Source organism: Microbacterium sp. DWRC1-3 (assembly GCF_049896645.1).
Lineage (GTDB): Bacteria > Actinomycetota > Actinomycetes > Actinomycetales > Microbacteriaceae > Microbacterium > Microbacterium maritypicum.
This window is the reverse complement of sequence record NZ_JAFCUS010000002.1, coordinates 167,992-282,312: the sequence shown is the minus strand read 5'-3', so window position 1 is coordinate 282,312 and position 114,321 is coordinate 167,992. Positions and strand designations below refer to the sequence as shown.

The window sequence follows — 114,321 nt, the reverse complement described above, 5'->3', positions numbered from 1 at the left end:
ACCGTCATCGTCGCCTCCTCCGGCATCCTCGTCCTCGGCCTGACCTTCGGCCCCGAGCTGGAGTGGCCGCTGTGGGCCTGGGCATGCGTGGCCGCAGGGCTGGGCGGGTTCGTGATGTTCGGCTGGCAGCAGCGGCAGCTGCTCGCCCGTGGGGGCGTGCCCCTCGTCACGGCGACCATGTTCACCCGTCGCGCGTACACCTTCGGACTCGTGGGCATCGCCCTCTTCTTCAGCAGCCTCACCGGTACACAGCTCGTGCTGACCCTGTTCCTGCAGGTCGGCAACGGCTTCAGCGCCGGGGAGGCCGGGCTGAGCAACCTCCCCCTCGCGCTCGGCTCTGCGGTCGGCGGTGCGGTCAGCGGCGCGTGGCTCGCCGAGAAGATCGGCCGATCCGTGCTGCAGCTCGGGGCGGTGACCCAGCTGCTGGGCGCCGCGCTCCTCTGGCTCGAGCTGGAGCAGCCGGGCGACTTCACCATCTGGACCATCGTCCCCGGCATCGCCCTCTTCGGCGTCGGCGGCGGCGCGATCATCGCCGCCCTGTTCAGCACGATCCTCGCGGCGGTGAAAGATGAGGAGATCGGTTCCGCCTCCGGCGTCCTCACCGCGGTGCAGGCGATCGCGAGCGCGGTCGGTGTGGCGATCTTCGCGTCGGTCTTCTTCGATGCCGCAGCATCCGGCACCCCTTCGCAGGCCTACCAGCAGACGCTCATCGTGCCCGCGTTGATGCTGATCGCCTTCCTCGCCCTGACCTTCCTCTTCCCGAAGAAGAGCCGCGACGACGCACACGCCGCAGCAGTCGAGGAGACGGCGCACTGACTCGTCACCCGGGAGCGACCAAGGCGCTTCCGGCGGGCGTAGGTTGGAGGCACCCCGTTCGAAGGAGCACCCGATGACCGAGATCACCGTGACCCGCAACGACGAAGAATCGCGCTACGAGCTCCGCTCCGACGACGTGCTCGCGGGCTTCGCGGCGTTCGATCTGCGCCCCGGATCCATCCGCTTCACCCACACCGAGATCGACCCGGCATTCCAGGGGCAGGGACTGGCGGGAAAGCTCGCATCGGCCGCTCTGGCGGATGCGGCGGAGCGTGGTGATGCGATCGTGCCGCTGTGCCCGTACATCGCGAAGTACCTCGAGACCCACGAGGTGCCGGGCGCGGAGATCCGCTGGCCGAAGCCCCCGTCCGCCCCCGCCGGATCCGCAGGTGAGGACCCGACGGGCCGAGCGGAATGATCGGGCAGCGCCGCCTTATCCTCGAACCCCGCGAAGTGCCGCTCGGCGGGGTACGCGGCATGAACGTGCTGCGCGCACTGCCGCACCGCAACCTGCCGACGATCGGCGCCTGGTGCTTCCTCGACCGGTTCGGTCCCGCCGACACCAAGATGCGGGTCGAACCGCATCCGCACATCGGACTGCAGACGGTGACCTGGCCGCTCGTCGGAGAGATCCGCCACCGCGACTCGCTCGGCAGCGACGCCGACCTGCGCCGTGGGCAGCTGAACCTGATGACCGCGGGGAACGGGATCTCGCACTCGGAGTACTCGATCGGCGACGGGCCCGTCCCCCTCGATGCGCTGCAGTTCTGGGTGGTGCTCCCGGATTCCGCGCGCCACGGTGCCCCCGGGTTCGAACGGCACACCGCACTGCCCGCGCTCGCGATCCCGGCCGACGAGGGCGCGGATGCCGAGGCCACCGTCGTGCTCGGCGAGTTCGCCGGGGTGCGTTCCCCCGCCACCGTGCACACCCCGATCGTGGGCGCCGAGATCGTGCTCTCCCCCGGCTCGCGGGTGCACCTGCCGCTGCGTTCGGGCTGGGAGCACGCGCTGATGCTGGTCGAGGGCGATGCCGTGGTGGCAGAGCATCCGCTCGAGCGCAACGGCCTGCTGTATCTCGGCGACTCGCGCGATGGGGTGGAGGTGTCGAGCGACGAGGGTGCGCTGCTGTTCCTGCTCGGCGGCGAGCCGTTCGAGGACGAGATCGTGATGTGGTGGAACTTCGCCGGCCGCACGCACGAGGAGATCGTCGCAGCGCGCGACGCGTGGGAGGCGGAGTCGTCGGCCGCTGCTGAGCCGGCACGGTTCGGCATCGTCGGCGGTCACGACATTCGAATCCCCGCTCCGCCGCTGCCCGACGTGCAGTTGATGCCCCGCGGACGCCGGATCTGATCCTGATGACGACGTCGGACCTCTTCCCCGGCACTCTGGCGCCGATGCCGGGCGCCACAGCATCCGCCACGTTGATCTGGCCGAGCGTCGAGTCGGTCGCGCCCGCGCGGTTCGTGGAGGGCTTCAAGCCCTTCGCGGCCTTCGCACGCGATTCCGGTGCAGACCCCGCCGTCCTCGCGACCGACCTCTTCGCACTGTGGGACTTCATCGCTGCGCACGCCGAGCTCCTCGATGCTCCCGAGATGACGGAGGCAGCCTCGCGGTTCCTGGGGAACGCGATAGCCGTGGCGCATCCCGCGGCGAGGTGGCGGATGACGAGCGAGCCTGAGGTCGGTACCTCGGCCATGTCGATTCCGGTCGCGGGCGTGCTGCGGGCGATCGTGGAGCACCCGGAGCAGCGTGAGGCGTTTCGAGAGATGCTCGCCTCCTGGCCCCAGGCCGACCGCGACGACCTCGAGTCGAGTGCCCTCGCGCACCACGAGGTCGACGTCGACCTCGTGGTCGCCCCTATGGCGTTCGCACGTCCGCCCCTCGCGATCCCGGAGTTCCTCGACGACGACGGCCGGGTCATCGACTACGGGTCCCGCTGGGCCGGTGGCTCTCCGCCGGACGACGCCTACTCGCGGGTCTCCCATCCTGAGCGCTTCGCCCCCGTGCTGTCCGTCGTCGACGCGCTGGTCGAGCACCTGGCGACCTGGTACGTCGTCGACGTCGACCGACGGGTCTCCGAATCGGGGGCCCGCGTGATGTGCCTGCGCCCCACGACGGGCGCGACGATCACCCTCACGGTGTCGGCCGAGTCCGTCGACATCGAAGCCGGGGCCTTGTTCCGGGACCGTGCGCCCGTGTGCACCTGCGACGCCTGCGACGAGACCGCCGAGAGCGTGGCCGACCACCTGGAGCAGACCCTTCTCGCGATCGCGGCCGGAGGGTTGAGGGAGGTCTTCCCCGTCGGACAGCGGCGCTGGCTGCACACCCGGATCCACACCCCCGACGGCAGCGGACGATCCAGTGGCGGCCAGCCCGACCCGGCGATCCCCGCGAGGCGTCTCGACGAGGCCGCCGACGTTCTCGGCCGTCTCCCCGATGGCTGGTGGCCGGCCTGGACGCTGCGCGCGGAGCCGGTCTGACTCAGCCGCGCTCCGGGGTGTGCACCCGCGCGAGGAAGCGTTCCGTGCGCGGCGACGGGCCCCGCGGGTCGAGGATCGAGACCACGACGGTCACCGTCGTCGCGAGGGGAATGGTCCAGGCGGCGGGCTGGGCGAGGTACGGCGCCGCCGCCCCGACGCCGTCGATCAGGGCATGCACGAGCAGCGCGAGGCCGGCGGCGAGACCGCCGGACAGCATCCCGGCGACCGCCCCACGAGCGGTGAGTCCTCGCCACCAGACTCCCAACAGCACGACCGGCGACAACGTCGACGCCGCCACGACGAACACCACACCGACACTCGATCCGAGACCGGCCGGGGCCGTGAGCAGCGCCACGGCGAGCGGCACCAGCGCACAGAGCACGGCCGAGAGTCGGAACGAGCGCACCGATCCTGAGAACACGTCCTGGCTGATCACTCCGGCGAGCGACACCACGAGGCCGGCAGATGTCGCCAGGAAGGCCGCGAACGCCCCGGCAACGATCAGTGCCGTGAGCAGCTCACCGAACGCCCCGGGGAAGACGCGGGACGGCAGCAGCAGCACCACGGTGTCGGCGACGCCCGGCACTGCGAGGTCGGGAGCGGCGATGCGCGCCAGCAAGCCCATCGTGCTCGAGACCGCATAGAACGCACTGACCATGCCGATCACGATCACCGTCGTGCGTCGCGCCGAGACCCCGGTCGGACTCGTGTAGAAGCGCACCAGCACATGGGGAAGACCCATGGTTCCCAGCAGCAGCGCAAGCAGCAGCGAGGCCGTCTCGTAGGCGTCGAACCCCGAGGGGCCGGCCTCGACCGGGAAGACCAGCGCGGGGTCGAAGTCGTGCGGACCGCCGCTGAGCGCGAAGGCGATGAACACGACCGGCACGAGGAGAGCGGTGAGCTTGAGCCAGTACTGGAACGCCTGCACATACGTGATCGCGCGCATGCCGCCCGCGGCCACCGCTGCAGCCACGAGCACCGCCACGGTGACGGCTCCCACCCATTCCGGCAGGCCCGCCACGACGAACAGGGTGAGGCCGGCGCCGTGCAGCTGCGGCACGATGTACAGCCAGCCGATCACGAGCACCGCGATGCTCGTGACACGTCGGGCCGATGTCGACTCCAGGCGCGCCTCGATGAAGTCGGGGATCGTGTAGGCGCCGCTGCGTCGGAGCGGGGCCGCCACGAACGCGAGGACCAGGAGGTAGCCGGCCGCGTATCCGATCGGGAACCAGAACCCGCGGGCGCCGTCGAGCAATACGAGGCCCGACAGCCCGAGGAAGGTACCGGCCGAGAGGTACTCGCCACTGATCGCCGACGCGTTCCACACGGGTCGCACGGTGCGCGACGCCACGAAGAAGTCGCCCGTGGTGCGGGAGATGCGCAGTCCGTAGACCCCGATGAGCAGCGTCGCGACGATGACGAGCGCGACGCCGATGAGATCGAGCACCACGTTCATTCGCGGTCCCGGAGCGCCCGGTACCGACGCTCGTTGCGCGCGGCCGTGCGCACGTAGAGCACCGCGAAGACGACGATGATCGGATAGAACGCGTACGCCTGCAGCAACCACGACAAGGGCAGGCCCCAGACCAGGACCTGTCCGATCTCGGGGATGAGGGCGATCGTCAGGGTGAGCGCGATCACGACGACCACGAACCCGGCGACCGTGCCGAGCGCGAGTCGGAGCTGGCTGCGCATCAGGGCCCGGGCGTACACGGCATCCGCCTCGTCCACGGGCGAGCCGGGCAGGGCGATGCCGCGGGTGAAGGTCGCTGGTCGCCGATCGGGCAGGTCGGCCGTGACGCGCACGCGCTTCGGCTTCTCGGTCATCCGGCGCCCTCTCCACGCAGCAGGGCATCGCGCACCGCCGGCACCAGACGCCGACTGACCGGCAGCGAGACCGCGCCGATCGACACGGCGGGCTCCGCCCCGGACAGACGCGCCTCGGTCACGGCGGCCGTGCGCACGAGCGAGGAGCGATGGATGCGCAGGAATCCGGCCGCCGCCCACCGAGCCTCCAGCTCCGAGATCGGGATGCGCACCAGATGCCCTGTGCCGTCGCCGGTGTGCAGCCGGGAGTAGTCTCCCTGCGCCCGCACCCAGCGCACCTCGCTGCGGCGCACGAACCGCACGACGGATCCGACCGTGACCGGCAGCACCTCGTCGTCGCCGAGGCCCGCGGTGTCGCCGAGCTCGACGACCCGGTCGACCGCCTGACGCAACCGCTCGAGGCGCACGGGCTTGAGCAGATAGTCGGCAGCCCGCAGCTCGAACGCCTCCACCGCCCTGGCCTCGTCGGCGGTCACGAACACGACGGACGGCGGTTCGGCGAGGGTCATCAGAGCGCGCGCGAGCTCCATCCCGTTCAACCCCGGCATATGGATATCGAGGAACGCGATCCGCACCGCCCGCTCGGACAGCACCCGCAGTGCCTCAGCCCCCGACGATGCCGTGAGGATCTCACCGACGCGAGGGTCGGTGCGCAGCAGGTGGACCAGCTCGTCCAGGGCGGGTCTCTCGTCGTCCGCGACGAGCACATCGATCGGAGGTGCGATGGTCATCATGAACGTCAGTCGTTGTCCGGGTCGTGCTGCGGCTGCGATTTCGGGACCCGCATGCGCACCAGGGTACCGGCGCCGGTGTTCGTCTCCACCACCAGGCCTCCATCCGCGCCGTAGAGCTGACGCAGCCGGGTGTCGACGTTGCGCAGACCCACGTGGACGCCGTCGTCGCCCGCCGTGAGGGTCGCTCTCAGCCCCTCGGGGTCCATGCCGACCCCGTCGTCCTCGACCGTGATCTCGGTGTGGGTGCCGTCGTCGCGCGAGGCGATGCGGATCTCCCCTCCCCCGACGCCGGGTTCGAGACCATGACGGACCGCGTTCTCGACGAGCGGCTGCACCGACAGGAAAGGGATGACCGTCGCGAGCGTCTCCGGCGCGATCTGCAGGGTGACCCTCAGCCGGTCACCGAAGCGGGCCCGCTCGAGCTCGAGATAGGAGTGGATGCTGCCCAGCTCTTCGGCGATCGTGGTGAACTCGCCCTGCCGACGGAACGAGTAGCGGGTGAAGTCGGCGAACTCGAGCACCAGCTCGCGCGCACGCGTGGGGTCGGTGAGCACGAACGACGCGATCGCCGTGAGGGCGTTGTAGATGAAGTGTGGGGAGATCTGCGCCCGCAACGACCGCAGCTCAGCCTCGGCCAGCTGCGTCCTCGACGCATCGAGTCCGCCGAGTTCGACCTGCGCCGCGCACCAGTCGGCGACCTCTTCGGCCGCCCGCACCAGCGCTGCCCGCACGGATGCCGCGAAGGCGACCACGACACCCACCACGCGGCCGTCGACGAGGATCGGAGCCCCGACGGCCTCGAGCTCACCGTCCCTTCCGCGCGCAGGGAAGACCTGCCGTCGACCGGAAGCGCTCACCTGCGCGGCGATGCGGCGTGCCGCGGACTCCAGTCCGTCGGAGGGGCCGTCGAACGACACGGTGCCCTCGGCGCTCACGATCGCGACCGCTGCGCTTCCGAGCAGCACGCGCAGGTGCCGTGCTGCCTTCACGACGTCGGGGGCGGAGAGCCCTGCACGCAGGTGCGGTGCCGCCAGGCTCGCCTGGTGCAGCGCCGTGAGCGCCGCCTGTTCGGCATCGCTTCCCAGGTCGGCGGCCCCACGGGCGAGTCGGCGTGCGAGCAGGAGGAGCACCGAGAGGACGATGCCGCCGAGCACGCCCAACACGGCGGCGAGAACGACGTCGGTCATGGTCCCAGCCTAGGCACCGACGACACCGCGCTCAGCAGCAGCGGGCACCGGGGTTGCGATCCTGGTCGTCCATCCGCTGCCGCCAGAACTGCCGTTCGGTCAGCGGCTCCTCGTCCGGGTGCTGACGACGCTGATGGGCGACATACGTCGCATAGGCGCTGTCGCCCATCAGAGTCGTGATGTACCAGCGGATGCCGCGCCCGGCCCGCGCCACGGCGCCGACGAGCGTCCGCAGGAGGGTGGTCGCGGCATCCGCCCGGTTCATGGTGTCGGCCATCTCAGTGGGTCGACGCCTTGCGCTCGTCGGCCAGGAGCGGCTCCCACTGCTTCTCGAGTTCGCGCTCCTCGGCGCTCGGCAGGAACCCTGCCGGAGCGAAGCGGCGCGAGGCCACGGGGGCCTCCTCGGTGTTCTCGCCGCCGCCGTTGCGGATCGCCTTGATCGTCACGATCACGGCGGCCACCATGACGACGATGGCGAGGGTCACGAAGATGATCGAGAGCGTGCCCTGCACGGCGGTGTTGCGGATGACGGCGTCGAGCACCTGGGGCTCACCGAGCGAGGTGTCTCCGCTGTCGCGGGCGGCGACGTAGCGGAAGTGATTCGCCCAGTAGCCGATCGCCGGAACCGGAGACGCGATCTTGTACAGCGAAGCCGTGATGGTCACGACCGCGGTGAACGCGAGCGGCAGCCCGATGATCCACAGCCACTTGACGTAGCTCCGACCGCGCTTGGCGACGATGGCCATCACCACGGCGAGCGCGATCGCGGCGAGCAGCTGGTTCGCGATGCCGAACAGCGGGAAGAAGGTGTTGATGCCGCCGAGCGGGTCGGTCACTCCGAGGATGAGGATCGCTCCCCAGCCGGCCACCATGATCGCGGTGCAGATCCACACTCCGGGGCGCCACGAGACGTCGCGGAACTTGGGGAACCAGGCGCCGATCGAGTCCTGCAGCATGAAGCGGGCGACGCGGGTGCCGGCGTCGACGGCGGTGAGGATGAACAGCGCCTCGAACATGATCGCGAAGTGGTACCAGAAAGCCATCATCGCCTGACCGCCGAGCGCCTGCTGCATGATGTGCGCGAGGCCGAGCGCGAGCGTCGGCGCCCCTCCGGTGCGCGAGACGATCGACTCCTCGCCGACCGCGGCTGCCGTGCCGGTGAGCATCTCGGGCGTGAGGTTCACCCCCGTCAGGCCCAGCGAGTTCACGAAGGCCACCGCCCCCTCGACTGTTCCCCCTGTCGCGGCCGTCGGGGCGTTCATCGCGAAGTAGATGCCCTGGTCGATCGAAATCGCGGCGACGAGGGCCATGATCGCGACGAACGACTCCATGAGCATGCCGCCGTAGCCGATGAAGCGCGTCTGGCGCTCCTTCTCGATGAGTTTCGGAGTGGTCCCCGACGCGATCAGCGCATGGAACCCGGAGAGCGCCCCGCACGCGATCGTGACGAACAGGAAGGGGAAGAGGGGCCCTGCGAACACCGGTCCCATGCCGTTCTCGCCGAAGACGCTGACGGCGGGGACGGTGATCTCGGGGCGCACGAGGACGATGGCTCCCGCGAGCATGACGATCACGCCGATCTTCATGAAGGTCGACAGGTAGTCGCGCGGGGCGAGCAGCAGCCAGACCGGAAGCACGGCGGCGATGAAGCCGTAGACGATGATGCCCCAGGCGATGGTCGTGCGGTCGAGGTGGAAGATCGCCTGACCCCACTCGGTACCGGCGACCCAGCCTCCGCCGATGATCGCGGCCATCAGCAGCACGAAGCCGATGATCGACACCTCGGTGACCTTGCCGGGGCGGAGGTAGCGCAGGTAGACGCCCATGAAGAGCGCGATCGGGATGGTCATCGCGACCGAGAACACGCCCCACGGGCTCTCCCCCAGCGCGTTGACGACGACGAGGGCGAGGATCGCGACGATGATCAGCATGATCAGCAGCGAGGCGATGATCGCGGCGGTGCCGCCGATCCGGCCGAGCTCCTGACGGGCCATCTGGCCGATCGTGCGTCCGCCGCGGCGCATCGAGAAGAACAGCACGGTGTAGTCCTGCACGGCGCCGGCGAGCACGACGCCCACGATGATCCAGATCGTGCCGGGGAGGTACCCCATCTGCGCGGCGAGCACGGGACCGACGAGCGGTCCGGCACCGGCGATGGCCGCGAAGTGGTGGCCGTAGAGCACGCGACGGTCGGTGGGGACGTAGTCCTTGCCGTCCTGCTTCACCTCGGCGGGCGTGGCCCTGCGGTCATCGGGTCGGGTGATGTACTTCTCGATCACCTTGGAGTAGAACCGATAGCCGATGAGGTAGGTGCACACCGCGGCGAACACGAACCAGATCGCGTTGACGGTCTCGCCGCGGACGATCGCGAGCATGGTCCAGGCGACGGCGCCCAGCAACGCGATCGCGGACCACAGGATGATCTTCGGCAGAGTCCAGCGGTTCGCCTTCTCGTGGTGCTCCTCGGTGAGGGCGACGGAGGGGAGTTTCGGATCGGTGACGATCACGGGCTCGTCGTCGACGAGTCCGGCGCCGTCGCGGCGGCGCGACGAAGGTGCGGTCATGGAGGTCTCCTCGGGATACGCGACGTTGCGTTCCCCCACGTTAGGAAAGCGATGCCGCCGCACGGGGCCGAGCGAGTGGATGCTGCGACGAGCGGCGCGGATCACGCGGTGAACGGATGCGCGCACGCAGCACAGCACCCCGCGGTCCATCGACCACGGGGTGCTGTGCGGTGTCGCGTGCGGACTACTCCCTCTTCTCCCCACGCGGTGACGGGGTCTCCGGTGCGGGGGTCTCCGGTGCGGGCGTCGCCGGGGCGCTCGTCTCCGGTGCCGGGGTCTGCGGTGCAGGAGCCTCCGGTGCCGGGGTCTCCGGCGCCGGGGTCTCGGGTGCCGGAGCCTCCGGTGCCTTCGCCTTCGGCACGTCGACCGTCAGCACGGTGCGTACATCGGAGTCGCCGTACTGCACGAGCCCGAGGTAGCGCGTGCCGGCGGTCAGACCGGTCCAGCTGAGGTCGTACGACATCTGCTTACCGCGGACCGCGGCGAGCGGGTTCGGCGTGGCGGTGAGGTCGCCCTCGCCGTCGAGCAGCACGTTGGCGTAGGTCATGTCCCACGTCATCGGGCCCGTCGTGGAGTAGATGTTCGCCACCACGAGGTACGTACCGGCCGTCGGCGACGGGATCGTGACCTGCTCGTCCGCCGAGCCGGTCGCCGAGCGCCAGCGCTGGTAGTACTGCAGGTCGTCCGGGCTCACCACCCGGTACACGGTGAGGTCGAGGTCGCTGCCCTTGTCGTCGGACGAGTCGAGGTCGAACCTCGACAGCGTCGTCCCCTCGGGCACGTTCACGATCCACGACACGTCCTTGTTCGCGTCGCCCGACTTCTCGTCTCCCGAGTGACCGTCGACGGGGTTGTCCGCGTCGGCGAGCATCTCGAACGGCGTCAGACCCGAGAGTCCGAGTGCCAGATCACCGGTGAGGCCGGGGGTGATGTCCACCGTGGTGCTGCCGTCGACGCCGGTGCCCGTGACCTCCGCCGGAGCGTCGGCCGTGACCGGGAACAGCGCGATCGGCGACCGCACCGAGTTCTTCGCACTCGTCCAGGTCAGCGAGCCGGTGGCCCACTGCTCCACGGGGGCGCTGGCGTTGTCGAACGTGACCGTGAAGGTCTTCGTCTGGCCGGGACGGTCGAACTTGAGCTGCTGAGGTGTGACCTTGATGTTCACTCCCGGCACCGAGGCCTTGGCGGTGAAGGTGCCCTTCTCGGTCGAGGTGACCGTGCGGGTGACGGTCTGCGCGCTGGTCAGCGAGCCGATCGAGATCGACGCCTGGTTCAGATCGCTGCCGTCGATCGGGTCGATGCCGGGGAAGTCCGACAGCCCCTTCCCGTCGAGGAACGCCGCCCAGTCCTTGACCCCGTTGAGGTAGAGCAGACCCGGGTTCAGGTACCGCTTCGGGTCGACCTGACCCGCACCCTGCTCGAACGGGTTCTTGTTCTTCGATCCGTCGGGCAGCACCGTGTCGTAGGCCGTGGTCATCATCGCCGACTTGATCTCGGCCGGCGTCGCCTTGGGGCGCTCGCCGAGGTACAGAGCCGCGAGACCCGCGACGTGCGGCGAGGCCATCGACGTGCCGGAGAGGATGCCGAAGGTCGGCTTCTCGCCCGGTGCGTTCTCGGTCGCCGCGAGGATCGCGACACCGGGAGCCGCGACGTCCGGCTTCATCACATCGCTGCCGTCGGCCAGCATCGGTCCACGGCTCGAGAATCCCGCGATCTGCGGCGTCGGGGTGGTCACGCCCGTGGTGTTCTCACCGACGAGGGTGATCGGACGGTCCACGCCGCCCTGCACGTACGCGAGCACGGCGGCGCGGTGCACGGCGTTCAGGTGCACGGTCGGCACGGCGTGGAAGTCGTTGTCGAGCGAGTCAGCCCCACCGGGCACGTTCACGAGGACCATGCCCATGCCACCGGCGTCCTTGACCACCTGCGACTTCTCGGCGCGGGCGTTGCCTCCGCGATCGCAGACCACGATGTGGCCGGCGACCTTCGCGGGGTCGAGGGTGCCGGGCAGGCAGAGCTGCGGATCGGCGGCTCCTGCGGCGGCGGCATCCACGGCGGCGATCGACGGACCGGTGACCGTCTGCCCGAACGGCACGCTCACCGAGGCTCCGGCCTGCTCGAATCCGTCGAACTGCACCGTGCCCTCCCAGGTGGGGATGGTGGAGGCGGCGACCGTCGTGTACCAGGGCGATGCGTGATCGGCCGTGACCGGGTCGGGGCCGTCGTTGCCGGCGCTCGTCGCGACGAAGACACCCGCGGCTGCGGCGTTGAAGAACGCGAGGTCCTCCGGAGCCATCACGGTGCTCGCGGCGCCTCCGCCGATGGAGTAGTTGATCACGTCGACGCCGTCGGCGACGGCCTGGTCGATCGCGGCGATCAGGTCGCTCTGCGCGCAGATGTCATCCGTGGTCACCGTCGTGTCTGGACCGACGTAGCAGGCCTTGTAGGCCGAGATCTTCGCCGCGGGCGCGACTCCCGAGATCGTGCCGAAATCGACGTTCTCGATGCTGGCCTTGACCTTGAAGTTGCCCGCCGCGGTGCTCGCGGTGTGGGAGCCGTGGCCGTCGCCGTCCCGGGGCGAGAGGTAGTCGTACTGGAAATCGAAACCGGCCGCCTCGGCTCCGGCGTAGAAGTACTGTCCGCCGATGAGCTTCGACGAATAGTCGCTCTTGTCCCAGTCCTGGCCCTCGACCATCGCTGCCTGGAACTGCCCGCCGTCCGACTTGTCGAAGTAGACGTAGGTGCCGTCGGTGTAGGGCTGAGCGCCCTTGTTGCGGTTGTGCTGCTTCTTCTGCTTCTTGATCTTCTTGCCCTCGAACGAGGGGTGCTCGGGGGCGATGCCGGTGTCGATCACGCCGACCACGACGCCCTCTCCGGCTTTCTCGACCCCTCCGGTCTGCTGCCACACGCCGCCGCGGCCCTTGCGGTCGTCGCCGAGCCCGAGGTAGTCGGTCGACGTCTGCGCATCGGGGTGACGGATCTCATCCGGGTACACCCCGATGACGTCCTTCGACGCACGAAGTGCGTCGACCTGTTCGCCGCTGAGGTCGGCGCTGAAGCCGTTCAGCACCACCTGGTAGGTGGTGTCGGGGGTGACGCCGATGTCGCTGACGAGGTCGGTCTGCTCGGTCTGCAGATGCTCGACATAGCGTTGCGAATCCTGCGACTGCGTCTCCAGCTGCTCGCCTTCGGCGGGCTTGGTGGCCTTCAGACCCTTGACGTCGCCTTCGTAGGTGGCGAGCGGATCCGACTTCATCACCACGATGTAGTGCCCGGGGGTGCCTGCGACGGGGACGGGGTGCGTCACCTCCTCCGTCGCGGCGTAGCCGGTGGTTGCCGTCGATGCGATGAACAGCGTGGCCAGGGTGGTGGCGGCTGCCATCCGGAGGGGTGTTCGACCCATGTGGTGCTCCCGATGATCACGGCGCAGCCGCGTTGCTGCACCGCGGCCAACATAGTCCGGCTCTCGGCGATCGACGCGAGATCTGGCCGATCGACCAACCCGCATTCGCCGATCGACCAGGGTTATCCACGGCCGCCCTCCCGATAGGTCGACAGTAAGCTGGAGAGGTGGCCCGCACCTCCGTCCTGTCGACCCGCGTACTGCTCGTCTGCGCGGCGATCGGTGTCGCAACGGGCATCCTCGCGGGCATCGCCGGCTGGGTGACACCTGTCCTGCTGGCCAGTCCGCTGCTGTTCCTCTACGGCCTCGTGCTCGGTTCGCACGTGCTGCCGGGGATCATCGCGCAGGAGGTTCTGCGCCTTCCGCTCGTCGCGCTCATCACCCATGTGTTCGCCGCCCTGATCGCGAGCGCCTTCAACCCCGCCTGGGCGCTGCGCTTCATCGGCACCGCGCTGCTGTTCGGCCTGATCCAGGAGGGGGTCGCCGCCCTCACCCGCTATCGCTCCTGGGGACCGTGGCGCTTCTTCCTCTCGGCGGCGATCATCGGCGTCTTCGTCGCGGTCGTGGTGTTCTTCGCCGCTCATCTCTCGGTGATGCCGCTGTGGGCGCAGCTGCTGTACCTCGCGATCTCCGTGCTCGGACCCATCGCGTGGACCGCTGTCGGCCTCGCGATCGGCTCGGCGCTCAGTCGCGCCGGCGTCGCCCGCCGGTAGGCACCGCTCCCAGCCGTCTCGCGACCGCGCCCGAGATCGAGCTCACGAGCGCTTCGAGCGGACCACGACGCTGCAGCGCGGCCAGGATCGCACCGACGACGAGCGCCCCCAGGATGTGGACCCCGAGGATCCCCGGCCCGAGGTACCACCACGGGATGTCGGCCGGCGCGTCGATCTGACCGACGGACGCCAGCGCGACGGTCGCGGCAGCCGCCGCGAGGACGTGGAGCGTGTAGACCGTGAGGGGTGCGGCTCCCGCCGCCCTGATCGGCTCCAGCACGCGGAGGGCGGCCTTCGGGAGGACGCCGGCGAGGAACAGCATGCTCGCGATGACGAAGAGGGCGATGCCGACGCCGCGCAGGATGTCGAGGGTCGTTCCCGTGTGCGGAGTCTGCAGCGCGAGCGCCCACCACTCCGGGGAGAGCGGTGCGCCGAAGCCCGGGGATCCGGCCAGGCCGTCGATCGCCTCGGCGGCCTCCACCGGCATCGTCGCGATCACCGCAGCGCGCCCGAAGAGACCGTAGACCAGGGCACTGACCGACACCGCGAGCACGGCGAGAAGAGCGCCGACTCCGGCCATCCAGGCGAGGAGACGGGGCTCCGCCGCATTCCGGCGTGCGCCAATCAGCAGCTTCGCCACGGCCATGCCCACGAGCACGTAGACGATCCAGGTGATGACGGGGTAGGTCCCGGTGACGAAGACCGCCCGCAGAGCCACGAGCGGCTCTCCCCACTGCGGCCAGCTCACACCGCCGCCCTCTCCGACGACGCCGATCATCCCTCGCAGCTGGGCGTTGAGGATGGGGCCGATGACCGCGAGGACTCCTGCCCACACGAGCAGTCCCTTCGCGCCCATCCGCAGGAACGGGATGCTGCCCAGCATCGCCACCCCGAAGTAGACGAGGACGACGACGATGCTCCCCGGCGCCAGGGCGAGCGTGGCCCCGAGCACGATGACGAGGAGACCGCGCACAGCCATCGCCCACCGGGCCGCCGCGATGTGCCCCCGCTCCAGGTAGGAGCGGGTCGCCAGGACCACGCTGATCCCGCCCACGACCGCGAACAGGGTCGACGCGTTCCCGTCGACGACGTTCGACAGCCAGGAGATGTGGCCCGGCATGCCGACCGGCGGGAGGAGGTGCGCGCAGAACATGCCGATGATCGCCAGGAACCGGGCGAAGTCGATGCCGACCATACGGCCGAGCTCTCCCCGGGATCCGGTCCCGCCTTCGCGGCGCGTCGGCGCGCGTCCGCTCTCCTGCGGCTTCGCGATCGCGATCGTGTTCGTGTCTTCTCGCACGTTCTCCCCTTGTTCCGTTCGGCGCACAGAATGACGCCTCTACGACGATGCCCTGCATGCGGGCACAGCGCGTCCGCCTTCGGGATGACCGCTGTCATCCGGAAGAGGGCTTCTGCGCGCATGGATTATCAGGTAAGGCTCAGCTAAGTTAGAGGGGTACGATCCGCCGACCCGGGACTCCACCGTGCGCCCATCCGCGCCCCTGCTCCGCGTGCGTGAGCTCTCGCTCACCCACGCCGATGCGGCGCACCCCTCACCACGCGATGTGACCTTCGACATCGACGCGGGCGAAGTCGTGCTCCTGCTCGGACCGTCCGGTTCCGGCAAGTCGACGCTCACCCTCGCGCTGAACGGCCTGATCCCCCACGCACTCCCCGCGCGCATGGTCGGCACCGTCGAGGCGGGCGGGATCGACACCGCGAGCGCGCAGACGGCCGTGCTGAGCACACAGGTCGCGATGGTCTTCCAGGACCCCGATGCGCAGATCGTCACCGGAAGCGTCTACGACGAGGTCGCGTTCGGCCCCGAGAACCTGCTGCTCCCGCTCGAAGTCGTCGAGAGTCGCGTCGAGGAAGCACTGCGACGGGTCGGCCTCTGGGATCGGCGCGATGAGAACCCCGATCATCTCTCCGGTGGCGGGAGGCAGAGACTCGCGATCGCGGGCGCTCTCGCGATGGGATCGGCGCTGATCGTGCTCGACGAGCCGACGGCCAACCTCGACCCCCAGGGCATCGACGACGTGTACGCCGCCCTGGCGGAGGTCGTCGCCGCCGGAGACCGCGCCATCCTGCTCGTGGAGCACAACCTCGACGCGGCGATGGCGTTCGTCACGCGTGCGATCGTGTTCGACCGCGAAGGTCGCGTCGCCTTCGACGGACCGGCCGCCGAGGTCATCCGCGAGCATGCCGATGAGCTGGTCGGGATGGGCGTGTGGCTTCCCGGCGCCACCCTGGCGGCGCTGCGCCTTCGGAGCCAGGGGTTCTCCCTCGACCCACTGCCGCTGTCGCCGCAGGAGCTCGCTGCCGCGCTCGAGCGCGAGGGACTCTCCTCCCGCTCCGCCCGGCCGCCCGGCGCCGGAGGTTCCGGGCCACTGAGCGACGAGAGCGACGGCGAGACGGGACGCCAGGCGCCGCCGATCATCCGCGCCCGCGGGCTGACCGTGCGCCGACGCCGGACCGAGATCCTGCACGGGATCGACCTCGACCTCGAGGCCGGCAGCCTCACGGCCATCGTCGGGGCGAACGGTGCGGGCAAGACCACGCTGATCCAGGCGCTCGCGGGCGTCGTCCCCCCACCGCGCGGGCAGGTATCCGTGGACGGCGTCGACGCGGGGGCCGCGTCTCCGCGCGACCTCGCCGCACGCATCGGGTTCGTGTTCCAGAATCCGGAGCACCAGTTCATCGCGGCGACGGTCTTCGACGAGCTGGCCCACGGTCTGCGGCTGCGCCACGTGCCGGATGCCGAGATCTCGGCTCGCGTCGACGAGATGCTCACCCGCTTCGGGCTGGAGCACAAGGCGGATGTGCATCCGTTCCTGCTCTCCGGCGGCGAGAAGCGGCGACTGTCGGTGGGTACCGCACTGATCACCCGTCCGCGCGTGCTGGCGCTCGACGAACCCACCTTCGGACAGGACCGCGCCAGGGCCGCCGAGCTCCTCGATCTGCTGCAGAATCTGCGTGCGGAGGGGACGACGATCGTGATCGTCACGCATGACCTCCAGCTCGTGGCCGAGCACACCACTCACGTCGTCGTCCTCGCCGATGGTCGGGTGCGGGCGGTCGGGCCCACCGCCGCTCTTCTGCAGGACGAGCAGCTGTTCGCCGCCGCGGGACTGCGCCTGCCGGCCCTGCAGCGCGTGCTGACCTCCGCCGGGCTCGGAGCGACATCGTGACCACGGCGACGTTCGACCCTTACGCACGGATGACGGCGACATCGCGACGACAGTTCCTGTACGCGCTGAACCCGCTCGCGAAGATCGCCGGATTCGCGCCGGCGATGGTGCTGCTGGTCTTCGTGCGGGATCTGGCCACCCCCGTGGCCTTCCTGGTGCTCGCCTACGCCCTGATCCTGGTCGGCGCACGCCTGACGGGCAGACTCCTCGCCCTGCTGCTGCTCGGGCTCCCCGCCGGCATGCTGCTGATCGGTGTCGGCTTCTCGCTGTGGGTCGATGCCGGCCTCGTCGCCGGCAGTGCCCCCGTCCTGCAGATCGGTGACTGGACGCTCTACAGCGGGGCCCTGCTGATCGGTTTCGCGACCGCGCTGCGGCTCGGCTCGATCGTCGCGCTCGCGCTCGTCGGCGGGCTCACCACCAGCGGCCCCGATCTCGTGCGGGCCAGTGTGCAGCAGCTGCGGGTTCCCTACCGGATCGGCTACACGGCCCTGGCCGCGTTCCGGTTCGTGCCGCGGTTCGGCCATGAGCTGTCGGTGATCAGGGCCGCTCATCGGGTGCGCGGGTATCACGGCGGACGCGGACCCTTCGCGCGCATCGCTCGGGGGTGGGGGTACATCGTGCCGCTGCTGGCCGGGGCCATCCGTCACGCAGAGCGCGTGGCACTCGCGATGGACTCGCGTGCATTCGGTGCGCACTCGACGCGCACAGAGCGACACCTCGTCCCGTTCCGCACGCGGGACACCGTCTTCACCGTCGCGACCCTGCTGGCGTCGGCGGCGATCTTCGTCGTGTCCTTCCCCTGGCAGCTTCCCTGAAAGGCGCATCATGGCCTACAGCAAGATGGTCAAACCCGAGTCGGCCGATCTCATCCAGCTGGTCGTGCTGCGCACGCGACGGCTGTCGACGCACTGGATCCGTGTGACGCTCGGCGGCGGCGAGATCGAGAAGTTCCGTCCGATGGGGTTCGACCAGTGGTTCCGGCTGTTCCTCCCGATCGGGGGCGACGCGGGCCTCGAGCGGGTGCCGGCGAAGGCGAACAAGGTGTTCGGGTATCTGAAGTTCCTGCGCATCCCCGACGGCGAGCGTCCGGTGATGCGCAACTACAGCGTGCGGGCATTCCGCCCGGCGACCGCGGATGCCGGTGCCGAGATCGACGTGGACTTCGTGCTGCACGGATCGGCGGCCGACGGTACCGCCGGACCGGCCTCGCGGTGGGCCGAGACCTGCCGGCCGGGCGAGCATGTTCTGATCATCGACGAGGGGCTCACGTTCAATCCGCAGCGCGGCGTGGATCGCGTCGTGCTCGTCGGCGATGAGACCGCCCTGCCCGCGATCGCCTCGATCTGTGCCTCGCTTCCGGCCGGCGCCATCGGTACCGCGATCGTCGAGACGCCGAGCGAGGAGGATGCGCTGGAGTTCGCGCATCCCTCGGGCATCGAGGTCGTGCGGATCGTGCGGCCGCACGGCGTCGCTCCCGGTTCGCTCGCTCTGGACGCGCTCGCCCGCACCACCCTGCCGGAGGCTCCGTTCCACGCCTATGCGGCGGGCGAGCAGGCGCTCGCCTCCGGCGCCCGCAAGCACCTCGTCGGCGAGCGCGGGGTGGACAAGAATGCGGTGAGCTTCTGCGGGTACTGGCGGGTCGGTGCAGCCTCCCCCGCGTCGAAGGCCGCTCGCGAGGCCGCGGCGGAGCCCCTGGCATGAGCGCGGATGCCGCGGGCCGGTCGCCCCGCACCGGCGGACGATTCCGCTTCCCCACCGTCATCCTGCTGACCTGTGCGGCGCTCGGTGTGGCGGGAGCGGTGCTTCTCGCACCGATGAACTGGTTCTCGACCGTGCTGACCGGGCCGCTCCCGTTCGTGGGCATGGCGCTCGCCGGTCTCTGGCTGCTGCCATCGGTGATCGCGCTACGGCTGCTGCATCGTCCGCTCGTCGGACTGCTCGTCGCGCTGATCGCCGGTCTCGTGATGGTGCCGTTCTCCGGATACGGTTTCAGCACCGTGCTGACCAATCTCTGGTGGGCGGCCTTCACGGAGCTGCCGTTCCTGTTCGTGCTCTGGCGCTACTGGGGCACCTGGATGCACTATCTCGGTGCCGTCATCGTGGGCATCGTGTATCCGATCTCGGCGTGGGCGTGGTTCGACCTCGGGTCCATGTCTCTCTTCGCCCAGATCGCGTTCTTCGCCGTGTCGATCGCCAGCTGCGTCGGCGGCACGGCCCTCGGCATCCTGATCGCCGACCGTCTCCGCAGGGCGGGAATCGGCAGGCACCGCTGAACCGCGAGAGCGCAGCCGCACACGCCGGGCGGTGACATCGCCGGGCCGTGACGTCGAGCCGCGACGTCGTCAGGCAGCGACGTGGTCAGGCAGCGACGTGGTCAGGCCGCGATGTCGAAGCGTGCGCGGCCTCCGAGCCTCGGGGTTCGCGCAGAGTCGACGTATCGCGGCGGAATGAACCACACCCGCCCCGCCGCACCGCTCCCGCTCCCGCTCCCGCTCCCGCTCCCGCTCCCGCTCCCGCTCCCGGCAGTATCGATGCGGATCTGCCACCCGTTGTCGTGGATGCGATGGTGACACGTTTCGCACAGCAGCACCCCGTTGGAGAGATCGGTCGGCCCGTGGTCTCGTCTCCACCATCGAATGTGATGCGCCTTGGTCATCTCCGGCGGCAACCCGCACATCGCGCATCCCCCATCACGCTCCACCAGCGCCAGCCGTTGCGCCCGGGTGAACAACCGCTTCTCCCGTCCCCAATCGAGGATCTCGCTGTCTCCGCCGAGAACACACGGGATCACGCCGCCCCCGGCCGCCATCCGCCGCGCGGCCCCGACGCTGACCGGCTGATCGACCCCGTCCACGGTCGCCGTCCCCGTGCCGGCCTCCAGATCGTCGAGGTTCATCCGCACGATCACCGTCGCACCGGCGACCGGCACCCGCTGCTCGCACCCGAGCACGTGCGCGCAGAACACCGCGAGAGCATCGGCCTGGATCATCGGCACCGTCCGCCGATCCGCATCGGGCGCCTCCGCATCGGGCGCGTCTTTCCGCGCGGCGAACACGGCGGTCACATAGCCCCGGATCGCGGTGACCACGGGCGCAGCGGTCTCGACATCGAGCACCGCGTTCAGATGCACCATTCCCTCACGCTCGAACAGTGTCAGCGCGCGCCTGCCGCGGCGCTCTTCCTCCCGAGGCTCCAGACCATCCGGATCGAGCCATGCTTCTGCACGGACCACGAGCTTTCGCACATCGTCGAGTGCCAGACCTGCCGCCTTCTCCGCCAGCATTCGCTCGGCTTCGACGACACGCTCCACCCCCGTGGCGATCCGACAACGATCGAGCAACCCGATGATCATCGCGGCGGCGGGAGCACCGAGGGCCCCCGATTCCAGCGCCTCGCTCACCAGCGGATACTTCGCCGGCAGACGCGCACCCAGAAGGTCGCTCCGGGGCGCCGTCGCCTCTCCCACCTTGACGAGGCGCGACGCATCACCGGTCGACACCCCCGTGGCTGCCGCGATCAACGTCGCCGGGTTGCGGTAGCCCTGCTGCTTGGCCAGGCTCTCCGCCCCGAGCTCCGGACGCGACTCGCGGGAGATGCACGCCGCCACCGACACATGCACGGCGTCCAACCGACGCCGCAGCACCCCGATAGACGCGCTCACCTCGATCAGCTGCTCGCGGGACAGCTCCCCGGAGTCACCGGCATCTGACCACGCCTCATCGAGGCGTGACATCGCCTCGTGCAACGCGGTCAATTTCGACATACTCGATTCTACCGCGAACGGTCTCGACATTCGAAGTTATGTTCTATTGAATACCGGTGCGACCAGCATGTCGTGAAGACCGAGCACCGGGTCAGCCGCAGGGCACGCGCCGTTCCGGATGCCCGGGTGGCACCGAGATCTTCACTGCACATCGGCGAACAGCCCCATGACCTCCGGGCCCATCTCGACTTGACTCAGCACGATGCGGAACGAGCCGTCGGGATCGATCCAGAAGTCGGTTCCCTGCCCACCCGACCAGCCGTAGCGACCGGAGTGCTCCCCCGCGGTCTGCACTGCGACGCCGAATCCCCACCCCGTGTCCTCCCAGAACCCGGGAAAGAAGCTGTCGTCCGTCTTCGTGCTCGACGACACCTGGTCTGAGCACATCAGCGCGAGCGATCCGGGGTCGAGGATCACCGTGCCGTCGTGCCGTCCTCCGGCCGCGAGCATCCCCGCGAACGCGGCATAGTCGGCGGCGGTCGAGACGAGCTCCGAGTGACTGAGGTCGAACGGAGCGGGCGCGAGGGAGAACCCTCCCGCGGCGGGCTCGATCTCGACCAGCTCCCCATCCTCGTGGCGATACGCGGCGGGCAGCCGGTGAGCCTTGTCGAGCGGCACCGTATACCCGGTGTCGACCATGCCGAGCGGATCGAAGAGGTCACGCTGCAGGTGCGCCTCCAGCGGCCCATCGACCACACGCGCGAGCAGAATTCCGAGGATGCCGAAGGAGTGGTGGTAGCGCCACCCGGTACCGGGTTCGAACGCCAGCGGGAGCGCGGCCAGCGCCTCCAGCCACTCCTGAGCCCCCATCGCGACCGGCTCCTGCCCCGCAGCCGTGCGGTTCGCGATCATCGCCTCCGCCAGCGGCGTGGGCACGACCTGCACGCCGTACCCCGAGGTGAGGGTGAGCAGGTGCCGCAGCGTGATCGGCGTCATGGCGAACCCGACCTCGTCGAGCGCGGCTTCCGGGGTGCGCAACACCCGGCGCCCGGCGAGCTCGGGCAGCCACCGCTCCACGGGATCGTCGAGCCGGAGGCGCCCTTCCTGGACGAGACGCAGCGCCGCCACCGCGAGGATCGGCTTGGTCATCGACTGGATGCGCACGATCGCATCCGCCCGAAGGTCGCCGGACGCGACGATCTCGACCCTCCCGCCCGGCATCCCCTGCACACCGACGATCCCTGGAGCGGTGCCCCGCGCGACGTGGTCATCGAGGATCTGCGGGAGCGAAGCCGTCATGCGGTCGATTCAACTCCGACGGCGGCACCGTGTCCACGCCCCGGGCGATCGACCAGGGACAGGAAGAGGCCCCGGATGTCGCATCCGGGGCCTCTTCTGCGTAGGTGACGTCAGCGCTTGCCGACGATCTGACGGCCGACGAGATCGCGCATGATCTCGTTCGTGCCGCCGTAGATGCGGTGCACGCGAGCATCGGTGAAGGCGCGGGCGATCGGGTACTCCATGATGTAGCCGTAACCGCCGTGCAGCTGCACGCCCATGTCGAGCACCTCCCACTCGCGCTCGGTAGCCCAGAACTTGACCTTCGCGGCATCCTCGGCGGTGAGCGTGCTGTTCTTGTAGGCGAGCAACGCGCGGTCGATGTACGCCCACATCGCGTCCGTGGTCGCGGCCATGTCGGCGAGCCGGAAGCGGGTGTTCTGGAAGTCGGCGATGCGCTCGCCGAACGCCTCGCGGTCCTTCGTGTAGGCGACGGTCCAGTCGAGGGCGGCCTGCGCGGCTGCGGCTGCGGCGACGCCGATCGAGAGACGCTCAAGCGGCAGGTTTAGCATCAGCTGGATGAACCCCTGACCCTCCTTGCCGCTGATGAGGTTCTCGTCAGGGACGAACACGTCGGTGAAGCTGAGCTCGGCCGTGTCCCAGCCGTGGAAGCCCATCTTGCTGAGCTTCTTGCCCTGGTCGAAGCCCTCCATGCCCTTCTCCACGAGCAGCAGGCTGAAGGCGTCGGGACGGTTGCCCTCACCGGTCTTGACGAAGGTCACGACGACGTCGGCCGTCGTACCGGAGGAGATGAACGTCTTCGCACCGTTGAGGATGTAGCCGCCGTCGACCTTCTTGGCGTTGGTCTTGATGCCACGCAGATCCGAACCCGCACCCGGGTCGGTCATGGCGAGCGCGCCGAGCACCTCGCCCGTGGCCATGCGGGGAAGCCACTTCTCCTTCTGCTCCTGCGTTCCCATGTGCACGAGGTAGGGCACGGCCAGGTCGTCCTGGATGCCGAAGGCACCGGCCAGCGAACCCGCGCCGGAGGCGATGACCTCCTCCATCACGATCGTGCGGAAGCGGTAGTCCTGCAGCATGCCGGCGCCACCGAACTCCTCCGGGACCGACAGGCCGATCAGACCCGCCTCTCCGGCGGCCAGCATCGTCGCCCGGTCGATCTCCCCCGCGGCGTCCCACCGCTCGATCGCCTCGTTGGTCACGTGGCGCTTGACGAAGTCCTTGACCAGGTCCCGGAATGCCTCGTGATCCTCGTCGTAGATGTCGCGTTCCATGCCGTCCTCCTGAACGTCTCATGCATCGTTGCTCCGGCGATTCTACGTCGCACAACCGGTCCAGGACAGGACGTTGTGAGAATGCATCCCATAAAACGTGACACTGGGTACCGCGGTTGTCGGATGCCGCAACCGTGGCGTTCCGCGCCGATTCAGTGCGCGTAGTCGGGGGCGGCCGGCAGCGCGAAGAACTCCTCGAGCGTGTGGAACCCACCCTCGTGATAGGCGGCGGCGAGGTCGACGCCGACATAGCGGAGGTGCCACGGCTCCGGCGCATACCCCGTGACCGGGGTGCCGACCTGCTCGTAGCGCACGATGAATCCGTACTCCCAGGCGTGCGCCGCGACCCAGTCGCTCTGCGCCGTGGCGCCGAAACCATCGAGGCCGCCGCAGCCCGTCCCGCACGCGACCACGTCGAGCGCGAGACCCGTCTGGTGCTCACTGTGTCCCGGACGCGCCGAGCCGGCATCCGCCTCGGCCTGGCCCTGCGATCGCACGTGCGAGCCGTAGGTCGTCACCTGCAGACCGTACGAGCGGTATCCGTTGTTCGCGCCGATCCGCCCGACACCGGCAGCGACCGCCGCATCCGCCATCTCGCCGACGGCAGCGGCCACGTCGGTGCGCACGCGCCCGGACGGCGTCGTCATCTGCAGCGGCACCGAGGCGAGGTCCGTCGGCTCGTACTCGGGCGGGTTCAGCGGCGACGACTTGTTCACCACGACCCACAGCCGCGCCGGATCACTGAGCGAGATGCAGGGAGCGTTGCCCGCGACGACGGCCTCGCGGAAGGCCGCGCCACCCCCGAACGCCGCGATCGTCGCCGCGTCATCGCCGTTCGCGATCGCCTGCTGCACCGAGGAGTCTGCGCAGGGGTCGGCCGCCGTGGTCGCGGCGACCTTGACCGGCGGGACCTGCATGACCGCGACCGGCACCGGCATCGAGTCGGCGCCGGAGGACGGCACCGGACCGGAACCGATCGACAACAGGACCCCGATCGCGGTCACAGCGACACCGATCGGCAATGCAGGTCCGCGGATCGGGGACCGCGGTGCCGCATGCTGAGGGTGCGGCAGGAAGGGCATTGATCCATCCTCTCATTCGAAGATAAGTTGCAGAGTCGCTTGCGTTAACATCGTCTTTCTGTTCGAATTGTCGAATGAGGTGGCAGGGACAGAAGCTCGGAGAGACGGATGCGGCGGCGCTGCCCGGCCTCGAAGACCGATCGAGCGTCCTGCGCTCCGTCACGACTCCCGAGTTCGCCGGGATGACGTTCCACGAGGTGCTGTCGAAGTCGGCGCTGAATCATGTGCCCGGCGCCTCGCGCATGCCCTTCGCCTGGACGATCAATCCCTATCGGGGGTGTTCGCATGCCTGCGTTTATTGCTTCGCCCGCGGAACCCACGAGTACCTCGACCTCGACGGCGGGGCCGACTTCGACTCGCAGATCGTCGTCAAGGTCAACGTGGTGGAGGTGCTCGAGAAGGAGCTGCGGCGCGGCAGTTGGGAGCACGAGACCGTCGCCCTCGGCACCAACACCGACCCGTACCAGCGGGCCGAGGGCAGGTACAAGCTCATGCCTGGCATCATCGAGACCCTCGCCGCGTCCGGCACCCCGATCTCGATCCTCACGAAGGGGACGCTGATCCGCCGGGACATCCCGCTGCTCGTGAAGGCCGCGAAGCGGGTGCCGATCGATGTGCAGATGTCGATCGCGATGTACGACGACGACCTGCAGAAGGCGATCGAGCCCGGGGCTCCGACGACTCAGGCGCGACTCGACACCGTGCGGGCGCTGGCGGATGCCGGGTTCCCGGTGACCGTGTTCCTCATGCCGATCATGCCGCACATGACCGACTCGCTCGCCGCGATCGACAGTGCCCTCGTGCGCATCAAGGAGGCCGGGGCGCGCGCCGTCATCTACGGAGCCCTGCACCTTCGTCCGGGAGTGAAGCCGTGGTTCTTCGAGTGGCTCGGCGAGGCGCGGCCCGACCTGGTGTCGTCTTACCGCGGGCTGTACCCGGGAGCGTCGGCCGAGGCCCCGAAGGGGTACCGACAGTGGCTCGCCAAGCGCACCCGTCCGTTGATCCGCATGCACGGCCTCGACGGCCGCCACGAAGACGACTACTCCCGCCGCGGGTTCCGCCCGGGGCAGGGCCACGTGCAGACGACGGTGTCGACCGCCGCGACGGTGCGCTTCACGCCCAGCGCACGATCCGAGGCGTCACCCGCGCAGCCGATGCTCTTCTGACCCGACGGTCAAGCGCGCATCCCGCAGCCGCGTAGGCTCGGGGATCATGGCGATCGGTTCCACAGTCCACACATTCGAGGTGCAGCTCGCTGACACCGATCGCGGCGTCTACGAGGACTACTCGCTGCGCGTGGCGCGGCATCCGTCCGAGACCGATGCCTACATGCTCACGCGTGTGCTGGCCTACGGGCTCGAGTTCGCCGAGGGCATCGCCTTCGGCGGCAGCATCTCCTCGACCGAGGAACCGGCTGTGCTCGTGCGCGACCTCACCGGCCTCATCGCCGCCTGGGTCGAGATCGGTGCGCCCGACGCCGAACGCCTGCACTACGGCAGCAGGCTCGCCGAGCGCACCGTGGTCTACACCCACCGCGACCCCGCCAAGGTGATGGCACCGTGGACGGACAAGCGCATCCACCGCCGCGAGGACATCCGCGTCTACAGCTTCGACCCCGGCTTCATCGACAGCGCGGCCGGGCTGATCGAGCGCCGCAACACCATGACCCTCACCGTGACCGAGAGCGTGATCTACCTCGACCTCAACGGCACGAACCTCACCTCCGCCGTGCACGTGCACGAGCTCTCCTGACCGCGCACACGCGAAAGGCCCCGCCCCGCGGAAGCGGGACAGGGCCTTCGGAGAGATGACTCAGGCGGTCAGGTCGGCCGCGGTCGGCACGCGACCGGCGATCTCCTCGATCACGTCGTCGTCGAGACGGGCGTTCTCGAACGGCGCGTCGATCTCGGCGCGGTCGAGCAGCTCGGTCATGCGACGCTGGCGCTGACGCGTGATCAGCGTGACGACACGGCCCGAACGACCCGCGCGACCGGTGCGACCCGAGCGGTGCAGGTACGTCTTGTACTCGTCCGGCGCATCGGCCTGGACGACCAGGTCGATGTCGTCGACGTGGATGCCGCGGGCGGCGACGTCGGTGGCGACGAGCACGTTCACGCGTCCAGAGGTCAGACGCTCCAGGTTGCGCGTGCGCTTGGCCTGGTTCAGATCGCCGTGCAGCGAGACGGCCGGGATGCCGGCGTCGTCGAACTGCTCGGCGAGCATGTCTGCATAGGCGCGGGTGCGGGCGAAGACCAGCGTCTTGCCATCGCGGTCGACGAGCGAGGTGAGGATGTCGGCCTTGTCGCGGTGCTCGATCACGAGCACGCGGTGCTCGATCGTGCTGGAGTCCTGGTCCTCTCCCGCGACCTCGTACACGGCCGGGTCGACGAGGAACTCGTCGACGAGAGCCGCGACCTCACGGTCGAGCGTGGCCGAGAACAGCAGCTTCTGGCTGCCGTCGGCGGTGTGACGCAGAATGCGCTGCACCGGCTCGACGAACCCGAGCTCGCACATGTGGTCGGCCTCGTCGAGCACCGCGATGCGGCAGTCCGAGAGGTCGAGCTTGCCCTGGTTGATGAGGTCCTCGACACGACCGGGGGTGCCGATCACGATGTCGACGCCCTTCTTGAGCGCGCCCACCTGGCGGCCCTGCGGCACACCACCGTAGATCTGCGTGGTGAACAGGCCGACACTGCGAGCGATCGGCTGGATCGTGCGGTCGATCTGCAGCGCGAGCTCGCGCGTCGGAGCGAGGATGATCGCACGCGGCGACCGTCCGAACTCACGGCGCTTGCCGGCCTGCGACTGCAGCACGCGCTCGACGAGCGGAGCACCGAAGGCGATGGTCTTGCCGGAGCCGGTGCGGCCGCGGGCGAGGACGTCACGCCCTGCGAGCACGGCCGGGATGCTGGCGGCCTGGATCGGGAACGGCGTGGCCGCACCCATACCGACGAGGGTCTCGACGATGTTCGATCCGAGTCCGAGGTCGCCGAAGGTCACACCATCGACCTCGACGGCCGCGACGGACTTCGCCTCGAGGCGCTCGTGCACGACGTCGTCGCCCGGTGCGAACTTCGCTCCGGTCGAGGCCGGACGGCTGGTGGCGTTCCAGTCGTTGCGGCTCGGACGCTCGTTGCGCGCCGGACGCCCCCGGGTGTCGGAGGTCAGCGGGCGCGGGCGCTCGGTGCGGTAGGCGCCGCCGGTCGACGGACGCGAACGCTCGTCGCGGCCACCCTCGTACGAACGCTGCGTGCGGTCGCGGTCGAAGGCACGGCGTGCGCGGTCGGCGTCGAAAGAGCGCTCAGGGCGCGCGGCGCCACGGTCGTTCGACCGGGTCCGGTCGCCGGCACGGTCGTCGCGACGCGGACGCTCGTCGCGGTCGAACCGCGGACGCTCGGCACCGCGGTCGTTGTCGAACCGGGGGCGATCTCCACCGCGGTCGTTGGCGAACCGGGGACGCTCGGCGCCACGTCGATCGTCGCGACCCGGACGCCCACCATCGCGGTGGTCGTTGTCGCGGAAGCCCTGACGCTGGGTGCCGGCACCGCGGTCGTCACGACGCGCGCGGTCATCGCGGTCGAACCGGGGGCGGTCGCCGCCACGCTCGTCGCGGTAGGTGCCGGGTCCGGTCGGACGCTGTCCGCCGCGATCGTCCCGCCGCGGGCGGTCGGCGAAGCGTCCGCCGGCGGTGGGCCGGTCGTTGAAGCGGGGGCGCTCGGAGCGCTCGTCGTTGCGGTGGTGCGGGGCCTCACGACGCCCGGACTCCGCGCGGTTGCGGATGCCGCGGGCCTCGTCGCGGCCGGCGCGCTCAGACGCACCCCAGCGCTGCTTGGGCGCACCCGACTCGGCTTCGGCCGGACGGTAGCCGCGGTGGCCGGCGCTGCGGCTGCCGGGGCGACGGTCGTAACCGCCTGCGGCAGGAGCGGTGCGGCGATCGCCGGCATCCGCTCGTCCACCGCGCTCATCGCGCGCACCGTCACGGGCGGGGCCGCCGTTGTGACGATCGTGGAAGGAGGTCTTCTTCGCGCCGTAGCGCGGCTCAAAGTTCGCGGACGGGCGTCCGCCGCGGGGCTTCTTGTTCTTCGGCATTGCGTGTCTTTCTGTGTTCTCGCACGAGAACAGCGCCGCGCGCACGCGCGAGCACCCTGCGCCTGGTCGAACTCGACCAGCGGGGTTCCGGACTGTCAGCGGCCGGGGCCATTCATGTGATGGTTGATTAGCGTCGAGCGACGCTCACCATCGGCCCCTGGACTCACACTTCACACACATAAAACGTCCGCGCCAACGCGCGGGTGTCCGAAGCCGACCGGTCAAGTGTAGCCGACGCGCCTGAGAGACTGCCGACCCGATGGTGGCCGTACGATGACGAGGTGAGTACCGCTTCCCCCACCGGCGCCCAGATCACCCTCCGACTCGGCGAGGCGGACGCGCAGATCGCTCAGGTCGGCGCATCCCTGCGTTCGCTGCGCATCGGCGGTGTCGACCTCGTGCCGCCGTACCCGTACGACCTGCCCACCCCGGCCTGCTCCGGCGTGGTCCTCACCCCCTGGCCGAACCGGGTGCGAGACGGGGAGTGGGACGACGAGGGCACCACGCGAAGGCTCGCGATCACGGAGCCGAAGCTGCGCAACGCGAGCCACGGCCTGCTGCGATTCACGGCCTACGAGGTGGCGCACACCGACAGCGAAGCCGTGCTGCGGGCGAACATCGTCCCCCAGACCGGGTACCCGTACCTGATCGAGACGACCGCGACGTACGCCCTCACCACCGACGGCATCGAGGTGACGCACACGCTCACCAACCGCTCGAGCACGCCGGCGCCGGTCGCCCTCGGCACGCATCCGTTCGTGACGATCGGCGACGTCGATCCGCACAACCTCGTGCTGCGGGTGCCCGCGGAGACGGCGTTCGAGACCGACGAGCGGATGCTCCCCACCGGCACCCGACCGGTCGGACCCGAGCTGCGCGAAGGTGTGCGCCTGGGGGATGTCACCCTCGACACCGGATTCACCGATCTCGCACGCGACCCCGACGGGCGCGTGCGCCACTCGCTCACCGCGCCGGACGGTCGTCGCGTCACGCTCTGGCAGGGCGAGGGCTTCGACTACGTGCAGGTGTACACGACGCCCGCCTATCCCGGGCAGAGCCTCGCGGTCGCGATCGAGCCGATGACCGCGCCCGCCGATGCGTTCAACAGCGGCCTCGGCATCCGTCGCCTCTCCCCCGACGAGACCTGGACCCTGCACTGGGGCATCACGCTGTCCTGAGCCCGGCCGTTTGCGCTGTGGGCGGCTCGTTGCGGGGCCGCAGCAGTGAGCACCTCCTCGACGATCACGGAGAAAGGCCCCGAATCACGCATCTGGATGCGGATCCGGGGCCTTTCTGCGGAGGTGATCACCACCCGAGCGCGGCTACTCCCCGCGCTCGCGCAGTTCGCGGCGGGTGAGCTGCGATGCGTGCGGCAGGCCGGAGGCGTCGATCAGCACCGGCTGCCCCGACGCCGCAGCGGCACCGGACGCATCAGGCCCGACCGGAGCATCCGGCGTCGGAGTCCCGCCGGCACCCGCTCCACCGGCCTTGCGAGCCGCACGCCGCTCCTTGGCGCCCTCGACGAGGTTGTAGAGCGTCGGCAGCACGATCAGCGTCAGCACGGTCGACGAGATCAGACCGCCGATCACGACGATCGCGAGCGGCTGCGAGATGAACCCGCCGTGCCCCGTGATGCCCAGAGCCATCGGGGTCAGGGCGAGGATCGTCGCGAGCGCGGTCATCAGGATCGGCCGCAGACGCTTCTCGCCTCCGGCCTTGACCGCCTCGATGGTCGACAGACCCTTCTCCCGATACTGGTTCACGAGGTCGACGAGCACGATCGCGTTCGTCACCACGATGCCGATGAGCATCAGCACACCGATCAGCGACGCGACGCCGAGCGGTACGCCCGTGAGGATCTGCAGCAGGATCGCACCCGTCGCCGCGAACGGCACCGACACGAGCAGCAGCAGCGGCTGACGCAACGACTTGAACGTCGCGACCATGACCACGTAGACGATCAGGATCGCCGCGAGCATGGCGAGGCCCAGCTGCGAGAACGAGTCGGCCTGCTGCGAGGCGACACCGCCGACCTCGGCGGAGGCTCCGTCGGGCAGGTCGACCGCCGCGAGCGCCTCGTTCACCGACTGCGTGGCGGTGGCGAGGTTGTCGGATGCCGGAGGCACGGTGATCGTCGCCGTCCGACGGCCCTGCTCGGTGGTGATCGAGGTGGGTCCGTTCTGCTGCTCGACGGTGGCGATGTCCTGCAGCTGCACGATGCCGGCGGGGGTCGGGATCGTGAGCGTCCTGAGCGCCTCGACCGTGGTCGGCGGGTTCGGGGTGACGATGTAGACCGTGAGGGCGGTGTCGTCGATCTCGACGGATCCCGCCTGCTGCGGGCGCATGGTGCCCGACACGATGCCTCCGACGGCGACCTCGGAGAGTCCGCGCTGTGCGGCGGCCTCCCGGTTGACCACGACGGCGATGTACGGCAGCGACGCGGCGAGGTTGTCGCTCACCTGGCCGACGCCGTCGCGCCCGTCGAGCTCTTCGACCAGCGTGGTCGTCGCGGTCTGGAGGTCGTCGGAGTTCGAGGCGCTGACCGTGATCTCGATGTCGCTCGATCCGAAGCCGGCCGATGCCGAGACGGCCACATCGCCCACGTCGTCGCCGAGTCCGTCGATCGCATCCTGCACGTCGGCGCGGAGCTTCTCCTGGTCGGCATCCGAGTCGGTCAGCACCGAGTATGTGACGCCCGCGCCGCCGGAGAAGGCATCGCTGAGCGCCGAGCCGCTGGTGCCGATCGAGGCCTGCACATGCTCGATGCCGTCGATGTCGAGGAGGGCATCCTCGACATCGACCGCGGCATCCGACTTCGCCTGCAGGCTCGCCGACGGGCCGAGGTCCTGCGTGATGGTCATGGTGTTCTGACCGGAGTCGCCGAGGAAGTTGACCTTCATCAGCGGCGCAGCGGCCAGGGTGGCGCCGAGCACGACGACCGCGAGGATCACGGTGATGCCGGAGTGCTTCAGCGTCCAACCCAGGATCGGGCGGTACTGCCGCTGCAGCCAGGTCGGCGGGGCGTCGGGGTGCTCGGGGTCGATCGCGTCGCCGTGCTCGTCGAGCAGCGGCTTGCCGGGCTTGAGGAACCAGTACGCGAGGACCGGCACGATCGTGAGTGCGACCAGGAGCGACGCGACCATCGCGATCGTCACGGTCATCGCGAACGGACGGAACAGCTCGCCGACCATGTCGCCGACGAAGACGATCGGCAGGAACACCGCGACCGTCGTGATGGTGGATGCGGTGATCGCCATGGCGACCTCGCGCACCGCGAGACGGATCGCATCGCCCTTGTCGGCATCGCCGACGTAGTGGCGTTTGATGTTCTCGATCACGACGATGGAGTCGTCGACCACTCGACCGATCGCGATCGTGAGCGCGCCGAGCGTGAGCACGTTCAGCGAGTAGCCGAACGCCTGCAACCCGATGAACGTGATGAGCACGCTGGTCGGGATCGAGATCGCGGTGACGAGCGTCGACCGGACCGACAGCAGGAACACGAGGATCACGAGCACAGCGAAGACCAGGCCGAGAAGACCCTCGGTGGCGAGCGTCTCGATCGACTGCACGATGAACGGCGCCTGGTCGAAGATCACCGTGAACTGGGCGTCGGGGAAGGCCTCGCCGATCGTGTCGAGCGCGGCGATCACACCGTTGGACACCTCGACCGTGTTCGCCGCGGGGAGCTTGGTGATCGAGATCGAGAGCGCGTCCTTGCCGTCCACGCGCGAGATGGAGGTCACGGGGTCGGACTCCTGCACGACCGACGCCACATCGCCGATGGTGGCATCGGTGCCGACCAGCGGAAGCGCGGCGATCTCCTCGACCGAGGTGATCTTCGCCCCGGTCTGGACGGTGAGCGTCTGCCCGTTCTCGGTGATGTCACCGCCGGGGAAGAGCGTGCCGTTCTGCTTCAGGGCATCGCTGATCGCCGTGGTGCTCGTGCCGACGGCGGCGAGCTGCGCGACGTCGGGGGTGATGCTGATGCGCTGCCCGACCCCGCCGACGATCTCTGCGGCGTTGACGCCGTCGACGTCTTCGAGTTCGGGGATCGCGACGGACTCGAGCTCGGCCTGGGCGTTCTCGGCATCCTCGAAACCCGTGACGGCGACCTGGATCACCGGGAAGTCGTCGATCGAGACCGAGAGCACCTGGGGGCTCACGTCCTCCGGCAGCTGCGAGGAGATGCGGTTGATCGCCTGCTGGATCTTCTGCTCGGCCGTGGCGAGGTTCGTGCCGTAGGCGAACATCGCCTGCACGATCGACGCGTTGGTGGTGCTGGTCGCCGTGGTCGATTCCAGACCGGGCACGCCCTGGATCGCCGCTTCGACCGGCGTGGACACGTCGTTCTCCACGACCTCGGGCGATGCGCCGGGGTAGGTCGTCATGACCACGAGCGCCGGCAGCTCGAGCGAGGGGATGAGCTCCTGCTTGAGGTTCGTGAGCGCGAGCCCGCCGAACACCGCCGCGACGATGGTGATGAGGGCGATGAGCGCGCGGTTCTTCAGGCTCAGGATGGCGAGTTTCGACAAGGCGGTTTCCTCGGTGTCAGGGGGTGGCTGTCGCTGCGGAAGGGGTGGAGACGGCGTCTCCGAGGATCCGCGCCAGTGCGGACTCGATGAAGGACTGGGCGAGGCGATCGTCGCGGATCTGCATGCTCCACATGACGCCGTCGATGAAGATCATCGCCGCTCTGGCGCGTTCTTCGCCGTAGGTCGGCGCGAGCAGTTCGACGAGGCGGTTCGACAGGTGTCGCGCGAGTTCACGAAGGCGAGGGTCGTGCACGGCTGCCGTGACCACGGCGCGGTCGGCCTGGACGGCGTGGTGGTCGTCCATGCTCTCGAACACGAGAGCGGCGATCACCTCGGGGCTGTCGCCGCGCTCGGCGAGGGTCTGCCGGACACCGTCGAGACGCGCGTCGACCTCTTCGGCGAGCGCGCGGAAGGCTGCGGACCTGAGGTCATCGAGGGTGTCGAAGTACTGGGTCGTCGCCCCGAGGGGCACCCCGGCGCGCGCGGCGACCATGCGGTGCGTGACGGCCTCTGCGCCCACCTCGACGATGAGCTCTGCGGCAGCGGTGACGATCTCGAGACGGCGCGCTTCAGGGTCACGTCGACGACGCGCACCATGCTTCATCCCGCCCCCTTGGACATCCGTACATGTACGTTTGTACATTTTCGGATTGTGAGGATGCTGGGAGAAAGCGGGCGCGCTCGCGACGGCGACCGCTGCGGGGCCCGAGACCCGGTCAGTTCGGCCGACTCTCCGCATCCGTGCGTACCCGGCGGAACCTCATCCGGATGACGACGAACAGTCCCGCGAGGGTGAGCGCGACGCCGAAGACCTGGATCGCCCCCGGCGGAGCGGCGAGACCGAGCAACACCGATGCGATGCCCACCAGTGGCGGCACCGCAAGCCCGAGCAGGGCGACGTATGAAGGGCCGGCGGTGAGGATGATGCGATGCTGCACGAGATACGCGGGAACGTAGATGCCGAGTCCGAGCACGGCCAGCACGGCGATGCTGACCGGCTCGATCATTCCGCCGAGTCCCACCTCGATGACGGCCCACACCAGCAGGGGCACGCTCCCGAGGGCGAACACTGGGAGGATGCGCGCAGTGATCGCGCCGGCGCGGTCCCGGTTCACGTGCGCGAAGAGCAGCCCGTAGACCGACATCGACACCATCGCGCCGAGGGCGGCAAGGACACCCCCGACGACGTCCGCCTCCGCTGCGCCGTCGATCCTAGGGACGATGTACAGCAGGGCGCCGGTGACCGCGACGATGGTCGCCGCGAGCACGAGCGGATGCACACGGGCGCGCGCAAGAGCGCTCTCGAGCAGCAGCACGACTACGGGCGAGAGCGCCAGGACGAGGCTCGGGATCGCCGGGCCCGCGAGAGCGATCGCGAGGGTCGAGAGCATCGTGTAGCCGGCGACACCCGTGACGGCGAGGGCGGCGAGTTCCCCACCGGAGTAACGCGGAGCCGTCGCCGGCGAAGGCGGACGCGCCAGAGTCGCCACCGCCACGAGGCCGAGCACGGCGAACCCGGTGCGACCCGCCGACACCACGGCGACCCCTGCCCCCTGCAAGGCGACCCCTGCGATCACCCAGGTCGCGGCGAGCAGCACCACGAGCGCCACCGATTCGAGTGCGAGCCGCACGCGATCGGTGCTCGACGAGACCGACCGCATGGCGACCCGCGCTGCGCTCATACCAGAGCGGCCTCGACCTGCCCCCGCTCGAAGTAGGCGACGAGCTCGGGATCCAGCGGCGGGATCTCGATCGCCGAGCCGTCACCTCGCAACGACGCGGTGGCGAGGATGCCCGCGGCCACCGCCTCGCGCGCCGCGACGGGAGAGGTCTCGGTCAGACCCCCGTGGCGGACGAACCGCAGGAACTCGGCGACGAGCAGCGCGTCGGCGCCGTCGTGACCCGCATCCGGCACCTCGGGGACGATGAAGGTCTCGTCGGCGTCGGCCGCGCCGGCATGCCGCCGATTCCACAGCTTGACCTCGCTGCCGGCCACATCGCCGAAGTTCTCGATGCGCCCCTCGGTGCCGATCACGGTGTAGTTGCGCCAGTAGTCGGGGGTGAAGTGGCACTGCTGGTACGACGCGAAGATGCCGCCCTCCAGCTGCATGTTCACCATCGAGATGTCTTCGACGTCGACCACGGGGTGGAGCCCCGTGAGCGCGGTGGGCGGCCAGTTGTCCATGCTGAACCAGTCCGGCATCCGCTCCCCCGCCCTGTCGCGGCGGTCGGTGATGTCACCGTAGACGCTCAGCGCCCCCATCGCGGAGACCCGCTCGCTGTAGGCGCCGGCGAGCCAGTGGATGATGTCGATGTCGTGCGCACCCTTCTGCAACAGCAGTCCGGTGGTGCGGCGGCGGTCGGCGTGCCAGTCCTTGAAGTAGAAGTCGCCGCCGTGGCCGACGAAGTGCCGCACCCACACGGCCTTGACCTGGCCGATGCGGCCGCTCTGGATCAGCCCGCGCATGAGCGTGATCACGGGCATGTGCCGCATGTTGTGACCGATGTAGAGACCAGTGCCGGTGCGGCGTGCGGTCTCGAGCATCGCATCGGCGTCGGCGAGGTCGATCGCGAGGGGCTTTTCGCAGAACACCGGCACTCCGGCTTCGAGGGCACGGATGCTGAGGGCTGCGTGCGTGTCGTCGGGTGTGAGCACCATGACGGCGTCGACGCCCGAGGCCAGCAGCTCGTCGAGCGAGTCGGTGATGAGGGCGTCCGGCACGAGGGCGCGGGCGTCCTCGCGAGCGCGCGGGGCGAGGTCGCACACGGCGCTGATGCGTGAGCCCTGCCCCGGACGATGCACCTCTTCCTGGAGGGTCGAGCGCGCGCCGAAGCCGATGATGCCGATCTGGAGATCCACGATGGTCCTTCTGTGTGATGAGTCTGTGCGGATGCCGAGGTCAGCGGGCCCGCGGTGCGGGGGCGTCGAGGTCGGTCGATCCGCCGGGGAAGAGCGTCCATGCGAAGTCGTGCAGGCGCCCGGGTGCGGATTCGCTCTCGAGGGCACGGTCGACGATGATGCGCGCCTGCCTCTCGTAGAAGTCGGTCGGACCGACGGTCGTGAGCGTGGGCGCGATCAGGCGGGCGTCGGGGGTGTTGCCGACACCCACCACTGCGACGTCGTGCGGTACCCGGAGCCCGAGCATGTGCGCGGCGTTGATCGCGGCGATCGCGGCGAAGTCGGTCGTGGCGTAGACCGCGTGCGGCCGGTTCTCGCCCGACAGCAGCTCGACCGCGGCTGTGAAGGCGCTCGCCTGGGTGTCGGCGTACGTCACCGTCCAGGCAGGGTCAGGCTCGATGCCGGCAGCGGCCAGCTTCTGGAGGTACGGCGTGTAGCGGGTGACCTGCTCACCGGCGAGGCGCACCGCTCCCTCCGCGGCGATGCATCCGATCGCGGTGTGCCTCTCCAGCAGGTGATCCATCGCGATCTCGCACCCCGGGATCGCGTCGGAGCGGATCACGTCGAATCCTTCCGGCTCGAGATGCTCCGAGAACACCACGAGGCGCTGTCCGCGACGCACGAGGTCGGCGAGGTTCTGCCGTGCCTGGTCGTCGAGTCCCACGCCGTCGAGGTAGGCCACGTCGCTCTCGACCCGGTCGAGAGCGGCGTGCCAATCGCCGTCGGCGAGGATCAGCGTGGTGAGCCCGTGCCTGTTGGCCTCGGCATTCACCGCGTCGGCCACGGCCAGCGACCACGGGTCGCTGAGCATGTGCAGCGACAGCTGCACCATGCCGCTGCGTCCGGTGCGGATCGCCCGCGCCGCGCTGTTCGGCCGGTAGTTCAGCTCGTCGGCGGCCGCCAGCACACGTGCGGCGGTGGCCTCGGCCACACCGGCGCCGGATGCGGCACCCGCCCGTCCGGAGAACACGTACGACACGGTCGCTGTCGACACGCCGGCCCGTTCGGCGACCATGCGCAGGGTCGGGCGCCGGGGCGCCTGGTGCTCGCTCTTCGCCATGTCTCAGCCCTTCGATCCGCTGAAGGCGATGCCCTGGATGAACTGCCGCTGCAGGACCATGAAGGTCACGAGCATCGGCAGGGTCGCCAGCAGCGCGCCCGCCATCAGCACCGGGTAGTCGGTGCCGTGGATGCCGACCAGCTGCGAGAGCCCGACCGACAGCGGCATCTTCGCGGGGTCGGTCGTCACGATCAACGGCCAGAGCAGATCGTTCCAGGACCACAGCACGGTGAACACCACAAGTGCGATGATGCCAGGCTTCGCCAGCGGAACCATGATCCGCCAGAAGGTCTGCCACGGATTGGCTCCGTCGATGCGGGCGGCCTCCTCGAGCTCGGCGGGCATCGACAGGAAGAACTGCCGCATCAGGAAGGTGCCGAAAGCACTGAAGATGCCGGGCACGATGAGCGCCTGCAGGGTGTTGAGCCAGCCGAGTGCCTGGATGATCTCGTACTGCGGCAGCAGGTAGAGCTGCGAGGGCACCATGAGCACCGAAAGGAACACCACGAACAGCGCGTTGCGTCCCGGGAAGGGGATGCGCGCGAACGCGTAGCCCGCCATGGTGCACAGCACCACCTGGCCGACCGTGCGCCCCACGGTGAGCCACACCGAGTTCAGGAACATCTGCCCGAAGGGCATCGAGTCGAACACCTCGGCGAAGTTGGTGAACACCCATTCGCGCGGCAGGAACGACGGCGGCACCTGCACCGAGTCGGACAGCGTCTTGAACGAGGTCAGCAGCTGCCAGACGAAGGGGAAGACCATCAGCACCGCACCGAGGATGAGCACGAGGTGCACGATCCAGATGCCGCGGTTCTTCGGCGTCCCGGAGCGGCCGGCGGAGGCGCCGACCACGGCGCGCGTGTCGAGCGAGACGTCACTCATAGTGCACCCACTTCTTCTGCAGACGGAACTGCACGATCGTGAGGATCAGGATGATCACGAGCAGCAGGAAGGCGACGGCGGCCGCATAGCCGCGGTCGTTGTCGAGGAAGCCCGCCTCGTAGAAGAGGTAGACGACGGTGCGGGTGTTCGGCATCGCGGGGTTGCTGCGTCCGAGCATCATGTAGATGAGGTCGAACACCTGCAGCGCCCCGATCACGCTGATCACGCTGACGAAGAAGATCGACGGCGACAGCAGCGGGATCGTGATGGAGAAGAACTTGCGCACGGGGCCCGCGCCGTCGAGGTCGGCGGCCTCCATGATCGTGTCGGGGATGCCCTGGAGACCGGCGAGGAAGATGACGATGTTGGTCCCGAGTCCCGCCCAGATGCCGACGACGGCGATCGCGACCAACGCGGTGTTCGGGTCGGTGAGCCAGCTGCGCCCCTCGATGCCGATCGCGCCGAGCGCGGCGTTGAGCACCCCGTAGTCGCCGTTGTAGATCATGCGCCAGACCAGCGCGATGGCGGCCGGCATGGTGACGACGGGGATGAAGTACAGCGTGCGGTAGGCGCTGCGACCCTTGAGCCCCGCCGTGTTCAGCAGAGCGGCGATCCCGACCGCGAGCGGGATGCCGATGAGGGCGATGATCGTGTAGATCGCGGTGTTGCGAAGGGCTCCGATGAGCTCGGGGTCCTGGAACAGGCGCGTGTAGTTCTCGATGCCCACCCACTCGGATCCGCCGAACGGGCCCGACTTCGTGAACGAGATGATGAGCGTGCGGACGGTCGGCCAGAGATAGAACACGGTGATGCCCAGTGCGGTCGGCCCGAGGAAGACCAGCGCCCACCAGGGCGAGGCTCCCGGGCTCCGCCGGCGGCGGCGGATGCCGGAGCCCTGCGGCTGCGGCATCCGCTGCGCCGTCTCGACCGCACGCGGTGCGATGACGGTCATGCGGTCACTCCTGCTCGGCGTCCAGTGCCGCCTGCATCTGGTCGGCGAGGTCCTGGAGGCCCTCCTTCGGGGTCATCGCTCCCGACCACACCTGCGAGAGCACCTCGCTCTCGATGCTCGTCCAGGCGGAGGTGTTCTTCGACACCGGGTACGGCACGGCGTTGTCGAGGGCGTCGATGTAGACCTGCAGGTCGTACTGCGGCAGGGCGTCGACCCATGCCTGCTGCATTCCCGTGAAGGCGGGGATCACGGTGCCGGTCTCGGCCTGGATCTTCGCGGCCTGCTCTCCGGAGGCGAACTCCGCGAACGCCTTGGCCTCGGCCAGGTGCGCGCTCTTCGCATTCGCGACGTTGCCGACGCCGTGGATCACGCTCTGGTTGCCCTCGACCCCCGCCGGGAGCGGGGCGACGTCGACGATGTCGCCGATGTCGGCGTTGTCGGCGTAGGCGATCGCCGCCCACGACCCGTTCTGGAACATGGCGACCTTGCCGGAGAGGAAGAAGTCCTCGGGGTTGGTATCGGTCATCTGCTCCGCCGTGGGCGAGGACCCGGCGGCGATCAGATCGGTCCACAGCTCGATGCCCGCGAGCGCCTCCGGCGAGGCGTATCCGCTCTTCGTTCCGTCGGCCGAGATCACCTCACCACCGGCCTGCGCGATGGAGTTGTAGAAGTTCTCCTGGCCGTACTGGCTGGCCGCCACTCCGAACTGGCCCTTCGCGGGATCGGTGAGCTTCGCGGCAGCGGCGGTGAAGTCGTCCCACGTCCAGTCCGCCGACGGGTACTCGACGCCGGCGGCGTCGAACAGCGCCTTGTTGTACCAGAGGGCGACGGTGTCGAAGTCCCTCGGGGCGCCGTAGAGCTTTCCGTCGTAGGTGTAGAGGTCGATCAGGCCCTGCGGGTAGTCGGCGGCGTCGATCCCCCCGTCATCGAGCGGGGCGAGCTGACCGTTCGAGGCGTAGAGCGGGAAGTTCGGGCCGTTCATCCAGAAGACGTCCGCCGCCGAGCCGCCGGTCGCGGCCGTCTGCAGCTTGGTGAAGTACTCCTTGTACGGCGTGACCTGGACGTCGACCGTGACGTTCGGGTTCTCCTTCGTGAACGCCGCGGCGATGTCCTCCATCGCCGGCTTCTGGTTCTCGTCCCAGATGGCGTAGCTGAGGGTCACGTCGCCGTCGGAGCCGCCGCCGCCCGTCGAGGCGGAGCAGGAGCTCAGGGCGAGGACGGCGACCGCTGATGCGGCGAGTGCGCCGAGAGCGCGGCTGGTCGTACGGGGCATCGGTGTCTCCTTCGACAGGTGCACGAGTGCGGGGGGAGTGTTAATCGTTTAGCGTTAATCGATTAGCAAGGAGGATAACGCGACGGAACCGCCCGTCGCAACCCCGGATCAGAAGAGGGAGCCGAGAGCCAGGCCGAGGCCGGCCGCGAGCACGCCGAGCAACAGCATCCCGATCGCATTGAACGCGGATGCCCGGCGTTCGCCGTCACGCCACAGAGCGACCGTGTCGAGCATCGCCGTGCTGAACGTCGTGTAGCCGCCGAGCAGCCCCGCCCCGAGGAGGAAGGCGGCATCCGGCAGCGCGGCGGTGACGAGCCCGAGCGCGAACGATCCCGAGATGTTCACCAGCAGGATGCCCCAGGGGAAGCGGCGTCCGGCCAGACGAGCGACCCCGAGGTCGACGAGATAGCGCAGCACCGCGCCGATCCCTCCGGCGAGCGCGGCACCGAGGAACAGCAGCGGACTCACGATGCTCTCCCGGTGCGGGGGCGACCGAGATGCAGCCCCAATGCCGCCGCACCGAGACCGAGCACGAGGGTGCCCACCGCGTAGACGATGGCGAGGATCGGCGCGCTCGTCCACAGGTCGAGCGTGCCCGTCATGAAGGCGCTGTACGTCGTGAAGCCTCCGAGCACGCCGGTTCCGAGCATCAGCCGCAGGTCGGCCGATGCCGGAAGACGCGCGGCCAGCACGCCGATCAGCAGCGCCCCGACCACGTTCGCGATGAGCACCGCGACGGGGAATCCCCCGGTGTCCGGGAGCACGAGCCCCAGGCCGAGCCGCGCCGCCGTACCCATCGTGCCGCCGGCGGCGACGAGGAGGATGCGGCGGAAGTTCACGTCCGCCACTGTAGTCCCCGACTGGCAGTGCGCCGTTCGGATGTCAAGGCGGTGGATACCGGATCGCGAACAGCGTTGACTGACGACATGAATCCCCTGTGGAAGCTCGACCGGACACTGCCCGCCGGATCGCCCTTCGAGCCCGGAGCCCTGCACGACGTCGTGATCGTGGGCGCCGGGATCACCGGCCTCTCGACGGCGGCGATGCTCACCAGGGCCGGCCTCGATGTCGCGGTGATCGACGCGGGCGGCATCGCCCAGCTCGCGACGGGCGCGAACACGGGAAAGCTCTCCCTCTTGCAGGGCGCACAGCTCGCGACCATCCGACGGCACCACCCGGCAGCGCTCGTCCGCGCGTACGTCGACGCCAACCGCTCGGGGATGGAGTGGCTGCTCGCGTTCGCGGAACTCGCGGGAGTCCCCTTCACGCGCCACACCGATCACTCGTACGCCCAGGGTCCCGCCGGGATCGACACCGTCGACGAGCAGCATTCCGCCGCACGCGAGGCGGGCGTGCCGGCGAGGCTGCTGCCGTCCACCGCGCTCCCCGCGACGCCGTTCCCCGTGGCCGCCGCCGTGGCGCTCGACGATCAGGTCGCGATCGACCCCGTGGCCGTGTCGGTGGCCCTCGCCCAGGAGCTGCTCACCGCGGGCGGCACGCTCCACACCGGCGTCAGAGCGACGAGGACCAGGGCGCTGACCGGACGTGTCGACACCACGCAGGGCCCGCTCTTCGCCGACCACATCGTGCTCGCGACGGGCACCCCGATCACCGATCGCGGCCTGTACTTCGCCAAGACGCGGGGGCTCCGGTCCTATTGCGTGTCCTTCCGGGTGCCGGACGACCTCCCCGAGGGGATGTTCCTCTCCGTCGACGGACCGACGCGCTCCATCCGCCCGGTCACCGCAGCGGACGGCCCCGGCGGCGACGCGCGGCTCGTCGTGGGCGGCAACGGCCACCCGGTCGGTCGCTCGGATGGCGAGGCGGCAGCGGTGGAGGATCTCATCGCCTGGACGCAGCTGCACTTCCCCGGCGCCGAGGAAACCCATCGGTGGTCGGCGCAGGACTACGAGTCGCACGACCTCATCCCGTTCGTGGGGGCGATGCCCCGCGGCCTCGGTCGCATCCGCTTCGCGACGGGCTACGCCAAGTGGGGGCTCTCGAACGCTCCCGCCGCCGCGCAACGACTGACCTCCGAGATCCTCGGCACGCCCCGACGCGACCGCCCGAGCTGGATCACGACGATCGGCACGCGCCTGACGGTCCCCGCCGACATCCGCCGTGGGGCCGTGGAGGGCGGCAAGGTCGCCACGGCACTCGTCTCCGGTTGGGCGGATGCCGAAAGTCGCAGCACCCCCGTCCCCCAGCCCACCGAGGGCGAGGGTGTGGTGGCGAATCGGGCCGGGCGCCCGGTCGCGGTCTCCACCGTGGACGGTGTGACCCGCGCCGTCAGCGGCGTGTGCCCGCACCTGGGCGGGGTGCTCGCCTGGAACGACGCGGAGTGCTCCTGGGACTGCCCGCTGCACGCCTCCCGCTTCGCTCCGGACGGCACGCGCCTGGAGGGTCCGGCGCTGCGGGACCTCACCCCGCTGTCGCCGACGGACCCGGAGTGATGTCGCCGGCGGGAGGGGCACCGTCCCACCCCTGCTGTGGCGTGTCGCCGTTCTCTCGGAACACGTACTGCGACACGAGCTTGCGCTGACTGCTCGACCAGTCGATGGCGGGTCGACGCTGCTCCGGCGGCAGGTAGCCCAGCCGATAGACGGCCATGAGCTCGAGGTCGTCCGGCACCCGCAGCAGCTGCACGATCTCCTCCCAGCGCCCCGGAACCTCCATCGGGAACGAGATGAACTGGATGCCCATGCCGAGCTCGACCGTGGTGAGCCAAACGTTCTCCATCGCCGCGCCCATGCTGAACACCGAGTAGAACGAGGAGAGCTGTCCCGGCCGGTACTCGCTGCGGTCGAGCATCACGCCCAGCAGCAGCGGTGATCCCGCGACGAGCTTCCGGTTCTCGGCGCCGAGGGTCTTCGGCACCCCGAAGGTGTTCATCAGCGTCTGCCCGCGCTTGGTGAACACCTGACTCGTGAACGGCCGAAGAGCGGCGGGCAGCTTGTCGAACAGCATGCCGCTGCGCTTCTCCTCCATCTCGGCCTGGCTGAAGCGGAAGTAGGGCTTGTAGCGCTCGAAGAACGTGCCGTTCGACATCGCCTCGGTCATGCTCTCCCCCGAGATGCGGGCGATCTGCTCGATCGTGTCGCGACTCTCGATCACGACGAACCGCCAGGGCTGACTGTTCAGCTGCGAGGGGGCACGCCCTGCGGCCTCCAGGAGGATGCGCTGGTGATCCTCGGAGACGGGGTCGGGCAGGAAAGCGCCGTTCGTGGTCTTGCGGCGTCGGATGGCATCGAGCAGTTCCATGCGTTTCACTTCCGGTCGGCGGCGGATCGCGAGAGCACCAGCCCCGCGACGATGAAGGGAGCAGCGGCGAGCGCGACCAGCGGGTGCCGCCGGGTGTGAGTGCCGAGGTAGGGGATCGCCGCGAGGGGCACGGCCGCGGGCAGCAACGCGAGAGCGGCACGGCGCCCGGCGGTGCGGGGACCCCGCGACCAGCCCGCCACGAGGGCGGACACAGAGGTCGCGCACGTCGCGATGTACAGCGCGTGGTGCAGCCAGCGGAAGCGACGGGTGTCGATCAAGCGCAGGGCGACGGATGCTCCGAGCGCGACGTTCACGGCGTAGGCCGTGGCCGCAGCGATGAACAGTCCCGTCGATCCTGGGTCGTCGCGCCGTCTCATGGCATGACCCTACGCCCGGACTCGGGCGACGACCTCCCCCTTGCACCCGGGTGAGGCGGTCCGGTACGCGCTGTGCCCGGACGGAGAAGCCCCCTCGTGCGCGAGATCGCACACGAGGGGGCTTCTGCCGTCGAGCCCGGAGCTACAGGTTGCCGTCCGCGTAGACCCGAAGCGCGTCGCGGACGAACTCGGCGCCGTGCGTGCCTCCGGATGATGTCGCGTAGTTCGCACCGAAGCGCGGGTCCGCGACGTACATCTCGCCGAGCCCGATCACGTACGCCTTGACGTCACCGCCGGAGGCGGCGGCAGGTGTACCCGGGATGCCCGTGAGCCACTCGACGTGACGCCGAGCGACCTCCTGGGCCGCGGGGGACGCCGGATCGATGCCGCTCTCCGCCGCGGCGATCCAGTCGCGCCCGAGGTCGGACACGCGCTGCTGCCAGTCGGTGCGCTCGGCGTCGGTCATCCCCCGCCACCAGCTGTCGCCGTCGGCGTACGCCTTCTCGCCCCAGCGCTCCTCGACCTCCTGCTTGTAGCGGGTGTGATCGAAGCCGTCGAACATGTTCTCTGCCATGAGGTTCTCACCTCCTCTCAATGCCGTGATGGTGGATTCGACCGACGCGATCTGCCGCGCCAGCCGGGTCTGCTCTTCGCGCAACAGCGCGAGATGGGTCTCGAGTGCCGTCGCCTCGCTGCCGGCGCCCTCGCCGACGGATGCCGCGCCGAGCACCTCCGCGATCTGCGGCAGTCCGAGTCCGAGCTCGCGCAGCAGCAGGATGCGCTGCAGACGCACGAGCGCCTGTCCGTCGTAGTGCCGGTAGCCGTTGTGGGCGATGCGCGACGGCGGCAGCAGACCGATGTCGTCGTAGTGCCGCAGCGTGCGGCTGGTGGTGCCGGCGAGGCGGGCGATCTCCTGGATCGACCAGTCCCCCTTCTCCATCGCTCCTCCTTCCTTCGTGCTCTGCGTGGTGTTGTCTTGAACTCTAGAAGTTGACGTTGCGTCAAGGTCAAGACGCTCCTGAAAACGACGAACGGCCTCACCCCTATCCGAGGGTGAGGCCGTTGGTCGGCGAGGCGCGAATCAGTCGGCGGTTGTTCCGAACGCGGTGAGCGAAGCCGTCAGCGCGTTGGCGACCGCCTGAGCATCGATGTCGAACAGCACGTCGACGTTCGGCACGCCCTGCCAGCGATCGATCATCTGCACGACGGTCTGTCCGCGGGTGTGCGTGCCGTTCAGCTCGACATCCACACGGAGGTTGCGCACCGTGAACCAGTCGGGGTTGAGGGCATAGGCGACGCAGGGCACGTCGTTGAGGTGCATGCCCTCGGTCTTCCACTCGGGCATCTCGTCGGGGTCGTCCTGACGATCCGGGTATCCGATCATCTCGCAGAGCGCCAGGCCCATCGGCGAGCGCGACTCCCAGAGCGTGCGGACGTGGTCCGGTGTGAGGGCGAAGCTCCGGGAGACGTCCAGTCCCACCTGCGTGAGGGGCGCGCCGGACTGGATGACGATCTCCGCGGCTTCGGGATCGTTGAAGATGTTCGCACTCGCGACGGGGGTCACGTTGCCCCACGTGAGCGCCGCCCCACCCATGTAGATGATGCGGCGCACCGAGCGCGCGAACTCCGGCTCCAGCTTGATGGCCAGAGCGACATTGGTGAGTGGCGCGAGCGCCATGATCGTCACCTCGCCCGGCGCCGACATGACCGTGTCGATCATCCGACGCACGGCGTCGGGCTCGACCTCTGCATGAGGATCCGGATCCGGGTACTCCCAGAAGCCCACCCCGCCGGGACGGTGGATGTGCTCCGCGAAGTGCGGCTCGCCGACCAGCGGTCGGCTCGCGCCCTTCCAGATGGGCAGGTCGGAACGGCCGGCCACGGCGGCGATCTTGCGGGCGTTCGCCGTGGCGGTGTCGACATCCACGTTGCCGAAGACCGTCGTCAGCGCTTCGATGTGGAAGGCATCCGAGGAGAGCGCCCAGAACAGCGCCCCCGCGTCGTCGATCCCGGGGTCGGTGTCAATGATCAGTCGTTCCATACTCATACTTTCTGTCATGTCCTAGCGGCGAGCGTGCCGGTCGGACTCTTCACTGAGCGCGGTTGCGTTCGCCGTCTTCGCCCGCGCGGCGCGCGCGACGACGAACAGGTACCAGCAGTTGATCGCGATCAACGTGATGTTGAGTGCGACCATGGGCGCGCTGCCGAGCATCAGGTTGTACGCCATGAGCAGCGACGAGGCTCCGAGGTTCAACCAGCGCAGGCGCGAGATCGTCGGCTGCAGGATCGAGATGATCAGGAGAGCACTGCCGGCCCAGCCGACGATCTCGCGCCAGAGATCCATCAGGAGGTCACTTGCCCACGAAGAGGCCGTTGCGCCGCTTCGCGAGGATGTAGAGCACCACGCTGATCGCGCACAGGGTCGCGATGTAGATCGGGAAGACCCACATCATCCCCTGGCTCTGCAGCCAGAGCAGCAGGTACGAGGCGGTGCCGCCGAAGATGGCGACGCCGAGGCCGTACCCGAGACCGAGTCCGGTGCCGCGGATGTGCTGGGGCAGCAGGGAGTTGGAGACGACGACGAAGATCGTCATGTTGAGAAGCAGCACGATCGCACCGCCGAACATCACCCCGGCGAGCGTTCCGATCCCGGGCTGCGAGTACAGCAGCGCCAGGAAGATCGTCGGGATGGCCGCGATGCGCGCGATGACGAACCACCGGGACATCGGGAACCGATCGAGGATTCGGCTCAGCGCGAAGGCTCCGACGGTCAGGAAGACGCCCATTCCGGTGGTGATGGCGAACACGGCGGTCGGGTCTTCGCCGAACGTTCCGTTCGCCAGGTTCGGCAGGCCCGCGATCCACGTGTAGTTGTATGCCTGGATCGCGCCCACGATGAAGACGGTGGCGAGCACGCTCAGCCAGTACTTGCGCACGTCGCGCCACACCGAGTTGTCCTTGGTGGGGATCGCGCCGACCGTGCGGATCGCCGCCGTGTCGAGCGTCTCAGGGAGCGTGCGACGCAGCCACAGCACGATCAGACCGAACAGCCCGCCCACGATGAACGGGATGCGCCAGCCGTATGCGGCGAGAGCTTCGGGGCCCAGCAGCAGGCTGATGAAGAAGATCGAGAGCGGCGCGAGCAGGTTGCCCAGGTTGTTGAAGAACGCGAAGAAGCCGGCGACATAGCCGGGGCGGTTCGGCACCAGCTCGAGCGCATACGCCGTGCCGAGCGGTGCTTCGACACCGGCGGAGAGCCCCTGCAGGAGGCGCGCGGCGACGACGATGATCGGTGCGATGGCCCCGATGCTCTGGTAGTCGGGGAGCACGCCGATGATGAAGCTGCCCAGCGCGACCGCGCCGACGGCGAAGATCATGATCTTCCTGCGCCCGAAGCGGTCGGCGACGAAGCCGAAGACGACGCCGCCGAGCGGACGTGCGACGAATCCGACGGCGAAGACGGCGAGCGCGTTCAACGTCGATGCGAGTGGACTGTCGGAGGGGAAGAACGCCGCGCCGAGATAGACCGACAGCAATCCAAAGATCGCCCAGTCGTACCACTCGAGCGCGTGTCCCCAGCTCAACGCCCGGAGGTTTCGGCGCTCGGATCGGCTCGCTTTGCTCGTCAGCTGCTGCGGTGCGGCGGCCACTACTTCTTCAGTGCTCATGGAGCTCCTTTGCTCTGCCCCCGAGAGGGAGGTGATCGACCCTAATATGCGGATATCTCCTGGTCATGACGCACTTCCTGCCAGTCGGCGAGGAGTGCTCATCTTCGGGAAGCAGATCCGAACACGACTATAGTATAGCAGGAATCCCTTCTGTGACAGAAAGAAGTGCATCGTGAACTCCTCGCTCGACGACGACGGCAGACGGCTCCTCGACGCCGCATCAGAACTGATCATCCGCGCGCACGACACGAACCTCCACCGCGTCGCCGCCGCCGCCCGCGGGGCCTCCGGAGCGATCTACCTCGGCCTCAGCCTGCGCGCCCCTCGGGAGAGCGTCTGCGCGGAGAGCACGGCCCTCGCCAACGCCCGGATCGGAGGGGAGCAGGAGGTGGAGGCCATCGTCTCGGTCGGTCTGCGCGACGACGGTACGGCGGTCATCCTCAACCCCTGCGGCGTCTGCCGCGAGGTCGTACCTGCGATCGCACCGGGCATCCGCACACTCGTCGACGGCGGCGGCCACCCGGTGTGGGTGACCGCCGCCGATCTGCTGCCGATGCCGTGGGTTCGTGCGCGAACCTACGACTGAGCCGCCCGCGTGACTCAGCGCCAGGGCAACGGACGCCGCAGCACCTCTCCGATGCGCTCCAGCACGCCGTCGAAGTCCATGTCGAAGATCACGCGGTGGATCGGTCGTGTCTCGTCCTTCACCGGATGCACTCCCGCGAGGAAGCGGTCGCCGGTCTCCTCGTCGAGGAAGGTCTCCAGCGGGCGCATGACCGCACCGGTCACCAGCTCGGGATGCAGAAGGCTCGCGACGGCCATGCTGTCGTTGATCCCCATGACCCGACGCCCCTCCGGCTGCGGGTAGGAGCGCGAGTAGAAGCCGGCGTAGTCCCGACTGATCTCGGTGATCAGCTGCGCCGGGGCGAACCCCGTCGTGGAGGCGATCTCGAGGAAGAAGTCCTCGGGGACGAGGGCCTGGCGGGTGACATACGGCCCGCACCACGTGACGTCGCCCTGATGCCTGGCCACCATGCGCGCGGCATCGATGTCGAACGACACGTTGGGATCGCGCGAGACGCGGAATCGCCGATCCTCCCACGGTGCGGTGTCGTGATACAGGGCCGGACCGAGCGTGCCGACGATGGTGGTCGAGCGGAGTCGCGTCAGAAGCTCGGGTTCCGCCTCGAGCGCCACGGCGAGGTTCGTCTGCGGGCCGAGGGCGAGATAGTCGATCTCCCCCTCGTACCGATCCACCAGATCGAGCAGGATCGGGACCCCGCGCGGCTCCGCCGGCACGGAACGGGCAGGGCGCAGGCCCGTGTTGCCGAAGCCGTCCTCGCCGTGGATGCCCGGGTTCATGCGCAGCTCCTGCACGATCGGCACGTCGGCACCGCGGTACACCGGCACATCGGTGCGCCCGCAGGCGTCCAGCACGTACCGCGCATTGTCTGCGGCGCGCTCCCCCGTCGTGTTGCCGAAGACGCTGATCACCGCCAGGATCTCCACCTCGGGGTCGGCGGCCAACAGCATCAGGGCCAATGCATCGTCCACACCGGTGTCGGTGTCGACCACAACTCTTCTCATCAGTGCTCTCCTCGTACGGGGATCAGGGGCGCGACAGTCCGAACGCGGCGAACGCGTCCTGTGCCGACTTCTCGGTCAAGAGGGTGACGAATCGCGCCGCATCGTCCCCGGCTCCAGGCCGAGCGCCGACGGCGAACCGTCCGTAGGACTGCAACTCGTGGGGTATCGGCTCGACGACCTGCGCACCGGGCACCGAGCGCAGCTCGCTGACCTGCTGGATCGCGACATCGGCACGACCGTCCAGCAGCGCTTCGGCCGTGAGCCCGCTCGCGCACCGCACGGCGCGCTCATCGATGCGCTCGAGAAGTCCGCGTTCGCGGAGCACCTGCATGAAGTGCACACCGCTCGCCCCGCTGAGCGTGTAGGCGACGGCGCGGGCGGCGAGCAGATAGTCGAGGAACGCCGATGCCGAGTCGTCGACCGGCGCCGGAGCGCCGTCGAGCCGCGCGAAGCCCACGGATGAGACCGCGATCTCTGCGACATGCGAGGGATCCACCAGGCCACGAACCGCGAGATCGGTGACAGAAGACGAGACCCCGAGCACCAGGTCAGGCCGCGCGCCCGCGGAGATGCGCTCCAGCAGCACGGTGGTGGGTTCGAACGTCGCCTCGACACGTGTGCCGGTCTCGCGCTCGAACGCGGGGATGACGTGCTCGACGAGGGGGTTCTTGACGACGAGGCCGCTGTACAGGGTGATCACGAGGGGTTCCTTCCGGAAGGCGTGGCGAACGAGTGCAGCTGCGCCGAGGTGAGGGGCGATGTGGCGAGGCCACGCGTGAGGAAGAACAGCTGCGCGGTGTGCTCGAGCTCCTCCAGGGCGTCGACGGCGGTGTCAAGATCCACCCCCGCGACGACGGGGCCGTGGTTGCGCAGGAGCAGGGCGTGGGTGACGCGCGCGGCATCCTCCACAGCACCGGTCGCAGCCGGGTCGCCCGGCGCGTAGTAGGGAAGCATCCGCAGTGTTCCCACGCGCATGCCGTAGTACGCGGTCAGGGGCGGGATCGGGTTCTCGGCATCGACGTCGGACAGGCACGACACCGCGGCCGCGTGGACCGAGTGCGTGTGCACGACCGCGTTCGCATCCGGCCGCACGCGCAGCATCGCGACGTGGAGGAACGCCTCCTTCGTCGGCGGCGGACCGTCGAGGTGCGCGCCGTCGAGGGCGACCACCGACAGCTGGTCCGCGTCCACGTCGGCGAGACTCACGCCCGTCGGTGTGACCAGCACGCGTTCCCCGTCGCGCACGGCGAGGTTCCCGGTGCGGCCGTGCGTGAGGCCGCGGCGGTGGATCGAGTGGGCGACGCGCACGATCGCGCGGCGGGCGTCGGCGCTCATGCCGTGCGGCCCTGTCGCGCGACCTCGACGAAGAGGTCCTCCTCGCCGAAGTTCCCGGATTTGAGGACCAGGTGCACGTCACGCGCCTCGTCGTGGATCCACGGCGCGCCCGGCGCGACCTCCTCCCCCACCACCGCGACGGTCGTGCCGAGGGCGCGGATGACCTCGCCGGAGGTCTCGCCCCCGGCGATCAGCATGCGCTTCACGCCACGATCGGACAGCTGCGATGCGATGAGGCCCGCCGTCCGTTCGTACAGTTCCCCTGCGCCCGGTACGTCATGACGGCGCTGCGCTGCGGGGCTGGACGAGTAGATGAGCGCGGCGGCGTCGGAAGGCTGCCGGTCCCACCACTCCACAGCGCGTGCGGCGAGCAGCTCTGCGGTGTCACCGGGCTCGGCCACGACGCGGTGGTAAGGGTTCCCCGACCCGACGAAGCGGTCGATCTGCTCGAGCGTGCGCCGGGAACAGCTGCCCGCGATGATCGCAGTACGACCCGAGGGGGGCGCCGGCGCCGTCGTACCGCCCGCGGTCTGCCGCAGAGCGATCGCTCCGACGAGTCCGGCCGATCCCGCGACGAGCGGCTCGCCGTCGAGGGCATCGGCGAGGACGGCGAGGTCAGCATCCGTGATGGCATCGGCCACGAGGTGACGGGTCCCCTCGGCGCGTGCCCCTCCCAGGGCCTCGCGCACGGCGTCGGCACCGCGCTGCACGACCTCGAGCGGCAGGAGCCCGACCGGTGCCGTGCACTGCGCCGCGAGCAGCCGCGGCACCGAGGAATCGCGCATGGGGGTCACCGGATGCTCGCGCATATGGGTCTCGGCCAGCAGCACGTCGCCGACGAAGAGGTGACCGCGATAGACGGTGCGCCCGTGCAGGGGCGCGGCCGGCGTCGTCACCACCAGGTCGGCCTGAAGGGCATCGGCGATCGCCTCGGTGATCGGACCGATGTTGCCCTCGTCCGTGGAATCGAACGTCGAGCAGTACTTGACGTAGATGAGATCTGCTCCGTGCCGTCGCAGGACCGCGAGCGCGGCGAGGCTCTGCGCGACGGCCTCGTCGACGGGAAGAGACCGCGTCTTCAGGCCGATGACGATGCCGTCGGCCGGGACAGCGGGCTCGTCGATCTCGGTGTCGAGCGCGAGGAGGGTGCGCAGTCCCGCGCGGCGCAGCGCCGCGGCGACATCCGTCGCTCCGGTCACGTCGTCGGCGATGACGCCGATCATCGGCGTTCCTCCTGGAGCACCGTGGTCAATCGTCGCGCGGCCGCGGCGGGCCCGTCCAGGACCGTGACGCCGAGTCGGTCGGCGAGTGACGAGGCGGCACCCGCGAGCGAGTACTGGGCGAGCACCACCAGATCGAAGGGCTCATCGACGTCGGATATGGCTGCGGCCAGTGTCTCGACGAGCTCAGGGGCGGCGAGGGGCGCGGCTGCTGCGGGGATCACGATCGGGTTCACGTGCGCAGCCGATCCGGCTTCCACGAACGCCTGCGCCAGACGCGCTGCACTGTCGCTCGCGGCCGAGGGCAGCGAGGCGACGAGCAGAACCCGCTCGGGGTCGGCGGCGACGGCTTCGGCGAAGAGGGGGCCGTCCGCCGAGAGGACGGTGTGTCCGCCAGCGTCGCTCTCGCGCCGGTCGGCGCGCTCCCCGAACTGCGAGCAGGTGAGCAGCACGCCGTCCGCTCCCCCGGCGAGGGCGAGCTCGATCAGGCTGTCCATGCGCGCAGCCAGCGGCGCGGTGATGCCGCCCTCGGTCTGCGCGTCGGCGAGCAGCCGGTCATCGAGCAGGTTCCACACGGTCGCGGCAGGAAGCGCGGCGGTGATGGCGGCGGCCGCCGGAGCGATCGCCAGCGGCGTCGCGCTGATGAGCGCGATCCTCGGTTCGGTCACCGGAGGTTCCTCTCGATCCAGGAAAGTCCTTCGCGGGTGCCCGCGACGGGGGCGTACTCGCAGCCGATCCACCCGGGGTATCCGCTCTGCGCGATCCGGGCGAGCACGCGCTCGTAGGCGATCTCGCCCGTTCCGGGTTCGCCGCGACCGGGGTTGTCGGCGATCTGCACATGCGCGACCGTCGGCTGGAGCTGCTCGAACCGCTCGATGACGTTCCCGCGGTCGACCTGCGCGTGGTAGACGTCGAACAGCACGCCCACGACGTCGGGATCCACGGCCTGCGCCACCGCCGCAGCGGTCTCCATCGACGCGAGGCCGTAGCCGGGCTGATCACGCTTGTTGATCGCTTCCAACGCGATCCGCACCCCGGTGCCACGCGCCTGCGCGGCCGCCCAGGAGATGTTGGACACATACGTCGCGAAGGCCGCGTCGGCGTCGGCGTCGGACGGCGCGATCCCGGCCATGGCGTGCACCACGCCGGCACCGAGGACAGCCGCGTACTCCAGAGCCCGCAGCACCCCGTCGCGGAACTCCTGCTCCGCGCCGGGGACGTACGCCGCACCGGATGCCGTGGCCGACCCTGCGGCTCCGGCCGGAGTGTTGATGAGGATCTGCGTCAGGCCGGCGTCGTCCAGCAGACGACGCACCTCCGCGGGGGCGAGCTCATACGGCGACGCGAACTCCACCGCGGTGAAGCCCGCCTCGGCTGCCGCGTCGAACCGCTCGGCGAAGGGGACCTCGGTGAACAACCACTTGAGGTTGGCGGCGAGGCGCACCGGCCCCGACGACGTCTCGACGATCATGCGGTCACCGCGTCGTAGTCGGGGTTCACCACGAACTCGGGCGCCTGGCCGCCGAGAACCGCGATCACGTTGCGCGCAGCCATCCGGCCCGACTCGCCACGTGCCTCGCGCGTCGCGCCCGCGACGTGCGTCGTGGCGAGGATGCCGGGGGTGTGCAGGAGCGGGCTCGACGCTCCCAGCGGCTCGTCCGCGAAGACGTCGAGAGCGGCGGCGCCGATGCGCCCGTCGCGCACGGCGTCGACCAGCGCATCCTCCTCGATGATGCCCCCGCGCGCCGTGTTGATCAGCACCGCGTCGGGCTTCATCATGGCCAGGCGCGAGGCGTCGATGAGGTGCCGGGTGGACTCGTCGAGGAAGAGGTGCAGCGTGACGAAGTCGGCCTCCCGCAGCAGTTCGTCGAGCTCGAGGCGACGGATGCCGTTGGCCTCGGCGAAGCTCTCGTCGAAGTACGGATCGTACGCGACGACGTGCATGCCGAAGCCCGCCGCGATCGTCGCGACCGCCTTGCCGATCGAGCCCAGCCCGAGGATCCCGAGAGTCGCGCCCCGCAGCTCCCGCCCTGTGAGCTGCTGCCACGTCCCTGCGGCGAGGTTGCTCACGTTCTCGGGGATGCGCCGGGCGCACGCCAGCGCCAGGGCGAAGACGTGCTCGGCGACGGCCTGCCGGTTGGCGCCGGGGGTGACGCACACAGGCACCCGGCGCGCGGTCGCCGCGCTCACATCGACACTGTCGTAGCCGACGCCCGTGCGCACGACGAGCCGCAGCTCGGGGGCCTGCGCGAACTCGTCATCGCCCAGAGGGCGGGTGCCGGCGATGATCGCCCGGACTCCGGCGAGCGCCCGTGCGCGATCCTCGGCGTCCAGGCGCTCCAGCTCGGGCTCGTGCCGAGTCGTGAGTCCGGCGCCGCGCAGCATCCGGTCGACCTCGTCGCCGGGCTCGAGGAATGCGGTGGTGATCAGCACGTCGTGGGAATCGGTCGATGTCACCAGATCCCTCCTTCGTAGTCGGGGGCGGCGAAGGCGCCGCCGTGCAGGGTGGGTGCAGGGGCATCGAGGTCGACGCCGTCGGCGTGGTCGGCGGCGTCATCGCGGGGCACGTAGCCGATCGCCGCCCACCCCGCGTCGCCGTTCCACCAGCGCCCGGTATTGGCAGAGCAGCCGTAGACGACCTGACAGCCCGACGGGGCGCTCTCGATCGCGCAGCGGAAGAGCTCGATGCCGTCGCGCCAGCTGAGCCAGAGTGCGAGCTGACGCCTGTCCTCGGGTTCCGGGCGGAAGGTGCCGATGCGCACGAGCACCGACTCGATCCCCCACTTGTCGTGGTACAGGCTGGCGATGGCCTCGCCGAACGCCTTCGAGACCCCGTAGAAGGTGTCAGGACGAAGCGGTGCGCTCTCGTCCAGGACCTCGCTCGCCGGGTGGAAACCGACGACGTGGTTGGAGCTGGCGTAGACGACGCGGCGAACGCCGGCCCGTCGCGCCGCTTCGTAGACGTGGTACGTGCCGTCGATGTTCACGCGGCGGATGTCGTCGTACGGCGCTTCGTCGGCGATGCCGCCGAGGTGCACGATGACGTCCACGCCCTCGGCCGCTGCCGTGAGAGCGTCGAGGTCGCCGAGGTCGCCGATCACGATCTGCTCGCCGGGGAAGAGCGACTCGTCGGCGTCGGCGCGCGCGAACAGCACGACGCGGTCGTATCGGGCGACGAGACCCTCGCGGATCACCCGCCCCATGCGCCCTGTTCCGCCGGTGTACAGCACTGTCGTCATCATCGTCCTCTCTTGCGCGCTCGGCTGTCAGCCGATGCTGCGGTCCTGTTCACCCGTCGATGCGTCGGCGAAGAATCCGATCGCGGCCCTCGCGGCGTGCCGGCGGTGCACCTCGCCGTCCTCCCATCGCAGTTCCACGTCGTGCCCTGGCACGAGGCTGGCTCCGGTGTCGGTGAGCAGCGAGCGCATCGCGACGATCGTCGCCGCGCTGGCGTCGAGGTCGAGCGTGGAGTCGACCCGTCCTGAGGCGAGCTCGTACAGGTTCTTCACCGCATCGCCGGCGAACACGCGCTTCTCGTCGGCGCGCTCGAGATAGAAGGCGAGGTGATGCGGGGTGTGCCCGGCGCTGTCGATGGCGTGGATGCCGGGGAGAACCTCCTGGCCCGCTGTCATGCGCCCGACCCGATCGGTGCGGCGAAGCAGCTCCTGCACGTGGAGGTCGGGGAGGAAAGGGGTGCCGGACGGCTGCTCCGCGGCCCAGCGCAGCTCGCGCTCCCCCACCCAGGTGGTCGCGTTGGCGAACATCGGGAAGTTCGAGACGTGGTCCCAGTGCATGTGCGTCAACAGCACGTCCGTCACGTCGTCCGTGGTCAGTCCGTACCGCTCGAGGCCGGCGTGGATGAGGGGGATGTACGCGGGCTGACCGGCATCGATGAGCACTCGCCGCACGCCGTCGTCGAGCAGCCACAGGCTGCTCCAGCCGAAGGCGCCGTGAGAGCTCGACTTGCCGGGGAAGCCCTCTACGAGCGGACGTGCGACGTACCCGGATGATCCTGCTGATCCGGTCGTCGACGTCGACATGGTGCCCTCATTCTGCGCGCTCACAAAAAATAGTATAGCGCAATCCACGAGAACCGACAGCTCCCGGACTCCGCGGAGCCCCTCCGCCGCTCAGGCCTCCAGAAGCCGTTCGGTGGCACCGATGATGTGGTGCCTCATCGCTGCGGCCGCACCTTCCGCGTCACCGGCGACGATCGCCTGGTAGACCGCGTCATGCTCCGGCGCGGCACTCACGGCGCCCGTGCGTCCGAACTTCGAGAACAGACGGAACCGCTGGATCTGCCCACCGAGTGCCGCGTACGACATCTCCAGGAAGGCGTTGCCGGACTGCGCCGCGATCATCATGTGGAAGCGCGCATCGCTGCGCCAGTAGAGATCGAAACCCTCGGTCTCGGTGTCGGCGACCTCGGCCGAGCGCCGGAAGTCCTCCACCGCCTCGCGCAGGCCTTCCAGGAATTCGGGGGTCGTGCGCTGCGCGGCTTCGTAGGCGAGACGGGGCTCCAGCAGCACGCGGGCCTCGCCCAGCTGCTCCACCTCGTCGCGCGTCATGACCGGGGCCACCCGGTAGCCTCGCAACGCCTCGCGCTGAACGAGCCCGGTGTGCTCCAGCCGCGCCAGCGCCTCACGCAGGGGTGTCTGACTGACATCCAGCTCACGCGAAAGGGCTCCGATGTTCAGGCTCTGCCCCGCCGCCCGCTCGCCCGACATGAACTGGTGCAGCAGCACCTCGTACATTCGGTCGGCGATGGGCTGCTTCGTCGATCGCCCTGCCACATCTTCTCCCCTCGAAGTCCTTCCGTCGAAGACTACCGGTCGGCCCATCGGCGCTCGGACGGACGCGCGGCCGTCGCGGCGATGCGCCCGCACCGGAAGAGGGGGTTGACAGGATCGAGATATATCGTGTTATTGTGGCAACACACGATATATCGTGACCCTCAACCCAGGAGAAGCAGACATGACCGAGAAGTGGCTCATCGCCCCCGGCGAGGAACGCGTCATCGACATCGAATCCGTCACCCGCCTCAAGGTGGGCCTCGTCGGCGGACAGGTCGACATCATCGCCCACGACGAACCGGGCATCCGCATCGAGGTGCACGGCGTCACCACCAAAGACCTGCGCGTCGAGGCGCACGACGGCGAGGTCGAGATCGACCACCCGCAGCTGGGTTGGGACAACTTCCTCGAGGTGTTCCGCAACTTCGGCTCCGGCGGCCCCCGCGCCGAGGTGAGCGTGGCGGTCCCCCGCGCGATCGCCCTGAACCTCGGCGTCGTCAGCGCCGGCGCGCTGGTCTCCGGACTCCGCAACGACGCCAGGCTCAACACCGTGTCCGGCGACATCATCGTCGACACCCTGATCGGCGACCTCACGGTCAACTCCGTCTCCGGCGACGTGCAGGTGCGCGGCCTCACCGGCTCGATCACCGCGAACAGCGTCTCAGGCGACGTGGCCGTCACAGGCACCGTGCGCCGTGCGACCGTCGACATCGTGTCCGGCTCCACGCTGGTCGATGCCGCGGGCGACGTGAACACCATCAACGTCAACTCGGTCTCCGGCGGCACCACCGTGCGCCTCGACGAGTCACTGGCCGCGAACTACGTCATCCGTTCCCTGAGCGGACGCCTGCTGATCGACGGCGTCGAGCGCAGCACCTCGGGCCCCAGCAACTACACCGGCACGACCGGAGAGCTCGCCGGACGCTTCGTCGACCTGCGCGCCAACTCCGTCTCGGGCGGGGTCACCGTGCTCCGTCGCACCCCGGCATCGATCACGGAAGACGAGGAGTGGGAAGCATGAGCCCCGCCGTCTTCTCCCACGGCGACCTGCGCCTGTACCTGCTCTCGCTCCTCGCCGAGGCGCCGCAGCACGGGTACGGCATCATCCAGTCGCTCACCGATCGCACCGGCGGCACCTACACGCCCAGCGCCGGCACCATCTACCCGCGGCTCGCGAAGCTCGAGGAGGAGGGCCTGGTCACCAAGACCGTCGACGGTCGCACCACGATCTACTCCATCACCGATGCCGGCAGGGCAGAGCTCGCCGCTCGCGAGGGCGACCTCGCCGGCATCGAGGCCGGGCTCACCGACTCGGTGCGCCTGATCGCGAGCGAGGTGCGACAGAGCGTGCAAGACGCGATGAAGAGTCTGCGCGCCGACCTGGCGGCGGCAGAGAAGGGCGAGCGCGCGGCGGCGAAGAACCGGCCTCGTACGGCGACCGACGATTCCCGTCTCGTCAGCCGCGAGGAGATGCACCGTGCCGACGCCGTGATCAACGCCTTCCGAGCCAGGGTGCGCACCGACCTGCGCACCCATATCGCCAAGGGCGGCACGCTGTCGCCGTCGGTCGTGACCGAGCTCGAGACGGCACTGGACACTGCGGCACGCGGCGTGACGGTCGCCCTGAGCGCTTCCCGGTCGTGAGCGGGTCGACCCGCGCCGCAGCATCTCCGCGGCCGGAAGAGACCCCGCCCCGGACAGAGCCTTCCTCTCCGATGACGCAGCCGTCGCTCGGCGCCGCGCCGGTCTTGCACCCCGCACCGTCGGCACGACGTCACGGCATCGTCATCCACAGGGGGTGACATACACAGAAGAGGCCCCGCAGGCGATACGCCTGCGGGGCCTCTTCTGTGTTCGGAACCGCCCGCTACTGCTCGGGCCAGATCTCCTTCTGCTCGTCCGGCACCGACTCGCCGAGCGGCACGACCAGGATCGAACGATGCTGTCGGTGCGCAAGACGTGCGGCGACCGATCCGGTGAAGAACTCCCTGATCGACTCGCCGATGCCGCGCTTGCGCGTGCCGACGACGATCAGCTGGGCGTCGAGCTTGTTGGCGAGCTGCTTGATGGCCAGGGCCGGGTCACCGACCAGCTGCCGAGCCGTCCAGGTGATGTCGGTTCCCGCCAGAAGCCGGGCGGCCGTGGCCTCGACCGCCTCGAACTCCGCGGCACCGGCGTCGAAGTTGATGTCGATCGGAGCCGAATGGACGTAGCCGTCCGGGTCCTCGTACGTCACGAAGCGCGTGACGTCGACGTGCGCGACGACCAGCGGCGCGCTCAGCAATCGCGCGTAGCGGACAGCCTCGTCGATCACGTGCCGATCCTGGTCGACCTGCATGCCGACGATGACGGCTTTCTGCAGCGCCGCGTTCTGTGCGGCCTCGTCGGAGGGAGTAGAGGTGTTGTCGGTCATGGAGATCGTTCCCTTCACCTGCCTGGCGTCGGCCAGAGGGTCTTACCCGCGTGCTATTCTGAATGCTACTCTTACCGGCTTTAGACCGGTGTCGTGAAAAATGCCGCGGGCCTTCAAACCCGCCGCTTAACTCGTGAGGGGGTCTCGCGCATGGGCCGTGGCCGTCAGAAGGCGAAACACACCAAGATCGCCCGCGAACTCAAGGCGTACAGTCCGTCGGTGAACTACTCCGCTCTCGAGCGCGAGTTGGCTCACCCGACCGACGAAGACGCATATGTCGACAAGTGGGCCGATGACTATGCCGACGAAGACGAGGACGAACTAGAGAAGGCCTGACCGCCCCTCTGTTCGTCACACCCGCACGTGGTGCGGGTGTTTCGTCGTGGCCTGGTGCCGAGGAGACAATCTCGGCACCAGTGCTTCATTCGTCGTGCGCGGGGTTCGGCAGCTGAGAGGATCTCCTCATGGCACGCGTCGTCTCCCTCTATCGCCACCCGATCAAGGGGCTCACTCCCGAGCACCGCGACTCCCTGACCGTGCACCCCGACGGCAGAGTCGCCGGCGACCGCGTGCTGGCGTTCCGATTCGCGGATGCCGCTGAGCCGGAGCACCGCGACGGCGTCGATCACTGGCCCAAGGCCAAGGGACTCGCCCTGCAGGACTTCCCCGGTCTCGCCGCGCTGCACACCCGCTATGACGACGAGACGCGGCGCATCCGCATCGAGCACGCCGGCGCGACTCTCGTGGAGGCCGACCTCGACGCACAGGGACGGCGCGATCTCGCGGATGCTCTCTCCGAATTCGTCCTCGCAACCCCGGAGGGGCGCCGCCTTCGTCGGCCAGGCCGGCTCCCGCTGGTGCTCGTCGGCGACGGGCAGACGCCTCGCTTCCACGACCGCGCGCGCGGCTACGTCTCGGTGCATGGCCGAGGCAGCGTCCGCGCACTGGGAGAAGCGCTCGGGATGGGCATCGACGACCGGCGCTTCCGCTCGAACATCGTGATCGACGACGCCGCTGCGTGGCAGGAGCTCGCGTGGACCGGCGAGGTGTGCATCGGCGATCTCACCTTCCAGACCGCCGGTCCCATCGTGCGCTGCCTCGCGACCCATGCGAATCCCGACACCGGCGTGCGCGACGCGAAGGTGCTCACCACTCTCACGGGAGCGCTCGCGCAGCAGGAACCGACCCTCGGACGCCTGCTGCTGCCCGGCTGGACGCCATCGGATGACGGCTCGACCCCCGGCGGCGGAGTGATCCACGTCGGTGACGAGGTCCGCGCGCACCTGGCGTGATCCTCGAGTGCCTCGACGAGGTATGTCAGCGCTCCCTTTCAGCGTCACGAGTGCGGCTGTGTTGTGATCATCCCGGGGTTGTGAGCGCAAACATTTTCTGATTTGATGTGCATGTGATCGACGGCGCCTCGGCGTCACTCCCCCGCCCAGGGCGATCCGCAGGAACATGACCTCAAAGAGGAGAACAGCATGGCAATCACCCCTCGCTTCACCCGCACTGCCGCGATCGTCGCGGTCGGCGCGGTGTCGGCCTTCGGCCTCGCCGCCTGCTCATCCGGCGATTCCGGTGACAGCGGCGCCAGCGGCGAACCCATCACGATCGAGTACCTGCACCGTCTCCCCGACGGCGAGGGCATGACGCCGGCGTCCGAGATCGTCGACCGCTGGAACGCCGAGCACCCCGACATCCAGGTGAAGGCGACGAAGTTCGACGGCAAGTCGAGCGACATGATCCTCAAGCTCGAGACCGACGTGAAAGCCGGCAACGGGCCCTGCCTCGCACAGACCGGCTACTCGGAGGTGCCGCAGCTGTTCGTGAAGGGACTGCTGCAGGACGTCGCCGATGAGGCCAAGAAGTACGAGGACAACTTCTCCGCTGGAGCCTTCAGCGGCATGAAGGTCGGTGACGCCATCGTGGGCCTCCCGCAGGACACCGGCCCCCTCGTCTACTTCTACAACGAAGCCGAGTTCCAGGCGCTGGGCCTCGACGCACCGAAGACGCTCGACGACCTGACGGCTGACTCCGCCACGGCCGCAGCCGCCGGCAAGTACGTCACGGCCTTCACGCCCGACGAGGCGCAGAACTGGCTCTCCGCCCAGTCGGCCGCGGCGGGCGACACCTGGTTCACCACCGCCGGCGACGAGTGGAAGGTCGACGCCGAGGGAGCAGGCTCCGAGCGCGTCGCCGCGTTCTGGCAAGGCGTCCTCGACGGCAAGCAGACCCTCGCGACCGAGCGGTGGGGCGAGGGCTTCACCGCCGCGCTCAACGACGGCAGTCTCATCGGCCACGTCGGGGCCGCGTGGGAAGCCGGGTTCCTCCTCGACTCGCTCGACGGCACGCCGGCCGAGGGGCAGTGGCGCGTCGCCCAGCTCCCCGACTTCGGTGCAGGCGCCATGAGCGGCCCCGACGGGGGCTCCGGCGTCTCGGTGATGAAGGGGTGCGAGCACCCCGCCGAGGCCATGGAGTTCAACGACTGGTTCAACACGCAGGTCGACGACCTCGCGTCGCAGGGCCTCGTCGTCGCCGCCAAGGGCGAGGTGGAGACCCCCGAGAAGATGCTGCGTCAGTTCGGCGGCCAGGATGTGCTCGCCGAGCTCGCCACCGCGACCGGAGATCTGAACCCCGACTTCCCGTATGCACCGGGCTTCTCGACGCTGTCGAAGATGAACGAGACCGCCGCGGCAGCCGTCGCCGGCACCGCATCGGTCGCCGACATCTTCACCACGGCTCAGGACACCGCGGTGTCCTCGCTCAAGGACCTCGGCCTCCCGGTCGCGGAGTGAGTCGACGAGAAGGCATCATCGGATGATCGACGGCGGAGTGCACGCGCAATCGTGCACTCCGCCGTCGTCTTGACATCGAGAGGCGACACCATGGTCACAGTGACCGAAACGCGAGGTGCGGCACCGGCGCCGACAGCGCGCATACCCGCGGGCCCCACCCGCCGGCGCCGGTTCGGGACCCGACGCGAAGGCCTCACGGGATGGCTGTTCATGACGCCGTTCGCCGTGCTGTTCGTGCTGGTCTTCCTGGTGCCGATCATCGTCTCGATCCGCTCGTCGTTCTTCGCGCAGGTGCCGGCAGGGGATGGACTCTACGGCGGCGGCGAGCTCGTCGACACGTTCGTCGGGCTCGAGAACTTCGTCACCGCCGCGACCAACGGAGCCTTCTGGACCGGCATGGGGCGCGTGGTCCTCTACGCGGCCCTGCAGATCCCCGTGATGATCGTCGTCGCCCTCGGACTCGCGCTGCTGCTGGACTCGTTCATCGTGCGTCGCCCGACGCTGTTCCGCCTCTCCTTCTTCCTCCCGTACGCGGTTCCCGGCATCATCGCGGCGATGATGTGGCTCTATCTGTACACACCGGAGGTGTCGCCCTTCCTGCCGTTCCTCCCCGAAGGCACCGACTTCATGGCCCCGGGCACGATCCTGTTCTCGATGGCGAATATGACGACCTGGACGTACACGGGCTACAACATGCTCATCTTCCTGTCGGCGCTGCAGGCCGTTCCGCGCGATCTGTATGAAGCAGCCCGCCTCGACGGCGCCTCCGGCTTCCAGATCTCGATGCGCATCAAGGTGCCGCTGGTGCGGGGAGCCGCACTCCTGGCGGTGCTGCTGTCGATCATCGGCACCATCCAGCTGTTCAACGAGCCGGTGGTGCTGCAAGCCGCGAACTCGTGGATGGGCAAGGACTTCACCCCCATGATGCTCACCTACAACACGATGATGGGCGAGATCTCACCGTCCGGCAGCGGTCCGGCATCGGCCTACTCGCTGCTCATGGCTCTGATCGCGGGTGTGCTCGCGATCGTGTACGCGCTGCTGCAGCGCCGGAAGGGCGACGCATGACCACCACGCGCCTCATCACCACCGAGGCATCGACACGTCGACGCCCTCGCCGTCCGCGCGATGTGGATGCTCCGCCGCCCTCGATCGCGCCCACCCCGCTCGCGCGCGCGTTCGGCATCATCGCGCTCGTCATCGCCACGCTGTACTTCCTGGTGCCGGTGTACTGGCTCATCGTCGCCTCGACGAAGAACAACACCGACCTCACCTCGACCTTCGGCTTCTGGTTCGCCGGCTGGAACCTCGACACCAACTACGACAGCCTGATGAGCTGGACGCAGGGACTGTTCTGGCGCTGGGTCGGCAACTCGATGCTGTACTCCGTGAGCGCAGGCGTCATCGGCACCCTGTTCGCCGTGATGGCCGGCTACGCGATCGCGAAGTTCGCGTTCCCCGGCAAGCGCATCGCCGTGGGCGTGATCATGGCGGGGCTGCTGCTCCCCGTGGCGCTGCTGACCGTCCCGCTGTACATCGAGTTCCAGGCCCTCGGACTGACCAACACCGTCTGGGCGATCATCATCCCCTCGGCGGTGTCGCCGTTCGGCGTCTTCCTCGGCATGGTCTACGCGCAATCATCGGTGCCGACCGAACTGCTCGAGGCCGCCCGCATCGACGGCGCCGGCGAGGCGCGCATCTTCTTCACGATCGTGATGCGCCTGCTGGGTCCGGCGATGGTGACGATCTTCCTGTTCATCTTCGTGGCCACGTGGAACAACTTCCTGCTGCCGCTCATGATGATCTCGAGTCAGGATCTGAAGCCCGTGACCCTCGGCCTCTACGGCATGGTGAGCTACTTCGCCCCCGACAAGGGCGCGGTCATGCTGGGCGCGCTGCTCGGAGTGATCCCGCTCGTGCTGCTGTTCTTCGCCCTGCAGAAGTACTGGCGCTCCGGCCTCGCCGCCGGCGCCGTGAAGGGCTGACCCTTCAACCGGAGTCCCCTGGCACCTCGACAACGCAATGACCGGAGGCCGCGCGCGCGAGCCTTCGGTCATGCGTGATCAACGGGCAACCGAACACGCTCGCGAGCGCGACATAGGCCGCGTCGTAGGCCGTCACGTTCTGGCGGAGCGCCAGAATGCGCGGGATGAGGGGCAGCGTGGGGTACAGCTCGACCTGCAGCCGCGAGAGGTCGACGGCGGCGGCCTCGAGCGCGTCATCGGTCAGCTCTCCTCCACGGTTCAAGCCGCGCAACGCGGATGCCACCTCGACGGGAAGCAGATCGGGAGCGAGCAGCACTTCATCGGCCAGTCGTCGGTGAAGTGAAGAGCTCGAACCGACGTTGCAGAGCGCGTCGACCACGACGGAGGCGTCGACGACGATCATCGGTCGTCTCGCCCCTCTCTGATCGCCGCGACGATCGCCTCCGGCGAGATGGCCGGTGCAGCAGGTCTCTCCCCGAGAGCGGCCAAGAGTTCAGGAACAGTGGGGCGGGACGCGATGAGCGCCAGCTCAGATGTCAGGTACTGCTGCAGCGACTGCCCCCGTGCTTCCGCGCGTGCCGCCAGGACCGAGTGGATCGTCGGATCGAGGTCACGGATCAGCACGTTGGGCATGCTTTCAGTATGCATGCGTTCCTCTCGTTCGGCTATGGGGACCATCTTGATTCCTCGCGTGTTCTCGCCGCACGGCACGGGGGTGGCGCACCGGAGAATCGGGAGAACCCGATACCGGGCCCTGTCGTGCAGGAAGCCGCGTCCGCGCGCGCAGCAGAACGGCCCGGAGGATTCCCCTCCGGGCCGTTCTGCATCAGCGGATCAGCTGTGGCGGCGCCTCCGCAGCCAGAGCCCCAGACCGAGACCCATCGCGAGCAGGGCCGCGAGAGCCGCACCAGCCCAGATCGCCCCCTCCGCGCCGGTGGTCGCCAGGTTGCCGCTTCCCGCCGCCGCAGTGACCGCGAGGTCGCCGCGCGCGAGCTCGACACCCTGCGCGTCGGTCGCGACGAGCGCGTGTGCACCGGCGGGTGTCGCCGCGGGGATCGTGACGGTCGCCACGGCCTCACCGCCGGCAGACATGGTCAGCTCCCCGATGCGCACCGGCTCGGAGTGCAGCCAGAGCTGCACCAGAGCGTCGGGCTCGAAGCCGCTCAGCTGCACGGTCAGGGTCGCCCCGGCCGCCACAGATCCGATGGAGGGGGTGACGGTCGCCTTCTTCCCCGGCTTCGCCTTCTCGACCTTCACCGAAGCGCTGGCCAGCTCCGCACCCGCCGCATCCTGCACGATCACTCGGTGCTTTCCGAGCTGCGTGTTCGCCGGGATCAGCAGACGCGTCGTCAACGCGCCCTTGGCGTCGACCGCGGCATCCGTCAGCTTCACATCGTCGAGCCAGACCGACACCGTCGTTCCCGGGCCGAAGCCCGTGAGCGCCATGCCCACCGTCTCCCCGGCACGCACCGCGTCGGCGTCGAGTCCGAGCTTCGGATCGATCACCGGGTTGCAGTCGCTCAGGTCGTCGTCGGGACGCGTCTCGGGTGCGTGACCGTCCTGAGGGGCAGACGAACCGTACACGGCCATCTCCGCGACGGCCGCGAACTGCGTCCCCGAGATCGACGAGGTGGCGGTCACCCGGATGTAGCGGGCCGTGGTCTCCGCGAAGTCCACGTCCTGCCACTCGGCGGCGTTCTTCCACTCTCCCGAGGCGACGGGGGTGTACGTCTGTCCGTCGGTCGACACCGCGACCTCGTAGCCCTTGATCGGACCGTTCTGGTTGGCACCGCGGCGCAGGTACGAGATGCCGTCGACCTGCTCGGCGGCGCCGAGGTCGAACGTCACCACGTGCGGGTACGACGTCGCCGCCGAACTCCACCGACTGTGCCAGAACGTGCCGGCGTTGCCGTCGAGCATGTTCGCGGCCGCACCGTCTTCACCCGACGTCTCCTCGGAGCTCGCCGTCACGGAGATCTGCGAGTTGGGGATGCGGGCTCGCGAGGACACCGACACCTCCTGGGTGGTGGAGACCGAGCGCACATCGCAGTCCGCGAGGTACGTCGCGGCGATCCCGATGCCGACGGTCGTTCCCGCGGCCGCGGCCGGTGCGGTGACCAGCCAGGTGGTCTCCACACTGTCGCCGGCCGCGACCTCGCCGAACAGGTTCGACGAGCCGTCGGCGACCTCGACCGCGTAGCCCTCCGGCACCTCGAGCTGCACGCCGATGTTCTCGACGGCGATGGACTCGCTGTTGGTGAAGGTGGTCGTGAACGCGGTCTGCGCACCGGGGCTCAGCACACCCGCTTCGCCGGACACCGTCGCGCAGGGAGTGCCGCCGGTCGTGGGGCCGAGGTCGGTGACCGTGAAGTCGTCCAGCACGAAGTCCACGTCCGGTCCCCCGACGCGCTCGAGTCCCACCCAGGTGTAGTCGCCGCATCCGACGATCACGTCCTGCGTGAACTCCGTCGTCTCCAGCGCCTGCGTGATCCCGGTGCGGCTGAGCGTGGTCGAGGTGACCGTGCCGCCAGCCACCGCGTCGGTTCCGGTCAGCCAGCGGTACGCACCGCTCGCTCCGACCTGGTAGTCGAACCCGATGCGGTAGGAGTGTCCCTCCTGCAGCGGAACGAGCGTCGGGTCGGTGCGGTAGACGACTCCGTTGTTCTCGGAGTGCGACATGAGCGAGTGATCGCCGTTGAGCGTCGTGTCCACCGCGAGCCCCGCGAGGGGGCCGGCATCGAACGGCTTGGCGGTGTTGCGCCAGTCGCTGCTCGCATACGGGTCGTGCCGGCGCGAGATGCTCGTGCGCGGGTCGTCGATGCCGTTGGCGTCGCCCTTCACGAACGGCCCCCAGCCGGCCTCGTTGCCCTCGAAGTCGTTCGAGTACACCGTGCCGGCCGCGAACGGCGCCGTGGTGTCGGCCGAGACGCGGGCATTGTCGATGCGGACCTTCGCGTCACCCGCGACGGCACCGATGGAGACGGTGACCTCACCGGATGCCGGAGCCAGGAACGACGTCGAGCCGCGCTGGTAGTACTGGCCCGCCTTGGAGTCGGCGCGCATGTAGTTGTACGTCGGCGAGAGGTTCCAGGTGCGCGTCACCGCGCCGGAGCCGGTGTCGACCGAGACGCTCACGTCACGGGTGGCGGTGGGGTCGATCTGCACCTGCGCGGAGAACGCGTACCGCTGCCCGGGAGTGAGTCCGGTCACCGTCTGCGAGATCGACGACGCGGATGCACCGAGAACGGCGATGTTGTCGCCCCTGGAGTCGTTCTTCGCGCTGCCCAGGTCGGTGCGCTCGATCGTCACATCCCCCTGCGGGTTCCAGACATCGAGCGAGCCGGAGTTGAACCCGGGGTCGTCGAGGCCGGCGTCGCGGTACTCGACGGCCGCACGCTGCGCGCCGCCCTGGGGCACCACCACGTAGGCCGTTCCCTTTTCTGCACTGAGCGTCAGCTCACCGCCTGCCGCGTTGACCGTGCCGATCTTGACGCGCCCCTGGTCGCCGAGCTCGAACACGTCGAAGGCGGTGTTGCCACGGAAGGCATCGGTGAGCCCGAACGTCTTGTCTCCCCCGGAGGCCGAGTAGAAGTACATCTTGTCGGCGTCGACGGGTGAGCCGGAGTCCTCGTTGGACTCCAGCGACTGCCACGGCAGCAGGTACGAGTCGCCGCGCAGCACCGTGGCACCGTCCATCGTGATGACCCTGGTGCTGCCGTCCATGCGCACCGCCACGTCGTCCGTCAGGGTCGCCTCGGCGCCCGCCTCGTAGGTGAGCAGGTCGAAGTGCTGCAGGAACTTGGTCGGCAGGCTCTGCTTCCAGATGTTGTCGACGAAGCCGTCCCAGTTGCGGTTTCCGACCCAGCCCTCGGCGTCGATCAGTCGCTGCTGGCCGAGCAGGGCGTCGTCGTTCCAGACGTCGGTCTGCCCGTTCTGGATGAAGCGCACCATGGTGGAGTTGATGCCCTTGTTGTCCTTGCCTCCGTAGGCCAGGTCGTTCGGCCAGTGCGACCAGACCGTGCTGTCGACGAACTTGTCGCCCCACTCGGTCGCGACCTCGAGGTCCATGCCGTTCAGCTCGTCCGCGAGCTCTTCGGCGACCCACCCGTTGGAGTAGTACACGTCGATGTAGACGCCGCTGAGGCCGGGGACCTCGTCGCGCAGCTGCTGGAAGCGGTCGAGCACCCGGCCGGTTCCGAGGTCGGTCTGCTGGTTGATGTAGTACGACTGGTCGAGCCAGTTCCAGCCCGGCTTGTACGGGGGCGTGCCGTCGAGGATCGCGGAGTCGAAGGCGTTCGCCTGCGGATAGATCTCGGTGGCGTTGACGTGCACGCTCATGTCGGCGTTGAGCTTCGCGCCCTCGTCGACGAGGTTGTTCAGGTCGGAGAGGCCGCCCGCGCGCTCGTTGTAGTTCCCGCCGTAGTCGGTGTTCGCCGAGTCGTGGCCTTCACTGCCGTAGCCCTTGTTGAGCACCCACTGGCCGAGACCGTCCGTCTGGTTCGCGATGCGCTTGGTGTTGTCGAGCACCAGGTCGAAGTAGTTCGTCGCGCTGGAGGCGAAGTTGAAGGGGATGCGGCTGACCACGCGCTCGGCGACCCGGTCGGCTCCGAGACGCGGGGTGTCGACCTCGCGGTAGCGGATCGCGGCATCCTGCCAGTCGACCCTCGCGTCGGCGTTGCGGTCGGCGGTGAGGAGGACGGTCACCTTGGGCAGGGCGTACGTCGTCACCCGACTGTCGACGGCGGTGGTCGGATGGATCAGCCAGGCGCTGGAGCCGATCTCGGCCGTGCGTCCTGCGGCCTCGGTCACACGGGTGGTCAGGCGGGTGTTCCACGATGCGGTGCCGCCGGAGGCCTGGGTGGTCGCGTTGGTGATCACGCTGCCCACGAGAGCCCCGTTGCCGAGGAATGCGAAGGCCGCACCCTTCTGCCCGGTCGCCGTCGATGCGTTCACCGCGATGTGCTCATCGGCGTTCTTCGTGCTGTCGGGGCTGATCACCGTGCGATCGAGCACCGACCCGGCATCCGCGGCACTCGCGGAGAGGAAGGCGTTGTCGGGAAGACCGAGCGTGGTCACGGTCGCCGTGCCCTCGACCGCGGTGACCTCGAACCCGACGGTGCCGTCCTTCGCGACGCGGATGCTGCTGCGCACGGTGACGTCGATGCCCGTCAGCGTCGACACGTAGTCGATTCCGGTGGCCGACGTCGTCGAGGTGGTCTGCGACGCGTAGGCGGTGCCGTTGACCGACCAGGTCTTCGCCGAGGAGCGCTGGCCGGCGATGCTCTCACTGCCCACTCGGTACCCGGTGATGCGGGGGAACTCCGTCGAGACGACAGCGGTCGTGCCGCCGTCGGCGATCTCGACCGTCTCATCGGTGTCGGGGATCTCGGGCTCGGTGACGATCGGCGGCAGCTGCTCGTCGGAGAGGACCTCGATCTCGCCGGCCCCACCGCCGTTGCCCGCCATGTCCTGCGCATCGATGATCAGCAGGGCGACATATCGACCGTCAACGGCGGTGTCCAGCGAGATGCGCTGCTTCTCGCTGTTCGCGGTCGGCGCGTGCAGAGTCGCCGTCGCGACCGAAGCTCCCCAACTGCCCTCCGCTGGGGACAGGGCTGCGGCCTGGGCGTCGTCGGTCACATAGACCTCGACGCTCTTCGCGTCGATGCGCTGGCCGACCTTGCCCGAGTAGTCGAGGGCCTTCACCGAAAGCGACCGTTGCAGATCCACGACGATCCAGTGCGGGAACGGGGCGTTGGCGGAGTACCGCGATGTCCACTGCGTCGCGAAATCTCCGTCGAACGCGCCCAGCGCCGTGCCGTCGAGGGACGGCGGAGCCGGATAGGGGTCCGACTCGCTCGACACCGCGTGCAGGCGGTAGTCGGCCTTGGGGACCGGGATCAGGTCGGCAGCCTGCGCGGCTGGCGCCTGAGTGAGCACGCTACCGAATGCGAGCGCCGTCGCCAGCAGGGAGCTGAGGGCGACGGCGGTGCGGGGCGGTCGGGAAGGTTTCGACACGTCTTGCCTCTCGGTCGGGGTGACGCCGGGAGCACAGACGCTCCGGTGCGTCGCAGATGATCATCGACAACCCTCATCGATGTTTGCGCTATCACAATATGCGCACGATGGCCTTAAGATCAAGGCTTTTCACCGAGCGAGCGCAAACATCTTCGAACCGTTACGGCGGCGAAACCCACACTCAGCACCGAGGCCCACCCTCACAGCCGCCGGTGACGATGGGTCTCGGCGCGGAGGATGGGCCTCGGAATGCGACAGGGCGGATCAGGAGCCGATGAACTCCTCGGTCTCCCCGAACGACGGTTCGTCGCGGATCTCGACCGTCGCGCCGAGGCCGTCGGTGTCGAGCACCACGAGCTCGTTGCGTCCGACCTTCCAGAGCGGCGCCGGCGCATAGAGCGTCTCCTGCGGACCGACCTTCCAGTAGCGCCCCAGCAGGAAGCCGTTCAACCAGACCATCCCCTTCGACCCCCCGGGGAAGGCGAGCCAGGCGTCCAGCGGCTCGGCGATGTCGAAGGACGCGACGGCGACACCGCTTGACGCCTCCGCTGATCGGTCGAGGCCCGGCGCCGCCGTCGGAGCTTCCTGGGGAACCAGGCGATGCGTCCAGCCGTTGACCAGCCGACGACCGATCATCACGCCACGCATGATGCCCTTGCCCTCCCCGGTGTAGGGGCCGTAGTTGATGCGTCCGAGACTCTCGACGACGAGCGTGAGCCGTCCCGCTCCGCCGTCGACGGGCAGAGCGAGGGAGGTCTGGCCGTCACGTTCGAGCACCCCGAGCGCCTGGGCGTCGAGAAACACCACGGCACGATCGTGCAGTCCGTCGATCGTGAGCGTCGCATCGGCGGGGAAGGAGACATCCGCCTCGTAGACGACCAGGCCGTCTTCGGCACCGAGCTCCTCGAACGTGCGCGGGCGCGGCGAGACCTCTCCGGTCACGGGAAGAGTGGCGACCAGCTGCAGCAAGGAGCTTCGCTGCTCGAGCGGTGCGGACGCTGCGGCCTGTCGCCGCGGGTCTGCCGGAACCGGAGGGAGCTCGGATGCGTGGAACGGCGCGAACATCGCCCGCAGCGCGTGGAACTTCTCGTTGAGCGTTCCGTCTTCGCCGATGGGGGCATCCGAGTCGTAGCTGGTGACGGTGGGCTGCAGCACCTGGTCGTGATTCGCCCCGTTCCAGAGGCCGAAGTTCGTTCCACCGTGCGCCATGTACAGGCTCACGGATCCGCCTGCGGCGAGCAGTTCCTCGATCGTCCCTCCGGTGCTCGCGGCGGAGCGCACATGGTGCCGCTCGCCCCAGTGGTCGAACCAGCCGCCCCACAGCTCGCTGCACATGAGCGCATCCCCCTCACGACGCAGCTCCACGGCCCGGGCCACGCCGGTGCCGAACGTGAACGTCGCCATGGCTCCGGGAACGCTGCCGTGCTCGATCATGTCGCCCGTGATGCCGTCGGCGGTCGTGAGCATCTCGACCATCCCGCGACAGCGGAGCCCCTCGCGCAGGTGCGCCAGGTAGGCGGCATCGCTGCCGAACGAACCGTACTCGTTCTCGATCTGGATCGCGACGATCGGACCGCCGTGCGAGGCCTGGAGCGGGACGAGCCGGGGGATCAGCTCGTCGTACCAGGCGTCGACCGCGGCGAGGAAGCCGGCATCGCTGGTGCGCAGCGCCGCGACGCGCCCCGAGAGCCAGGACGGGATTCCGCCGTTGGACCACTCGGCGCAGATGTAGGGACTGGGCCGGAGGAACACGTCCAGGCCGATGTCCCCGGCGAGGCGGATGAAGCGCTCGATGTCGCGCCACCCGTCGAAGCGCACGTCGCCCTCGACGCGCTCGTGGAAGTTCCAGGCGACATACGTGTCGACAGTGTTCGCGCCCATCGCGGCGAGTCGGCGCAGGCGGTCCTCCCACTGGTCGGGATGCACCCGGAAGTAGTGGATCGAGCCCGCGAGGATGCGGTGGGCGACGCCGTCGCGGAGGATCTCCCCGTCGCGCCAGGTCAGGGTGGGCGCGCCGATCGGCGACGCGGCGGCCGGGGCATCGACGGCAACGGAAGAGCCGTCGAAAGCCGAGGCGAGAAGGTCAGGCATAGCGCTCCAAGCACGAGTGTTTGCGTTCACATTATCGCATCACACGACTCGCCGCCTCCTGGATTTACGCCGATTGATCGCTACCATTGAGCACATGTCACCTCGTCGCCCGAGAGACGACCGCGCCCCCAGCCAGGTCGATGTCGCCCAGCTTGCCGGTGTCTCCACGCAGACCGTCTCCCGCGTCATGTCGGGGCAGGACAACGTGCGCCCCGACACCGCCAGGCGTGTGATGGCGGCGGTCGAGGAGCTCGGCTACCGCGTGCACGCCGCCGCCGCCTCCCTCGCCTCCGGTCGCACCCGCGTGCTGGGAGTGATCGTCGTCTCGACCGACCGGTACTCGTCGGCGGCGCTCGGCGTCGGCATCCAGCAGGCCGCTGCGGCGAACGGGTACACCGTGTCGACGGCCGCTGTCGCCGACCATGCGTCGGCCGAGGCGTTCCTGGAGGCCTTCGACCGACTGGAGCGGCAAGGAGCCGAGGGCATCATCCTCGGCGTGCCGGTCGAGCTCGAGAGCCCGGCGATGCGGGCGCGGACCGAGCGCACACCCGCGACCCGGAGCGAGCGCACCTCTCTCGATGAGGACGCCCCGCTCGCCGTCGACCAGAGGGCGATCGCCCGCCTCGCCGTCGAGCATCTGCTCGACCTCGGGCACAAGACCGTCTGGCACGTCTCGGGCGACGACTACTGGACCGAGACGCAGCAGCGCAGCGAAGCCTGGGAGCAGACGCTCCGCGATCGCGGAATCGTGCCGCCGCCGCTGATCCCCGCCGACTGGACGCCCGAATCCGGCTACCGCGCGGGTCGCACGATCGCGGCGATCCCCGAGGCCACGGCCGTGTTCGTCAGCAGCGACGAGATGGCCTTCGGTCTGATCCGCGCCCTGCACGAGGCCGGCCGCAGCGTGCCCGATGATGTGTCCGTGGTCAGCGTCGACGACATCGCCCTCGCCGCGTACGCCTCCCCTGCCCTGACGACCGTCCGTCAGCCCTTCGAGGCGATGGGCCGTGCCGCAGCTCTCCGGGTCATCGCCCAGATCGAGGGGCACGATGCGGTCGGCGACATGCCCTCCACCGATCCTCAGCTCATCGTGCGCTCGTCGACCGCACCGCCGAGATCCGCCCGATAGCCCTCAGCCGCGCCACGCGGCTCGGTCTGCGGGTCGGATTCTTCGGGGTTCACCAGCGACCGTGCCGGCGCTCCCACTCGTCCTCGACCGTGCGACGACGACCCGCGACGATGCCGGCGGGGATCGCGACGATGAGCACGCCCGCGATCACGAGCAGCGGGATCTGCCAGCCCGCGGTCGTCTCGTGCAGCAGCCCGACCAGCAGCGGGAAGGTCGCCGCGATCGCGTAGCCGATGCTCTGCACGAAACCGCTCAGCGCGACGGCGCTCTCCGGTGTGCGGGCGCGGATGCTGAGCAGCACGAGGCTGAGGGGGAACATGATGGCGGTGAGGCCGAAGATGCTCACCCACAGCGGCAGCGCGACGGTCGGGACGAACAGGAGACCGGCGAGCCCGACCAGCCCGCCGCCGACGGCCACGAAGAAGAGCGGACGCGTCGCCTGGAACCGGACGACGAGGATCGGCACCAGCAGCGAGCACGGCAGACCGATCAGCGCGAACAGTGAGAGCAGGAAACCTGCGGTCGCCGGAGTCACACCGCCGATGTCGACGAGCATGGTCGGCATCCAGGCGAACGAGACGTAGGCCATGGTGGACGACGCCCCGAAGACGATCGCCAGCGCCCAGGCGAGCGGCAGCCTCCACAGGCGGGCGAAGTGCCGACGGTTCGCCGGAGCGGTCGAGATCGGACCGGTCGCGACGGCCACCGCATCCTGCACGTCGTCGACCCCGTCGGTGGGATCGGGGACGAGCAGTTCCGTCTTCACCGGCTCACCCGCTCGCGGGCTGTTCTTCAGCAGAAGCGCCACCCAGGGCACCAGCGCGATGCCTGCGACGATGCCCCACATGCCCAGAGACACCCGCCAGCCCAGCGAGTCGGCAACCGGCACCGCGACGAGCGGAGGCAGGAAGGTCGACACCGCCATGGTGGTCGAGTAGATGGTCATCATGACCCCGAGTCGATCGGGGAAGTACTTCTTGACCAGTGGCGGCAGCAGCACGTTGCCCGAGCCGACCCCCGCGAACACCACGGCCGTCGCCGCGAGCAGGGTCGTCGAATCCACGGCGAAGCCGCGCAGGAGCAACCCCAGAGCCATCAGCGTGATCGCGGCGACGGCCATCCGCTCCAGACCGAATCGGCGCTCGAACAGCGGCGTGAGCAGACCGAAGATCGCGAAGCACACCGGCGGCGCGGCGCCGATCAGGCCGATGACGACCGGCGAGACCGGGAAGTCCGCGGCGACATGATCGATCACCGGGGATAGCGAGGCGACCGCCGAGCGCAGCGAGAACGCCACCAGGACGATCCCCACGAGTGCGAGTGCCCGACCCTGCCACAGCGGTCGTGCGCTCGGCATCGTCATGACGTCTGCGACCCCTCCACCCAGGCCAGATACTCATCCGAGACGGTGCCGGTCACATAGCGGCCGTCGAAGCAGCTCATGTCGAGGTCGGTGAGCACTGATCCCTCGATGATCGCCGCCTTGAGGTCTTCGACCTCCTGATAGACGAGGTGGTCGCAGCCGAGCTCCTCGGCGATCTCGGGAATCGTCCGCCCGTGGGCGATGAGCTCGTGCCGCGAGGGCATGTTGATGCCGTACACGTGCGGGTGCCGCACGGGAGGAGCTGCAGAGGCGAAGGTCACCGAGGCGGCCCCGGCATCCCGCGCCATCTGGATGATCTCCTTCGAAGTGGTCCCGCGCACGATCGAGTCGTCGATGAGGAGCACGTTCTTGCCCTGGAACTCGGTCGACATCGCGTTCAGCTTCTGACGGACGCTCTTCTTGCGCACCGCCTGCCCCGGCATGATGAAGGTGCGACCGACATAGCGGTTCTTGTAGAAGCCCTCGCGGTACTCGATGCCGAGCTTGCGGGCGACCTCCATCGCGGCGGGGCGCGAGGAGTCGGGGATGGGCATGACCACGTCGATCTTGTCCATCGGCACGTGCTTGGCGATCGTGTCGGCGAGACGATCACCCATGCGCAGCCGCGACTCGTACACCGAGATGCCGTTCATGACGGAGTCGGGGCGGGCGAGGTAGACGTACTCGAAGGCGCACGGCGCGAGAGTCGCGGCCGTCGCGCACTGCTTGGAGAACAGCTCGCCGTCGTTGGTGATGAAGACGGCCTCGCCGGGCTCGACCTCGCGCACGACCTCGTAGTCGCCGTTCTCGAGCACGAGCGATTCGCTGGCGACGACCCACTCGTCCTTGCCGTGCGCACCGTCGACCGTCGAGGGACGACGACCCAGGATCAGCGGGCGGATGCCGAAGGGGTCGCGGAATGCGAGCAGGCCGTAGCCGGCGATCACGGCGATCACCGCATAGGCGCCCTCGATGCGCTCGTGCGTGCGGGCGACGGCCTCGAACACACGCTCGGGGTCGAGGTCGACGGTCGAGGTCGTGTTCTGCAGCTCGCCGGCGAGCACGTTGAGCAGCAGCTCGGTGTCGCTCGAGGAGTTGAGGTGACGGCGGTCGCGCTGGGCCATGTCGGCCGTGAGCTCACGCGTGTTGGTGAGGTTGCCGTTGTGGATGAGGATGATGCCGTACGGCGCGTTCACGTAGAACGGCTGCATCTCCTCTTCGTTCGAGGCCGTGCCCTTGGTGGCGTAGCGCACGTGACCGAGCCCGACGTTGCCGAGCAGCGCGCGCATGTCGCGGGTGCGGAACGCTTCGCGGACCATGCCCTGCGCCTTGGCGTTGTGCATCACGCCGTTCGCCTCGGCGGTGGCGATGCCCGTCGCATCCTGGCCGCGGTGCTGCAGCAGCAGGAGTGCGTCGTAGATGTCCTGATTGACCGGGGCAGAGCCCACCATTCCGACGATGCCGCACATGGGGTGGTTACTTCATCCGTTTCTTCAGTGGGAGGAGTAGGCGCCCACGAGGCGCACCGCTCCGCCGTCGACGCCCTTGGCGCCCTGTTCGAACTCGCCGGCCGGACGCGCGCCGAAGCCCACGGTCGCGACCTGCCAGGCGGGCATGCCCTCTGCGGCGAGCGCAGCGATGGCGGCATCTTTCTTGTCCTGCGCGATCACCGCGAGGAAGCCGATGCCGAGGTTCCAGGTGCCCTCCGCCGACTCGAGCGAGGAACCTGCGATGTCGCTGAGCACGCGGAAGACCGGGCTGGGCGACCACGTGCCGCGATCGACCTCCGCCCAGGTCCCCTGCGGGAGCACACGGGCGAGGTTCGCCGCGATGCCGCCGCCGGTGACGTGGCTGAGCGCGTGAACGCCGCCGCCGAGCGCATCGATGAGGCGCAGCAGCGGGAGCGTGTAGAGGCGGGTCGGCTCGAGGAGGGCCTCACCCCAGGTGGTACCGAAGTCGGCCGCGGTGTCTGCGTAGCTGATGCCCGCGCCGGTGACGATATGGCGAACGAGGGAGTAGCCGTTGGAATGCAGACCGCTGGACTGCACGGCGAGCACGACGTCGCCGTCCTGCACGCGCTCGGCGCCGAGGATGGCGTCGGCCTCGACCACGCCGGTGGCGGCACCGGCGACATCGTAGTCGCGCGACCCGAGGAGACCAGGGTGCTCTGCCGTCTCGCCGCCGACAAGCGCGGTACCCGTGGCGGAGCAGGCCTCGGCGATGCCGCGCACGATGTCGGCGATGCGCTGAGGCACGACCTTGCCGCACGCGATGTAGTCGGTCATGAAGAGCGGCCTGGCACCCACCACGACGATGTCGTCGACGACCATCCCGACCAGGTCCTGCCCGATCGTGTCGTGCTTGTCGATCGCCTGGGCGATCGCGACCTTGGTGCCGACGCCGTCTGTGCTGCTGGCCAGCAGCGGCCGACGATAGCCGAGCAGCGCGCTGGCGTCGAACAGGCCGGCGAATCCGCCGACACCGCCGAGCACTTCGGGTCCGTGCGTCGCGCGCACGGAGGACTTCATCAGCTCGACGGCGAGATCGCCTGCAGCGGTATCGACGCCGGCTTCGGAATAGGGATTGGTGGGGGAGGCAGCCACACCTCGATCCTACCGTCAGCAGCCGGTCCGACTCTCCGCGAAGTCGGACCTCGGATCCGGACGCCCTCCCCGCCTACGATGGGGCCATGGCCGACAAGCCGCAGTGGCTCATCCGCGAAGACGCGAGCGTTCCGGTGCTCGTCGCGCTCGCGCTGCGGCAGCGCCTCGGGATCAGGGTTCCGGAAGACCTCCCGAGTCTGCGCGAGCTCGCCGTGCGCGCACCGGACGCCGCCGACGCCTCGCCCGCGATCGAGGCGCAGTGGCGCGACTACTGGGACATGACGGTCGAGCCTCGCGCGCATCCCTCCGACGTGCCCCTCGAGCTCATCGACGGATTCGACACCCTCGTCGCGCTGCCTGCCCGCGGCGCGGAGGAACTCGCCGACGCTATCGCCCCGCAGGCCGCGTCCGCCCTCCTCTACGCGCGGGCAGCACACGACCGGTATGTGAACTCGATGAAGAGCCACACCGGCGGCGATGCCTATCGCGCCTATGCGAGTGCGATCGCGGAGTTCGAGCGCGAGGTCGGTCGCCGCGCACACTCGTTCGAGTTGAACGTGCAGGTACTGCCGTTCTCGCAGCGGGGGATCTGGTGGATCGGAGCACTCACGGTGGCGGTGACCGATGGCCTGCGTCGGGACGTCGTGGCGTTCGACGCCGCGATCCGCCCGGTGATCGCCGAACTCGCGTAGAGGTCAGTCGTCTTCGACGACGGTCTCGCGGTCGACTCGCACGACCCGGTCGTGACGACGGGCGAGGCGCTCCATGATCAGGCCGGCGATGCCGCCGAGCGCGATGCCGATCGGAACCGTCCACAGCAGCAGGAAGCCGAACACCTGACCGGGCGGGTAGACGACGTCGAGGGCCTGCGACTCGTCGAAGCTGCCGGTCCAGGTGAGGATGCCGGCCGCGATCACGCCGACCACGACGCCGATGCCCATGAGCACGCCGTACCGCGGCACGCGGCGCACGGTCGCTTCGACGGTCTGGTGGGAGTCGGTGGGGGCCATGCATCCATTGTCCCACCACCGACGGATGCCGCGTACCCGAGATCGGGACGGAGGAACGGCCCTCCCCGTGTCCGCCGCGAGGAGGGCCGTTCCGTGGTGCGCGTCGGCTAGAGCTCGGTCGCCGTGTCGGCGGTCTCGGCCTCGCGGTTGCGGCGGACGATGAGCACACCGCCAGTCGCCGCGAGCAGGATGACGACCAGGCCGCCGACGATCCACGGCCACACCGGGGCGCCTTCGGCGTCAGCAGGCTCGTTCGCGGTGGTCACCACTGCGGTCGCCGCGGAGTCGGAGTCGGGCTTCTCCTCGGCGACGCCGCAGTCGGCGCCGACCGGGATCACGGCGGTGACCGGGTCGAGCTCCTCACCCGCGGCGTAGGTGCCGAACGCGGCCGCACCGGCCTCGGTCAGCGTGGTCGGGATCGCGTCGAGCGTCAACACACCGTCGACCACGGCCGCATCGCCGAGGGGGAACTCTGCGAGACGCACGCCCTTCTGGTCGATGCTCTCTCCGCCCTGCGTGGTGCCGGTCACGTCGAAGACGAGATAGCCCTTCTCTCCGGCGAGCTCGACACCGGCGTTCGCGAGCGTCGTGTTCAGCGCGCCGTCGTGACCGGTGAACGTGATACTCCCGCCGTACGAGACCAGGCCGGCGAGGGTCTTGTCGTCGAACGAACCGGCGCCGTTCTCCCACACGTAGTCGGGGTACCGGTAGGCGACGTCGGTCAGCGTCCAGCCGCCCTTCGCGATGCCCTCGATGTAGGTGCGGAAAGACTCCTTGTAGCCCCACTCGAGCGTGGCGCCCTCGACCGTGCAGACGCCGATCGCGGTCGTGGCCCTGTTCAGCGTGAACGCGAGACCGCGGTTCACCGAGCCCTGGAACGTGAGCGTGTGCGCGCCGTCCTCGAGACTCGCCGGGAGTGCACCCGACCAGGTGGCGACGCCGTTCGCGTCGGCCGTCACGGTGTCGAGCAGAACCGGGGTGGAGTAGACGACGACCTTGATTCCCTGCTCGTTCGCGCGGAATCCGGATGCCGACACCATCGCCGGCCGCCCTGAGGCGAGCGCCGACAGGTTGGCCTCATCGGCGTCGATGCCCTCGGTCGCCGGCGGGGTCGCCGGGAGCGTGGTCTTCGGCTTCACGACCGCCGCAGCCACTGTGCCGCTCGAGCCGGCCGGCGCCGCCGCGACGGAGCCGATCGTGAACGTCACCGGACTCAGCGTGGTGCCATAGCCCGACAGCACGCGGTCGCGTCCCTCGGCGGTCAGCGCCGCCGGGGCTGCCGTGTACGTCACCGCGCCGTTAGCCGCGATGCGCGCCGCATTCGAGAGGTCGAGGGTCGCGAACGGCACCTGCGCACCGCCGCTCGTGACGTACAGCGTCGCAAGGTTCGCGGACGTGATGCGGATCTGCGGGTTCGACACGGTCACATCGAGCACGCCCTGGTGTCCGGTGAAACGCACCGAACCGCGGTACACGACGCTGCCGAGACCGGTGGCGATGTCGAAGTCGCCGCCGACCGTCTGGCCGAACTGGAACTGGCCGCCCGAGCGGGTCGCGCCGTCGGAGACCGCGATCGAGCCCTTGGCGATATCGCTCGTGATGTAGTTCGTGAACGACGAGGAGATCGCCCAGCGGAGGGAGCCGCCGGGAACGTTCGCCGCCGGGGTCGTCGGCGTGACCGGCGTCTCGGGCACCTCCGGCACCTCCACGTCGAACAGTGCGTCCCACTGTGCGGACGTGATGGTCACGCCCGATCGGGCGTAGATCGTGCTCGCATCGGGATTCGAGTGCTGCTTCCACACGATGACCTCATACGACTTCGTGCGGTCGAGGTTCTTCGCCGCCGTCGCGAGATCGACGGAGAAGGCTCCGAACGTGACCTTCTGCGCCCACTGCATCGCGAGGAACCCGCCATCGGCGCTCACGTCTGCCTCGGTTCCTGCTTCGATCAGTGCGACGTATGCGCCGGCGATCTCGCCCAGATTCGTGGCTGCGGCCGCGACGGTCAGACCGTCCTTCGCCGTCGCCGTCTTCACCGTCGTGACGACGGTCGGTCCTGCCGGGAAGAGGGTGTCCCACTGCGCGTCGGTCACCGTGACGGCGCCCCGCGCGTAGATCGTGCTCGCATCGGGCATCGAGTGCTGCTTCCAGACGATGACCTCGTACGACTTCGTGCGGTCGAGCGTGTCGGCGGCCGCGGTCAGGTCGACGCTGAACGCGCCTCCGGTGATGTTGCGCACGTACTGCATCGCGAGGAATCCGCTGCTGCTGGTGACGTTCGCCTCGGTGCCCTTCTCGATGACGGCGACGTAGGCGCCGGTGACCGCACCGAGCTTCGACGCGGATGCCGTGACGGTCAGGCCGTCCTTCGCGGTCACAGACTTCACCGTGGGCGTCACGGCCGGGGTGACGCCGTAGTCCAGGGCGACGCTGCGCTCCTGGTCGGCATTGATCACTCCACCGGCCGCGTAGGTGTAGACGCCGTAAGAACCGGGCGTCGTGGCCGCGTCCTTCAGCGTCAAGGTCGCCTGGAACGTTCCGTCGGCCGCGATGTCGACCCACTGGGCACGGATCGCGCCCTGATACTGCGCAGGGACCTCGTTCAGCACGCCCTCGGCCAGAGCCCACGCCTGCGAGCCGACCGAACGTGTCGACGATGCGGCACCCGTGGACGGCTGCCATGTCGAGGAGAAGTTGCCGAAGACGACGTAAGTGCCCTGCGGAAGGTGCTTAGGGATCGGCATCCCGCGTCCGCCGATGTTCGCGGCCGGGTCGTAGCCCGAGCCCCTCACCACGACCTCGTCACCGGCCTTGAGCGGCACTCCGGCCGCCGGGGTGGTGCCGTCGGCGAGGAACACCTCGATCGCTGCGGAGACCGGGGCGGGCTGCAGGCTCTCCCACTGCGCGTCGGTGACGGTGATGCTCGAGCGGGCGTAGATGGTGCTCGCGTCAGGGTTCGAGTGCTGCTTCCAGACGATGACCTCGTAGGACTTCGTGCGGTCGAGCGTGTCGGCGGCGGCGGTCAGGTCGACCGTGAAGACGCCGCCCGAGATCGGACGCACGTACTGCATCGCGAGGAACCCGCTGCTGCCCGTGACGTTCGCCTCGGTGCCCTTCTCGATCAGTGCGACGTACGCGCCGGTGATCGCGCCGAGCTTGGTGCCGGAGGCCGTGACGGTCAGACCGTCCTTCGCGGTGGCCGTCTTCACGACCGCGGAGACCGTGGGGTTCTCGCTGTAGTTCAGGGCGACGCTGCGCTCCTGGTCGGCATTCATCACGCCACCGGCCGCGTAGGTATAGACACCGTAAGAACCGGGGGAGGCCGCGGCGTCCTTCAACGTCAGAGTGGTCTGGAACGTGCCGTCGGCCGCGATGTCGACCCACTGCGCGCGGATCGCACCCTGGTACTGCGCAGGGACCTGGTTCAGCACGCCCTCGGCCAGAGCCCAGACCTGCGTACCCACCGAGCGGGCCGATGACGCGGCCCCGGCGGAGGGCTGCCATGCCGAGGCGAAGTTGCCGAACACGACGTAGGTCCCCTGCGGGAGGTGCTTCGGGATCGGCACACCACGGCCCTCGGTCCCGAGGTTCGCGGCCGGGTCGTAGCCGGAACCCTTCACGACCACCTTGTCGCCCGCCTTGAGCGCCACGCCTGCGGCCGGAGTCGTGCCGTCGGCGAGGAAAACCTCGATCGCCGCCGACTTCGGGGTCTCACCCGGATCCGTACCGGGGTCGGTACCCGGATCCGTACCGGGGTCAGTTCCGGGATCGGTACCCGGATCCGTACCGGGGTCAGTTCCGGGATCGGTACCGGGGTCAGTTCCGGGATCGGTGCCCGGGTCGGTGGGAACGGTGCCGAACACCGCGTCCCACTGCCCGGCCGAGACGGCGACGTCGCCGCGGCCGTAGATCGTGGTCTCGTTCGGATTCGAGTGCTTCTGCCAGACGAGCACTTCGTACGCCTTCGTGCGGTCCAGCGAGCCGGCCGGCGCGTCGAGCGTGAACGTGCTCTCCCCTCCCGCGACCGTCGGCATGACGAACGCGGCGTATCCGCCGCCGCCGCTGAGCCCGGATTCCGTGCCCTTCACGATGAGGGCCGAGTAGGCACCTTCGACCTCGGGCAGACCGCTGACCTGCACCTGCACGCTCACCCCCGAGGTTCCCGCGGAGGCGACGGCGGCCGTGACCGCCGCGCCGGCGGCGTGCGCGGGCGGCACGATCACGGCACCGGCGGCGACGAGGAGGAAGGAGACGAAAGCGGCGAGCAGCACGCGTATGCGGGCGCTCCCTGAGGATGCTGTGGCTGAGGCGTTCACGGTTCTCCACGGCTCCGGGCGCGCAGAAGAACACGCACGCCGGCGGTGCCGCAATGCGGTCGGGCGAAGGTTGGATTTTGGTTAGGCTTAGCTAAGTAAGCCATCGACCCCGAGCGTAGAGGTGCGCATCATCGCGCGTCAAGTTTTAGGATAGCCTTGCCTAATGCGTCGCGTCTCCGCCCTTATCCTCGTCGCCGCTCTCGCCGTCGGGCTCACGGCGTGCGCAGAGCCGGGGGCCACGGCCGCACCGGCTACCGCCGCGGATGACGACTGCCCTCAGGCATCCGTCCCGCTCGATGCGCTCGACCTGATCGACGACGTGCGCGGCCACACCGGCCCCTCCACAGCCTGCCTCTCGACCCATGCGATCGAGCCCGTCGACGACGACAGCGCTCCGAAGCTGCCTGTGACGGTGACCGACAGCGAAGGCCACGAGGTCGAGATCGCCGACATCGACCGCATCCTCCCGATCGACATCTCGGGCACGATCGCGTCGACCGTGTTCGCGCTCGGACTCGGCGACCAGGTCGTCGGCCGTGACGCCTCCACCGTCTTCGCCGGCACCGAAGAGCTCCCGGTCGTGACCAAGACCGGCCACACGCTCAACGCCGAGGCGATTCTCGAGCTGGCACCGACCGTGGTCCTCACCGACACCACGATCGGTCCGAAGGAGGTCCGTCAGCAGCTGCGCGACGCGGGCATCGCCGTCGTCGTGATCTCCAGCGATCGCCGTCTCGACACTACCGACGAGCTGGTGACCGAGATCGCCACTGCGCTCGGGGTGCCGCGCCGGGGTGAGACCCTCATCGCACGGCTCGACACCTCCGTCGACGAGACGCTCGCAGAGATCGCCGCCGTCGTGCCCACCGACGAGGCCGACCGCGCCCGGATGCTCTTCCTCTACGTGCGCGGCAGCGCCAACGTGTACTACATCTTCGGTGAGGACTCCGGAGCGGACTCCCTGATCGACGCGGTCGGCGGCGTCGATGTGGCGGCCGAGATCGGCTGGGAGGGCATGAAGCCGATGACCGCCGAAGCCCTTGTCGCCGCACAGCCGGACGTGCTGGTGATGATGACGGACGGCCTCGAATCGGTGGGCGGCATCGACGGACTCATCGAGCGGATCCCCGCCGTGGCCCAGACCCCTGCCGGCGCGAACCGTCGCGTGATCGACATGGCCGACAGCGAGATCCTCAGCTTCGGCCCGCGCACCGCCGACGTGATCGGCGCCCTGGCCCGCGCCCTGTACGCCCCCGAGCCCGCGACGTGACCGGGGAGGTCGCCACCCCGACTCCGACGAGGCACCGGGGCCTGCGGTTCGCCCTGGTGACGGTCGGCCTGATGGTCGCTCTCGCGATCACCGGGATCGTGTCGATCACGAGCGGGCAGTACGACCTCTCCCCCACCTCCCTGATCGGCGTGCTGCTGCGCGGGGTCGGGATCGACACCGCGTGGGCGCCGACAGCATCCACCGACTACGGCGTGATCTTCAACCTGCGGATGCCGCGCATCGTGCTCGGCCTCCTCGTCGGCGCCGCCCTCGCCGTCTCGGGCGTTCTCATGCAGGCGATCTTCGGCAACCCGCTCGCGGATGCGGGGGTCGTGGGCGTCTCGTCGGGTGCCGCGCTGGGCGCCGCGGCGAGCATCACGTTCGGCCTGGCGACCTTCGGGATGTGGACCACACCCGCCTTCGCGTTCCTCGGCGGCCTGATCGCGGTGTTCTCGGTGTACTTCATCAGTCGCTCCGGCGGCCGCACCGAGGTCGTGACCCTCCTGCTCACGGGCATCGCGATCAATGCGATCGCGGGCGCCGGGATGGCCTTCCTCACCTTTCTCGGCACCACATCCACTCGCGAGCAGATCGTGTTCTGGCAGCTCGGCTCACTCAACGGGGCCCTGTGGTCGAACATCCAGCTGGTGGCCCCGCTCGTGCTGATCGGGGTGGTGGTCGCGCTGATCGTCGCCCCCGGCCTCGACCTCTTCGCCCTCGGCGAGCGCACCGCCCGCCACCTCGGCGTCAACGTCGAGCTGTTGCGGATCGTGGTCATCGTCACCGTGGCCCTCCTGGTGTGCGCGGCGGTGGCGTTCGCCGGCATCATCGGCTTCGCCGGGCTCGTCGTGCCGCATCTCATGCGCATGCTGATCGGCCCCGCCCACCTGCCGCTCGTGATCGCCTCGGCGCTCGGCGGCGCATTGCTCATCGCGGTCGCCGACCTGGTCGCGCGCACCGCCGTGCCGCTCGCCGACCTGCCGATCGGCATGATCACCTCGCTCGTGGGCGGCCCCTTCTTCCTGTGGCTCCTCGTGCGCACGCGGCGTCGCTCGGGAGGATGGGCATGACCGTGCGGCTGCGCGGAGCGGGACTCACGGTCCGCGTCGGCGAGGGGCGGACGATCCTCGACGACGCGTCCATCGAGATTCGCTCCGGAGAGATCCACGCCCTCGTCGGGCCGAACGGGGCGGGCAAGTCCACTCTGTTCGGCGTGCTCGCGGGAGACGTCATGGCACAGGCCGGTTCGGTCGAGCTCGACGATCAGCCGATCGACCGCGTCAAGCCGCGCACGCTCGCCCAACAGCGTGCCGTGCTGCTGCAGGAGAACACCGTCACCTTCCCCTTCAGCGCAGAGCAGGTCGTGCGCATGGGGCGGACGCCCTGGGCGCGCACGCCCGCGGCTGACGATGACGACGAGCGGGTGTCTGCGGCGATGGCGCAGACCGAGGTGACGGCGCTCAGTGCCCGCGCGGTGCCCTCCCTCTCCGGCGGCGAGCGCGCCAGGGTCGCCCTCGCCCGCGTGATCGCCCAGAGCACCGGCATCCTGCTGCTCGACGAGCCGACCGCCGCCCTCGACCTGAAGCACCACGAAGACGTCATGCGGCTGATCCGTGGGCGTGCGGATGCCGGGATCGCGGTGGCCATCGTGCTGCACGACCTCAATGCCGCGCTCGCGCACGCCGACCGCGTCACGCTCCTCGCCGACGGCCGGGTGGCAGCGACGGGCGCCGCCGCGGAAGTGCTGACGGCGGGCCGGATCGAGCAGGTCTACGGCCAAGCGGTCGACGTGTTCCCGCACCCCGTGACGGGGGTCCCCCTGGTGGTCGCGCGGCGCTGATCCGAGCCGGGCTAGGACTCCTCGCGCAGCGAGCGGATCATGCTCCGGAGGATCTTCAGCGCTCCGGCCTGCTCGTCCTCGCTCATGCCGGACAGCATCCGGACCTCGACCGAGCGGACGGCAGAAGTCGCGGTCGCGAGGCTCTCCCGACCGCGATCGGTGAGGCGGGCGGGGAGGGCTTTGCCGACCGGAGCCTCCGTCGGTCTGGTCACGAACCCGTCCCGTTCCAGCGCCTGGAGCAGCACGTTCATGGACTGCCGCGTGACGAAGGCGCCGCGTGCGAGCTCAGAATTCGACAGGCCGGGCCGTTGCGCGAGCAGTTCGAGGCAGGAGTAGTGGGTGATGGTCATCCCGAGCGGGCGCAGGACCTCTTCCATCGCCGCGCGCAGGGCACTGGACGCCTCCTTGAGCAGGTAGCCCAACGAGGTGTCGAGGTCGATGCCGGCGCGGTCTTGACTCATGTCAGTATTCTGACATAAGCTGACCAATGTCAGAAAACTGACACGGAACGAAGGACTCCCCTCATGCCCGTCACCGGCCCCGATTTCATCTCCCTGCAGGCACGCGATCTCGCCGCCTCGCAGGCGTTCTACGAACACTATCTCGGCCTCGTCCGCTCTCCGGCCGGTCCCCCTCACGCCGTCGTCTTCGAGACGAGACCCATCGCGTTCGCCCTCCGTGACGTCGCACCGGACACCGATTTCACCGATGTAGCCCAACCCGGCATCGGCGCTGCGATCTGGCTCCACGCCACCGACGTGCAGGCCATCCACGACGCGCTCCTCGCCGATGGCCACACCATCGTCGCGGACCCGATCGACGGACCCTTCGGACGGACCTTCACCTTCGCCGACCCCGACGGGTACCGGATCACCCTCCACGATCGCGCCTGACCCACCGTCCATGCTCCGCCCGCAGGGGGCTGTCGGTCACCGAGATCGGCAGACGTGCGGAGCGCGCGATCCCCGCCCCTTCGCGCATCACCCCGACGACGAGCCATCGCGCGAAGCCGTGTCGGTCGGCGACATACAATCACGATGACGGCGACGCGCCAGGCCGAGAATCCGGCGCCGACGCGAGGGAGGGCGAGGATGTTCGGTTCGAAGAAGAAGAGGCAGCGCCTCAGCGATCTGATGGACCAACTCAGGCCCGATCTGAGTCGGGAATCGCTCGGCGTCGGGCCCGCCTTCCCCGGGGTCACCCCGAACCCGCTGCTGAGCGCGAAGGCACGCAGGCGCAAGGCGGAACTGCGCGACGGGGTGCTCGCGCTCGGTGTTCTCGTCGATTGGCGCGAGGTCAGCAGCGACGGCAACCCGCGCGTCGTGCTGATGCTCGATGTGGAGACGGTCGAGGGCACGTCGTTCCGCGGTATCGCCGACGAAGATCTCACGATCACCGCGCTCACCCGGCTCGCACCGGGGCAGACCATGCCCGTGCGATACCGACCGGCCGTCATGGACCACTACGTCTCCCTCGCGCGGGATGCCGACCCCGCCGACGTGCAGCAGGTCACCGACGAGATCGCGCGCGCCAAGCGGGCCTGACCCGCACCGTCGATCGACCGCGCCCGAGTCCGTCAGAAGGCCGACGCCCTCTCCGCCGACCCTGTCCCCACGGTCGCGCTACGGACGCACGGGAAGGACGTCGCTCAGGTCGGCACGCGTGCCGGACGCGTGGATGCGTCCGCCGGACGCGGCATCCGCCCATCGCTCCGCGCCGGTGGAGACGGCCATCCAGGTCGCGGCATCCATCTCGACGACGTTGGGCGGGGTGCCACGGGTGTGTCGAGGACCCTGGATGACCTGGACCGCACCGAACGGCGGCACCCGCACCTCGACACTGTTGCCGGGTGCCTTCTCGTCGAGCAGCTGCAGCAGGTAGCGCACGGCGGTGGCGAGGTCGGTGCGCTGCGGCTTCGCACCCGCGGCCTCCGCGGTGCGGACCGCATCGAGCGCCGTGCGCCCGTCCGCGATGTCGATCTTCCTGGCCATCAGTCCAGACTACGACCGACCGTGCGAGACGAGTTCTAAGCTCGGACGCATGAGCATGCATCCCCAGGGCGCCCGCGCCGAGCTGCTCACGGCCGTCGCCGACCACTCGTGGGGAGTGCGCATCCCCCCACTCGCCGACCCGCAGAGCGCCCACGATGCGGCCGTGCTCATCTTGTTCGGCGTGCTCGATCGCATCCCCGCGTCCACCACCGGCCCCGCCGTCGCACGTGACCTCGACGTGCTGCTGCAGCGGCGCGCGCCCACGCTCTCCTCACATCCCGGACAGGTCTCCTTCCCCGGCGGCCGCGTGGACCCGGGCGATGCCGATGTCGTCGCGACGGCCCTGCGCGAGGCCGAGGAGGAGACCGGGCTCGATCCGACCGGCGTCGAGATCCTGGCCACGCTGCCCGTGATCCCACTCGCCGCGAGCAACCATCTCGTCACGCCGGTGCTGGCGTGGTGGAGGTCGCCCTCGCGGGTCGTGGCGGTCGACCATGCCGAGACGGTCGAGGTGTTCCGCGTGCCCGTCGCGCAGCTGCTCGACCCGGAGACCCGGTTCACATCGACCATCACACGGATGGGGCACACGTTCCGCGGCCCGGCGTTCGACGTCGACGGCACGATCGTCTGGGGCTTCACCGCGATGGTGCTCGACGCGCTCTTCGACGCGGCCGGTTGGACCGTGCCGTGGGACGCCACCGTGGAGCGGAGCGTCGAGCTCTGAGCCGGACCGAAATCCGGAGCGCCACCCTCGGTAGTCTGGACGGGTGAAGATTCTCGTCCTCGGTTCCGGTGCCCGTGAGCACGCGATCATCCTCGCCCTGCGGGCCGAGCAGACGGAGCACGAGATCTTCGTCGCTCCCGGCAACGCCGGCATCGCCCAGGATGCGACCCCTGTCTCGGTCGATCCCCTCGACGGCGGGGCGGTCACCGCATTCGCGCACGAGCACGCGATCGACCTTGTCGTGGTGGGCCCGGAGGCTCCCCTCGTCGCCGGCGTCGCCGATGCCCTGCGGGTGCGCGGCATCCCCGTGTTCGGCCCCGGCAAGGCGGCCGCACAGCTGGAGGGCTCGAAGTCGTTCGCGAAGCGGGTCATGGACGCCGCCGGTGTGCCCACCGGTCGCGCCGTCCGCGCCGCCACCACCGCCGAGGTCGAGAGTGCGTTCGACGAACTCGGTGCCCCGTACGTGGTCAAGGCCGACGGTCTGGCTGCGGGCAAGGGCGTCATCGTCACGTCCGACCGCGCCGAGGCCCTCGCGCACGCCGAACAGTATCTTCCCGCCGGCCCGGTGCTGATCGAGGAGTTCCTCTCCGGCCCCGAGGTCTCCCTCTTCTTCCTGAGCGATGGCGACACCGTGCGTGCGCTCAGCCCCGCGCAGGACTTCAAGCGTGCGCTCGACGGCGACGCCGGACCCAACACGGGTGGCATGGGCGCCTATTCGCCGCTGCCCTGGCTCGCCGAGCAGTTCGGCAGCGAGCAGGCCTTCGTCGAGGAGGTCACGCGCGACGTGGCGCTCCCCGTGGTCCGGCAGCTCGACGCCGAGGGCACGCCGTTCATCGGTCTGCTGTACGCGGGGCTGATCCTGACCCCGGCAGGTGTGCGCGTCATCGAGTTCAACGCGCGTTTCGGCGACCCCGAGACGCAGATCGTGCTGCCGCGGCTGGTCACCCCGCTGTCGGAGCTGCTGTTCGCCGCGGCATCCGGAACCCTCGAGGACCAGCCCGAGCCCGTGTTCAGCGACGAGGTGGCGATCACGGTCGTGCTGGCCAGCGAGGGCTACCCCGAGGCGCCGCAGACCGGGCGGCCGATCGAGGGCCTCGCCGACGCCGCCGCCGTCGAAGGCGTCCGCCTCGTGCACGCCGCGACCGCGAGCCCGGATGCGCCCGGTGGATCGCTCATCGCCACGGGTGGCCGTGTGCTGAACGTGGTGGCCGTCGCCTCCGACTTCCGCACTGCGCGCGACCGGGCCTACGAAGCGATCGCGCACATCCGCCTCGACGGATCGCACTACCGCACCGACATCGCCGCCCGCGTCGCCGAGTAGCCTCCGCGAGCGCACGACCTCCCTACGCAGACTTCCCGTGCACTCGGCGAGTGCACGGGAAGTCGATGCGAGTGCGTGGAGCGGACGCCCCTCAGAGGACCTTCGAGAGGAAGTCCTTCAGGCGCTCGTTCTTGGGCGAGCCGAAGAGCTCTGCGGGCGGGGCCTCCTCGACGACGACGCCGCCGTCCATGAAGACCGTGCGGCCGGAGACCTCGCGGGCGAAGCCCATCTCGTGCGTCACCAGCACCATGGTCATACCGCCGGAGGCCAGGTCGCGGATGACCTGCAGCACCTCGCCGACCATCTCCGGGTCGAGCGCGCTCGTGGCCTCGTCGAACAGCATGATCTCGGGGTCCATCGCCAGCGCACGGGCGATAGCCACGCGCTGCTTCTGCCCGCCGGAAAGGGACGCCGGCTTCGCATCCGCCTTCTCCGAGAGACCGACCCGCTCCAGGAGCGACAGCGCCCGCTCGCGCGCCTCGGCCTTCGTCATCTTCCCGCACTCGACCGGCGCGAGCGTGATGTTCTCGAGCACGGTCATGTGCGGGAACAGGTTGAAGTGCTGGAACACCATGCCGATGCGCTGACGCACCTCGTCGAGCTTCACGCTCTTGTCGGTCAGGTCGACGCCGTCGATGACGACGTGCCCCGACGTGGGCTCCTCGAGCTTGTTGAGGCAGCGCAGCAGGGTGGACTTGCCCGAGCCCGAAGGCCCGATGACCGCCACGACCTCGCCGTCCTCCACAGCCAGGTTGATGCCCTTGAGCACCTCGTTGTCACCGAACGACTTGTGCAGGTCCTGCACCAGGATCTTGCTCATGCGTTGAACGTCCTCTCCAGGCGGTTCGCGAGCAGCGTCAGCAGCGTGATCACGACGAAGTAGATGATGGCGACGATCGTCAGCACCTGGGCCGACAGGTACGTCGAGGCGATGATCTGACGGGAGACGAACGTCAGCTCCGCGAGGCCGATCACGCTGATCAGCGACGTGTCCTTGAGGGTGATGATGCCCTGGTTGACGAACGAGGGGATCATGATGCGGAACGCCTGCGGGAGCACGACCTTCTGCATCGTCTTCCAGTGTCCGAGACCCAGCGAGCGCGAGGCCTCGTTCTGTCCGGGATCGACGGCCTGGATGCCACCGCGGATGATCTCCGTCATGTACGCACCCGTGTTGAGCGAGAGCGTGATGGCACCGGCGACGAACGGGTTGAACGTGAGACCGGGGAACAGCTGCGGGATCGCGAAGAACACGAAGAACGCCTGGATGAGGATCGGGGTGCCGCGGAAGACGTAGACGTAGGCGGTGGCGATCCACCGGAACGGAGCGAACTTCGAGACTCGACCGAAGCCGAAGACGAGCCCCAGGATGAACGCGGCCACGATGGCGACGATCGTCGCGAGGATCGTGAGCCAGAGGCCCTCCATGAGTGCGGGCCAGTACTGCACCGCGACCGAGATGATATCGGTGGGCTGCGTGGACTTCTCGCCGCCGGAGAGATACGTGTCGACGATCGTGTCGTACTCGCCGGACGCCTTCAGGTTCGAGAGTCCCGCGTTGAACTTCTCGATCAGTTCGGGGTGCTGGCCCTTGTTGACCGCGAAGCCATACTCGCCGCCCAGTTCCGGCTGACCGATGAGGCGGAAGCCGGACCCCTGCTGGATGCCGTAGGCCAGCACGGGGAAGTCCTCGAAGTAGCCGACGGCCTGACCGGCCTTGACCGCATCGACCATGTCGGTCGTGTCCTGGTACGGAGTGACCCGGAAGCCGTACTCGTCCTTGTTCTCGTCGGCGAAGGTCTGCCCCTGCGTACCGGTCTTGACGGCGACGGTCTTGCCGTCCAGGTCGTCGAGCGACTGGATGTCGCTGGCTTCGAGCACGCCGAGCTGGACACCACTGGTGAAGTACGGCTCGCTGAAGTCGAAGGCCTTCTGCCGCTCCTCGGTGATCGACATACCGGCCATGACCGCGTCGACCTGGTTCGACTGCAGCGCCTGCACGGCGGCGTCGAAGCCGAGCTGGCGGATCTCGACCTCGAACCCCTGGTCCTTCGCGATCGCACGGAGCAGGTCCATGTCGATGCCGACGAGGTCGCCGTCCTGATCGGTGAACTCGAACGGCGCGAACGTCGTGTCCGTACCGATGACGTACTTGTCGCCGTCGGTCGCGGCGGTGGCGGGTGCGGCTCCGGCGAGGAGCGCTCCGACGGCGACGAAGGCGACGAGCGCGGCAGCACCTGCGGTGCGCACCGAGCGGCGCAGACGGCTCACCGCGGCGGATGGGTTTCGGATCACGACGTGTGCTCCCCGGGTCGACAGCAGCGACCGGACGACCGCCGAGGATCTACCCTAGCTCGCGGCGAGTCGTGTGCCCGAAACGTCGATCCAGTAGCGCCGCACCAGGGGCTGCCCGGCTTCCGGCGCATCGATCACGTCTTCGAGCTCGCCCCCGGCCCCCTCGATGGTGCGGATGGAGCCGATGTTGTCGTCGTCGCAGGTGAGCATCACGCGGTCGTAGCCGTCGGCCTTCGCGGCGCGCAGCATGAGGCGCAGAGCCTCGCGCACGATCCCCTCGCGACGCCTCGTCGGGATCACGGAGTAGCCGATGTGGCCGCCGAAGCGGCGGAGGTGGTCGTTGAGTTCGCGGCGGAAGGAGAGGAAGCCGACGACGTGGTCGCCCTCGGTGATCCAGTAGTAGTCGCACGGCACGTGGCCCTCCGGGAGCACCGCGCCGGGTGTGGCGTACAGCTCTGCGCGCTCGACGAACTCGTCGAAAGCGGCCCGGTCGGGGACGAAACCCTTCTCGATACCCGCGCCGTCGATGTGTCCGCCCTCGAACTCGGCCACCGCGGCGGCCCAGGAGTCGAAGAGGTCGATGCTCGGTCGTGAGAGTGCGATCGTCATCGCCCGATGACACCACATTCGCCGGACCACCGCAAAACCTGTCAGCGACCTCGGAGGAGATCGGCGATGGAGACATCTTCATCGAGCTGAGGCCAGTGGATGCCCTCCCCGACGCCGATCAAGCGCCAGACCGCATGTTCCGCGACGCTCGCAGCGGCTAGTCGCGGGAACCAGTCGAGAGGAACGCTGATCGTGCGTCCGTCCTTCATCCGCACGTGAAGTTCGCGCTCATCGATCACGACGCCGACCGCGACAGCGTCATCCACCGAAGTGCTCATGCCACGCCTCCTCGATCAGATCGCGTCGGTGTTCGATCAACCGACGAAGCAGTCGCAGCTCTCGGTCGTCGAATCTCGTCTTCGCGGCCGATTCTACTGGCCGCAGCCAGAACTTCGCGGTGAATTCCGCCCGCTCCACGTGCACATGCGGGGGCTCCGATCCCTCGTTGCTGTAGAAGAAGAATCGGTACCCGCGCACTCGCATGACCGCAGGCACGGGGTGACGGTCACGTGATCGCCCTCCCTCTCCAGGGCGCGAACGAAGACGATCCCGAGAGGTGCGGGATACACACCTCTCGGGATCAATCGTGGAGGGAGGGTCGTCGACTACTCGGCGCGTGCAGCCACGGGCGCCGCAGCCTCCGTCTTGTCATAGCGGCCGAGGAACAGCGAGGCGATGAGGGCGACCACCATCACGCACGCCGGCAGCAGGATCGCCTGCGACATTCCTGCGGCGAAGCCTTCGGCCACCTGGGGCGGCAGCGTCCCTCCGGTGGAGCCACCCGCCGGCGAATCGGCGAGACCCGGAAGGTTCGCCTCGAGCCGGGACTGCATGAACGCGGCGATGGAGGCCGAGCCGATGACTGAACCGATGGTCCTGGTGGTGTTGTAGATGCCGGCACCTGCACCCGCCTGGCGCGGTGGGAGCTTGCGCGTCGCGGTCGTGGCGAGCGGACCCCACATTCCGGCGTTGCCGACGCCCATCAGCGCGGAGGGCAGCAGGAACATCCAGATCGCGGTGTCCATATTGATCAGAGCCGAGTACCAGATGAGTGCCCCGGCGACGCAGAGCAGCCCCGGGATCAGGATGATGCGCGGATCCACGCGGTCGAGCAGCTTCCCCGCGACCGGAGCGAGAACGCCCGAGAGCACGGCCATCGGGATCAGCAGCAGCGCAGCCTCGGTGGGGGTGAGACCCCGCGCGGTCTGGAGGAAGAACATCATCGGCAGCGACATGCTCGTCACCGTGAAGCCGACCGCGGCGATCGCCACGTTCGCTCCCGAGAAGTTGCGGTCGCGGAACAGTTCGAGGGGAACCAGGGGCTCGCTGCGGGTCTTGGCCTGCTGCAGGATGAACAGTCCGAGCACCACGAGTCCCACGATGATCAGGCTCCACACGGAGATCGGACCCCAGATCACACCCCAGTCGTACTTCTCCCCCTCTTGGAGACCGAACACGATGAGGAAGAGGGCCACAGCGCTCAGCACCACGCCCACGACGTCGAAGCGGTGCGGGTGAGTCGCCAGCTTCGGGACCAGGCGCCAGGCGAGCACGAAGGCGACGATGCCGACCGGGATGTTCACGAAGAAGATCCACTCCCAGCCGAACCCGTCCACGAGCAGGCCGCCGACGAGCGGGCCGACGAGGGTGGCGACACCGGCAGTGGCGCCCCAGAGGCCCATCGCGGCGCCGCGGCGGTCCGGCGGGAACGTGCGGGTGATCACGGCCATGGTCTGCGGAGTCATGAACGCGGCACCGAGGCCCTGCACGGCGCGAGCGACGATCAGACCTTCGAGGGTCGTCGACAGTCCGCACCACAGCGAGGCGAGAGTGAAGACCGCGAGACCGATCAGGTAGATGTTCTTCGGGCCGAACCGGTCACCCAGGCGTCCGGTGATCAGCAGCGGCACGGCGTAGGCGAGCAGGTAGGCGCTCGTGACCCACACGACGTTGTCCAGGTTGTTCGTGTTCGGGTCGAGCGCCGCCTTGATCGCCGGGTTCGCGACCGACACGATCGTGGTGTCGACGAGGATCATGAAGAAGCCGATGACCAGCGCCCAGAGGGCAGGCCACGGGCTCGTGGGCTTGTGCCCCGCGGAGTAGGTGCCGGTCGACGGACCGGAGGTCGAGGGCGCGGACGCCGGCGGGCGGTCTCCGTCACGAGGGGTATCTGTCATTGCTGTGCGGCCTTTCGCTGAGCGCGGTAGCGGTCTGAGTTCTGGAATGCCGAGGGACCCCACGGCAGGACTCGGGTCTCGAGGCGGTCGAGGAGGGAGTCGAGCCAGCCGAGCTCGGCGGCCAGCAGAGCCTCCTGGCGTTCGATCTCGACGAGCACCTGCTCGGGAACGCTCTTCTCCCGGGCCGTGTGGAGACCGTCGCGGTGCCTCGCGTGATCCTCGACGAGGGCGAGGCGCCTCGCCCTCAGGAGGTCGATGACCTCCGGTCGCTCGAGGTTGTGCGCCTCGGCGAGCGCGATACGGAAGTCCGCAGGGCGATCGATGCGGGGCAGCTCGCGCTGCACCCACGTCATGACCGCTTCGCGTCCGGCATCCGTCAGGGCGTAGGTGGTGCGCTCCGGGCGGTTGCCCTCGCGGTCGATGCCCAGCTCGTCGATCAGACCCGCGCGGTGCAGTCGGGAGACCGTGTGGTACAGCGTCCCGTTGGTGATCGTGAGCAGGCGGTCGTCGTGACGGGCGCGCATGAGACGCACCATCTCATAGGGGTGCATGTCGCCCTCGCGCAGCAGCGCGAGCACCATCACCCCCATGGGGGTGAGCCGATCGACAGCGTCCCTCGCCATGCCCCTCACCTCAAATAGTCCATGTGGACTATACGCCTCTTTCGGCGGAGCGAACAGCTGCGATCCGCCTTCTCTACAGCGACACGGCTGTGAGTTGGGCCGGATCGAGCGGACGGTCTGCGTAGACGAGGCGCCAGACAGACGGATCGGGGTTGCCCGCATCCGGTGCCCTGTGGACGAGTTCGAGGCCGACCTTCTCGGCGACCTTCGCCGACGCATGGTTGTGCTCGACGAGATAGGCGATCACGGGGCGGTCGGGATCGACCGCGCGCGCCTGCTCGACAGCGGCGAACGCGAGTTCGGTGGCGTACCCGTTCCCGTGATGATCGGCCGACAGCCGGTACCCGAGGTTCCAGACCGCGTCGCCGAGGAGCGTGCACCCGCCGTTGCCGATCACCTCACCCGTGGAACGCACCCGGACCACCCACGATCCCAACCCGGCGCGGGCCCAGCTCGCCTCCCAGCGCGCCATGCCCGCAAGAGTGTCTTCCGGTCGCTGGTGCCGAAGCGACGGATAGTGCGTCCACACCCGCGGATCGGCGGAGATCGCGAACAGCGCGTCGAGATCGCCCTCGACCGGACGCGAGAGTCGAAGACGCGGCGTGAGGATGTCGTCCGTCATGCCACCAGGCTAGATCGCCCCTCTGACACCGGGACCACGGCATTCGGTGACCGCGGGAACCGGGATAATGGGCGGGTGAGCACACCTTCAGAAGGCACGGCACAGAGCATTCCCGGCTGGCGACACATCTACTCGGGCAAGGTCCGCGACCTGTACGCCTCGGAGGATCCGGCGGACACGCGCATCCTCGTCGTGGCCTCCGACCGCGTGAGCGCCTTCGACTTCGTGCTCTCCCCCGGCATCACCGAAAAGGGTGCCCTGCTGACGCGACTGAGCCGCTGGTGGTTCGCACAGCTCTCCGATTTCCCCAACCACATCGCCGAGGGCGAGCTCCCGGATGCGGTCGCCGATCGGGCGATGCTCGCGCAGTCGCTCGAGATGCTGCCGATCGAATGCGTCGTGCGCGGCTACATCACGGGGTCGGGCTGGGTCGAGTACCAGGAGAGCGGCACCGTCTGCGGCATTCCGCTGCCCGCCGGCCTGCAGAACGGCGACCGCCTGCCGGAGCCGCTGTTCACCCCGGCCTACAAGGCACCGATGGGCGAGCACGATGAGAACATCACGTTCGAGCGCGCCGTCGAGTTGGTCGGCGCCGCGCGCGCGGCCGAACTGCGCGACACCTCCCTCGCGATCTACGCCCGCGCGGCGGCGATCGCCGAGGAGAAGGGCCTGATCCTCGCCGACACCAAGTTCGAGTTCGGGACGGATGCCGACGGTACCCTGCGCCTGGCCGACGAGGTGCTCACGAGCGACTCCTCGCGGTACTGGGATGCGGAGGCCTGGCGCACCGGCACGACGCCGAACGAGCGGATGGCGAGCTTCGACAAGCAGATCGTGCGCGACTGGATGGCCGCGAACTGGGACCAGCAGGGCGAGCCGCCTTTGCTTCCGGAAGATATCGTCGCACGCACCGCCGACCGCTACCGCGAGCTGATCGAGCGCCTCGGCGCCTGAGCGCTCCCGATCGCCGGGTCCCGATCTCCGGGTCCCGATCTCCGGGTCCCGATCTCCGGATCCCGATCTCCGGGGTCCGACCTCCGCACGGATGCATGACGATCGGGCGGATGCATGACTCTCGGCCGCGGGACCCTCATGCATCCGTCGCTCACACCTGCAGGTGTGAGAGGGGTGAGCGTTCAGGGGAAACTCAGGAATCGGTAGTGTTGCTCCGGCACTCCTGCCATCCCCCGAACCTTGAGGAGCCCGCATGGCCCTGTGGAAGCTGCACGGAAACGGCCGCACGGTCGAGCCCGGCGCCGTCGTCCGTCCCGATGAGCGTCTGAACTGGCCCGCCACGATCGCGATCGGGCTCCAGCATGTCGTGGCCATGTTCGGCGCCACGTTCCTGGTGCCGACGCTGACGGGCTTCCCCGTTTCGACCACGCTGCTCTTCAGCGGCCTCGGCACGATCATCTTCCTGCTCATCACGAAGAACCAGCTCCCCAGCTACCTCGGTTCGTCGTTCGCGTTCATCGCACCGATCACGGCGGCCGTCGCTGCGGGCGGCACCGGCTCCGCCCTCGCCGGCGTGGTCGCGGTCGGTCTCCTCCTGGTGGTCGTCGGACTCGTCGTGCAGTTCGCCGGGCTTCGTTGGGTCGATGCCCTGATGCCCCCCGTGGTCGCCGGCGCGATCGTCGCGCTGATCGGCTTCAACCTCGCGCCGACCGCATGGAACAACTTCCAGATCGACCCGGTCACGGCCACCATCACGCTCGTCGCGATCGTCCTGTTCGCCGTGCTGTTCCGTGGATTCCTCGGGCGCATCTCGATCTTCCTCGGCGTCGCGGTCGGTTTCCTCTACGCCGCCTTCACGGGATCGTTCGACGTTCCCAATGCGCTGCGGGACGGAAAGACCCCGGCCGAGCTGATCTCCGAGGCACCGTGGGTCGGTCTGCCGCAGTTCCAGTTCCCCGACTTCGTCGAGCCGAACACCTGGTCGACCATCGCGATGTTCCTGCCCGTCGTGCTCGTGCTGATCGCCGAGAACGTCGGACATGTGCGCGGTGTCGCGACCATGACCGAGGACTCCTCCATCAACAAGCACACCGGTCGCGCGTTGATCGCCGACGGTGTCGCCACGACGATCGCCGGTGGCTTCGGTGGCTCTGGCACGACGACCTACGGTGAGAACATCGGCGTCATGGCGGCAACCCGCGTCTATTCGACGGCCGTGTATTGGGTCGCTGGTCTGTTCGCCATCCTTCTCGCCTTCTCCCCGAAGGTGGGCGAGGTGTTCAACTCGATCCCCGCCGGCGTGCTCGGAGGCGCCACCACCGCACTCTACGGCCTCATCGGCATCATCGGCATCAAGATCTGGGTCGACAGCCGCGTCGACTTCTCTCGCCCCGTCAACCAGTACACGGCTGCGGTCTCGCTCGTCATCGGCATCGCTGGCTTCTCCATGCAACTCGGCGACTTCTCCTTTGGCGGCATCGTCATCGGCACGGTGGCGGCACTCCTGATCTACCACCTGGGCAACCTGATCGCCCGCCTGCGCAAGACGGGTGCCGACGACCCGAAGCCGCTCGAAGCCGTCGGCCCGCTCGGCGGAGACCCCGCCTGATCACTCCCGCGCATACTCCGGTCGCACTCCGGTCGCACTTTCTGCCGCTCTCGGGCCTCTAAGACGACAGAAAGTGCGACCGGAGCAGGACTGGCTGCTCAGGAGATGAGGGCGAGAACGGCGTCAGCGGAAACCATCGCTGCGAGCTCTGCACGCTGCGACAGGATCCCGGCCCGGTGGGCGGCGACCGTGGTCTCCATCTTCATGGCGTCGAGGACCGCGACCGGGTCGCCCTCGCCCACATCGGCTCCGTCGTCGACGAGCCACCGCACGAGCGTGCCCGGAACCGGCGAGCGCAGTTCTGCCGGATCGGCCGTGGGCGTCTCCGTCGCAGGATCGGCCGGCCGACCGAATCCGGCCAGCAGCGCGGCGGGCAGTCCGAGCACGACCCGTCGTCCGTCGATCTCGACCGGGAAGCGCTGCAGAGCGGCCTCCGGCACGACTGCAGGCCGCGCCTGCGTCTCCAGCTTCGGCAGCAGAGCGCTCTCGATCCACTGCGTGTGCACCGCGAAGGACTCCGTGGCGAACGCCTCGTCGTCGAGCGCCATCACATCGAACGGGATCACCGTCGCCGGGCCTTCGACGGTGAGCTCGCGCAGAGCCCTCCGCGCGCGCACGATGGCAGCGTCGCGGGACTCGGCGTGCACGATGAGCTTGGCGATCATCGAGTCGAACGCCGGCTGCACGACATCCCCCTCTTCGATGCCGCTGTCCCAGCGCACACCAGGACCACCGGGGATCCGCAGCCGCTCGACGCGACCGGGGCTCGGCAGAAAACCGCGGCCGGGGTCTTCGGCGTTGATCCGGAACTCGAAGGCATGCCCGACCGGGTTCGGTGTCTCGACGATCGACGGGCCTTCCCCGAACGCGATGCGGAACTGCTCGCGCACGAGGTCGGTTCCGGTGACCTCCTCGGTGACCGGATGCTCCACCTGGAGCCGGGTGTTGACCTCGAGGAACGAGATGGTGCCGTCGGCCGCAAGCAGGAACTCCACCGTGCCCGCCCCGCGATACCTCACCTCACCGCAGATCGACCGCGCCGCATCGTGGAACCGTGTGCGCTGCTCGACGGAAAGGCCGGGAGCCGGCGCCTCCTCGATGAGCTTCTGATTTCGGCGCTGCATCGAGCAGTCGCGATCGCCGACGACCACGACGCCGCCGAGCCCGTCACCGAGCACCTGCACCTCGATGTGTCGCGGGCTCTCGAGGAAGCGCTCGACGAAGCACTCCCCCCGGCCGAACGCCGCGACCGCCTCACGGGTGGCCGCGTCGAAGGCCTCGGCGACCTCCGACAGCTCCCGCACGACCTTGAGCCCGCGACCGCCACCGCCGAATGCCGCCTTGATCGCGATGGGGAGTCCGTGCTGCTCGGCGAACGCCACGGCCTCCTCGGGCCCGGCCAGCGGTTCATCGGTGCCGGCAGCCAGCGGCGCTCCGACCTGCTGAGCGATACGGCGGGCGGTCATCTTGTCGCCGAGCGCGTCGATGCTCGCCGGCGTCGGTCCGATCCAGACCAGCCCCGCCTCCTCCACGGCCCGCGCGAACGCAGCGCTCTCCGAGAGGAATCCGTATCCGGGGTGCACGGCGGTCGCCCCGGACTTCCGTGCGGCGGCGAGCAGCGCATCGATGGAGAGGTACGTGTCGGCGGCAGTGACACCACCCAGTCCCACGGCCTCGTCGGCCAGACGCACATGCAGGGCGTCGGCATCCTGATCCGCATAGACCGCGACGGATGCGTACCCGGCTTCGGCGCAGGCGCGGATGACGCGCACCGCGATCTCCCCGCGATTCGCGATCAGGACCCGCTGCGTGGTCGGCACGGTCGACACGGTGGTCATGAGGACTCCTTGACGGTGAAGCGGAGGCGCACTCCCGGAGCCAGCTGACCTGCGAGGTCGAGACTGCGATCCGTGAGCGCTCCGATGATGGGGTATCCGCCGGTGAGCGGATGGTCGGGCAGGAACAGGACCGGCTGTCCGTCGGGCGGCACCTGGATCGCGCCGGTGACGGCGCCCTCGCTCGGGAGCTCTCCTCCGAGGGCGCGCTCGAGCGGCACCTGGCCCTGCAGTCGGATGCCGACGCGGTCGGAACGCGGCGTGACGGTCCATTCCTGACCGGTGAGGGTGTCGACCGCTGCGGTCGTGAACCAGTCGTCGCGCGGGCCGAGGGTGATCTCCAGGTCGACGAGATCCCCGGGGGCGGGGAGCTCGCGCGCAACGACGGACGGGTCGACGGCGTGCCGGCCGGCGTCGCCGATGGGGAGCACCGTGCCCGCTGTCAGTGCGAGGGGCCCGAGTCCGGCGAGGGTGTCGGCGGCGCGACTGCCGAGGGCCGGGGCCGCATCCACTCCACCGCGGACCGCGATGACGTAGCGCAGCCCGCGCTCGGGGTGACCGAGCGTCAGTTCGTCGCCGTCGACGGTGGCGAAGGGCTCGCCGTGCGTGACAGGACGAACGCCTCCTCCGGCCTCTTCCAGCGTGAGCGCGCCGGAAGCCCCTGTGACGGCGGCGACACCGGCTCCGCGGAACCGCAGCACGACACCCCCGACGCTCTCGAGAACCGCAGCCCGGGCCGTATTGCCCACTGCGCGGTTCGCGTCGCGCATCGCCCGGCGGTCCGCCACCCCGGATGCCGAGACCCCGAGCGCGGCATAGCCCGAGCGCCCGGCATCCTGCACCAGCAGCTGCAGCGACGCACGGACGACCTCGACGGCCGCCTCCGCGCCGCGACCCGCGCCCTCCGCATCGGCTGGAGTGGGTTGCGGCGCGGCTCGCCGGGCGGGCTCCGGAGAGCCTCCGGTTCGGTCCAGCCGAGCAGCGTCCAGCCCCACCACGTCCAGCCGAGCGGCGTCCAGCCGAGCCTCGTCCCGCACACGTTCGAACCGCACGGCGGTCCCCGGCGACAGCAGGGCGGGCGGGTCCCGGTCGATGTCCCACATCGCGGCATCCGTGCGTCCGATGAGCTGCCATCCGCCGGGGCTCTCGCGCGGGTACACCCCGGTGAACTCCCCCGCGAGCGCGACCGACCCGGCGGGCACGCGGGTGCGCGGAGACGCACGGCGGGGCACATCGAACAGGGGGTCGCTGCTCACGACGTATCCGAAGCCCGGGGCGAATCCGGAGAATGCGACCCGCCAGTGGGCAGCGAGGTGCCGGTTCACGAGTTCCTCCGCCGTCACGCCCAGCAGAGATGCCGCTTCCTCGAGGTCTTCGCCGTCGTACCGCACGGGCACCGCGACCTCTCCCGTGCCGGGCAGATGCGCGGTGTCGATCGGCGTCGCGGCGAGCGCGGTCGCAAGGTCGGATGCCGAGACGCGAAGCGGATCGAAGCGCACGAGCACGGTGCGGGCGCCGGGGATGCGCTCGACGATGCCGGGAATGCCCTCCCAGGCGAGGTTCAGACGCATCGCCTCGTCGAGGTCGTACGCCTCGACGAGAAGAGCATGATCGGATGCCGTGCGGATGCGCATCAGACGAGGTGCTCCGTGTTCATCGCGCGCCCGCGAACGGTGCGATCGTGATGCCTGCGTCCTGCAGCATCCGCTTGGTCGCAGCCGCCATCGCCACCGAACCAGGGCTGTCGCCGTGCACGCAGATCGACTGGGCGACCACGGGTACGTCGGTGCCGTCGATCGCACGGATCACGCCCTCCGAGGCGAGGCGCACCATGCGCTCCGCGACCGCATCCGGGTCGTGCAGCACGGCCCCTTCCTCGGTACGCGACACCAGCTGCCCGTCGGGCTGATAGGCGCGGTCGGCGAAGGCCTCAGCGGCGACCGCGAGTCCGGCGCGCGCGGCGACATCGAGCACGACGCCCCCGGAGAGCCCCAGCAGCACCAGGCTCGGATCGATCGCGCGGATCGCCGCCACGACGGCCTTCGACTGCCGTTCGTCGCGCGCGATCGTGTTGTAGAGCGCACCATGCGGCTTGACGTACGAGACCCTCCCGCCCACAGCGGCGGCGAGTCCCACGAGAGCACCGAGCTGGTACTCGACGTGCGCCTGCAGCGAGGCCGAGTCGATGTCGACCTTCGTTCGTCCGAAGTTCTCGTAGTCACGGTAGCCGGGATGCGCGCCGATCACGACGCCGCCCTGCACTGCTGCTGCGAGCGTCTCGCGGATGCCCTCAGGGCTCCCCGCATGGAACCCGCATGACACGTTGGCGCTCGTGACGAGGCGCAGCATGCTCGCATCGTCACTGACGATCCGGTCGGCGACGTTCTCGCCGAGGTCCGAGTTCAGGTCGATCGACGTCATGCGATCACGCTCCGATTCCGAGGAAGGCGAAGATGGGGCCGACCGAGACGATCCCCATGTACCAGGTGAGCAGCGTCACGAGCGTACCGGCGACGAGCAGCCACATCGGGTACTTCTTCGAGCCGAGCAGGTCCCGGCGGAACCAGCCGATGTACATGAACACCGTGAGTCCGATCGGCAGGATCAGGCCGTTGAAACCGCCGACGAAGACGAGGATCGCCGCGGGCGCCGTGCCGATCGACAGATACACCGCCAGCGACACCACGATGAAGGCGACGGTCGCCAGCTGCAGGGGCCAGCCGCCCTTGAGCTTCTTGGTGAAGGTGGAGAGGAAGGTGGCGGAGGTGTACGCCGCCCCGATGACCGAGCTGATCGCGGCGGCCCAGAAGATCGCGCCGAAGATGCGGAGTCCGGCATCGCCGAGCACCGCGCCGAACGCCTGACCGGCGGGGTTCGCGCCCTGACCGGAGAGGTCGAGCGTGACACCGGAGGCCACGACCCCGAGGATCGCGAGGAACAGCACGTAACGCATGACACCCGTGACGAGGATGCCGTTGGTCGCCGCACGCATCACGGAGCGGGCGTGCTCCGGTCCGGTGTGGCCGGAGTCGAGGTAGCGGTGGGCGCCGGAGTAGGTGATGTACCCGCCGACGGTTCCGCCGACGATGGTCGTGATGGTGGCGAAGTTCAGTTCATCCGGCGCGAACGTCTGGCGCAGGGCCTCGCCGATCGGCGGCTGCGCGATGACGGCCACGACCACGGTCATGACGATCATGCCGATGCCGAGCACGACCAGCACGACGTCCATCACCGGTCCCGCCTTCTTCACGAGGAAGATGATGATCGCGAGGGCCGCGGTGACGATGCCGCCGAGCTTGGTGTCGATTCCGAGCAGAGCGTTCAGTCCGAGCCCACCACCGGCGATGTTGCCGATGTTGAACGCCAGCCCGCCGATCACGACGAGCACGGCGATCAGGTGCCCGGAGAAGGGGATGGCGCTGTTGGCGAGTTCGCCGGCGCGCTTGCCCGAGGAGGTGATCATGCGCCAGACGTTCAGCTGCACCGCGATGTCGACGAGGATCGAGATGAGGATCGCGAACGCGAAGGCCGCCCCCATCGTCGCCGTGAACGTGGCGGTCTGCGTGATGAAGCCGGGGCCGATGGCGCTGGTGGCCATGAGGAAGATCGCGCCGATGACGGCACTGCGGCCCGCGCGCTTCTTGACGGACGAGAGGCGGGCCTCGTCCTCCGGGGAGAGGGAGGCGGTGGTCTGCTCAGACATGCGGGGGATTCCCATCGTCGTTGGTGGGTGTCGGGTGACCCCCAGTGTAGAACGGATAGAAACCGATTGTTCAACAATCATGTTACGGCCGTGCTACAGAGCGGTTGCTTTCGTGTCGCTACCGCCCGACGCGCGACAAAGGGGTTGGGGTGTGGACGAAGGGAGACACACCCTGGACAGAGGAATGGTCTTTCCCTCCGTCCAGGCCCGCCCTTCGTCTGTCGGCCAGACGGGGGACAGACAAGAGTCACGCGGGAGACAAGGATGGGAGAGACCCTGGGGAGCCTTGGGGGTGCCGATGACAAATGGGGGAACCTCCTGATCAATGCCGGAATTGCGCAGTGGGCTGTCACGGCAGTCGGTGTCGCTTGCGCTCTTCTGTGTGCAGGCACCGCAGGGCTGGGATGTGTGGCCTGCGTCGTCGCGACGGCTGGAGTGATCGGCACGACCGCGGGCACCTGCGTGGCTCAAGCGATGGCCTCCTAGGCCCCGCATGAAGGCACACTTCGCGCTACGCGCCACTATCATCGCCCTCCTGCTCCTCGCAGCAACTCTTCCGCTGCTCGCTCGGATCGACATCTTCCACGACGCGGTCTGGGCGTTCTGGGGCGTTTCTCTCGTACTGGTGATCGTTGCTCTCGCGCTTAGCATCAAGAACTTCGCGCGAAGGCAAGACGGACCACACGAAAGAAGCGAATAAGGAGAACAGAACGTGAGCAGCACTGTTCACTCATGCGAAACGCTCGGCTGTGTCTTGCAGCCGAGCGTTTTGCGTCGCTTGACCTGGGGGTAGGGGCGTGGAAACCGTTGGCAGTTACTCGATCGTGGGTCCGCACGCTGATGTACCGGTCTGCTGGTCCTCCTGCAGCCCGTCTTTACCGTGCACCAGGACGGCACGATTCGCCTCCACGTCCTCGCGGCTGCGCGCGAGGACCTGGACAGTGTCGGGCACCCGGCGGAGACGGGCGGGATTCGGGGCCCTCCCCAACTGTGCATGTCGGCAGCGCGGCCACCCGTAGACGATCCGACCACGGCGCCACCTACGATGAAGGCATGAACCAGCAGGGCGTGCTCGCCGACGTGCTCCGACAGCGCATCATCGACGGCGACTTCGCGCCGGGGTCGCGACTGTCGGAGTCCGCCCTCGCCGAGCAGTTCGACGTCTCGCGCAACACCCTCCGTGAAGCGTTCCGTGTGCTCGCCGAGCAGGGGCTCGTCGAACACATCCCGCATCGCGGCGTCTCGGTGGCATCCCCCACCATCGCCGACGTGATCGACATCTACCGCGCCCGCCGCGTGATCGAGTGCACGGCGCTGCGCCAGTCCGAGCCGGAGCACCCCGCCGTACAGCTCATGCGCGATGCCCTGGCCGAGGCAGAGGAGCAGCTGCCGCACGAGGACTGGCGGCGCATCGGCAGCGCCAACATGGCCTTCCACGACGCGATCGTCGCCCTCGCCGACAGCGCACGCCTCTCCCGCACCTACCGAGACGTCGCCGCCGAGCTGCGCCTCGTCTTCCTCGAGATCGACGAGCCGCGATCACTGCATGAGCCGTTCGTCCGGCGCAACCGCGCGGTGCTCACCGCGCTGCTGGAGCGCGGGCCCGAGGCGGCCACCGAAGAGCTCGAGCGCTACCTCACGGCATCCGAGCGCAGCGTGTTGGGGGCCTTCGCCCGCATGGGTCACCCCTGACCCCCGACCTCTCGCGACGTCGGACAGCACGTTCGACCAGAACAGCATTCGGTATTTCTGACCTGAGTGCATAAATCTGTGAACGTGCCGGGAGATGCCTTGCGATCCCGTGAAAGGCATGGTTACCGTGAGCGGACTTCGGGGCGATCGACGACGCAGAGTTGCCCGCCTTTCTCCCCGGGGGCCGCGCACCGAGGGGGCGCGCGGAATCGTTCAGATCGAAAAGGACCAGTACTTTGCGACTCACGAGAAAACTGGCGTTCGCCGCTACCGCGGCTGCTGCGCTCTGCCTCGGCACGGTCATCCCCGCTGCCGCGAACTCCGCACCCGACGCCGACGACATCCCCACCTTCCAGGAGTTCGAGGCGTCGACCTACCGAGACATCGACGGAGCCTACGTCGTCAACGGGGACGAGGTGATCTCCAACCAGGGCGAACTGCGGTCGTTCTACGAACAGCTCCTGGGCGCCGATCCCGTGACCAACGGCCTCATCGTCAACACGGTCAACAGCATCGACGACAAGTGGTCCGACGCGCAGGCGAGCGCCCTCACCTACTGCGTCAGCACGGCATTCGGTGCACGTCACGCCGACGTCGTGAGCGCGATGGAAAGCGGCGCCGCGCTCTGGGAGGCCGCATCATCGAAGATCGACTTCATCTACGACAGCAGCGCCGATGCCAACTGCACGACGCGCAACAACGCCGTCCTCTTCTCCGTGGAGCCCGTGCAGACGACGCAGTACATCGCCCGGGCCTTCTTCCCGAGCACGGCGCCGCGCCTGCAGAACGTCCTCATCGACGACTCGATCTGGACCCCGGGCTCGTCCTGGACCCCGACGAATGTGCTGGGTCATGAGCTCGGTCACGTGCTCGGCTTCCGCCACGAGCACACCCGCCCCGAGGCCGGCACCTGCTTCGAGGACAATAACTGGCGTCCGCTGACGCCGTATGACTCGTCGTCGATCATGCACTACCCGCAGTGCAACGGATCGTCCGCCGACCTGTCGATGACGAGCGTCGACACCGACGGAGTCGTCGCACTCTACGGAAACTGACACCGTTCACTCGAACGCTGTCGGAATCAGCGGGGTCCGGTCGTTCACGACCGGACCCCGCGTCCGTGCCGTTCGTCACGCGGATGCGTCCGCACGCTCCTCGTCCGAGCGCAGCGCCGCTGTCGCCCGAGGCCGCGGTTCACCGTCGCGGAGGGGGACCGGCGGCGCGATGGGCGTCGTCGGCTCCGGCAGACCGTAGCGCCGGAACATCCAGCGTCGCGCCTCCTCGAGCGGGTAGGTGTCGCCGAAGACGGCGGACTTCACGAAGACACCCTCGATCGTGCTGCGCAGCATGACCTCCTCGAGAGCCGGATCCTCCGCCCCCCGCGCGCGGAACAGGTCGCGAACCGCGTCTTCCGCTGCGGTCGCTGCCGCTTCGTGCCGCGCCTCCGACACCGCGAACAGCCGGTGCGTCGAGGGCTGCTGCTGCATCGCCAGCACGGCCCGCTGCAACGGAATCGCGTAGGCGGTCGCCGTGAGAGCGGCGTCGATCACCGCCGCGAGCATCTCGTCGGGGGTCCCCTCCACTCGGGCGAAGCCGAGCACCGTCTCGAACCAGCGATCGATCACGGCGATGACGAGCTGCTCCTTGCCACCGAAGTGGTAGTTCACGAGCCCCTGCGCGACACCCGCGCGCTGGGTGATCTCCGCGATGCTCGCACCCGCGACGCCGCGTTCGCTGAAGGTCTCGATCGCCGCCTGCAGGATGTTCTCCCTGGCGCGCTCGCGGGCCAGCCGGTTCTGCTCGTCGGAGCGCGCCATGTGGCATCCACCTCCCGAGTCCTGCCGGCTTGTCTTTTCCGAATCGCCCCCTGCCGTATAGATTACTCACTGAATACGCGTTCAATCTATGAACCGACACGGACTTCCCCCCCCCTGCCCAGGAGCATCAATGCACTCTCTCGCGAGCGTCGACTTCAACAGCGTCACCTCGATCTTCGAATGGCTCATCAGCCAGTGGTGGGCCTGGGCGATCGTCGGCGTCGTCGCGCTGTTCTTCCTCGTGAGCTGGATCCTCCCCGCGGCCAAGGTCAAGGCTTCGCCGGACTACTCGACCAGCGACACCGAGGCGAACGAGCTCGCGCTCGGCTTCCTGCAGATCGTGAACCTGCCCTCCGGATACTGGAACGATCCGACCGCCTCGCTCCTCGGCGACAGCGAGAAGAAGGTCCTGGTCGACCAATGGGGTGTGCACACACGTGACGACTGGCTCGCCAACATCGAGCGCCTCAGCACCGTCCGTCGTCGTCGCGAGGTGTGGATGCTCTACCTCGCCGTCCGCGTCGAGCTCGCCCAGCGCCTCGGACGCACCCCGAAGGCCAAGGAGTGGCTTGCCGCGATCGTGCAGGAAGGCGGGGACAAGCGCGATGCGCGCACCTTCGTCACCTCGATCGAATACGCCGAGTCCGAGGTGCGCAAGCGCGTGGGCAAGGACATCGTGACCCCCGGTCTCTTCGTGAAGACCCTCGACGGTTACGGGATCGGTCAGGCCGTCGCGATGACCACCTGGGGCGTCGCGCTCGGACACGGCGACGTCGCCGAAGCACGCGCGATCATCCACCGCATCAATATCGAGGCACGCCCGGCCTTCGAGTCGTGGGCAGACTTCGGTCTGAGCTACATCGTGGGCCGCGTGATGCACTGGTCGGACGGCAGTGTCGACGAGAAGTCGTTCGAGAAGTTCGGAGACGGCTGGTCCGACTTCCAGGCCGCGGCGACCGAGAAGCGCAACGGTCCGTGGGCGTCGCTGTCGTGGAGCCTGTAGCCGTCGATCTGGAACCGCTGCGAAGAAGCGCGGGCCTCCGCGACATCCTCACCTACGAACGCCTCTGCGGGATCCCGCCGCATCGCCGGTTCCTGGTGGTCCTGGTCGCCGTCCTGCTGTTCGCCGCCGCGATGCTGACGGGTCTGTGGTTCCTCGGGCGCGGCGACATCCTCACGGTCGCACCCATCCTCGGGGTGTTCGTGATCGGGTACACGGTGCTCGCCGCCGTCGGCTTCGTCTGGTGGGCTGTGGGTCTGAGCCGCCGGGTGAAGGTCGCAGCCTTCGCCTGGCAGAACGGCTGGGCCTACGCCGACGCACTCGAGCGAACCCGCCGCCCCGGCACCGCGTTCACGCGGGTCGTGCACGGGCGCGAACGTGCGGTGATCGCCTGCGATGACGAGCGGATGCCGTTCGAGATGGGCATGCACCATTCGGTCTCGCACGGCCAGGAGCGCGCGACGATCCAGCGCCCGTTCGCGTTCATCGAGCTGCCGCTGCCGGCACCCGTTCCGCACATCGTGCTCGCGAACCGGAAGCGCAGCATCATCCCCACGCTGGGTCTAGGGCGCGGGGCTGCGCGCCTGGACTTGGAAGGCGAGTTCGCGAAGACGTTCCGCCTTCTGGTGCCGAAGGGCTACCAGCAGGACGCGCTCTACATCTTCACACCCGACCTGATGGCCCGCGTGCTCGACCTCGGCTCGGGTGCCGAGATCGAACTCGTATCCGACCGGCTCTACGTCTACCTGCCTTCCGGCACGCGGTTCGACCGCGCCGAGACCATGGCGGCGGCGATCACCCTCGCCGAGGAGTTCCACCGCCGATTCGCGGCACGCACCGAGCTGTATCGCGACGATGACGCCGGAGACATCGCCGCCAGAGCGGGCGTGTCCATCGGCCTGCGTGGCCAACGGCTGGGCGGCCGCGGGATCTCCGTCTTCGCGCTCGCCGGCACAGCCGCGGTGCTGCTGCTGTCCGCAGGCATCACCGCGTTCTCCTTGTTCGGCGGTGATCTGCTGACGTCGATCTTCGGCTGACCTGCTCAGCCGACACCGACCCACGGCTGTGGGCCTGGCCCGGAGGGGGCGCCAGGGCCACAGCCGTGTTCATCCCCTCCGCCGCAGGGCACGCCCACCGGCGCGACCGCTCAGGCGGAGGCGCGGATCACCAGCTCAGTCGGCAGGATCGTCGTGGTCGGCGGCTCTTCGCCTGCCAGTCGCGACAGCAGGACCCGGGCCATCGCCTCACCCTGCGCGTACATCGGCTGGCGCATCGTGGTCAGCTGCGGATCGGTGGTGATGGCGACCGAGGAGTCGTCGAAACCGACCAGGGCGATGTCCTCCGGCACGCGCACACCCGCCGAGCGCAGTGCCGTCAGTGCGCCACGGGCCATGAGGTCGCTCGCGACGAAGATCGCATCCGGTCGTCCGCCGTCGAGCAGCCGTCTGGCGGCTTCCGCTCCGCTCGACTCGCTGTAGTCGCCTTCCTCCTCCGCATACGGAGTGAGTCCGGCGTCCGCGAGAGCCGCGCGGAACCCCTGCACACGATCTTCCGAGGCGACCATCGTGAGCGGACCCGAGATCGTGGCGATGCGCGTGCGCCCGATGTCGATCAGGCGGCGGGTGGCGTTCCTCGCTCCGGCCACGTTGTCGACATCGACGACGTAGTCGCCGTCGCGCCGACGCACGGGGCGTCCACCGAAGACGACCGGAACGGCATCCGCGATCCGATCGACGAACGCGTCGCTCGTGTGATGCGACACGATCAACGCGCCGTCGACGCCGCCGTTGCGCACGAAGCTGGTCATCTTGTCGCCAGGGTCATCGCTCGCGATGAGCAGGTTGAGCAGGTAGTCCGAGCCGCCGAGGGCACCCGTGATCCCGGCGACGATGGCCGCAAAGAACGGGTCGCCGAAGAAGCGGGTGGTGTCCTCCGGCACGATCAGGGCGATCGCGTGCGTCTGCCGTGAGGCGAGGGAGCGTGCCGCGCGGTTGGGCACGTAGTTCAGCTCATCGATCGCGGCGCGCACGGCGGCGAGGGCCTCCGGGCTCACGGCGGTCGACCCGTTCACGACGCGCGACACCGTCGATCGGGAGACACCGGCGGCGGATGCCACCTCTTCGATGGTCGCTCGGGGCGACATCAACGTACGCACTCTTCCATCGCCCTATTCTCACCGGTCGGCGGGCTGCGACGACACTCCCCCTCCGCGTCGCGCAAACTGCCGCCTCTCGACCCCGGACGGGACCGCTCCGACGATTCGAATCGGGAGCGACGCGCTGATCAGAGCGCGCGGTCGCCGATGATGCGCGCGTACTCCCGCCCCGAGTCCTTGAGGGTGCGCTCCTGGGTGTCGTAGTCGACGCGGACGATGCCGAAGCGCTTGTCGTAGCCCCACGCCCACTCGAAGTTGTCGAACAACGACCAGTAGAAGTAGCCGCGCACGTCCACGCCCGCCTCCGCGGCGTCGAGCACCGCACCGAGGTGCAGTCGCAGGAACTCGGTGCGATCGGCATCGTGCACGCGCGTCTCGCCGTCTTCGACCACCACGACGTCGTCGTAGGCCGCGCCGTTCTCGGTCATGTAGAGCACGGTGCCCGCGGGCTCGGCATACTCGGTCCAGACGCGCTGCAGCACCCGGGTGAGGCCCTCGGGCTGCACCTCCCAGTTCTGCGCCGTGCGCGGCAGGCCCCGCTCGACCGCGTGGATGTCGTCGCTCGACGGATAGGGGCTGCGCCGCTCTCGTTCGGTCTCTGGCTCCGCGGAGACGGGCCCTTCGACCGGCGCCGTGCCCGAGACGAGGTCGCCGTGGTAGTAGTTCACCCCTTGCGTGTCGATGTGCTGCGAGATCGTCTCGAGGTCGCCGTCATGGACCGCCGCCTCGAACCGTGCGACAGCCTCGGCGTCGACCGCACGGATGTCGTCGACGATGTCGGCCGGGTAGCTGCCGCGGTAGATGGGGTCGAGGAACCAGCGGTTGAACTGTCCGTCCACGCGCCGGGCCGCGTCGATGTCGGCCGGGTTCTGCGGATCGGCGGGGTCGGCGACCGTGTGGTTCAGGGTGATGCCGAGGTTGAGCGAGGCATCACGTCCACGGAGCTCCTGCACCGTCCTGCCGTGCGCGAGCAGCAGGTGGTGCGAGGCGAGCAGACCTTCCGCGATGCTGGTGTGCCCCGGTGCGTGCTCGCCGGCGGTGTAGGAGAGGAACGATGAGCACCACGGCTCGTTCAGCGTGGTCCACACGTTCACGCGATCGCCGAGCGCATCGTGCATGGTGCCCGCGTACTCGAGGAAGCGATCGACCGTGTCACGGTTCGTCCAGCCGCCCGCCTCCTGCAGCGCCTGCGGCATGTCCCAGTGGTACAGCGTCAGCCAGGGCAGGATGTCGGCGCTGAGCAGTTCGTCGACCAGGCGCTCGTAGAAATCGACACCGGCCGCGTTCACCGCTCCGCCGTCGGGGCGCACCCGCGACCACGACGTCGAGAAACGATACGTCTGCAGGCCGAGCTGCTTCATGAGCGCCACGTCCTGCGGGTAGCGGTGATAGTGATCGCAGGCCACATCGCCGTTTTCCGCACCGATCACGGCACCCGGCTCACGCGAGAAGGCATCCCAGATGGATGCGGTGCGCCCGTCCTCGAACGCCGCCCCTTCGATCTGGTACGCGGCGGTGGCGGCGCCGAACAAGAAGTTCTCGGGGAAGGAGCGGGTCATAGGGGTCATCCTTTCACCGCGCCCGCCATGATGCCACTGACCAGCTGGCGTCCGGCGACCACGAAGAGCACGAGCAGCGGGAGGGTCGCGAGCACCGCGCCGGCGAGCACGATCGAGTAGTCGATGTAGTACCCGGACTGCAGCTGGCTGAGCGCCGTCTGCAGGGTCGGGTTCTGCGGGGAGAGCACGATGAGCGGCCACAGGTAGTCGGTCCACGCGGTCATGAACGTGAAGAGTCCGAGGATCGCCATGGCCGGCCGGGCGGCGGGGAGCCCGACGGTCAGGAAGGTGCGGAACTGGTTCGCCCCGTCCATCCTCGCGGCCTCGATCAGCTCGTCCGGGATGACGTCGACCAGATACTGCCGCATGAAGAACACGCCGAACGCGGTGACTAGCGTCGGAACGATGACCGCACCGATCGATCCGGTCCAGCCGAGCTCGCGCATCAGCATGAACAACGGGATGATGCCCAGCTGCGTCGGGATCGCCATGGTCGCGATCACGAAGATCATCAGTCCGTCGCGGCCCTTGAAGCGCAGCTTCGCGAAGGCGTAGCCCGCGAGCGTCGAGAACGTCACGACCGAGAGCGTGATGATGCCCGAGATGAGGAACGAGTTGCCGAGGGCGAGCCAGAACGGGATCGCGTCGAACACCCGAGCCGCATTGGCGAGGAAGTTGCCGCCGGGGATCAGCGGGAGCGTCTCACCTCGCGTCGCGTTCGTGCCGCTGGCGACCACGACCGACCACCACAGCGGGTAGACGCTGCCGATGATGAACGCGGCCAGGAGGCCGTAGGTGAGAAAGCCGGGGCGGCTGCCGATGCCGGCGGTACCGCCGGCGACGGCTCGGCGCCGGCGGATCTTCTCGGGGACGCTCAGCGCCTGGGTGGCGGTCATCGCGCGTTCTCCTCGGTCGTGGTGGCGATCGTCGATCCGGCGGCGGCCCTGCTCGCCGCCGATCCGGTGGTGCGCGCGCGGCGACGGGCCGCACGGCTCTTAGGGGCGTCTCCGGTGGAGATCCGCCGGGAGATGAGGAAGTTGATCACACCGATCCCGACGATCAGCAGGAACAGCAGGATCGCGACGGCGGACGCCTCTCCGAGGTTTCGTCGGAAGAACGCCAGCTCCCACAGGAACAGCACCGTCGTCTGGAACTGGCGGTCGCTGCCACCGATGCCGCCCGCGGTCGACACGTCGAACAGACGCGGCTCGGCGAAGATCTGCAGCCCGCCGATCGTCGCGGTGATGATGACGAAGATCAGGGTCGGACGGATCGTGGGGATCGTGATGGAGAAGAAGCGTCTCGCCGCTCCCGCCCCGTCGAGCGCCGCGGACTCGTACAGGTCGCGCGGCACGGCCTGCATCGCGGCCAGCAGGATCAGGGCGTTGTAGCCCGTCCAGCGGAAGTTCACCATGACAGCGATCGCGATGTGCGACAGCGCGGTGTTGTGCTTCCACTCCTGGTCGGCGATGCCGATGAGGTTGAGGAGGTTGTTGGCCAGGCCGTCGGCCTCGTTGAAGATGCTCGAGAAGATGATGGCGACGGCGACCGGGGTCACGACGAACGGGATCAGCACGCTCATCCGCCAGAAGGTCGGCGCCCGCAGGCCGCGGTCGAGCAGGTAGGCGATCACGAGGGCCACGGCCAGCTGCGGGATCGCGGAGAGCAGGAAGATGCTCAGGGTGTTGCCGATCGAGTTCCAGAACATCCCGTCGCCGAGGATCTCGACGAAGTTGCCGACACCGACGAACTCCCCCTCGCCCTTCAGCAGATCCCACTCGTGCACGGCGACCCAGACCGTGTAGAGCAGGGGGAACAGCCCCACCAGCCCGAACAACAGGAAGAACGGCGAGATGTAGAAGTACGGTGAGGCGTTCTGGTCGAACCGTGAGACGCGGTGGCGCCAGGAGGGCTTCGACGGCGCATCCTTCGCCGGGGATGCCTTCTCGCGGTTTTCCGCGGGCGGGGCGGTGAGAGTCATGGGGTGTCCTTGTCCCGGAGTTCCGAGGAGTCCCGGTCGCAGTTCCTGTCGCCGACCGTGGGGCGAGGCGACAGGAACTGCGACCGGAAGGGGGATGTCAGCCGACGAGGTCGTTCAGCAGACCGACGGCCTGATCCCAGGCGCCCTGGGTGTCGGTCTCGCGGCGATCGAGGCTGCTGAGCGCCGGGCCGAAGACGTTCTCCTGGATGACCGAGTCATCGGCACCCTTGAACTGGGCCACGACGCCCTTGGCGCGCTCGGCGAGGATCGCACCGGTCGGGGCGTCGTTGAAGAAGGCGTTCGGCGTCGCGTCGGCCGCGAGCGTCTCCTGCGCCTTGATCGTCGAGGGGAAGTTGCCGGCAGCAGCGGACTGCTTCACCTGCTGCTCGGGCTGCGTCAGCCAGTCGGCGAGTTCGGCGGCCGCCTTCTTGTGCTGCGACGACTCCGGGACCGACAGGAACGCACCGCCCCAGTTGGCTGCGCCTCCGGGGAACACGTCGGCGAAGTCCCATCCGGTCGACGCGTCACCGCCGCCGGCTTCGACCTGCCCCTGCACGACGCCGAGCATCCAGCCCGGGCACACGAACGTCGCGAAGGTGCCGTCGACGAAC

Annotated in this window: 105 protein-coding genes (2 of these 105 cut by a window edge); 36 read left to right on the top strand and 69 right to left on the bottom strand. The window is 69.0% G+C overall.

Translation table 11 applies throughout. The annotated features are described in order from the left end of the window. The 4 genes from ACP699_RS14040 to ACP699_RS14025 form a co-directional block, all read left to right on the top strand. Positions 1-816 carry the 3' portion of an MFS transporter gene (locus ACP699_RS14040; RefSeq protein ID WP_017831392.1) on the top strand. It extends 627 nt beyond the left edge of the window, so the window shows 816 of its 1,443 coding nt (coding positions 628-1,443); the start codon falls outside the window, past its left edge; it ends in the stop codon at positions 814-816. A gap of 73 nt (positions 817-889) precedes the next feature. Beyond that, entirely contained in the window at positions 890-1,234 is a 345-nt protein-coding gene (locus ACP699_RS14035; protein ID WP_151486837.1) for a GNAT family N-acetyltransferase, read from the top strand. Next, on the top strand, positions 1,231-2,166 hold the full coding sequence (locus tag ACP699_RS14030; protein ID WP_426171895.1) for a pirin family protein: 936 nt from the start codon (positions 1,231-1,233) through the stop codon (positions 2,164-2,166). The genes ACP699_RS14035 and ACP699_RS14030 overlap by 4 nt, the downstream gene beginning before the upstream one ends. 5 nt (positions 2,167-2,171) lie before the next feature. Next, positions 2,172-3,296 carry a DUF6226 family protein gene (locus tag ACP699_RS14025; RefSeq protein ID WP_127481725.1) on the top strand — a complete coding sequence of 375 codons (1,125 nt, stop codon included), beginning with the start codon at positions 2,172-2,174 and terminating at the stop codon, positions 3,294-3,296. 1 nt (position 3,297) lies between these two features. Here the strand turns inward: ACP699_RS14025 and ACP699_RS14020 are convergent, their stop codons facing one another. The 7 genes from ACP699_RS14020 to ACP699_RS13990 form a co-directional block, all read right to left on the bottom strand. After that, positions 3,298-4,755: a cation acetate symporter gene (locus tag ACP699_RS14020; protein WP_426171893.1), complete on the bottom strand. Its 1,458-nt coding sequence runs from the start codon at positions 4,753-4,755 to the stop codon at positions 3,298-3,300. Continuing rightward, positions 4,752-5,126: a hypothetical protein gene (locus ACP699_RS14015; protein WP_055869524.1), complete on the bottom strand. Its 375-nt coding sequence runs from the start codon at positions 5,124-5,126 to the stop codon at positions 4,752-4,754. The genes ACP699_RS14020 and ACP699_RS14015 overlap by 4 nt, the downstream gene beginning before the upstream one ends. Beyond that, positions 5,123-5,857 carry a LytR/AlgR family response regulator transcription factor gene (locus ACP699_RS14010; protein ID WP_426172557.1) on the bottom strand — a complete coding sequence of 245 codons (735 nt, stop codon included), beginning with the start codon at positions 5,855-5,857 and terminating at the stop codon, positions 5,123-5,125. The genes ACP699_RS14015 and ACP699_RS14010 overlap by 4 nt, the downstream gene beginning before the upstream one ends. A gap of 8 nt (positions 5,858-5,865) precedes the next feature. After that, positions 5,866-7,047 carry a sensor histidine kinase gene (locus ACP699_RS14005; RefSeq protein WP_055876661.1) on the bottom strand — a complete coding sequence of 394 codons (1,182 nt, stop codon included), beginning with the start codon at positions 7,045-7,047 and terminating at the stop codon, positions 5,866-5,868. 31 nt (positions 7,048-7,078) lie between these two features. Beyond that, positions 7,079-7,324 carry a YbdD/YjiX family protein gene (locus tag ACP699_RS14000; protein WP_055869518.1) on the bottom strand — a complete coding sequence of 82 codons (246 nt, stop codon included), beginning with the start codon at positions 7,322-7,324 and terminating at the stop codon, positions 7,079-7,081. Between the two features lies 1 nt (position 7,325). Beyond that, a complete protein-coding gene (locus ACP699_RS13995) occupies positions 7,326-9,611 on the bottom strand; it encodes a carbon starvation CstA family protein (RefSeq protein ID WP_055869515.1) in 2,286 nt (761 codons plus the stop codon). Positions 9,612-9,795: 184 nt separating this feature from the next. Continuing rightward, the gene (locus ACP699_RS13990) at positions 9,796-13,014 is read right to left on the bottom strand and encodes a S8 family serine peptidase (protein WP_426171890.1); all 3,219 of its coding nucleotides are present in this window, start codon (positions 13,012-13,014) and stop codon (positions 9,796-9,798) included. Between the two features lie 167 nt (positions 13,015-13,181). Between ACP699_RS13990 and ACP699_RS13985 the strand changes: the two genes are divergently transcribed. Next, positions 13,182-13,727, top strand: coding sequence for an ECF transporter S component (locus ACP699_RS13985; RefSeq protein ID WP_017831382.1), 546 nt, complete (start codon positions 13,182-13,184; stop codon positions 13,725-13,727). Here ACP699_RS13985 and ACP699_RS13980 read toward each other — a convergent pair. Next, positions 13,699-15,027 (bottom strand): heparan-alpha-glucosaminide N-acetyltransferase domain-containing protein, encoded by a 1,329-nt coding sequence (locus ACP699_RS13980; RefSeq protein WP_426171887.1) that lies wholly within the window; start codon positions 15,025-15,027, stop codon positions 13,699-13,701. The genes ACP699_RS13985 and ACP699_RS13980 overlap by 29 nt on opposite strands. A gap of 184 nt (positions 15,028-15,211) precedes the next feature. Here ACP699_RS13980 and ACP699_RS13975 point away from each other — a divergent pair, with 184 nt between their 5' ends. From ACP699_RS13975 to ACP699_RS13960, 4 genes are read left to right on the top strand one after another with little or no spacing between them, the layout of a single operon-like run. After that, complete coding sequence (locus ACP699_RS13975) at positions 15,212-16,918, top strand: ABC transporter ATP-binding protein (RefSeq protein ID WP_426171885.1); 1,707 nt, start codon at positions 15,212-15,214, stop codon at positions 16,916-16,918. After that, positions 16,915-17,733, top strand: coding sequence for an energy-coupling factor transporter transmembrane component T (locus ACP699_RS13970; protein WP_082531498.1), 819 nt, complete (start codon positions 16,915-16,917; stop codon positions 17,731-17,733). Before ACP699_RS13975 ends, ACP699_RS13970 begins: the two co-directional genes overlap by 4 nt. Positions 17,734-17,743: 10 nt before the next feature. Beyond that, positions 17,744-18,619, top strand: a complete 876-nt coding sequence (locus tag ACP699_RS13965) for a siderophore-interacting protein (protein ID WP_017831378.1) — start codon at positions 17,744-17,746, stop codon at positions 18,617-18,619. Continuing rightward, entirely contained in the window at positions 18,616-19,191 is a 576-nt protein-coding gene (locus tag ACP699_RS13960) for an ECF transporter S component (RefSeq protein ID WP_426171882.1), read from the top strand. The genes ACP699_RS13965 and ACP699_RS13960 overlap by 4 nt, the downstream gene beginning before the upstream one ends. A 101-nt stretch (positions 19,192-19,292) precedes the next feature. On the opposite strand, the gene ACP699_RS13955 is transcribed toward ACP699_RS13960, so the two are convergent. The 4 genes from ACP699_RS13955 to ACP699_RS13940 form a co-directional block, all read right to left on the bottom strand. Next, positions 19,293-20,681 carry a DUF222 domain-containing protein gene (locus ACP699_RS13955; RefSeq protein ID WP_426171880.1) on the bottom strand — a complete coding sequence of 463 codons (1,389 nt, stop codon included), beginning with the start codon at positions 20,679-20,681 and terminating at the stop codon, positions 19,293-19,295. Positions 20,682-20,822: 141 nt separating this feature from the next. Continuing rightward, the gene (locus tag ACP699_RS13950; RefSeq protein ID WP_426171878.1) at positions 20,823-21,920 is read right to left on the bottom strand and encodes a serine hydrolase domain-containing protein; all 1,098 of its coding nucleotides are present in this window, start codon (positions 21,918-21,920) and stop codon (positions 20,823-20,825) included. Between the two features lie 110 nt (positions 21,921-22,030). Beyond that, positions 22,031-23,194, bottom strand: a complete 1,164-nt coding sequence (locus tag ACP699_RS13945) for an acyl-CoA dehydrogenase family protein (protein ID WP_426171876.1) — start codon at positions 23,192-23,194, stop codon at positions 22,031-22,033. Between the two features lie 152 nt (positions 23,195-23,346). Continuing rightward, positions 23,347-24,276, bottom strand: coding sequence for a M15 family metallopeptidase (locus ACP699_RS13940; RefSeq protein ID WP_426171874.1), 930 nt, complete (start codon positions 24,274-24,276; stop codon positions 23,347-23,349). Between the two features lie 74 nt (positions 24,277-24,350). Between ACP699_RS13940 and ACP699_RS13935 the strand changes: the two genes are divergently transcribed. Then, positions 24,351-25,442, top strand: coding sequence for an Rv2578c family radical SAM protein (locus tag ACP699_RS13935; RefSeq protein WP_055869491.1), 1,092 nt, complete (start codon positions 24,351-24,353; stop codon positions 25,440-25,442). Positions 25,443-25,488: 46 nt separating this feature from the next. Next, entirely contained in the window at positions 25,489-26,028 is a 540-nt protein-coding gene (locus tag ACP699_RS13930; RefSeq protein ID WP_055869487.1) for a YaeQ family protein, read from the top strand. A gap of 60 nt (positions 26,029-26,088) precedes the next feature. Here ACP699_RS13930 and ACP699_RS13925 read toward each other — a convergent pair whose 3' ends face one another. Next, the gene (locus ACP699_RS13925) at positions 26,089-28,365 is read right to left on the bottom strand and encodes a DEAD/DEAH box helicase (protein WP_055869485.1); all 2,277 of its coding nucleotides are present in this window, start codon (positions 28,363-28,365) and stop codon (positions 26,089-26,091) included. Between the two features lie 281 nt (positions 28,366-28,646). Between ACP699_RS13925 and ACP699_RS13920 the strand changes: the two genes are divergently transcribed. After that, positions 28,647-29,543: an aldose 1-epimerase family protein gene (locus tag ACP699_RS13920; protein ID WP_426171871.1), complete on the top strand. Its 897-nt coding sequence runs from the start codon at positions 28,647-28,649 to the stop codon at positions 29,541-29,543. A 144-nt stretch (positions 29,544-29,687) separates the two neighbouring features. Here the strand turns inward: ACP699_RS13920 and ACP699_RS13915 are convergent, their stop codons facing one another. From ACP699_RS13915 to ACP699_RS13870, 10 genes are all read right to left on the bottom strand, one after another. After that, the gene (locus tag ACP699_RS13915) at positions 29,688-32,900 is read right to left on the bottom strand and encodes an efflux RND transporter permease subunit (protein ID WP_426171869.1); all 3,213 of its coding nucleotides are present in this window, start codon (positions 32,898-32,900) and stop codon (positions 29,688-29,690) included. A gap of 16 nt (positions 32,901-32,916) precedes the next feature. Continuing rightward, a complete protein-coding gene (locus ACP699_RS13910; RefSeq protein ID WP_055869476.1) occupies positions 32,917-33,504 on the bottom strand; it encodes a TetR/AcrR family transcriptional regulator in 588 nt (195 codons plus the stop codon). Positions 33,505-33,616: 112 nt separating this feature from the next. Continuing rightward, positions 33,617-34,582: a DMT family transporter gene (locus ACP699_RS13905; RefSeq protein ID WP_426171866.1), complete on the bottom strand. Its 966-nt coding sequence runs from the start codon at positions 34,580-34,582 to the stop codon at positions 33,617-33,619. Further along, positions 34,579-35,760, bottom strand: coding sequence for a Gfo/Idh/MocA family protein (locus tag ACP699_RS13900; protein WP_200935183.1), 1,182 nt, complete (start codon positions 35,758-35,760; stop codon positions 34,579-34,581). Before ACP699_RS13900 ends, ACP699_RS13905 begins: the two co-directional genes overlap by 4 nt. Positions 35,761-35,800: 40 nt before the next feature. After that, entirely contained in the window at positions 35,801-36,859 is a 1,059-nt protein-coding gene (locus ACP699_RS13895; RefSeq protein ID WP_426171864.1) for a LacI family DNA-binding transcriptional regulator, read from the bottom strand. A 3-nt stretch (positions 36,860-36,862) separates the two neighbouring features. Then, complete coding sequence (locus ACP699_RS13890) at positions 36,863-37,744, bottom strand: carbohydrate ABC transporter permease (RefSeq protein ID WP_017831365.1); 882 nt, start codon at positions 37,742-37,744, stop codon at positions 36,863-36,865. Continuing rightward, entirely contained in the window at positions 37,737-38,696 is a 960-nt protein-coding gene (locus tag ACP699_RS13885) for a carbohydrate ABC transporter permease (RefSeq protein WP_017831364.1), read from the bottom strand. Before ACP699_RS13885 ends, ACP699_RS13890 begins: the two co-directional genes overlap by 8 nt. A gap of 4 nt (positions 38,697-38,700) precedes the next feature. Then, positions 38,701-39,969: an ABC transporter substrate-binding protein gene (locus tag ACP699_RS13880; protein WP_426171861.1), complete on the bottom strand. Its 1,269-nt coding sequence runs from the start codon at positions 39,967-39,969 to the stop codon at positions 38,701-38,703. Positions 39,970-40,077: 108 nt separating this feature from the next. Then, entirely contained in the window at positions 40,078-40,437 is a 360-nt protein-coding gene (locus ACP699_RS13875; protein ID WP_055876617.1) for a fluoride efflux transporter FluC, read from the bottom strand. Continuing rightward, positions 40,434-40,808, bottom strand: coding sequence for a fluoride efflux transporter FluC (locus tag ACP699_RS13870; RefSeq protein ID WP_288968738.1), 375 nt, complete (start codon positions 40,806-40,808; stop codon positions 40,434-40,436). Before ACP699_RS13870 ends, ACP699_RS13875 begins: the two co-directional genes overlap by 4 nt. 87 nt (positions 40,809-40,895) lie before the next feature. Here ACP699_RS13870 and ACP699_RS13865 point away from each other — a divergent pair, with 87 nt between their 5' ends. After that, positions 40,896-42,422, top strand: a complete 1,527-nt coding sequence (locus ACP699_RS13865) for an FAD-dependent oxidoreductase (RefSeq protein WP_426171858.1) — start codon at positions 40,896-40,898, stop codon at positions 42,420-42,422. Here the strand turns inward: ACP699_RS13865 and ACP699_RS13860 are convergent. The 6 genes from ACP699_RS13860 to ACP699_RS13835 form a co-directional block, all read right to left on the bottom strand. Next, positions 42,391-43,230: a nitroreductase family protein gene (locus ACP699_RS13860; protein ID WP_055876606.1), complete on the bottom strand. Its 840-nt coding sequence runs from the start codon at positions 43,228-43,230 to the stop codon at positions 42,391-42,393. The genes ACP699_RS13865 and ACP699_RS13860 overlap by 32 nt on opposite strands. A 5-nt stretch (positions 43,231-43,235) precedes the next feature. Continuing rightward, complete coding sequence (locus ACP699_RS13855) at positions 43,236-43,607, bottom strand: hypothetical protein (RefSeq protein ID WP_055869455.1); 372 nt, start codon at positions 43,605-43,607, stop codon at positions 43,236-43,238. A 142-nt stretch (positions 43,608-43,749) separates the two neighbouring features. Continuing rightward, a complete protein-coding gene (locus ACP699_RS13850; protein WP_426171855.1) occupies positions 43,750-44,547 on the bottom strand; it encodes a MerR family transcriptional regulator in 798 nt (265 codons plus the stop codon). 141 nt (positions 44,548-44,688) lie between these two features. Beyond that, positions 44,689-45,648 (bottom strand): nucleoside hydrolase, encoded by a 960-nt coding sequence (locus ACP699_RS13845; RefSeq protein WP_426171853.1) that lies wholly within the window; start codon positions 45,646-45,648, stop codon positions 44,689-44,691. 21 nt (positions 45,649-45,669) lie between these two features. Continuing rightward, positions 45,670-45,951: a hypothetical protein gene (locus tag ACP699_RS13840; protein WP_017831355.1), complete on the bottom strand. Its 282-nt coding sequence runs from the start codon at positions 45,949-45,951 to the stop codon at positions 45,670-45,672. 7 nt (positions 45,952-45,958) lie between these two features. Then, entirely contained in the window at positions 45,959-47,275 is a 1,317-nt protein-coding gene (locus ACP699_RS13835; protein ID WP_055876592.1) for an MFS transporter, read from the bottom strand. A gap of 172 nt (positions 47,276-47,447) precedes the next feature. Here ACP699_RS13835 and ACP699_RS13830 point away from each other — a divergent pair, with 172 nt between their 5' ends. Further along, a complete protein-coding gene (locus ACP699_RS13830) occupies positions 47,448-47,861 on the top strand; it encodes a hypothetical protein (RefSeq protein ID WP_426171851.1) in 414 nt (137 codons plus the stop codon). 14 nt (positions 47,862-47,875) lie between these two features. Here ACP699_RS13830 and ACP699_RS13825 read toward each other — a convergent pair whose 3' ends face one another. From ACP699_RS13825 to ACP699_RS13780, 10 genes are all read right to left on the bottom strand, one after another. After that, the gene (locus ACP699_RS13825) at positions 47,876-48,862 is read right to left on the bottom strand and encodes a nucleoside hydrolase (RefSeq protein WP_426171849.1); all 987 of its coding nucleotides are present in this window, start codon (positions 48,860-48,862) and stop codon (positions 47,876-47,878) included. Positions 48,863-48,884: 22 nt separating this feature from the next. Further along, positions 48,885-49,562 (bottom strand): substrate-binding domain-containing protein, encoded by a 678-nt coding sequence (locus ACP699_RS13820; RefSeq protein WP_055876583.1) that lies wholly within the window; start codon positions 49,560-49,562, stop codon positions 48,885-48,887. After that, a complete protein-coding gene (locus tag ACP699_RS13815) occupies positions 49,559-50,197 on the bottom strand; it encodes a class II aldolase/adducin family protein (protein ID WP_127481707.1) in 639 nt (212 codons plus the stop codon). Before ACP699_RS13815 ends, ACP699_RS13820 begins: the two co-directional genes overlap by 4 nt. Then, positions 50,194-51,420, bottom strand: coding sequence for a 3-oxo-tetronate kinase (otnK, locus tag ACP699_RS13810; RefSeq protein WP_426171846.1), 1,227 nt, complete (start codon positions 51,418-51,420; stop codon positions 50,194-50,196). Before otnK ends, ACP699_RS13815 begins: the two co-directional genes overlap by 4 nt. Beyond that, complete coding sequence (locus tag ACP699_RS13805; protein WP_426171844.1) at positions 51,417-52,085, bottom strand: hypothetical protein; 669 nt, start codon at positions 52,083-52,085, stop codon at positions 51,417-51,419. The genes otnK and ACP699_RS13805 overlap by 4 nt, the downstream gene beginning before the upstream one ends. Continuing rightward, positions 52,082-52,888 (bottom strand): hydroxypyruvate isomerase family protein, encoded by an 807-nt coding sequence (locus ACP699_RS13800; RefSeq protein WP_288968722.1) that lies wholly within the window; start codon positions 52,886-52,888, stop codon positions 52,082-52,084. Before ACP699_RS13800 ends, ACP699_RS13805 begins: the two co-directional genes overlap by 4 nt. Further along, entirely contained in the window at positions 52,885-53,874 is a 990-nt protein-coding gene (locus ACP699_RS13795) for a phosphoglycerate dehydrogenase (RefSeq protein ID WP_055876569.1), read from the bottom strand. Before ACP699_RS13795 ends, ACP699_RS13800 begins: the two co-directional genes overlap by 4 nt. After that, a complete protein-coding gene (locus ACP699_RS13790; RefSeq protein ID WP_426171841.1) occupies positions 53,871-54,656 on the bottom strand; it encodes an NAD-dependent epimerase/dehydratase family protein in 786 nt (261 codons plus the stop codon). Before ACP699_RS13790 ends, ACP699_RS13795 begins: the two co-directional genes overlap by 4 nt. Positions 54,657-54,683: 27 nt before the next feature. Beyond that, complete coding sequence (locus ACP699_RS13785) at positions 54,684-55,481, bottom strand: MBL fold metallo-hydrolase (RefSeq protein ID WP_288968719.1); 798 nt, start codon at positions 55,479-55,481, stop codon at positions 54,684-54,686. A gap of 66 nt (positions 55,482-55,547) precedes the next feature. Continuing rightward, positions 55,548-56,210, bottom strand: a complete 663-nt coding sequence (locus ACP699_RS13780; protein WP_235563381.1) for a GntR family transcriptional regulator — start codon at positions 56,208-56,210, stop codon at positions 55,548-55,550. A gap of 181 nt (positions 56,211-56,391) precedes the next feature. Here ACP699_RS13780 and ACP699_RS13775 point away from each other — a divergent pair, with 181 nt between their 5' ends. Then, positions 56,392-57,231: a DUF4097 family beta strand repeat-containing protein gene (locus ACP699_RS13775; protein ID WP_017831342.1), complete on the top strand. Its 840-nt coding sequence runs from the start codon at positions 56,392-56,394 to the stop codon at positions 57,229-57,231. After that, entirely contained in the window at positions 57,228-57,854 is a 627-nt protein-coding gene (locus ACP699_RS13770; RefSeq protein ID WP_127481701.1) for a PadR family transcriptional regulator, read from the top strand. Before ACP699_RS13775 ends, ACP699_RS13770 begins: the two co-directional genes overlap by 4 nt. Positions 57,855-58,077: 223 nt before the next feature. Here the strand turns inward: ACP699_RS13770 and ACP699_RS13765 are convergent, their stop codons facing one another. Next, a complete protein-coding gene (locus ACP699_RS13765; protein ID WP_055869427.1) occupies positions 58,078-58,623 on the bottom strand; it encodes a universal stress protein in 546 nt (181 codons plus the stop codon). A 150-nt stretch (positions 58,624-58,773) separates the two neighbouring features. On the opposite strand from ACP699_RS13765, the gene ACP699_RS13760 reads away from it, so the two are divergent. The 5 genes from ACP699_RS13760 (at position 58,774) to ACP699_RS13740 (ending at position 63,403) form a co-directional block, all read left to right on the top strand. Beyond that, complete coding sequence (locus ACP699_RS13760) at positions 58,774-58,959, top strand: DUF3073 domain-containing protein (RefSeq protein ID WP_017204296.1); 186 nt, start codon at positions 58,774-58,776, stop codon at positions 58,957-58,959. 128 nt (positions 58,960-59,087) lie between these two features. After that, entirely contained in the window at positions 59,088-59,915 is an 828-nt protein-coding gene (locus ACP699_RS13755) for an MOSC domain-containing protein (protein ID WP_151486819.1), read from the top strand. Positions 59,916-60,104: 189 nt separating this feature from the next. Next, positions 60,105-61,418, top strand: a complete 1,314-nt coding sequence (locus ACP699_RS13750; RefSeq protein ID WP_055876561.1) for an ABC transporter substrate-binding protein — start codon at positions 60,105-60,107, stop codon at positions 61,416-61,418. A gap of 90 nt (positions 61,419-61,508) precedes the next feature. Then, positions 61,509-62,486: a carbohydrate ABC transporter permease gene (locus tag ACP699_RS13745; RefSeq protein ID WP_426171836.1), complete on the top strand. Its 978-nt coding sequence runs from the start codon at positions 61,509-61,511 to the stop codon at positions 62,484-62,486. After that, positions 62,483-63,403, top strand: a complete 921-nt coding sequence (locus ACP699_RS13740; protein ID WP_055869419.1) for a carbohydrate ABC transporter permease — start codon at positions 62,483-62,485, stop codon at positions 63,401-63,403. The genes ACP699_RS13745 and ACP699_RS13740 overlap by 4 nt, the downstream gene beginning before the upstream one ends. A gap of 4 nt (positions 63,404-63,407) precedes the next feature. On the opposite strand, the gene ACP699_RS13735 is transcribed toward ACP699_RS13740, so the two are convergent. From ACP699_RS13735 to ACP699_RS13720, 4 genes are all read right to left on the bottom strand, one after another. After that, complete coding sequence (locus tag ACP699_RS13735; protein WP_055869415.1) at positions 63,408-63,806, bottom strand: type II toxin-antitoxin system VapC family toxin; 399 nt, start codon at positions 63,804-63,806, stop codon at positions 63,408-63,410. Next, positions 63,803-64,036, bottom strand: a complete 234-nt coding sequence (locus tag ACP699_RS13730; RefSeq protein WP_055869413.1) for a FitA-like ribbon-helix-helix domain-containing protein — start codon at positions 64,034-64,036, stop codon at positions 63,803-63,805. The genes ACP699_RS13735 and ACP699_RS13730 overlap by 4 nt, the downstream gene beginning before the upstream one ends. 201 nt (positions 64,037-64,237) lie before the next feature. Next, positions 64,238-69,421, bottom strand: a complete 5,184-nt coding sequence (locus ACP699_RS13725; protein ID WP_426171833.1) for an endo-alpha-N-acetylgalactosaminidase family protein — start codon at positions 69,419-69,421, stop codon at positions 64,238-64,240. Positions 69,422-69,685: 264 nt separating this feature from the next. Further along, on the bottom strand, positions 69,686-71,512 hold the full coding sequence (locus ACP699_RS13720) for a glycoside hydrolase family 35 protein (protein ID WP_426171831.1): 1,827 nt from the start codon (positions 71,510-71,512) through the stop codon (positions 69,686-69,688). A 94-nt stretch (positions 71,513-71,606) separates the two neighbouring features. Here ACP699_RS13720 and ACP699_RS13715 point away from each other — a divergent pair, with 94 nt between their 5' ends. After that, a complete protein-coding gene (locus ACP699_RS13715; RefSeq protein ID WP_017831332.1) occupies positions 71,607-72,641 on the top strand; it encodes a LacI family DNA-binding transcriptional regulator in 1,035 nt (344 codons plus the stop codon). Positions 72,642-72,690: 49 nt separating this feature from the next. Here the strand turns inward: ACP699_RS13715 and ACP699_RS13710 are convergent, their stop codons facing one another. The 3 genes from ACP699_RS13710 to purM are packed head-to-tail and all read right to left on the bottom strand — an operon-like array spanning position 72,691 to position 76,607. Beyond that, positions 72,691-74,004 (bottom strand): CynX/NimT family MFS transporter, encoded by a 1,314-nt coding sequence (locus ACP699_RS13710; RefSeq protein ID WP_127481696.1) that lies wholly within the window; start codon positions 74,002-74,004, stop codon positions 72,691-72,693. Next, complete coding sequence (gene purF, locus ACP699_RS13705) at positions 74,001-75,473, bottom strand: amidophosphoribosyltransferase (RefSeq protein ID WP_017831330.1); 1,473 nt, start codon at positions 75,471-75,473, stop codon at positions 74,001-74,003. Before purF ends, ACP699_RS13710 begins: the two co-directional genes overlap by 4 nt. A 24-nt stretch (positions 75,474-75,497) precedes the next feature. Next, positions 75,498-76,607, bottom strand: a complete 1,110-nt coding sequence (purM, locus tag ACP699_RS13700; protein ID WP_426171828.1) for a phosphoribosylformylglycinamidine cyclo-ligase — start codon at positions 76,605-76,607, stop codon at positions 75,498-75,500. Positions 76,608-76,693: 86 nt separating this feature from the next. Between purM and ACP699_RS13695 the strand changes: the two genes are divergently transcribed. After that, positions 76,694-77,299, top strand: coding sequence for a hypothetical protein (locus tag ACP699_RS13695; protein ID WP_055876546.1), 606 nt, complete (start codon positions 76,694-76,696; stop codon positions 77,297-77,299). Positions 77,300-77,302: 3 nt separating this feature from the next. On the opposite strand, the gene ACP699_RS13690 is transcribed toward ACP699_RS13695, so the two are convergent. Both ACP699_RS13690 and ACP699_RS13685 read right to left on the bottom strand, forming a co-directional pair. After that, a complete protein-coding gene (locus ACP699_RS13690; RefSeq protein ID WP_017831327.1) occupies positions 77,303-77,617 on the bottom strand; it encodes a hypothetical protein in 315 nt (104 codons plus the stop codon). 107 nt (positions 77,618-77,724) lie between these two features. Further along, positions 77,725-81,933 carry an HtaA domain-containing protein gene (locus tag ACP699_RS13685; protein ID WP_426171826.1) on the bottom strand — a complete coding sequence of 1,403 codons (4,209 nt, stop codon included), beginning with the start codon at positions 81,931-81,933 and terminating at the stop codon, positions 77,725-77,727. Positions 81,934-82,096: 163 nt separating this feature from the next. On the opposite strand from ACP699_RS13685, the gene ACP699_RS13680 reads away from it, so the two are divergent. From ACP699_RS13680 to ACP699_RS13670, 3 genes are read left to right on the top strand one after another with little or no spacing between them, the layout of a single operon-like run. Further along, positions 82,097-83,203: a heme/hemin ABC transporter substrate-binding protein gene (locus ACP699_RS13680; RefSeq protein WP_055869395.1), complete on the top strand. Its 1,107-nt coding sequence runs from the start codon at positions 82,097-82,099 to the stop codon at positions 83,201-83,203. Then, a complete protein-coding gene (locus ACP699_RS13675) occupies positions 83,200-84,273 on the top strand; it encodes a FecCD family ABC transporter permease (RefSeq protein WP_055876538.1) in 1,074 nt (357 codons plus the stop codon). Before ACP699_RS13680 ends, ACP699_RS13675 begins: the two co-directional genes overlap by 4 nt. Continuing rightward, complete coding sequence (locus tag ACP699_RS13670; protein WP_426171823.1) at positions 84,264-85,043, top strand: heme ABC transporter ATP-binding protein; 780 nt, start codon at positions 84,264-84,266, stop codon at positions 85,041-85,043. The genes ACP699_RS13675 and ACP699_RS13670 overlap by 10 nt, the downstream gene beginning before the upstream one ends. 11 nt (positions 85,044-85,054) lie before the next feature. On the opposite strand, the gene ACP699_RS13665 is transcribed toward ACP699_RS13670, so the two are convergent. Next, the gene (locus ACP699_RS13665; protein ID WP_426171821.1) at positions 85,055-85,504 is read right to left on the bottom strand and encodes a MarR family winged helix-turn-helix transcriptional regulator; all 450 of its coding nucleotides are present in this window, start codon (positions 85,502-85,504) and stop codon (positions 85,055-85,057) included. A gap of 63 nt (positions 85,505-85,567) precedes the next feature. Between ACP699_RS13665 and ACP699_RS13660 the strand changes: the two genes are divergently transcribed. Both ACP699_RS13660 and ACP699_RS13655 read left to right on the top strand, forming a co-directional pair. Next, a complete protein-coding gene (locus ACP699_RS13660) occupies positions 85,568-85,936 on the top strand; it encodes a VOC family protein (protein WP_055876529.1) in 369 nt (122 codons plus the stop codon). Between the two features lie 144 nt (positions 85,937-86,080). Continuing rightward, a complete protein-coding gene (locus ACP699_RS13655) occupies positions 86,081-86,587 on the top strand; it encodes a hypothetical protein (protein ID WP_426171819.1) in 507 nt (168 codons plus the stop codon). A 78-nt stretch (positions 86,588-86,665) separates the two neighbouring features. Here the strand turns inward: ACP699_RS13655 and ACP699_RS13650 are convergent, their stop codons facing one another. Then, entirely contained in the window at positions 86,666-87,034 is a 369-nt protein-coding gene (locus ACP699_RS13650; protein WP_426171817.1) for a sterol carrier family protein, read from the bottom strand. Between the two features lie 49 nt (positions 87,035-87,083). On the opposite strand from ACP699_RS13650, the gene ACP699_RS13645 reads away from it, so the two are divergent. Next, entirely contained in the window at positions 87,084-87,758 is a 675-nt protein-coding gene (locus ACP699_RS13645; protein ID WP_426171815.1) for an NUDIX hydrolase, read from the top strand. A gap of 43 nt (positions 87,759-87,801) precedes the next feature. Continuing rightward, entirely contained in the window at positions 87,802-89,079 is a 1,278-nt protein-coding gene (gene purD, locus ACP699_RS13640; RefSeq protein WP_055869373.1) for a phosphoribosylamine--glycine ligase, read from the top strand. Between the two features lie 91 nt (positions 89,080-89,170). Here purD and ACP699_RS13635 read toward each other — a convergent pair whose 3' ends face one another. The 8 genes from ACP699_RS13635 to ACP699_RS13600 form a co-directional block, all read right to left on the bottom strand. Continuing rightward, entirely contained in the window at positions 89,171-89,899 is a 729-nt protein-coding gene (locus tag ACP699_RS13635; RefSeq protein WP_017831317.1) for an amino acid ABC transporter ATP-binding protein, read from the bottom strand. Then, positions 89,896-91,374, bottom strand: a complete 1,479-nt coding sequence (locus ACP699_RS13630) for an amino acid ABC transporter substrate-binding protein/permease (RefSeq protein ID WP_127481686.1) — start codon at positions 91,372-91,374, stop codon at positions 89,896-89,898. The genes ACP699_RS13635 and ACP699_RS13630 overlap by 4 nt, the downstream gene beginning before the upstream one ends. A gap of 54 nt (positions 91,375-91,428) precedes the next feature. After that, the gene (locus ACP699_RS13625) at positions 91,429-91,983 is read right to left on the bottom strand and encodes a GNAT family N-acetyltransferase (RefSeq protein WP_055876516.1); all 555 of its coding nucleotides are present in this window, start codon (positions 91,981-91,983) and stop codon (positions 91,429-91,431) included. 41 nt (positions 91,984-92,024) lie between these two features. Then, positions 92,025-92,261 (bottom strand): DUF2442 domain-containing protein, encoded by a 237-nt coding sequence (locus tag ACP699_RS13620; protein ID WP_426171811.1) that lies wholly within the window; start codon positions 92,259-92,261, stop codon positions 92,025-92,027. Beyond that, positions 92,242-92,478, bottom strand: coding sequence for a DUF4160 domain-containing protein (locus ACP699_RS13615; RefSeq protein WP_055876512.1), 237 nt, complete (start codon positions 92,476-92,478; stop codon positions 92,242-92,244). Before ACP699_RS13615 ends, ACP699_RS13620 begins: the two co-directional genes overlap by 20 nt. 110 nt (positions 92,479-92,588) lie before the next feature. Beyond that, positions 92,589-94,160, bottom strand: coding sequence for an MFS transporter (locus ACP699_RS13610; protein WP_288969587.1), 1,572 nt, complete (start codon positions 94,158-94,160; stop codon positions 92,589-92,591). After that, positions 94,157-94,783: a PadR family transcriptional regulator gene (locus ACP699_RS13605; RefSeq protein ID WP_426171809.1), complete on the bottom strand. Its 627-nt coding sequence runs from the start codon at positions 94,781-94,783 to the stop codon at positions 94,157-94,159. Before ACP699_RS13605 ends, ACP699_RS13610 begins: the two co-directional genes overlap by 4 nt. A gap of 73 nt (positions 94,784-94,856) precedes the next feature. Continuing rightward, positions 94,857-95,405: a GNAT family N-acetyltransferase gene (locus ACP699_RS13600; protein WP_426171807.1), complete on the bottom strand. Its 549-nt coding sequence runs from the start codon at positions 95,403-95,405 to the stop codon at positions 94,857-94,859. A gap of 75 nt (positions 95,406-95,480) precedes the next feature. Between ACP699_RS13600 and ACP699_RS13595 the strand changes: the two genes are divergently transcribed. Both ACP699_RS13595 and ACP699_RS13590 read left to right on the top strand, forming a co-directional pair. After that, the gene (locus ACP699_RS13595; RefSeq protein ID WP_426171805.1) at positions 95,481-96,359 is read left to right on the top strand and encodes a phosphoribosylaminoimidazolesuccinocarboxamide synthase; all 879 of its coding nucleotides are present in this window, start codon (positions 95,481-95,483) and stop codon (positions 96,357-96,359) included. A 253-nt stretch (positions 96,360-96,612) separates the two neighbouring features. Beyond that, the gene (locus ACP699_RS13590; RefSeq protein WP_302794464.1) at positions 96,613-97,968 is read left to right on the top strand and encodes a uracil-xanthine permease family protein; all 1,356 of its coding nucleotides are present in this window, start codon (positions 96,613-96,615) and stop codon (positions 97,966-97,968) included. Between the two features lie 98 nt (positions 97,969-98,066). On the opposite strand, the gene ACP699_RS13585 is transcribed toward ACP699_RS13590, so the two are convergent. Genes ACP699_RS13585 through ACP699_RS13570 form a run of 4 tightly spaced genes read right to left on the bottom strand, consistent with a single transcriptional unit; the run spans position 98,067 to position 103,506 of the window. Continuing rightward, positions 98,067-99,806 carry an acetyl/propionyl/methylcrotonyl-CoA carboxylase subunit alpha gene (locus ACP699_RS13585; RefSeq protein ID WP_426171803.1) on the bottom strand — a complete coding sequence of 580 codons (1,740 nt, stop codon included), beginning with the start codon at positions 99,804-99,806 and terminating at the stop codon, positions 98,067-98,069. Next, a complete protein-coding gene (locus tag ACP699_RS13580) occupies positions 99,803-101,437 on the bottom strand; it encodes a carboxyltransferase domain-containing protein (RefSeq protein WP_426171801.1) in 1,635 nt (544 codons plus the stop codon). The genes ACP699_RS13585 and ACP699_RS13580 overlap by 4 nt, the downstream gene beginning before the upstream one ends. 19 nt (positions 101,438-101,456) lie before the next feature. Further along, a complete protein-coding gene (locus tag ACP699_RS13575) occupies positions 101,457-102,224 on the bottom strand; it encodes a LamB/YcsF family protein (RefSeq protein WP_055869342.1) in 768 nt (255 codons plus the stop codon). A 4-nt stretch (positions 102,225-102,228) separates the two neighbouring features. Then, the gene (locus tag ACP699_RS13570) at positions 102,229-103,506 is read right to left on the bottom strand and encodes an NRAMP family divalent metal transporter (RefSeq protein ID WP_055869339.1); all 1,278 of its coding nucleotides are present in this window, start codon (positions 103,504-103,506) and stop codon (positions 102,229-102,231) included. A gap of 1,053 nt (positions 103,507-104,559) precedes the next feature. Between ACP699_RS13570 and ACP699_RS13565 the strand changes: the two genes are divergently transcribed. Further along, entirely contained in the window at positions 104,560-105,198 is a 639-nt protein-coding gene (locus ACP699_RS13565) for a GntR family transcriptional regulator (RefSeq protein WP_017831303.1), read from the top strand. Between the two features lie 236 nt (positions 105,199-105,434). Next, positions 105,435-106,253, top strand: coding sequence for a matrixin family metalloprotease (locus tag ACP699_RS13560; RefSeq protein WP_055869336.1), 819 nt, complete (start codon positions 105,435-105,437; stop codon positions 106,251-106,253). A 75-nt stretch (positions 106,254-106,328) separates the two neighbouring features. Here ACP699_RS13560 and ACP699_RS13555 read toward each other — a convergent pair whose 3' ends face one another. Continuing rightward, the gene (locus ACP699_RS13555) at positions 106,329-107,015 is read right to left on the bottom strand and encodes a TetR/AcrR family transcriptional regulator (RefSeq protein ID WP_235563379.1); all 687 of its coding nucleotides are present in this window, start codon (positions 107,013-107,015) and stop codon (positions 106,329-106,331) included. Between the two features lie 130 nt (positions 107,016-107,145). Between ACP699_RS13555 and ACP699_RS13550 the strand changes: the two genes are divergently transcribed. After that, the gene (locus ACP699_RS13550) at positions 107,146-108,018 is read left to right on the top strand and encodes a DUF1266 domain-containing protein (protein WP_426171797.1); all 873 of its coding nucleotides are present in this window, start codon (positions 107,146-107,148) and stop codon (positions 108,016-108,018) included. Beyond that, the gene (locus tag ACP699_RS13545; protein ID WP_288969574.1) at positions 107,991-109,052 is read left to right on the top strand and encodes a hypothetical protein; all 1,062 of its coding nucleotides are present in this window, start codon (positions 107,991-107,993) and stop codon (positions 109,050-109,052) included. The genes ACP699_RS13550 and ACP699_RS13545 overlap by 28 nt, the downstream gene beginning before the upstream one ends. Before the next feature lie 110 nt (positions 109,053-109,162). On the opposite strand, the gene ACP699_RS13540 is transcribed toward ACP699_RS13545, so the two are convergent. The 5 genes from ACP699_RS13540 to ACP699_RS13520 form a co-directional block, all read right to left on the bottom strand. Continuing rightward, complete coding sequence (locus tag ACP699_RS13540) at positions 109,163-110,158, bottom strand: LacI family DNA-binding transcriptional regulator (RefSeq protein WP_127483329.1); 996 nt, start codon at positions 110,156-110,158, stop codon at positions 109,163-109,165. A gap of 140 nt (positions 110,159-110,298) precedes the next feature. Beyond that, on the bottom strand, positions 110,299-111,729 hold the full coding sequence (locus ACP699_RS13535; RefSeq protein ID WP_426171795.1) for a GH1 family beta-glucosidase: 1,431 nt from the start codon (positions 111,727-111,729) through the stop codon (positions 110,299-110,301). A gap of 5 nt (positions 111,730-111,734) precedes the next feature. Continuing rightward, positions 111,735-112,625 carry a carbohydrate ABC transporter permease gene (locus ACP699_RS13530; RefSeq protein ID WP_055869331.1) on the bottom strand — a complete coding sequence of 297 codons (891 nt, stop codon included), beginning with the start codon at positions 112,623-112,625 and terminating at the stop codon, positions 111,735-111,737. Further along, positions 112,622-113,710, bottom strand: coding sequence for a carbohydrate ABC transporter permease (locus ACP699_RS13525; RefSeq protein ID WP_426171792.1), 1,089 nt, complete (start codon positions 113,708-113,710; stop codon positions 112,622-112,624). The genes ACP699_RS13530 and ACP699_RS13525 overlap by 4 nt, the downstream gene beginning before the upstream one ends. A 97-nt stretch (positions 113,711-113,807) precedes the next feature. Next, positions 113,808-114,321, bottom strand: the final stretch of a protein-coding gene (locus ACP699_RS13520) for an ABC transporter substrate-binding protein (RefSeq protein ID WP_426171790.1). Its footprint extends 797 nt past the window's final position; 514 of the gene's 1,311 nt are visible here — the last part of the coding sequence; the start codon falls outside the window, past its right edge — the gene reads right to left on this strand; the stop codon is at positions 113,808-113,810.

Coding starts and splice junctions, on each gene's coding strand:
- ACP699_RS14035 (WP_151486837.1), top strand. CDS start 890: ATGACCGAGATCACCGTGACCCGCAACGACGAAGAATCGCGCTACGAG.
- ACP699_RS14030 (WP_426171895.1), top strand. CDS start 1,231: ATGATCGGGCAGCGCCGCCTTATCCTCGAACCCCGCGAAGTGCCGCTC.
- ACP699_RS14025 (WP_127481725.1), top strand. CDS start 2,172: ATGACGACGTCGGACCTCTTCCCCGGCACTCTGGCGCCGATGCCGGGC.
- ACP699_RS14020 (WP_426171893.1), bottom strand. CDS start 4,755: ATGAACGTGGTGCTCGATCTCATCGGCGTCGCGCTCGTCATCGTCGCG.
- ACP699_RS14015 (WP_055869524.1), bottom strand. CDS start 5,126: ATGACCGAGAAGCCGAAGCGCGTGCGCGTCACGGCCGACCTGCCCGAT.
- ACP699_RS14010 (WP_426172557.1), bottom strand. CDS start 5,857: ATGACCATCGCACCTCCGATCGATGTGCTCGTCGCGGACGACGAGAGA.
- ACP699_RS14005 (WP_055876661.1), bottom strand. CDS start 7,047: ATGACCGACGTCGTTCTCGCCGCCGTGTTGGGCGTGCTCGGCGGCATC.
- ACP699_RS14000 (WP_055869518.1), bottom strand. CDS start 7,324: ATGGCCGACACCATGAACCGGGCGGATGCCGCGACCACCCTCCTGCGG.
- ACP699_RS13995 (WP_055869515.1), bottom strand. CDS start 9,611: ATGACCGCACCTTCGTCGCGCCGCCGCGACGGCGCCGGACTCGTCGAC.
- ACP699_RS13990 (WP_426171890.1), bottom strand. CDS start 13,014: ATGGGTCGAACACCCCTCCGGATGGCAGCCGCCACCACCCTGGCCACG.
- ACP699_RS13965 (WP_017831378.1), top strand. CDS start 17,744: ATGGCCTACAGCAAGATGGTCAAACCCGAGTCGGCCGATCTCATCCAG.
- ACP699_RS13960 (WP_426171882.1), top strand. CDS start 18,616: ATGAGCGCGGATGCCGCGGGCCGGTCGCCCCGCACCGGCGGACGATTC.
- ACP699_RS13955 (WP_426171880.1), bottom strand. CDS start 20,681: ATGTCGAAATTGACCGCGTTGCACGAGGCGATGTCACGCCTCGATGAG.
- ACP699_RS13950 (WP_426171878.1), bottom strand. CDS start 21,920: ATGACGGCTTCGCTCCCGCAGATCCTCGATGACCACGTCGCGCGGGGC.
- ACP699_RS13945 (WP_426171876.1), bottom strand. CDS start 23,194: ATGGAACGCGACATCTACGACGAGGATCACGAGGCATTCCGGGACCTG.
- ACP699_RS13940 (WP_426171874.1), bottom strand. CDS start 24,276: ATGCCCTTCCTGCCGCACCCTCAGCATGCGGCACCGCGGTCCCCGATC.
- ACP699_RS13935 (WP_055869491.1), top strand. CDS start 24,351: ATGAGGTGGCAGGGACAGAAGCTCGGAGAGACGGATGCGGCGGCGCTG.
- ACP699_RS13930 (WP_055869487.1), top strand. CDS start 25,489: ATGGCGATCGGTTCCACAGTCCACACATTCGAGGTGCAGCTCGCTGAC.
- ACP699_RS13925 (WP_055869485.1), bottom strand. CDS start 28,365: ATGCCGAAGAACAAGAAGCCCCGCGGCGGACGCCCGTCCGCGAACTTT.
- ACP699_RS13910 (WP_055869476.1), bottom strand. CDS start 33,504: ATGAAGCATGGTGCGCGTCGTCGACGTGACCCTGAAGCGCGCCGTCTC.
- ACP699_RS13905 (WP_426171866.1), bottom strand. CDS start 34,582: ATGAGCGCAGCGCGGGTCGCCATGCGGTCGGTCTCGTCGAGCACCGAT.
- ACP699_RS13895 (WP_426171864.1), bottom strand. CDS start 36,859: ATGGCGAAGAGCGAGCACCAGGCGCCCCGGCGCCCGACCCTGCGCATG.
- ACP699_RS13890 (WP_017831365.1), bottom strand. CDS start 37,744: ATGAGTGACGTCTCGCTCGACACGCGCGCCGTGGTCGGCGCCTCCGCC.
- ACP699_RS13885 (WP_017831364.1), bottom strand. CDS start 38,696: ATGACCGTCATCGCACCGCGTGCGGTCGAGACGGCGCAGCGGATGCCG.
- ACP699_RS13880 (WP_426171861.1), bottom strand. CDS start 39,969: ATGCCCCGTACGACCAGCCGCGCTCTCGGCGCACTCGCCGCATCAGCG.
- ACP699_RS13865 (WP_426171858.1), top strand. CDS start 40,896: ATGAATCCCCTGTGGAAGCTCGACCGGACACTGCCCGCCGGATCGCCC.
- ACP699_RS13860 (WP_055876606.1), bottom strand. CDS start 43,230: ATGGAACTGCTCGATGCCATCCGACGCCGCAAGACCACGAACGGCGCT.
- ACP699_RS13855 (WP_055869455.1), bottom strand. CDS start 43,607: ATGAGACGGCGCGACGACCCAGGATCGACGGGACTGTTCATCGCTGCG.
- ACP699_RS13850 (WP_426171855.1), bottom strand. CDS start 44,547: ATGGAGAAGGGGGACTGGTCGATCCAGGAGATCGCCCGCCTCGCCGGC.
- ACP699_RS13845 (WP_426171853.1), bottom strand. CDS start 45,648: ATGGAACGACTGATCATTGACACCGACCCCGGGATCGACGACGCGGGG.
- ACP699_RS13840 (WP_017831355.1), bottom strand. CDS start 45,951: ATGGATCTCTGGCGCGAGATCGTCGGCTGGGCCGGCAGTGCTCTCCTG.
- ACP699_RS13835 (WP_055876592.1), bottom strand. CDS start 47,275: ATGAGCACTGAAGAAGTAGTGGCCGCCGCACCGCAGCAGCTGACGAGC.
- ACP699_RS13825 (WP_426171849.1), bottom strand. CDS start 48,862: ATGAGAAGAGTTGTGGTCGACACCGACACCGGTGTGGACGATGCATTG.
- ACP699_RS13815 (WP_127481707.1), bottom strand. CDS start 50,197: ATGAGCGCCGACGCCCGCCGCGCGATCGTGCGCGTCGCCCACTCGATC.
- otnK (WP_426171846.1), bottom strand. CDS start 51,420: ATGATCGGCGTCATCGCCGACGACGTGACCGGAGCGACGGATGTCGCC.
- ACP699_RS13800 (WP_288968722.1), bottom strand. CDS start 52,888: ATGATCGTCGAGACGTCGTCGGGGCCGGTGCGCCTCGCCGCCAACCTC.
- ACP699_RS13790 (WP_426171841.1), bottom strand. CDS start 54,656: ATGACGACAGTGCTGTACACCGGCGGAACAGGGCGCATGGGGCGGGTG.
- ACP699_RS13775 (WP_017831342.1), top strand. CDS start 56,392: ATGACCGAGAAGTGGCTCATCGCCCCCGGCGAGGAACGCGTCATCGAC.
- ACP699_RS13770 (WP_127481701.1), top strand. CDS start 57,228: ATGAGCCCCGCCGTCTTCTCCCACGGCGACCTGCGCCTGTACCTGCTC.
- ACP699_RS13765 (WP_055869427.1), bottom strand. CDS start 58,623: ATGACCGACAACACCTCTACTCCCTCCGACGAGGCCGCACAGAACGCG.
- ACP699_RS13760 (WP_017204296.1), top strand. CDS start 58,774: ATGGGCCGTGGCCGTCAGAAGGCGAAACACACCAAGATCGCCCGCGAA.
- ACP699_RS13755 (WP_151486819.1), top strand. CDS start 59,088: ATGGCACGCGTCGTCTCCCTCTATCGCCACCCGATCAAGGGGCTCACT.
- ACP699_RS13750 (WP_055876561.1), top strand. CDS start 60,105: ATGGCAATCACCCCTCGCTTCACCCGCACTGCCGCGATCGTCGCGGTC.
- ACP699_RS13745 (WP_426171836.1), top strand. CDS start 61,509: ATGGTCACAGTGACCGAAACGCGAGGTGCGGCACCGGCGCCGACAGCG.
- ACP699_RS13740 (WP_055869419.1), top strand. CDS start 62,483: ATGACCACCACGCGCCTCATCACCACCGAGGCATCGACACGTCGACGC.
- ACP699_RS13735 (WP_055869415.1), bottom strand. CDS start 63,806: ATGATCGTCGTCGACGCCTCCGTCGTGGTCGACGCGCTCTGCAACGTC.
- ACP699_RS13730 (WP_055869413.1), bottom strand. CDS start 64,036: ATGCCCAACGTGCTGATCCGTGACCTCGATCCGACGATCCACTCGGTC.
- ACP699_RS13720 (WP_426171831.1), bottom strand. CDS start 71,512: ATGCCTGACCTTCTCGCCTCGGCTTTCGACGGCTCTTCCGTTGCCGTC.
- ACP699_RS13715 (WP_017831332.1), top strand. CDS start 71,607: ATGTCACCTCGTCGCCCGAGAGACGACCGCGCCCCCAGCCAGGTCGAT.
- ACP699_RS13710 (WP_127481696.1), bottom strand. CDS start 74,004: ATGACGATGCCGAGCGCACGACCGCTGTGGCAGGGTCGGGCACTCGCA.
- purF (WP_017831330.1), bottom strand. CDS start 75,473: ATGTGCGGCATCGTCGGAATGGTGGGCTCTGCCCCGGTCAATCAGGAC.
- ACP699_RS13695 (WP_055876546.1), top strand. CDS start 76,694: ATGGCCGACAAGCCGCAGTGGCTCATCCGCGAAGACGCGAGCGTTCCG.
- ACP699_RS13690 (WP_017831327.1), bottom strand. CDS start 77,617: ATGGCCCCCACCGACTCCCACCAGACCGTCGAAGCGACCGTGCGCCGC.
- ACP699_RS13680 (WP_055869395.1), top strand. CDS start 82,097: ATGCGTCGCGTCTCCGCCCTTATCCTCGTCGCCGCTCTCGCCGTCGGG.
- ACP699_RS13670 (WP_426171823.1), top strand. CDS start 84,264: ATGGGCATGACCGTGCGGCTGCGCGGAGCGGGACTCACGGTCCGCGTC.
- ACP699_RS13665 (WP_426171821.1), bottom strand. CDS start 85,504: ATGAGTCAAGACCGCGCCGGCATCGACCTCGACACCTCGTTGGGCTAC.
- ACP699_RS13660 (WP_055876529.1), top strand. CDS start 85,568: ATGCCCGTCACCGGCCCCGATTTCATCTCCCTGCAGGCACGCGATCTC.
- ACP699_RS13655 (WP_426171819.1), top strand. CDS start 86,081: ATGACGGCGACGCGCCAGGCCGAGAATCCGGCGCCGACGCGAGGGAGG.
- ACP699_RS13650 (WP_426171817.1), bottom strand. CDS start 87,034: ATGGCCAGGAAGATCGACATCGCGGACGGGCGCACGGCGCTCGATGCG.
- ACP699_RS13645 (WP_426171815.1), top strand. CDS start 87,084: ATGAGCATGCATCCCCAGGGCGCCCGCGCCGAGCTGCTCACGGCCGTC.
- ACP699_RS13635 (WP_017831317.1), bottom strand. CDS start 89,899: ATGAGCAAGATCCTGGTGCAGGACCTGCACAAGTCGTTCGGTGACAAC.
- ACP699_RS13625 (WP_055876516.1), bottom strand. CDS start 91,983: ATGACGATCGCACTCTCACGACCGAGCATCGACCTCTTCGACTCCTGG.
- ACP699_RS13620 (WP_426171811.1), bottom strand. CDS start 92,261: ATGAGCACTTCGGTGGATGACGCTGTCGCGGTCGGCGTCGTGATCGAT.
- ACP699_RS13610 (WP_288969587.1), bottom strand. CDS start 94,160: ATGACAGATACCCCTCGTGACGGAGACCGCCCGCCGGCGTCCGCGCCC.
- ACP699_RS13605 (WP_426171809.1), bottom strand. CDS start 94,783: ATGGCGAGGGACGCTGTCGATCGGCTCACCCCCATGGGGGTGATGGTG.
- ACP699_RS13600 (WP_426171807.1), bottom strand. CDS start 95,405: ATGACGGACGACATCCTCACGCCGCGTCTTCGACTCTCGCGTCCGGTC.
- ACP699_RS13590 (WP_302794464.1), top strand. CDS start 96,613: ATGGCCCTGTGGAAGCTGCACGGAAACGGCCGCACGGTCGAGCCCGGC.
- ACP699_RS13585 (WP_426171803.1), bottom strand. CDS start 99,806: ATGACCACCGTGTCGACCGTGCCGACCACGCAGCGGGTCCTGATCGCG.
- ACP699_RS13580 (WP_426171801.1), bottom strand. CDS start 101,437: ATGCGCATCCGCACGGCATCCGATCATGCTCTTCTCGTCGAGGCGTAC.
- ACP699_RS13575 (WP_055869342.1), bottom strand. CDS start 102,224: ATGACGTCGATCGACCTGAACTCGGACCTCGGCGAGAACGTCGCCGAC.
- ACP699_RS13570 (WP_055869339.1), bottom strand. CDS start 103,506: ATGTCTGAGCAGACCACCGCCTCCCTCTCCCCGGAGGACGAGGCCCGC.
- ACP699_RS13565 (WP_017831303.1), top strand. CDS start 104,560: ATGAACCAGCAGGGCGTGCTCGCCGACGTGCTCCGACAGCGCATCATC.
- ACP699_RS13555 (WP_235563379.1), bottom strand. CDS start 107,015: ATGGCGCGCTCCGACGAGCAGAACCGGCTGGCCCGCGAGCGCGCCAGG.
- ACP699_RS13550 (WP_426171797.1), top strand. CDS start 107,146: ATGCACTCTCTCGCGAGCGTCGACTTCAACAGCGTCACCTCGATCTTC.
- ACP699_RS13540 (WP_127483329.1), bottom strand. CDS start 110,158: ATGTCGCCCCGAGCGACCATCGAAGAGGTGGCATCCGCCGCCGGTGTC.
- ACP699_RS13535 (WP_426171795.1), bottom strand. CDS start 111,729: ATGACCCGCTCCTTCCCCGAGAACTTCTTGTTCGGCGCCGCCACCGCC.
- ACP699_RS13530 (WP_055869331.1), bottom strand. CDS start 112,625: ATGACCGCCACCCAGGCGCTGAGCGTCCCCGAGAAGATCCGCCGGCGC.
- ACP699_RS13525 (WP_426171792.1), bottom strand. CDS start 113,710: ATGACTCTCACCGCCCCGCCCGCGGAAAACCGCGAGAAGGCATCCCCG.